The sequence below is a fragment of the Rhizobium sp. Rhizsp42 genome, assembly GCF_047304155.1.
Taxonomy (GTDB): Bacteria; Pseudomonadota; Alphaproteobacteria; order Rhizobiales; family Rhizobiaceae; genus Rhizobium.
Genome location: NZ_JBGLYS010000015.1, coordinates 1 through 108,740, shown reverse-complemented (window position 1 = coordinate 108,740; position 108,740 = coordinate 1). Strand labels below are relative to the sequence as shown.

Annotated in this window: 120 protein-coding genes, 5 pseudogenes and 1 riboswitch (1 of these 126 running past the window's edge); of the genes and pseudogenes, 71 read left to right on the top strand and 54 right to left on the bottom strand. The window is 58.3% G+C overall.

The window, feature by feature from the left end; translation table 11 throughout:
* Window positions 1–276: the 5' portion of a response regulator gene (locus ACCD05_RS16335; protein WP_112436762.1), read on the bottom strand. Its footprint begins 84 nt before the window's first position; 276 of the gene's 360 nt are visible here — the first part of the coding sequence; it begins with the start codon at window positions 274–276; its stop codon lies off the left edge, out of view.
* Window positions 277–431: 155 nt separating this feature from the next.
* Here ACCD05_RS16335 and ACCD05_RS16330 point away from each other — a divergent pair, with 155 nt between their 5' ends.
* The 4 genes from ACCD05_RS16330 (at window position 432) to ACCD05_RS16315 (ending at window position 4,010) form a co-directional block, all read left to right on the top strand.
* The gene (locus tag ACCD05_RS16330) at window positions 432–614 is read left to right on the top strand and encodes a hypothetical protein (RefSeq protein WP_413393971.1); all 183 of its coding nucleotides are present in this window, start codon (window positions 432–434) and stop codon (window positions 612–614) included.
* A 179-nt stretch (window positions 615–793) separates the two neighbouring features.
* Complete coding sequence (locus tag ACCD05_RS16325; RefSeq protein ID WP_413393969.1) at window positions 794–1,237, top strand: DUF2231 domain-containing protein; 444 nt, start codon at window positions 794–796, stop codon at window positions 1,235–1,237.
* A 1-nt stretch (window position 1,238) separates the two neighbouring features.
* A complete protein-coding gene (locus tag ACCD05_RS16320) occupies window positions 1,239–2,576 on the top strand; it encodes a PQQ-dependent sugar dehydrogenase (RefSeq protein WP_111563727.1) in 1,338 nt (445 codons plus the stop codon).
* 198 nt (window positions 2,577–2,774) lie between these two features.
* Window positions 2,775–4,010, top strand: coding sequence for a DUF763 domain-containing protein (locus tag ACCD05_RS16315; protein WP_112950140.1), 1,236 nt, complete (start codon window positions 2,775–2,777; stop codon window positions 4,008–4,010).
* Window positions 4,011–4,052: 42 nt separating this feature from the next.
* Here the strand turns inward: ACCD05_RS16315 and ACCD05_RS16310 are convergent, their stop codons facing one another.
* The gene (locus ACCD05_RS16310) at window positions 4,053–4,916 is read right to left on the bottom strand and encodes an SDR family oxidoreductase (RefSeq protein ID WP_162724642.1); all 864 of its coding nucleotides are present in this window, start codon (window positions 4,914–4,916) and stop codon (window positions 4,053–4,055) included.
* A gap of 328 nt (window positions 4,917–5,244) precedes the next feature.
* Between ACCD05_RS16310 and ACCD05_RS16305 the strand changes: the two genes are divergently transcribed.
* From ACCD05_RS16305 to ACCD05_RS16290, 4 genes are all read left to right on the top strand, one after another.
* Window positions 5,245–5,532 (top strand): PRC-barrel domain-containing protein, encoded by a 288-nt coding sequence (locus ACCD05_RS16305; protein ID WP_111563724.1) that lies wholly within the window; start codon window positions 5,245–5,247, stop codon window positions 5,530–5,532.
* A 256-nt stretch (window positions 5,533–5,788) separates the two neighbouring features.
* The gene (locus ACCD05_RS16300; protein ID WP_112436766.1) at window positions 5,789–5,980 is read left to right on the top strand and encodes a DUF982 domain-containing protein; all 192 of its coding nucleotides are present in this window, start codon (window positions 5,789–5,791) and stop codon (window positions 5,978–5,980) included.
* A 257-nt stretch (window positions 5,981–6,237) separates the two neighbouring features.
* Window positions 6,238–7,728, top strand: coding sequence for an ATPase domain-containing protein (locus ACCD05_RS16295; RefSeq protein WP_413393965.1), 1,491 nt, complete (start codon window positions 6,238–6,240; stop codon window positions 7,726–7,728).
* The gene (locus ACCD05_RS16290; protein WP_112436768.1) at window positions 7,721–9,841 is read left to right on the top strand and encodes an ATP-binding protein; all 2,121 of its coding nucleotides are present in this window, start codon (window positions 7,721–7,723) and stop codon (window positions 9,839–9,841) included. The genes ACCD05_RS16295 and ACCD05_RS16290 overlap by 8 nt, the downstream gene beginning before the upstream one ends.
* 85 nt (window positions 9,842–9,926) lie before the next feature.
* On the opposite strand, the gene ACCD05_RS16285 is transcribed toward ACCD05_RS16290, so the two are convergent.
* Window positions 9,927–10,286: an oxidoreductase gene (locus tag ACCD05_RS16285; protein WP_111563720.1), complete on the bottom strand. Its 360-nt coding sequence runs from the start codon at window positions 10,284–10,286 to the stop codon at window positions 9,927–9,929.
* 239 nt (window positions 10,287–10,525) lie between these two features.
* On the opposite strand from ACCD05_RS16285, the gene ACCD05_RS16280 reads away from it, so the two are divergent.
* On the top strand, window positions 10,526–11,239 hold the full coding sequence (locus tag ACCD05_RS16280) for a Crp/Fnr family transcriptional regulator (protein WP_111563719.1): 714 nt from the start codon (window positions 10,526–10,528) through the stop codon (window positions 11,237–11,239).
* 382 nt (window positions 11,240–11,621) lie between these two features.
* Here ACCD05_RS16280 and ACCD05_RS16275 read toward each other — a convergent pair whose 3' ends face one another.
* The 5 genes from ACCD05_RS16275 to ACCD05_RS16255 form a co-directional block, all read right to left on the bottom strand.
* The gene (locus ACCD05_RS16275; RefSeq protein WP_283193844.1) at window positions 11,622–11,855 is read right to left on the bottom strand and encodes a DUF6894 family protein; all 234 of its coding nucleotides are present in this window, start codon (window positions 11,853–11,855) and stop codon (window positions 11,622–11,624) included.
* 85 nt (window positions 11,856–11,940) lie between these two features.
* Window positions 11,941–12,660, bottom strand: a complete 720-nt coding sequence (locus ACCD05_RS16270; protein WP_413393962.1) for a Crp/Fnr family transcriptional regulator — start codon at window positions 12,658–12,660, stop codon at window positions 11,941–11,943.
* 284 nt (window positions 12,661–12,944) lie between these two features.
* Window positions 12,945–13,133: a hypothetical protein gene (locus tag ACCD05_RS16265; protein WP_413393960.1), complete on the bottom strand. Its 189-nt coding sequence runs from the start codon at window positions 13,131–13,133 to the stop codon at window positions 12,945–12,947.
* A gap of 15 nt (window positions 13,134–13,148) precedes the next feature.
* Entirely contained in the window at window positions 13,149–13,841 is a 693-nt protein-coding gene (locus ACCD05_RS16260) for a hypothetical protein (protein ID WP_413393958.1), read from the bottom strand.
* A gap of 95 nt (window positions 13,842–13,936) precedes the next feature.
* Entirely contained in the window at window positions 13,937–14,380 is a 444-nt protein-coding gene (locus ACCD05_RS16255; protein WP_413393956.1) for a pyridoxamine 5'-phosphate oxidase family protein, read from the bottom strand.
* Between the two features lie 116 nt (window positions 14,381–14,496).
* Here ACCD05_RS16255 and ACCD05_RS16250 point away from each other — a divergent pair, with 116 nt between their 5' ends.
* On the top strand, window positions 14,497–14,796 hold the full coding sequence (locus tag ACCD05_RS16250; protein WP_413393954.1) for a hypothetical protein: 300 nt from the start codon (window positions 14,497–14,499) through the stop codon (window positions 14,794–14,796).
* Window positions 14,797–14,898: 102 nt separating this feature from the next.
* On the opposite strand, the gene ACCD05_RS16245 is transcribed toward ACCD05_RS16250, so the two are convergent.
* From ACCD05_RS16245 to ACCD05_RS16225, 5 genes are all read right to left on the bottom strand, one after another.
* Window positions 14,899–15,279 (bottom strand): GFA family protein, encoded by a 381-nt coding sequence (locus ACCD05_RS16245; RefSeq protein ID WP_413393952.1) that lies wholly within the window; start codon window positions 15,277–15,279, stop codon window positions 14,899–14,901.
* Window positions 15,276–15,482 carry a hypothetical protein gene (locus tag ACCD05_RS16240; protein ID WP_112950080.1) on the bottom strand — a complete coding sequence of 69 codons (207 nt, stop codon included), beginning with the start codon at window positions 15,480–15,482 and terminating at the stop codon, window positions 15,276–15,278. Before ACCD05_RS16240 ends, ACCD05_RS16245 begins: the two co-directional genes overlap by 4 nt.
* Window positions 15,483–15,821: 339 nt before the next feature.
* Window positions 15,822–16,517 carry an MgtC/SapB family protein gene (locus ACCD05_RS16235; RefSeq protein WP_283193838.1) on the bottom strand — a complete coding sequence of 232 codons (696 nt, stop codon included), beginning with the start codon at window positions 16,515–16,517 and terminating at the stop codon, window positions 15,822–15,824.
* A gap of 9 nt (window positions 16,518–16,526) precedes the next feature.
* On the bottom strand, window positions 16,527–16,907 hold the full coding sequence (locus ACCD05_RS16230) for a hypothetical protein (RefSeq protein ID WP_111563708.1): 381 nt from the start codon (window positions 16,905–16,907) through the stop codon (window positions 16,527–16,529).
* A 107-nt stretch (window positions 16,908–17,014) separates the two neighbouring features.
* Window positions 17,015–17,620, bottom strand: coding sequence for a TetR/AcrR family transcriptional regulator (locus tag ACCD05_RS16225; protein ID WP_413393949.1), 606 nt, complete (start codon window positions 17,618–17,620; stop codon window positions 17,015–17,017).
* A gap of 226 nt (window positions 17,621–17,846) precedes the next feature.
* On the opposite strand from ACCD05_RS16225, the gene ACCD05_RS16220 reads away from it, so the two are divergent.
* From ACCD05_RS16220 to ACCD05_RS16205, 4 genes are all read left to right on the top strand, one after another.
* Window positions 17,847–18,866, top strand: a complete 1,020-nt coding sequence (locus ACCD05_RS16220; protein WP_413393946.1) for an XdhC family protein — start codon at window positions 17,847–17,849, stop codon at window positions 18,864–18,866.
* An 86-nt stretch (window positions 18,867–18,952) separates the two neighbouring features.
* On the top strand, window positions 18,953–19,486 hold the full coding sequence (locus ACCD05_RS16215; RefSeq protein WP_111563705.1) for a 2Fe-2S iron-sulfur cluster-binding protein: 534 nt from the start codon (window positions 18,953–18,955) through the stop codon (window positions 19,484–19,486).
* Window positions 19,483–20,472 (top strand): FAD binding domain-containing protein, encoded by a 990-nt coding sequence (locus ACCD05_RS16210; RefSeq protein ID WP_413393944.1) that lies wholly within the window; start codon window positions 19,483–19,485, stop codon window positions 20,470–20,472. The genes ACCD05_RS16215 and ACCD05_RS16210 overlap by 4 nt, the downstream gene beginning before the upstream one ends.
* Window positions 20,469–22,769: a xanthine dehydrogenase family protein molybdopterin-binding subunit gene (locus tag ACCD05_RS16205; RefSeq protein ID WP_413393942.1), complete on the top strand. Its 2,301-nt coding sequence runs from the start codon at window positions 20,469–20,471 to the stop codon at window positions 22,767–22,769. Before ACCD05_RS16210 ends, ACCD05_RS16205 begins: the two co-directional genes overlap by 4 nt.
* A gap of 174 nt (window positions 22,770–22,943) precedes the next feature.
* Here the strand turns inward: ACCD05_RS16205 and ACCD05_RS16200 are convergent, their stop codons facing one another.
* The gene (locus ACCD05_RS16200; protein WP_413393940.1) at window positions 22,944–23,048 is read right to left on the bottom strand and encodes a hypothetical protein; all 105 of its coding nucleotides are present in this window, start codon (window positions 23,046–23,048) and stop codon (window positions 22,944–22,946) included.
* A gap of 267 nt (window positions 23,049–23,315) precedes the next feature.
* On the opposite strand from ACCD05_RS16200, the gene ACCD05_RS16195 reads away from it, so the two are divergent.
* On the top strand, window positions 23,316–24,134 hold the full coding sequence (locus ACCD05_RS16195) for an IS5 family transposase (protein ID WP_413393938.1): 819 nt from the start codon (window positions 23,316–23,318) through the stop codon (window positions 24,132–24,134).
* Window positions 24,135–24,750: 616 nt separating this feature from the next.
* Here ACCD05_RS16195 and ACCD05_RS16190 read toward each other — a convergent pair.
* From ACCD05_RS16190 to thiC, 12 genes and pseudogenes are all read right to left on the bottom strand, one after another.
* The gene (locus ACCD05_RS16190; RefSeq protein ID WP_413393936.1) at window positions 24,751–25,695 is read right to left on the bottom strand and encodes a nucleotidyl transferase AbiEii/AbiGii toxin family protein; all 945 of its coding nucleotides are present in this window, start codon (window positions 25,693–25,695) and stop codon (window positions 24,751–24,753) included.
* Window positions 25,685–26,272, bottom strand: a complete 588-nt coding sequence (locus ACCD05_RS16185; RefSeq protein WP_413393934.1) for a hypothetical protein — start codon at window positions 26,270–26,272, stop codon at window positions 25,685–25,687. The genes ACCD05_RS16190 and ACCD05_RS16185 overlap by 11 nt, the downstream gene beginning before the upstream one ends.
* A gap of 343 nt (window positions 26,273–26,615) precedes the next feature.
* A pseudogene (locus ACCD05_RS16180) lies at window positions 26,616–29,021 on the bottom strand (hypothetical protein).
* 235 nt (window positions 29,022–29,256) lie between these two features.
* Window positions 29,257–29,493 (bottom strand): hypothetical protein, encoded by a 237-nt coding sequence (locus tag ACCD05_RS16175; RefSeq protein WP_081993172.1) that lies wholly within the window; start codon window positions 29,491–29,493, stop codon window positions 29,257–29,259.
* Between the two features lie 152 nt (window positions 29,494–29,645).
* Complete coding sequence (locus ACCD05_RS16170; protein ID WP_413393932.1) at window positions 29,646–30,416, bottom strand: 2-keto-4-pentenoate hydratase; 771 nt, start codon at window positions 30,414–30,416, stop codon at window positions 29,646–29,648.
* Window positions 30,417–30,920: 504 nt separating this feature from the next.
* Complete coding sequence (locus ACCD05_RS16165) at window positions 30,921–31,181, bottom strand: type II toxin-antitoxin system prevent-host-death family antitoxin (protein WP_413393930.1); 261 nt, start codon at window positions 31,179–31,181, stop codon at window positions 30,921–30,923.
* Between the two features lie 204 nt (window positions 31,182–31,385).
* Complete coding sequence (locus ACCD05_RS16160) at window positions 31,386–31,913, bottom strand: 2'-5' RNA ligase family protein (protein WP_413393928.1); 528 nt, start codon at window positions 31,911–31,913, stop codon at window positions 31,386–31,388.
* A 115-nt stretch (window positions 31,914–32,028) separates the two neighbouring features.
* Window positions 32,029–32,634: a thiamine phosphate synthase gene (locus ACCD05_RS16155; RefSeq protein WP_413393926.1), complete on the bottom strand. Its 606-nt coding sequence runs from the start codon at window positions 32,632–32,634 to the stop codon at window positions 32,029–32,031.
* Entirely contained in the window at window positions 32,631–33,404 is a 774-nt protein-coding gene (locus tag ACCD05_RS16150; RefSeq protein WP_413393924.1) for a thiazole synthase, read from the bottom strand. Before ACCD05_RS16150 ends, ACCD05_RS16155 begins: the two co-directional genes overlap by 4 nt.
* 3 nt (window positions 33,405–33,407) lie before the next feature.
* Window positions 33,408–33,605, bottom strand: a complete 198-nt coding sequence (thiS, locus tag ACCD05_RS16145; protein ID WP_047514743.1) for a sulfur carrier protein ThiS — start codon at window positions 33,603–33,605, stop codon at window positions 33,408–33,410.
* Window positions 33,602–34,576, bottom strand: a complete 975-nt coding sequence (thiO, locus tag ACCD05_RS16140) for a glycine oxidase ThiO (RefSeq protein ID WP_112436783.1) — start codon at window positions 34,574–34,576, stop codon at window positions 33,602–33,604. Before thiO ends, thiS begins: the two co-directional genes overlap by 4 nt.
* A 1-nt stretch (window position 34,577) precedes the next feature.
* The gene (gene thiC, locus ACCD05_RS16135; RefSeq protein WP_413393922.1) at window positions 34,578–36,404 is read right to left on the bottom strand and encodes a phosphomethylpyrimidine synthase ThiC; all 1,827 of its coding nucleotides are present in this window, start codon (window positions 36,402–36,404) and stop codon (window positions 34,578–34,580) included.
* Between the two features lie 91 nt (window positions 36,405–36,495).
* Window positions 36,496–36,607: riboswitch (TPP riboswitch) on the bottom strand.
* 698 nt (window positions 36,608–37,305) lie between these two features.
* Here thiC and ACCD05_RS16130 point away from each other — a divergent pair.
* On the top strand, window positions 37,306–37,674 hold the full coding sequence (locus ACCD05_RS16130) for a DUF1330 domain-containing protein (RefSeq protein WP_283193825.1): 369 nt from the start codon (window positions 37,306–37,308) through the stop codon (window positions 37,672–37,674).
* Window positions 37,675–37,827: 153 nt separating this feature from the next.
* Here the strand turns inward: ACCD05_RS16130 and ACCD05_RS16125 are convergent, their stop codons facing one another.
* Entirely contained in the window at window positions 37,828–38,058 is a 231-nt protein-coding gene (locus ACCD05_RS16125) for a hypothetical protein (RefSeq protein WP_413393920.1), read from the bottom strand.
* Window positions 38,059–38,215: 157 nt separating this feature from the next.
* Here ACCD05_RS16125 and ACCD05_RS16120 point away from each other — a divergent pair, with 157 nt between their 5' ends.
* Both ACCD05_RS16120 and ligD read left to right on the top strand, forming a co-directional pair.
* On the top strand, window positions 38,216–38,512 hold the full coding sequence (locus tag ACCD05_RS16120; protein ID WP_413393918.1) for a DUF982 domain-containing protein: 297 nt from the start codon (window positions 38,216–38,218) through the stop codon (window positions 38,510–38,512).
* 125 nt (window positions 38,513–38,637) lie between these two features.
* Window positions 38,638–39,684, top strand: a complete 1,047-nt coding sequence (gene ligD, locus ACCD05_RS16115) for a non-homologous end-joining DNA ligase (RefSeq protein WP_111563695.1) — start codon at window positions 38,638–38,640, stop codon at window positions 39,682–39,684.
* Window positions 39,685–39,958: 274 nt separating this feature from the next.
* Here the strand turns inward: ligD and ACCD05_RS16110 are convergent, their stop codons facing one another.
* On the bottom strand, window positions 39,959–40,162 hold the full coding sequence (locus ACCD05_RS16110; protein WP_111563694.1) for a cold-shock protein: 204 nt from the start codon (window positions 40,160–40,162) through the stop codon (window positions 39,959–39,961).
* Window positions 40,163–40,578: 416 nt separating this feature from the next.
* Here ACCD05_RS16110 and ACCD05_RS16105 point away from each other — a divergent pair, with 416 nt between their 5' ends.
* Window positions 40,579–42,300 (top strand): ATP-binding protein, encoded by a 1,722-nt coding sequence (locus ACCD05_RS16105; RefSeq protein ID WP_413393915.1) that lies wholly within the window; start codon window positions 40,579–40,581, stop codon window positions 42,298–42,300.
* A 70-nt stretch (window positions 42,301–42,370) separates the two neighbouring features.
* Here ACCD05_RS16105 and ACCD05_RS16100 read toward each other — a convergent pair whose 3' ends face one another.
* The 3 genes from ACCD05_RS16100 to ACCD05_RS16090 form a co-directional block, all read right to left on the bottom strand.
* Window positions 42,371–42,745: a GFA family protein gene (locus ACCD05_RS16100; RefSeq protein WP_413393913.1), complete on the bottom strand. Its 375-nt coding sequence runs from the start codon at window positions 42,743–42,745 to the stop codon at window positions 42,371–42,373.
* Window positions 42,742–43,002: a DUF2188 domain-containing protein gene (locus ACCD05_RS16095; protein ID WP_111563690.1), complete on the bottom strand. Its 261-nt coding sequence runs from the start codon at window positions 43,000–43,002 to the stop codon at window positions 42,742–42,744. Before ACCD05_RS16095 ends, ACCD05_RS16100 begins: the two co-directional genes overlap by 4 nt.
* Before the next feature lie 97 nt (window positions 43,003–43,099).
* Window positions 43,100–43,669, bottom strand: a complete 570-nt coding sequence (locus tag ACCD05_RS16090; RefSeq protein WP_413393911.1) for a type 1 glutamine amidotransferase domain-containing protein — start codon at window positions 43,667–43,669, stop codon at window positions 43,100–43,102.
* 190 nt (window positions 43,670–43,859) lie between these two features.
* On the opposite strand from ACCD05_RS16090, the gene ACCD05_RS16085 reads away from it, so the two are divergent.
* From ACCD05_RS16085 to ACCD05_RS16070, 4 genes are all read left to right on the top strand, one after another.
* Window positions 43,860–44,312 carry a DUF2383 domain-containing protein gene (locus ACCD05_RS16085; protein ID WP_111563688.1) on the top strand — a complete coding sequence of 151 codons (453 nt, stop codon included), beginning with the start codon at window positions 43,860–43,862 and terminating at the stop codon, window positions 44,310–44,312.
* 152 nt (window positions 44,313–44,464) lie between these two features.
* Window positions 44,465–45,058: a dienelactone hydrolase family protein gene (locus tag ACCD05_RS16080; protein WP_112436792.1), complete on the top strand. Its 594-nt coding sequence runs from the start codon at window positions 44,465–44,467 to the stop codon at window positions 45,056–45,058.
* Window positions 45,059–45,093: 35 nt separating this feature from the next.
* Window positions 45,094–45,984: a hypothetical protein gene (locus tag ACCD05_RS16075; protein WP_111563686.1), complete on the top strand. Its 891-nt coding sequence runs from the start codon at window positions 45,094–45,096 to the stop codon at window positions 45,982–45,984.
* A gap of 276 nt (window positions 45,985–46,260) precedes the next feature.
* Window positions 46,261–46,680 carry a hypothetical protein gene (locus tag ACCD05_RS16070; RefSeq protein ID WP_413393908.1) on the top strand — a complete coding sequence of 140 codons (420 nt, stop codon included), beginning with the start codon at window positions 46,261–46,263 and terminating at the stop codon, window positions 46,678–46,680.
* A 63-nt stretch (window positions 46,681–46,743) separates the two neighbouring features.
* Here the strand turns inward: ACCD05_RS16070 and ACCD05_RS16065 are convergent, their stop codons facing one another.
* Window positions 46,744–48,267 (bottom strand): aldehyde dehydrogenase (NADP(+)), encoded by a 1,524-nt coding sequence (locus ACCD05_RS16065; protein ID WP_413393906.1) that lies wholly within the window; start codon window positions 48,265–48,267, stop codon window positions 46,744–46,746.
* A 133-nt stretch (window positions 48,268–48,400) separates the two neighbouring features.
* Complete coding sequence (locus ACCD05_RS16060) at window positions 48,401–48,586, bottom strand: hypothetical protein (protein WP_413393905.1); 186 nt, start codon at window positions 48,584–48,586, stop codon at window positions 48,401–48,403.
* Between the two features lie 1,342 nt (window positions 48,587–49,928).
* Here ACCD05_RS16060 and ACCD05_RS16055 point away from each other — a divergent pair.
* The 4 genes from ACCD05_RS16055 to ACCD05_RS16040 all read left to right on the top strand — a co-directional run bounded on the left by ACCD05_RS16055 (window position 49,929) and on the right by ACCD05_RS16040 (window position 53,636).
* Window positions 49,929–50,786: an alpha/beta fold hydrolase gene (locus ACCD05_RS16055; RefSeq protein WP_413393903.1), complete on the top strand. Its 858-nt coding sequence runs from the start codon at window positions 49,929–49,931 to the stop codon at window positions 50,784–50,786.
* 170 nt (window positions 50,787–50,956) lie between these two features.
* On the top strand, window positions 50,957–51,856 hold the full coding sequence (locus tag ACCD05_RS16050) for an SDR family oxidoreductase (protein ID WP_413393900.1): 900 nt from the start codon (window positions 50,957–50,959) through the stop codon (window positions 51,854–51,856).
* The gene (locus ACCD05_RS16045; RefSeq protein WP_413393897.1) at window positions 51,856–53,196 is read left to right on the top strand and encodes a glycoside hydrolase family 15 protein; all 1,341 of its coding nucleotides are present in this window, start codon (window positions 51,856–51,858) and stop codon (window positions 53,194–53,196) included. Before ACCD05_RS16050 ends, ACCD05_RS16045 begins: the two co-directional genes overlap by 1 nt.
* Window positions 53,109–53,636: a glycoside hydrolase family 15 protein gene (locus tag ACCD05_RS16040; RefSeq protein ID WP_413393894.1), complete on the top strand. Its 528-nt coding sequence runs from the start codon at window positions 53,109–53,111 to the stop codon at window positions 53,634–53,636. Before ACCD05_RS16045 ends, ACCD05_RS16040 begins: the two co-directional genes overlap by 88 nt.
* 55 nt (window positions 53,637–53,691) lie before the next feature.
* Here the strand turns inward: ACCD05_RS16040 and ACCD05_RS16035 are convergent, their stop codons facing one another.
* The 4 genes from ACCD05_RS16035 to ACCD05_RS16020 are packed head-to-tail and all read right to left on the bottom strand — an operon-like array spanning window position 53,692 to window position 55,984.
* Complete coding sequence (locus ACCD05_RS16035) at window positions 53,692–53,988, bottom strand: DUF2934 domain-containing protein (protein ID WP_113178046.1); 297 nt, start codon at window positions 53,986–53,988, stop codon at window positions 53,692–53,694.
* Between the two features lie 43 nt (window positions 53,989–54,031).
* Window positions 54,032–54,217, bottom strand: a complete 186-nt coding sequence (locus tag ACCD05_RS16030; RefSeq protein WP_413393892.1) for a hypothetical protein — start codon at window positions 54,215–54,217, stop codon at window positions 54,032–54,034.
* Window positions 54,218–54,248: 31 nt separating this feature from the next.
* Window positions 54,249–55,058, bottom strand: coding sequence for a Ku protein (locus ACCD05_RS16025; protein WP_413393891.1), 810 nt, complete (start codon window positions 55,056–55,058; stop codon window positions 54,249–54,251).
* An 11-nt stretch (window positions 55,059–55,069) separates the two neighbouring features.
* Window positions 55,070–55,984, bottom strand: coding sequence for a Ku protein (locus ACCD05_RS16020; protein ID WP_413393889.1), 915 nt, complete (start codon window positions 55,982–55,984; stop codon window positions 55,070–55,072).
* On the opposite strand from ACCD05_RS16020, the gene ACCD05_RS16015 reads away from it, so the two are divergent.
* A complete protein-coding gene (locus ACCD05_RS16015; RefSeq protein ID WP_112950055.1) occupies window positions 55,983–56,180 on the top strand; it encodes a hypothetical protein in 198 nt (65 codons plus the stop codon). The two genes, ACCD05_RS16020 and ACCD05_RS16015, sit on opposite strands and share 2 nt — an antisense overlap.
* A gap of 30 nt (window positions 56,181–56,210) precedes the next feature.
* Window positions 56,211–56,417, top strand: a complete 207-nt coding sequence (locus ACCD05_RS16010) for a hypothetical protein (protein WP_112436803.1) — start codon at window positions 56,211–56,213, stop codon at window positions 56,415–56,417.
* Window positions 56,418–57,363: 946 nt separating this feature from the next.
* Here ACCD05_RS16010 and ACCD05_RS16005 read toward each other — a convergent pair.
* A pseudogene (locus ACCD05_RS16005) lies at window positions 57,364–57,449 on the bottom strand (formylglycine-generating enzyme family protein); the annotation flags it as partial.
* 93 nt (window positions 57,450–57,542) lie between these two features.
* On the opposite strand from ACCD05_RS16005, the gene ACCD05_RS16000 reads away from it, so the two are divergent.
* Together ACCD05_RS16000 and ACCD05_RS15995 are read left to right on the top strand one after the other, a co-directional pair.
* Window positions 57,543–59,072 carry a PAS domain S-box protein gene (locus tag ACCD05_RS16000; protein WP_413393886.1) on the top strand — a complete coding sequence of 510 codons (1,530 nt, stop codon included), beginning with the start codon at window positions 57,543–57,545 and terminating at the stop codon, window positions 59,070–59,072.
* A 137-nt stretch (window positions 59,073–59,209) separates the two neighbouring features.
* Window positions 59,210–59,518 carry a hypothetical protein gene (locus ACCD05_RS15995; RefSeq protein ID WP_413393885.1) on the top strand — a complete coding sequence of 103 codons (309 nt, stop codon included), beginning with the start codon at window positions 59,210–59,212 and terminating at the stop codon, window positions 59,516–59,518.
* Between the two features lie 426 nt (window positions 59,519–59,944).
* Here ACCD05_RS15995 and ACCD05_RS15990 read toward each other — a convergent pair whose 3' ends face one another.
* Window positions 59,945–60,193 carry a DUF6894 family protein gene (locus ACCD05_RS15990; RefSeq protein ID WP_162718171.1) on the bottom strand — a complete coding sequence of 83 codons (249 nt, stop codon included), beginning with the start codon at window positions 60,191–60,193 and terminating at the stop codon, window positions 59,945–59,947.
* Window positions 60,194–60,214: 21 nt separating this feature from the next.
* A complete protein-coding gene (locus ACCD05_RS15985) occupies window positions 60,215–60,961 on the bottom strand; it encodes a Crp/Fnr family transcriptional regulator (protein WP_413393883.1) in 747 nt (248 codons plus the stop codon).
* Window positions 60,962–61,226: 265 nt separating this feature from the next.
* Here ACCD05_RS15985 and ACCD05_RS15980 point away from each other — a divergent pair, with 265 nt between their 5' ends.
* On the top strand, window positions 61,227–62,540 hold the full coding sequence (locus ACCD05_RS15980; RefSeq protein ID WP_413394006.1) for a GAF domain-containing protein: 1,314 nt from the start codon (window positions 61,227–61,229) through the stop codon (window positions 62,538–62,540).
* Between the two features lie 54 nt (window positions 62,541–62,594).
* Window positions 62,595–62,909 carry a sensor histidine kinase gene (locus ACCD05_RS15975; protein ID WP_413393881.1) on the top strand — a complete coding sequence of 105 codons (315 nt, stop codon included), beginning with the start codon at window positions 62,595–62,597 and terminating at the stop codon, window positions 62,907–62,909.
* Window positions 62,910–62,922: 13 nt separating this feature from the next.
* On the opposite strand, the gene ACCD05_RS15970 is transcribed toward ACCD05_RS15975, so the two are convergent.
* Both ACCD05_RS15970 and ACCD05_RS15965 read right to left on the bottom strand, forming a co-directional pair.
* The gene (locus ACCD05_RS15970; RefSeq protein WP_162718173.1) at window positions 62,923–63,261 is read right to left on the bottom strand and encodes a hypothetical protein; all 339 of its coding nucleotides are present in this window, start codon (window positions 63,259–63,261) and stop codon (window positions 62,923–62,925) included.
* A 168-nt stretch (window positions 63,262–63,429) separates the two neighbouring features.
* Window positions 63,430–63,780 carry a potassium channel family protein gene (locus ACCD05_RS15965; RefSeq protein WP_413393879.1) on the bottom strand — a complete coding sequence of 117 codons (351 nt, stop codon included), beginning with the start codon at window positions 63,778–63,780 and terminating at the stop codon, window positions 63,430–63,432.
* A gap of 152 nt (window positions 63,781–63,932) precedes the next feature.
* On the opposite strand from ACCD05_RS15965, the gene ACCD05_RS15960 reads away from it, so the two are divergent.
* From ACCD05_RS15960 to arsH, 11 genes are all read left to right on the top strand, one after another.
* The gene (locus tag ACCD05_RS15960; RefSeq protein ID WP_413393877.1) at window positions 63,933–64,895 is read left to right on the top strand and encodes a hypothetical protein; all 963 of its coding nucleotides are present in this window, start codon (window positions 63,933–63,935) and stop codon (window positions 64,893–64,895) included.
* Window positions 64,896–65,021: 126 nt separating this feature from the next.
* Window positions 65,022–66,110, top strand: a complete 1,089-nt coding sequence (locus tag ACCD05_RS15955; RefSeq protein ID WP_413393875.1) for a helix-turn-helix transcriptional regulator — start codon at window positions 65,022–65,024, stop codon at window positions 66,108–66,110.
* Window positions 66,111–66,194: 84 nt separating this feature from the next.
* Window positions 66,195–66,524, top strand: a complete 330-nt coding sequence (locus ACCD05_RS15950; RefSeq protein ID WP_413393874.1) for a hypothetical protein — start codon at window positions 66,195–66,197, stop codon at window positions 66,522–66,524.
* Between the two features lie 16 nt (window positions 66,525–66,540).
* Window positions 66,541–66,921 carry a hypothetical protein gene (locus tag ACCD05_RS15945; protein WP_413393872.1) on the top strand — a complete coding sequence of 127 codons (381 nt, stop codon included), beginning with the start codon at window positions 66,541–66,543 and terminating at the stop codon, window positions 66,919–66,921.
* A 221-nt stretch (window positions 66,922–67,142) separates the two neighbouring features.
* Window positions 67,143–67,619, top strand: coding sequence for a DUF995 domain-containing protein (locus ACCD05_RS15940; protein ID WP_112436813.1), 477 nt, complete (start codon window positions 67,143–67,145; stop codon window positions 67,617–67,619).
* A 530-nt stretch (window positions 67,620–68,149) separates the two neighbouring features.
* A complete protein-coding gene (locus ACCD05_RS15935) occupies window positions 68,150–68,512 on the top strand; it encodes an ArsR/SmtB family transcription factor (RefSeq protein WP_111565187.1) in 363 nt (120 codons plus the stop codon).
* Window positions 68,500–68,955 (top strand): GNAT family N-acetyltransferase, encoded by a 456-nt coding sequence (locus ACCD05_RS15930; RefSeq protein WP_413393870.1) that lies wholly within the window; start codon window positions 68,500–68,502, stop codon window positions 68,953–68,955. The genes ACCD05_RS15935 and ACCD05_RS15930 overlap by 13 nt, the downstream gene beginning before the upstream one ends.
* On the top strand, window positions 68,952–69,479 hold the full coding sequence (locus ACCD05_RS15925) for an arsenate reductase ArsC (protein WP_413393868.1): 528 nt from the start codon (window positions 68,952–68,954) through the stop codon (window positions 69,477–69,479). Before ACCD05_RS15930 ends, ACCD05_RS15925 begins: the two co-directional genes overlap by 4 nt.
* Window position 69,480: 1 nt before the next feature.
* The gene (gene arsB, locus ACCD05_RS15920) at window positions 69,481–70,539 is read left to right on the top strand and encodes an ACR3 family arsenite efflux transporter (RefSeq protein WP_413393866.1); all 1,059 of its coding nucleotides are present in this window, start codon (window positions 69,481–69,483) and stop codon (window positions 70,537–70,539) included.
* The gene (gene arsC / locus ACCD05_RS15915) at window positions 70,536–70,964 is read left to right on the top strand and encodes an arsenate reductase (glutaredoxin) (RefSeq protein WP_413393864.1); all 429 of its coding nucleotides are present in this window, start codon (window positions 70,536–70,538) and stop codon (window positions 70,962–70,964) included. Before arsB ends, arsC begins: the two co-directional genes overlap by 4 nt.
* Window positions 70,957–71,667 carry an arsenical resistance protein ArsH gene (arsH, locus tag ACCD05_RS15910; protein WP_413393862.1) on the top strand — a complete coding sequence of 237 codons (711 nt, stop codon included), beginning with the start codon at window positions 70,957–70,959 and terminating at the stop codon, window positions 71,665–71,667. Before arsC ends, arsH begins: the two co-directional genes overlap by 8 nt.
* 2 nt (window positions 71,668–71,669) lie before the next feature.
* Here arsH and arsK read toward each other — a convergent pair whose 3' ends face one another.
* Together arsK and ACCD05_RS15900 are read right to left on the bottom strand one after the other, a co-directional pair.
* On the bottom strand, window positions 71,670–72,881 hold the full coding sequence (gene arsK / locus ACCD05_RS15905; RefSeq protein ID WP_413393860.1) for an arsenite efflux MFS transporter ArsK: 1,212 nt from the start codon (window positions 72,879–72,881) through the stop codon (window positions 71,670–71,672).
* The gene (locus ACCD05_RS15900; protein ID WP_413393858.1) at window positions 72,874–73,236 is read right to left on the bottom strand and encodes an ArsR/SmtB family transcription factor; all 363 of its coding nucleotides are present in this window, start codon (window positions 73,234–73,236) and stop codon (window positions 72,874–72,876) included. Before ACCD05_RS15900 ends, arsK begins: the two co-directional genes overlap by 8 nt.
* 539 nt (window positions 73,237–73,775) lie before the next feature.
* Between ACCD05_RS15900 and ACCD05_RS15895 the strand changes: the two genes are divergently transcribed.
* Window positions 73,776–73,979: a hypothetical protein gene (locus ACCD05_RS15895; RefSeq protein ID WP_146618566.1), complete on the top strand. Its 204-nt coding sequence runs from the start codon at window positions 73,776–73,778 to the stop codon at window positions 73,977–73,979.
* 652 nt (window positions 73,980–74,631) lie between these two features.
* On the opposite strand, the gene ACCD05_RS15890 is transcribed toward ACCD05_RS15895, so the two are convergent.
* The gene (locus tag ACCD05_RS15890; protein ID WP_112981142.1) at window positions 74,632–75,072 is read right to left on the bottom strand and encodes a winged helix-turn-helix transcriptional regulator; all 441 of its coding nucleotides are present in this window, start codon (window positions 75,070–75,072) and stop codon (window positions 74,632–74,634) included.
* Window positions 75,073–75,176: 104 nt separating this feature from the next.
* Here ACCD05_RS15890 and ACCD05_RS15885 point away from each other — a divergent pair, with 104 nt between their 5' ends.
* The gene (locus ACCD05_RS15885; RefSeq protein WP_413393856.1) at window positions 75,177–76,421 is read left to right on the top strand and encodes an MFS transporter; all 1,245 of its coding nucleotides are present in this window, start codon (window positions 75,177–75,179) and stop codon (window positions 76,419–76,421) included.
* A gap of 142 nt (window positions 76,422–76,563) precedes the next feature.
* Here the strand turns inward: ACCD05_RS15885 and ACCD05_RS15880 are convergent, their stop codons facing one another.
* The 3 genes from ACCD05_RS15880 to ACCD05_RS15870 form a co-directional block, all read right to left on the bottom strand.
* Window positions 76,564–76,782: a hypothetical protein gene (locus ACCD05_RS15880; RefSeq protein WP_111565177.1), complete on the bottom strand. Its 219-nt coding sequence runs from the start codon at window positions 76,780–76,782 to the stop codon at window positions 76,564–76,566.
* A gap of 240 nt (window positions 76,783–77,022) precedes the next feature.
* Window positions 77,023–77,325 (bottom strand): hypothetical protein, encoded by a 303-nt coding sequence (locus tag ACCD05_RS15875; RefSeq protein ID WP_413393854.1) that lies wholly within the window; start codon window positions 77,323–77,325, stop codon window positions 77,023–77,025.
* Window positions 77,322–77,651: a hypothetical protein gene (locus ACCD05_RS15870; protein ID WP_413393852.1), complete on the bottom strand. Its 330-nt coding sequence runs from the start codon at window positions 77,649–77,651 to the stop codon at window positions 77,322–77,324. Before ACCD05_RS15870 ends, ACCD05_RS15875 begins: the two co-directional genes overlap by 4 nt.
* Before the next feature lie 245 nt (window positions 77,652–77,896).
* Here ACCD05_RS15870 and ACCD05_RS15865 point away from each other — a divergent pair, with 245 nt between their 5' ends.
* The 3 genes and pseudogenes from ACCD05_RS15865 to ACCD05_RS15855 form a co-directional block, all read left to right on the top strand.
* Window positions 77,897–78,367: an Hsp20 family protein gene (locus tag ACCD05_RS15865; protein ID WP_413393850.1), complete on the top strand. Its 471-nt coding sequence runs from the start codon at window positions 77,897–77,899 to the stop codon at window positions 78,365–78,367.
* Between the two features lie 542 nt (window positions 78,368–78,909).
* Window positions 78,910–79,200, top strand: coding sequence for a DUF1778 domain-containing protein (locus tag ACCD05_RS15860; RefSeq protein WP_413393848.1), 291 nt, complete (start codon window positions 78,910–78,912; stop codon window positions 79,198–79,200).
* A gap of 45 nt (window positions 79,201–79,245) precedes the next feature.
* Window positions 79,246–79,548: pseudogene (locus ACCD05_RS15855) on the top strand (N-acetyltransferase); the annotation flags it as partial.
* Between the two features lie 1,022 nt (window positions 79,549–80,570).
* On the opposite strand, the gene ACCD05_RS15850 reads toward ACCD05_RS15855, so the two are convergent.
* Both ACCD05_RS15850 and ACCD05_RS15845 read right to left on the bottom strand, forming a co-directional pair.
* Window positions 80,571–80,798, bottom strand: coding sequence for a hypothetical protein (locus ACCD05_RS15850; protein ID WP_413393846.1), 228 nt, complete (start codon window positions 80,796–80,798; stop codon window positions 80,571–80,573).
* A 151-nt stretch (window positions 80,799–80,949) separates the two neighbouring features.
* Entirely contained in the window at window positions 80,950–81,156 is a 207-nt protein-coding gene (locus ACCD05_RS15845; RefSeq protein WP_112950650.1) for a helix-turn-helix domain-containing protein, read from the bottom strand.
* An 85-nt stretch (window positions 81,157–81,241) separates the two neighbouring features.
* Here ACCD05_RS15845 and ACCD05_RS15840 point away from each other — a divergent pair, with 85 nt between their 5' ends.
* On the top strand, window positions 81,242–82,129 hold the full coding sequence (locus ACCD05_RS15840) for a LysR family transcriptional regulator (RefSeq protein ID WP_413393845.1): 888 nt from the start codon (window positions 81,242–81,244) through the stop codon (window positions 82,127–82,129).
* A gap of 342 nt (window positions 82,130–82,471) precedes the next feature.
* Here the strand turns inward: ACCD05_RS15840 and ACCD05_RS15835 are convergent, their stop codons facing one another.
* Window positions 82,472–85,003, bottom strand: coding sequence for a lipopolysaccharide biosynthesis protein (locus ACCD05_RS15835; protein ID WP_413393843.1), 2,532 nt, complete (start codon window positions 85,001–85,003; stop codon window positions 82,472–82,474).
* Between the two features lie 1,317 nt (window positions 85,004–86,320).
* Between ACCD05_RS15835 and galE the strand changes: the two genes are divergently transcribed.
* From galE to ACCD05_RS15745, 18 genes are all read left to right on the top strand, one after another.
* Window positions 86,321–87,370 carry a UDP-glucose 4-epimerase GalE gene (gene galE / locus ACCD05_RS15830; RefSeq protein ID WP_413393840.1) on the top strand — a complete coding sequence of 350 codons (1,050 nt, stop codon included), beginning with the start codon at window positions 86,321–86,323 and terminating at the stop codon, window positions 87,368–87,370.
* Window positions 87,371–87,450: 80 nt separating this feature from the next.
* Window positions 87,451–88,431 carry a GDP-L-fucose synthase gene (gene fcl, locus ACCD05_RS15825; protein ID WP_413393838.1) on the top strand — a complete coding sequence of 327 codons (981 nt, stop codon included), beginning with the start codon at window positions 87,451–87,453 and terminating at the stop codon, window positions 88,429–88,431.
* Window positions 88,421–89,542: a GDP-mannose 4,6-dehydratase gene (gmd, locus tag ACCD05_RS15820; RefSeq protein WP_413393836.1), complete on the top strand. Its 1,122-nt coding sequence runs from the start codon at window positions 88,421–88,423 to the stop codon at window positions 89,540–89,542. The genes fcl and gmd overlap by 11 nt, the downstream gene beginning before the upstream one ends.
* Window positions 89,543–89,554: 12 nt before the next feature.
* The gene (locus tag ACCD05_RS15815) at window positions 89,555–90,376 is read left to right on the top strand and encodes an ABC transporter permease (protein ID WP_413393834.1); all 822 of its coding nucleotides are present in this window, start codon (window positions 89,555–89,557) and stop codon (window positions 90,374–90,376) included.
* An 8-nt stretch (window positions 90,377–90,384) separates the two neighbouring features.
* Window positions 90,385–91,635, top strand: coding sequence for an ABC transporter ATP-binding protein (locus ACCD05_RS15810; protein WP_413393832.1), 1,251 nt, complete (start codon window positions 90,385–90,387; stop codon window positions 91,633–91,635).
* Entirely contained in the window at window positions 91,632–92,405 is a 774-nt protein-coding gene (gene rfbF / locus ACCD05_RS15805; RefSeq protein WP_413393830.1) for a glucose-1-phosphate cytidylyltransferase, read from the top strand. The genes ACCD05_RS15810 and rfbF overlap by 4 nt, the downstream gene beginning before the upstream one ends.
* The gene (gene rfbG / locus ACCD05_RS15800) at window positions 92,387–93,463 is read left to right on the top strand and encodes a CDP-glucose 4,6-dehydratase (RefSeq protein ID WP_413393828.1); all 1,077 of its coding nucleotides are present in this window, start codon (window positions 92,387–92,389) and stop codon (window positions 93,461–93,463) included. The genes rfbF and rfbG overlap by 19 nt, the downstream gene beginning before the upstream one ends.
* A complete protein-coding gene (gene rfbC / locus ACCD05_RS15795; protein ID WP_413393826.1) occupies window positions 93,460–94,020 on the top strand; it encodes a dTDP-4-dehydrorhamnose 3,5-epimerase in 561 nt (186 codons plus the stop codon). Before rfbG ends, rfbC begins: the two co-directional genes overlap by 4 nt.
* The gene (locus ACCD05_RS15790) at window positions 94,017–95,240 is read left to right on the top strand and encodes a class I SAM-dependent methyltransferase (RefSeq protein WP_413393824.1); all 1,224 of its coding nucleotides are present in this window, start codon (window positions 94,017–94,019) and stop codon (window positions 95,238–95,240) included. Before rfbC ends, ACCD05_RS15790 begins: the two co-directional genes overlap by 4 nt.
* The gene (locus ACCD05_RS15785; RefSeq protein ID WP_413393823.1) at window positions 95,237–95,728 is read left to right on the top strand and encodes an acyltransferase; all 492 of its coding nucleotides are present in this window, start codon (window positions 95,237–95,239) and stop codon (window positions 95,726–95,728) included. The genes ACCD05_RS15790 and ACCD05_RS15785 overlap by 4 nt, the downstream gene beginning before the upstream one ends.
* Before the next feature lie 3 nt (window positions 95,729–95,731).
* Window positions 95,732–96,529 (top strand): NAD-dependent epimerase/dehydratase family protein, encoded by a 798-nt coding sequence (locus ACCD05_RS15780; protein ID WP_413393821.1) that lies wholly within the window; start codon window positions 95,732–95,734, stop codon window positions 96,527–96,529.
* A gap of 23 nt (window positions 96,530–96,552) precedes the next feature.
* Window positions 96,553–97,332, top strand: coding sequence for a cephalosporin hydroxylase family protein (locus ACCD05_RS15775; protein ID WP_413393819.1), 780 nt, complete (start codon window positions 96,553–96,555; stop codon window positions 97,330–97,332).
* 13 nt (window positions 97,333–97,345) lie between these two features.
* On the top strand, window positions 97,346–98,179 hold the full coding sequence (locus ACCD05_RS15770; protein WP_413393817.1) for a glycosyltransferase family 2 protein: 834 nt from the start codon (window positions 97,346–97,348) through the stop codon (window positions 98,177–98,179).
* 100 nt (window positions 98,180–98,279) lie between these two features.
* Window positions 98,280–98,903: an FkbM family methyltransferase gene (locus ACCD05_RS15765; protein ID WP_413393815.1), complete on the top strand. Its 624-nt coding sequence runs from the start codon at window positions 98,280–98,282 to the stop codon at window positions 98,901–98,903.
* 84 nt (window positions 98,904–98,987) lie between these two features.
* Window positions 98,988–99,734 (top strand): methyltransferase domain-containing protein, encoded by a 747-nt coding sequence (locus ACCD05_RS15760; protein ID WP_413393813.1) that lies wholly within the window; start codon window positions 98,988–98,990, stop codon window positions 99,732–99,734.
* A complete protein-coding gene (locus ACCD05_RS15755) occupies window positions 99,734–100,717 on the top strand; it encodes a glycosyltransferase family 2 protein (protein ID WP_413393812.1) in 984 nt (327 codons plus the stop codon). Before ACCD05_RS15760 ends, ACCD05_RS15755 begins: the two co-directional genes overlap by 1 nt.
* Window positions 100,714–102,012: a glycosyltransferase family 4 protein gene (locus ACCD05_RS15750; protein WP_413393810.1), complete on the top strand. Its 1,299-nt coding sequence runs from the start codon at window positions 100,714–100,716 to the stop codon at window positions 102,010–102,012. The genes ACCD05_RS15755 and ACCD05_RS15750 overlap by 4 nt, the downstream gene beginning before the upstream one ends.
* Before the next feature lie 22 nt (window positions 102,013–102,034).
* Complete coding sequence (locus ACCD05_RS15745; RefSeq protein WP_413393808.1) at window positions 102,035–102,907, top strand: alpha-1,2-fucosyltransferase; 873 nt, start codon at window positions 102,035–102,037, stop codon at window positions 102,905–102,907.
* On the opposite strand, the gene ACCD05_RS15740 is transcribed toward ACCD05_RS15745, so the two are convergent.
* The gene (locus ACCD05_RS15740) at window positions 102,887–104,038 is read right to left on the bottom strand and encodes a glycosyltransferase family 4 protein (RefSeq protein WP_413393806.1); all 1,152 of its coding nucleotides are present in this window, start codon (window positions 104,036–104,038) and stop codon (window positions 102,887–102,889) included. The genes ACCD05_RS15745 and ACCD05_RS15740 overlap by 21 nt on opposite strands.
* Window positions 104,039–104,046: 8 nt before the next feature.
* Complete coding sequence (locus tag ACCD05_RS15735; protein WP_413393804.1) at window positions 104,047–104,934, bottom strand: glycosyltransferase family 2 protein; 888 nt, start codon at window positions 104,932–104,934, stop codon at window positions 104,047–104,049.
* Window positions 104,935–105,432: 498 nt separating this feature from the next.
* Here ACCD05_RS15735 and ACCD05_RS15730 point away from each other — a divergent pair, with 498 nt between their 5' ends.
* The 3 genes and pseudogenes from ACCD05_RS15730 (at window position 105,433) to ACCD05_RS15720 (ending at window position 108,426) form a co-directional block, all read left to right on the top strand.
* Window positions 105,433–106,548 carry an acyltransferase family protein gene (locus ACCD05_RS15730; protein ID WP_413393802.1) on the top strand — a complete coding sequence of 372 codons (1,116 nt, stop codon included), beginning with the start codon at window positions 105,433–105,435 and terminating at the stop codon, window positions 106,546–106,548.
* A 198-nt stretch (window positions 106,549–106,746) separates the two neighbouring features.
* Window positions 106,747–107,262: pseudogene (locus ACCD05_RS15725) on the top strand (LysR family substrate-binding domain-containing protein); the annotation flags it as partial.
* A gap of 219 nt (window positions 107,263–107,481) precedes the next feature.
* A complete protein-coding gene (locus ACCD05_RS15720; RefSeq protein WP_413393800.1) occupies window positions 107,482–108,426 on the top strand; it encodes an ArdC family protein in 945 nt (314 codons plus the stop codon).
* A 44-nt stretch (window positions 108,427–108,470) separates the two neighbouring features.
* On the opposite strand, the pseudogene ACCD05_RS15715 reads toward ACCD05_RS15720, so the two are convergent.
* Window positions 108,471–108,740, bottom strand: a pseudogene (locus ACCD05_RS15715) (hypothetical protein); the annotation flags it as partial.

Below are 108,740 nucleotides of genomic sequence, written 5' to 3'. Positions count from 1 at the left end.
CGCGTGCTTTGAATCGTCATCAACCTCGGCGCCGGAATACACGACGAAGGGCACGTTCGCGTCAGCCAGTGCTGCTACGACATCGACGCAGAGGCCATCATTCAGTCTTGGATCTACAACTGCGACATGAGGCTTATTGGACTTGAGCCATATTAACGCCTCTGATTGGGTGTCAAAAGAAGTGATGGAAGATGCGCCGTAGCCTCTAAGCATGTCTTCCATGTCGAGCGCGATGAACGGCTCGTTTTCGAGGACGAGTACGTTTCCAAGTTTCATTGCTGCGGCTCCCTCCAATCAATACGTTGACCGAGATCTCCGTTCGGACAACCAGCACTTTATCGTGTCGAGGGCCGTTGCGCTGTTTTGTACGCTATCAGACGGTAACATCTCGTAGTCTTCCGCGTTCTCCGCCCGAACGGGAGAATAAATACATGACAGATATCACGGTGAAGCGCCGGGCAACTTCGAACCTTGTAGAGAAGATCGAAGCGCGCGTCCGGACGGATGAAATTGCGCGCGAGACGATCACTGAAGAATGCGGGCGCAGGGATGCCAAGACCGCGCGGCTGCGGGCGGCGTGGATCCAAGCACAACAACAAGAGAGGCAACTGTAATCCGGCGCGCGACATTCACATGAAGCGCCAAACGCGGTCCTGCATGATCTCGTCAACGACTAAACTGGCGATTGAATAGCGGCGCCACGCTCTCAAGCTTTGCGAATGCAGTCATGGCGGGAACAATCACTAAGATCGTCAGTTTTCTCACTAGTTGCCGGTTTCTTTGGAAAATGCCCATGACCCATACCGTCTCTGCGCCCGCGCTGCGGGCATTCAAATCACCCTTCCGCTCAATCCCCCTACATTTCGCCGCTGCCTGTTTGATCGGCGCGCTTCTCACCGATATCGCGTATTGGCGAACGATGCAGATGATGTGGACCAACTTCTCCGCGTGGCTCCTGCTCGCCGGGGCCGTGCTTGGTGCCGTCGGATTGCTGGCCGGGCTGATCGATGCGGCGCGGGGTCTTCTTGCGCTGAGGACTGCGGCGGGTTGGCTCTATGGTGTCGGGAATCTCATCGTGTTTGGCCTCGCCATCTTCAACTCCTTCGTTCATAGCCGTGACGCCTGGACATCGGTGATGCCGCTGGGATTGGCACTCTCTGTGGTGACTGTCTTGCTGGTGTTGATCGTTGCGGTTCTGGGCGCGCGCGTCCGACGCCTCGCTGCGGGAGGATGGTAAAATGAAGTTTCTGTCTCAGCGATATCGCATATTCACGGCCGGCCTGTTCGCGAGCGCCGGTCTATTGGCGCTAGCCGGGTGCAGTGACAGTGAGCCGGAGCCGACGGAGATCGGCCCTAGCCCGAAACTTCCGGCCCAGGCCGAATATTTCGTGCCGCCGATGAACGTCGCTAAGGTGGTCGGTTGGAAAGATGGCGAGACGCCGAAGGCGGCGGCAGGGCTAAAGGTCCAAGCTCTGGCCACCGGGCTTTCACATCCTCGTTCCGTCTACACGCTTCCAAACGGCGACATTCTGGCCGTCGAATCCACGGCGCCAAAGGGCGAGCCGATCACACGGCCCAAAGACCTGATCGTAGGCTGGGTGCAATCCCTGGCGACAGGAGGTGGCGGTGGCGGAGGCGAGGCCAGCAACCGTATTACGTTACTTCGCGACGCCGATGGAGATGGTGTGGCTGAGACGCGGGAGGTGTTCCTCGATCATCTGAGTTCGCCTTTCGGCGTGGCGCTGGTTGGAGGCGATCTCTATGTCGCCAACACTGACGCAATTGTCCGCTACCCCTACCGCGAGGGCGATACCAAAATCAGCGACCCCGGCACGGTTCTGACCGAGCTGCCGGGCGGCCCGATCGACCATCACTGGACAAAGAGCCTCGTGGCTAGCGACGACGGTAGTCTGCTTTATGTCGGCGTGGGCTCCAACAGCAACATCACGGAAAACGGCATCGAAGCGGAGAAGAACCGAGCCGCGATCTGGGAGGTCGACCGTCAATCGGGCCGCCACCGGATTTTTGCTGCCGGCCTGCGCAATCCGAACGGATTGAGCCTGGAGCCGCGGACGAAAGCGCTCTGGACGGTCGTGAATGAACGGGACGAGCTCGGCCCGAACCTCGTGCCCGACTACATGACCTCCGTTAAAGATGGCGGCTTCTATGGCTGGCCATATAGCTATTACGGGCAGAATGTCGATCCGCGCGTGATGCCGCAGCGTCCGGATCTGGTCGCGAAGGCGATCGTCCCGGACTATGCGTTGAGCTCGCACGTCGCCCCGCTCGGCATGACATTCTATACCGCCGACAATCTGCCCGAGGCCTATCGAGGCGGCGCGTTCGTTGGTGAGCACGGCAGTTGGAACAGGCATGCTTTCAACGGCTACAAGGTCGTGTTCGTGCCGTTCAAGGATGGAAAGCCTGATGGTTTGCCGCAGGATGTGCTTACGGGGTTCCTCAACGAGCAAGACCAGGCGCGAGGTCGACCGGTCGGCGTGGGCGTTGACGGTAAGGGGGCGTTATTGGTCGCCGATGACGTCGGCAACACGATCTGGCGGGTGACCGCGCAGTGAACCGCTACGATCGGCCGGTGCGAAACCAGGGATTAGGCGGCGACGCGTCACAACAGGGGCAAGCAATTCGCTGACCGTCCTCGGCATTAATTTCCGGCTGAGGCCGAAAAGCGCACGGTCGTTGTTCGAGATCAGAAGACGGCCAGTTTGCGGGCGACCGGTTGTGTTTTCGGCCGGCCGAGCGTAAACATCGTTGAGATGTCAAAACGATCAGGCAGCGCCGACTTGCCGCTTCACGGCGGACGCGTTCCCCCATGGCTGGGCGAGCGCATGACCAAGCTTGGCGTTCTTATCGCGGAGGCGATTATCCACCACTATGGCCGTGATGAGTTTTTGCGCCGACTATCTCACCCGTTCTGGTTCCAGTCGTTTGGATCCGTCATGGGCATGGACTGGCACTCTTCCGGTATCACCACCAGTGTGCTGGGGTCGCTAAAACGCGGTTTGAAACCGCGGGCCAGGGAGCTTGGGCTCCATGTCTGCGGTGGCCGCGGCTCCCATTCACGAAAAACGCCGGACGAACTTGTTGATGTCGGGCATCGCGTGGGTCTCGATGGCACCGGGCTCGCCAATGTCAGCCGCCTCGTGGCGAAGGTCGATAGCGCTGCGGTTCAGGACGGATTTGATCTCTACCTGCATGGGTTCATCGTTGCCGACGACGGCAAGTGGGTTGTCGTGCAGCAAGGGATGAACGACGCGACCCGCCAGGCGAGACGGTATCATTGGCTGTCCGAGGGGCTGGAAAGCTTCATCGATTCTCCCCACAGCGCGATCGAGGGGCGAACGCAGGGCGATATCATCAATCTCGCCGACAAGCGCGCGGAGCGTTCTCGCGTCGGACAACTGGATATCCTCGCTTCGCTCGGACCGGATAGAATTGTTCGGGAAGCGTCCGCGCTCGCCCGCAAAGTCGAGGCAGTACCTGCGCCGGAACCGGCACAAATGTCGCTGCCACACCTCGTCATGCCCGCTCATCACGATGTCCGCGAGACGGATGTGAACATGAAGCGGCTGCATGGCAGCCTGGCGGCAGCGGTGGATCGCGGTCCGGTCGACTTCCAGGAGCTGCTGATGGTCCCAGGCGTGGGAGCGCGAACGGTCCGGGCGCTTGCGATGGTGGCGGAAGTGGTCCACGGCGCTCCCTGTCGGTTTTCCGATCCGGCGCGATTCTCGATCGCCCATGGCGGTAAGGACCGACACCCGTTTCCGGTGCCGCTGAAGGTCTATGACGAAACCATCAGCGTCATGAGATCAGCCGTTGCGAAGGGGCGACTTGGGCGCGAGGAGGAACTTGCAGCCCTGCAACGCCTGGATATCCAGGCGCGGCAGCTTGAGCGTTATGTCACGGGGCCTGATCTCAAGGAGATCCTCGCGGGCGAATTCCGAGATAGCGCGAGCTTCGGTGGCCGCAGCGTGTTCGGCTGGGAGGAATGACCGGTCACATCTTGGCTGGTCATTCTCAAAGTGCCCTTGATGCTAGATCATGATCTCGCCGCCGGTCACTGGAATGACCGCGCCGGTCATGTAGCTCCCTAGCTCAGATGCCAGGAGCACATAGGCGCCCGCCAATTCCGCCGGCTGACCTGCGCGGCCGATCAGCGTTTGCTCGCCGAACCTGGTGGTCTTCTCCGGTGGCATCGTGGATGGGATGAGCGGCGTCCAGATTGGCCCTGGCGCCACGGCGTTGACCCGAATGCCTTTCTCGGCGACCATTTCCGCTAGCCCGGCGGTGAAATTTGAAACGGCGCCCTTGGTCGACGCGTAGGCAAGCAGGTGTGCCGACGGTTGTCGAGACTGGATTGAGGTCGTGTTTATGATCGAACTGCCTGAGCGCATATAAGGGATCGCGGCCTTCGACAGGAAGAATGGCGCGTAGATATTGGTGCGGAACGTCCGATCCCATTCTTCGTCGGTGATGTCTGCAATATCGGCATAGGTCCGCTGAAACGCGGCGTTGTTCACAAGGACGTCGATGGCGCCAAGTTCTCGCACGGTGTGCTGGACGAGATCCTTGCAGTGATCTTCAGACGTGATATCGCCTGGGACGACGACCGCCCGCCGACCTGCTTCGCGTACCCACTTTGCCGTATCCTCGGCGTCCTCGGTCTCGTCAAGGAAGGAAATCACGATATCGGCGCCCTCACGGGCAAACGCGATCGCCACTGCCTTGCCGATACCCGAATCCGCCCCCGTGATTAGGGCGACCTTTCCATCGAGCCTTCCGTTACCGCGGTAGGAACGCTCACCGTGGTCGGGAACGGGCTGCATCCGTGAGGTGCTGCCGGGCGGCTGCTGGCGCTGTTCGGGGTAAGGGGGTGCTGGTCTGCGGTCATCGCTCATGGTCGCCTCCTTTGGCTGTTCAGGAGGCAAACCTTCGCGAGCGGCAACAGTTCCCACGGTGGTCATTTCCCCGTCGGCGACTTTGGTCGTGATGGAACCTGTCTCCGAACTCCAGGTTTGCATTTGGAGATCGCGCTTGTGTCAACCGGACGCGACAGGGATGGTGAACGCAGCGGTTTTTCCGGTTTCTCGCTGCGGGCAAGGAAACGCTAGGCGAGCATCCGACCTGTCCAAGCTGCGATTTCGCCTCAAAGCCACCGGGCCTGCGGTAGCACGAGGAACAAAGCCGCGGTGGCGACGTTAGGGTTTGTAGATAAGGAGAATGCTGATGGATCACACAAATCACGTGCGCCTTTCCGCTGCCGAGTTGACAGCGGACAATCTTCAAGGAGCGACCGTCTATGGCGCTGACGACCACAAGGTCGGTTCCGTGGATCACATCCACGGAACGAACTCGGTCGTTATCGATGTCGGGGGTTTTCTCGGGATCGGTGCGAAGCCCGTAGCCGTGCCGTTTTCGGACCTCGACTGGATGCGCGACGAAGATGGCGATGTTCACGCGGTGACAAGCTGGACGAAGGATCAGCTAAAGGCGATGCCCGAGCATCGCGATTGAGAAGGCTGGCTCGGTTCAATGCCGGGCCTTTTCATGGCCTATTTTTGATCCTCGCCCGGCCCGCCTGTGCAATCCACATTCGGGACGTAGTCGGTCACAAGCGAAGCTTAGCCTGACTAATGCCGGGTAACGTTTGTACGGTGGTGACCGAACCAGCGCGTGCTGGCCCCCCCCCGAGGGGAGCGATGTTTCTTGCATCCGCAGGAAACATGCCGATCACCAAGTGGGGAAATCCAGTTATCATCGTGAATGGGGTATGCCGGAGACTGTAGCAGGCCCTTTCGAAGCCATGATCCATCTGACGGATGGCTGGCCGGAGCGCACCAGCGCGTTATTTATCGAGGCTCGAAACGCGTGCCGTGCCGCGGTAGCAGGCCTCATCGACGGCGATGTCGCTCAAATCAAGTTTTTGGCTGCGGTGGAAGCGGCCAAGCCGGGTGTCAACTGACATTTATTTTCGTCGGGTGACTTTAGGAGCCGCTGCTTTGCGGGCCTTCCAACTGCAAATGTTCATCTGTGCGCCACCGTACAAAAGTCGGCTGACGACTGCGGCTCGTTATACTCGTGGAGCATACGCGCGGCCAGCGATTCTCTAAATCCTCGTCAGCTTAAGCCTGGCGCGACGTGTATGCGGCTATCCTTGCCTTCCGCCGATTCCTCCATATTTCCCAAACACCCTTGACGACGAACTTCCAGGAACACACCTTGCCAGCAACTCTTTCTTCCGGAAACAAAGGCCTTGATTTCATCTTGAAGGGTGGACTGCCGTCGCGGCGCCTCTACCTCGTAGAAGGAACGCCAGGTTCGGGGAAGACCACGCTGGCGCTGCAATTCTTGCGAGAAGGCGTCCGTCAGGGTGAGCGGGCGCTCTATATCACGCTTTCTGAGACGGAAGAGGAGTTGTCCGCCGTTGCAAACTCGCATGGGTGGGACATCAAGGAGTTCGACGTTTTCGAATTCAACTCCGCGTCCGACGTCTTTCGCGAAGGACGAGAACAGTCCATTCTGCATCCATGGGAGATGGAACTCACCGAGACGATCCGGCTAATCCAGGATGAGGTTGAGCGGGTCAAACCGAAGCGGGTTGTGTTCGATAGCCTTTCAGAGATGCGCCTGTTGGCCCAGGACCCGTTGCGTTATCGCCGGCAAGTTCTTGCATTGAAGCAGTTCTTCTCGGGACGCGACACGACGGTCCTTCTGATTGACGACATGACCGGCAACGCCGAGGAGCGGGATGCCCACCTCCATAGTCTCTGTCATGGTGTCATCACCCTTGAACGGCTGACGCTGGATTTTGGCGCCGCCCGCCGCCGCATGCAGGTGCAGAAGCTGCGTGGCGTCGATTTCACCGCCGGATACCACGACTTCACCATTAGGAAAGGTGGGCTCGAAATCTATCCGCGCCTCATCGCCGCCGCCCATCACGCGGATTTTTCCGGAGAAGTGACGGCGAGCGGCGTGGTCGAGCTGGACCGTCTTTTGGGCGGTGGTCCGCGACGGGGGACCAGCACACTTCTGACGGGGCCGGCCGGCTGCGGCAAGACCACGATCGCCCTGCAATATCTCTTCGCAGCCTGTGAGCGCGGCGAGCCTTCTATTGTTTATGAATTCGACGAACGGATCGGAACGCTGCTTGCCCGTGCCAAGGCGTTCAGCCTCGACCTGCAACCCCATATCGATAGTGGCCTGCTTGTGGTCGAGCAGATCGACCCGGCGGAAATTTCCCCCGGCGAATTCGCGGCCCGCGTCCGCGGTGAGGTGGAGGCGAGAGGCGCGCGGGTGGTGGTGATCGACAGCCTGAACGGCTACTTGGCCGCCATGCCGCAAGAGCAGCATCTGATCTTGCAGATGCACGAACTGCTTTCCTATCTCAGCCAGAAAGGCGTCGTTACTTTCCTGATCAACCCGCAGAACGGTCTCGTTGGAAGCATGTCGACCAACCTGAATGTATCCTATGTCGCTGATACCGTGGTGTTGCTTCGTTTCTTCGAGGCGGAAGGCCGTGTCAGAAAGGCAATATCCGTGTTGAAGAACCGCAGCGGCATGCATGAGGATACCATTCGCGAACTGCGCATTGACAGTGGCGGCATCAGGATTGGCGCGCCGCTTTCGCAATTCAGGGGAATTCTGACCGGGACACCCGAATACATGGGCGCGCGGGGTCCGCTGATGGAAGATCGCGAACGTGATGGCTGAACGACTGCGAGAAGGTCGCCGAATTCTCGTCAGCGCTCCGTTCGGGCGCGATGCCGACAGCGTCGCGACGCTTCTACGCCAAGAAAACTACGACGTTGTCGTCTGTCTCGATATCGCCGAGGTGGCCGAAGCGATCGACGAGAGTATTGGCGCAATCCTCCTCACGGAAGAAGCCCTCGTCAAGGATGTCGATAAGCTCAAGTCGGCGCTGGACGCGCAGCCTTCGTGGTCTGACGTTCCTTTCGTGCTTCTGGCGGCACCTCGCACCAGCCGAGCGCCGAACGGGCGTCTGTCTCAGTTGGCGCTGTTTGATCTCGCAAGCAATAGCGTGGTTCTGGAGCGGCCGCTCGGTAGAGCCTCGCTTTTCAGCGCCGTCGCGTCCGCAATGCGGCTGCGCTCCAAGCAGTTCCAGATGCGTGACCGCCTGGCGGAACTAGACGAGAGCGAAACGCGGCTGCGTCTTGCAACCAGCGCCGCTGGTGTCGGAACATGGGATTTCGACCTCATCACCGGTGAGCTGAGATGGGACAAACGCTGCCGAGCGATGTTCGGAATTCTCTCCGATCGGCAGGTTTCCTACGAAGCGGGGTTCTTGGCCGGACTACACCCTGATGACCGCGAGAGGTCAGACCAAGCCGTCAAGGATGCGCTGCGGCCCGGCGGTTCCGGAGAGTATGAGATCGACTACCGGACCATCGGAATAGAAGACGGTGTCGAACGCTGGATCGCGGCGAAAGGCGGTACAATTTTCGTTGACGGCAAGGCCGTTCGGTTCGTCGGCACGGCCATCGACATCAGTGAACGCAAGCGGACGCAGGAAGCACTGGCTAGGTCGGAGGCTGCATTGCGTCTCGAGCGCGAGGCGCTCGATGATCTCAACCGAAATCTCGAGGCGCGTGTCGTGCAGCGCACCGCGGAACTTGAAGAGGAAATGGCCGCGCGCAGCCGGGCCGAGGAAGCGCTTCGTCAAGCGCAGAAGATGGAGGCAATCGGCCAGTTGACTGGAGGGATTGCTCACGACTTCAACAACATGTTGACCGGTATTATCGGCGGTATCAATCTCGCCAAGCGCCGCATCGCTTCCGGTCGCGTTGAGGAAGTTGGGCGCTTCATGGATGCCGCCACGGAGTCGGCACACAGGGCCGCCGCGCTCATTGCCAGACTTCTTGCCTTCTCGCGCCGGCAGACCCTCGACGCAACGTCGCTTGACGTGGCAGCTCAGCTCCTCGCTACGAAGGAACTCCTGGAACGAACCCTTCCTGAAACCATCGCAATAGAGCTGAAAGTCACGGCTGACGTGGGATATGCCATGGCGGACGCCAATCAGCTTGAAAGCGCTCTGCTGAACCTTGCGATCAACGCGCGCGACGCCATGCCTGATGGCGGGCGTCTTACGATCACCGCGGAGCAATGCCGGGTCGCGGCATCGGAAGCCGGTGGGCTTGACGCGGGGAACTACGTGATGATCGCCGTAGAAGATACCGGCGTGGGGATGCCCCCGGAAATCCTGGAGAAGGTATTCGATCCTTTTTTCACGACAAAGCCGATCGGGCAGGGCACCGGTTTGGGCTTGTCAATGATTTACGGCTTCACGCAGCAGTCGGGCGGTCAGGTTCGCATTGACAGTTCCCCCGGACAAGGCACGTCGATCAAGCTTTATCTGCCGGCCGCATTGGGCGCTGAGACGCAAGAAGAGCAAGGTGATGCCGAAAGCCCTTCGGAGGGGAGCGGCCAGACCGTGCTCGTCGTCGAAGATGACGACGCTGTCCGCCTTTTGATTTGCGAGGTGCTCATGGACCTCTCTTATCGTGTTCTTGAGGCCGAGGACGCCGATGCCGCGCTTCGTACGCTGACCGCAACTGGGAGGATCGATCTTATGGTGTCGGATGTCGGCCTGCCAGGGATGAACGGCAGGCAGCTTGCCGACGTTGCGCGTCAGCATAGGCCGGATCTGCCGGTTCTCTTCGTCACAGGATATGCGGAAAACGCCGCCACCAAGGCAAGCTTCCTTGGGACCAACATGGCGATGATCGGTAAGCCCTTCGCTGTTGAAGTGCTTGCATCGAAGATCAATGAGATGGTCAACCCTGCCCATGGGGTCGAGCAAGCTTAGCTGCTTGAGGCGCATAATCGGACACCACAGGGCCCACTTCTGCGGGCCCTGGTAGCCGTGTCACCAGCCGGGCGACCCGCCTCAACTACTTGCAGGTATTTGCCGGGTCGGTGCCGGTTGCATTGTTGTTGCTCGATGGATTGGTCGTTCCGCCAGCACCGCGTCTTGCGCAGTCATTGGCGTCGCCCCCGGATGCGCCGGAATTCTGGCCATTCATGTTGGTGTCGTTGTTCATTCCATTGCCAGTGTTCTGACCGTTGCCGCCGTTGCCACTGTTCGAGCCGGCACCGTCCGTGCCGCTTGTTGCGCCGGTGCCGGTGCCGCTTGAGGCGCCAGAGCCTCCAGAGCTGGTACCGCCACTTCCCGATCCTCCGGATGACTGGGCCATGGCGGATGTCGCCAAGCCAATCGACAGGAATGAGACCGCGAGAATTTTCGTGAGCATCGGGATTTCCTCCATTTGATTGCTTACCTGGACCCAACTTGGAGAAAAGTTAGTAGTTCCCGCGAGAGGGACAAAGTCTGTCTAAGGACAAGGTACCCACGCCATCCCGCAATGCATCTGATGTAGAAATGTCTGCCAGCGTACCCAAGAACATGAAGAACGGCAGGATGTTATACAGCCGACATTTTTCAGCGTGTGAGGAATGCTCCGCATGCCTCATCCGATACAATTGAAGTCTCATGTTCGCCTCTGACCAATCAACCATGCACAACCGGCTACTGGCTCGTCTGCCTGATGCGGAATTTCAGGCTATCCTCGGCAGTCTGGAAATGATCGACCTTCGACAGGGTCACGTTATCGTCAACGCGAACGGGCCCATCGACCACGTCTATTTTCTGTGTAGCGGTATCGGTTCAGTCATCACCGTGTCGTCGGATGGAAACCAGGCGGAGGCCGGGATGTTTGGTCGCGAGGGATTTTCCCCGACATCAGCGGGCGTCGGCGGGACTGTGAGTGTCCACGAGGTGCTGATGCAGGTCGCCGGTTGGGGCTACAGGATGACGTTGGGCGCAACGCTCGAGGCAATCTCGTCCTATCCCAACTTCGCAAACCTCCTTGCGAGGTTCATCCAGACTTTTGCATCGCAGATCTCTTACACGGTGCTGTCGAACGTCAACTATCAGATCGACATACGACTGGCCCGATGGCTTCTCATGTCGCATGACCGCGTCGATGGTGACGAGATAGCGCTCACCCATGATTTCATTTCCCTGATGCTCGGTGTCAGGCGACCGAGTGTCACGACTGCTTTGCACGTCCTTGAGGGAGAGAAATTCATCCGCTCCGAACGAGGTCTCATCACCATTCGCGACAGGCGTGGGTTGGAGGAGTTTGCCGGCGATTCCTACGGCAGGCCTGAGGAAGAGTATCGGCGCCTCATTGGACGATTCTAGCGCGGCAGATCAGACCGGTCATGCGGGTGGCAACAGTTCCGCATGGAAACCTTTCGTTCGGCGGTGGTAAAAGAGAGGCGCGTATTGAGGCGTTCCGTACGCTGGAAGACGATCGATTGCCTTCCGCTCTTCACGCTATACTCTAAACCGCATGCAAAAAGCAGAGAGCCCACAGCTTCGCCGGCGCGAGTCTATCAGCGCTGAGGAGCGGCAGAGACGACGTGAAGCAACGTCGCAGAACGCACTGGCTGCAACCAAGGCCGAGGCGGAAGCGCGGCGCCTGAAGACAGAGCGCCTTCGGGCCGCGCGCGAGGCCGCTCGGCCTCAAAACGACGGCGATGTCGTTGATCAAGCATGACGAAGCGGTCGGTCAGCAAGGGACCTAGTCAAATTTGATGACGTCTCGGAATGGAACTGTACTGAGAACGTTTCCCTTTTCGTCGGTAATCTCAAATTGCATTCCGTCGATACGCTGATCATACAAAATAAGTTCGGCGACCATCTCGCGCGCGGATTTCGTTGCTTCCCGCCTCGCTGCTTCGAGCGATGGAAGGTCGATCCCTTCGTCGTCGGCATCGAAACTTTCGTCTGAGCGAACATTGAAAAAGAAAAGCATTCTGTCCTCCATAAGCGGACAAAACGAATGCTGGTGGTCAGCGGTTCCATGGAAAGTGAACGGCATCAGCCGCTTATGAGAGGTTCTAAAGCTCATCCTTCGAGCCAGCGCCAAGCAAGCGCTCGAACTCGCGTTCAGGCAGCCCATAACAACCGGCCGCAAATCGCTCCAGACCCCCGCGGTTGACGACGACGATCGTTCCGCGGTTCGAACGAATAAGTCTGTGGCCTTCGAGAATGTGAAGCGCTGTCGTCACACTCGGTCGACGGATACCGAGGAGGAAGGCGATGTATTCGTGCGTGATCTCAAGGACGTCCGCTTTCACCCGGTCGTGACACATGAGGATCCAGCGGGCCAACCGCTTCTCGACGCGAAATTTGGCGTTTGCGAGCGCGGTGTAAGAGACCTGCACGGCGAAAACGTGCATGAACTTGATAAAGGGAATCTGAAGCGTGGCGCTTCGTTCAGTCGCCTCGCGCATTCTGTCCACAGAGATACGATATCCGCGGCCAGCAACCTGCATTTCTATGAGGTATGGCACCACCGTGTCGCCAATGACCGTCGATGTCGGCACAAACCCCTCGCTGCCAAACATGCCGGCCTCCGCCTTCTTCCCGTCGGGGAGCACGCTGATTACGGCGCCGATACCGCTATCTGGAAAGTAGACGTACTCCAGCAAGGTGTCAGGGCGAGCGATGGGAAATCGGGAAGGCATTTCAACTTCTTCCAGATATGGTGCCAGAAGCTTAAAATCCTGGTCGCTCAAGGATCGCAGAATCCGGTTGGACATCTGTGCTTTTTGCATTCGTTCGATCAACTCCGCCTGTCGATACGCGCCACGGCTCTGACGCACGCACTATCAAATTGTCAGAACAATTCGGACGACAAGGTCGCAGGGACGAAAATGCTCGCTGGTGTCACGCGTAAAGGTCGACGGGGGTCGACGGTTACTCGCTTTAATTGAGCTACACTCGTGACATAATAGTTGGTGTGTCCGGCCACCTGGGCCGGGCACACCGTGTTTCCACAAAACGCCAAAGTGTCGCGCCTATGATCGCCGGCAGGGACCCGCAGACACTGCATCAGTTTTCAACCACTTCCCGGCGAGACGCTGGCGTCGTTCTTTTCGGGCAACGAACCTGTCCCTGGGGTCTTCGTCTCGTCGGTGAGATGATCTTGTGCATGCGGACCGGCGGCCGGGTGATCCTGAGGTTGCGCGGGCTTTCTGCCCGTTTCCTCGATCTCGCGTTGCGCCTTCTTGTCCTTGTCCTTGTCCATGATCCACTCCCTCGATCAGACCCGAGGAATGGGCTGGTCCAACCGGAGCCCACCCATTTCACGCTCTTCGGGAGACTTCTCACCCTCAGCGACGTCGCGTTGATGGCCCGTAGGCAAAACGTCGTCGCGAATGTCGTCGGGCAGCTCCTGATCCAGTTCGTAGGCGCGAACGCGGGGTGAGGTTTCATGGGTGCTGCGCGCGTATTGGTTTACGCCTTCCGCTTGCGTGGCTGCCCCTGCCTCATTGAGACCTGGCTCGCCGGTAAAGCTCGGGGCCGGCGTGACTTGCCTCGCTGTCCAGCCTTCTTCTCTCCATAGGTCAGCGCGCTCGTCCATGTCGATGGCGCCGTGCTCGTCCAGAATGTCATGGGCTGTTTCGTATGTCGCATCGTCTACCGAGGCCGATACCAGGAAGCCACCCCGGCGAAGGCCTTCCGCGTAGATGGAGCGGTCCTCGTCAGGAAAGAACCAGTCCTTCAGCGCATCGAAGAAGCCGCCGCGATCGTCTGCCGCGACATTGGTTTTCTCGGCATCAGCTTCATAGCCCGCCATGAGGCGGGCATTGGCGACGCCTGCGTCGCTGAGACGCTCGACAGCACTTTCTGCTTCGGATCGGGTGTCAAAGAATGCGGTGAGGGTGCTTTTCGCGATGCCGTGCGAGGCGTCGCTTGTGTTTTCGTTATAAATGTTGGCCATGGTTTCCTCCATCCATTGATATCCGGGCAACTCGCATGGTGCGCCAATGTTCCGTGTACTGCTGGAATTTGACCCGCTTTGGCTCTTGGGAACTGTATCTGGTTGGCTCACCCGCGCGGTATGTCGACCTGCCCGTTCTGCTCACCGTCCCAATAATACACGGACGATGCCGACACCTTTATCAGAACGAGGCCGGGCGTTTGGGTGCCCTCAGGGAACCAGCGGTCGAGGCCCGAAACCCAGTGAGCTTCGAAGGATGCCTTATCCTTGACGATCGACGCCATCCCTTGGATCGCAATGAAGATGCCCGGTTTGCCCAGAAGGTTCGGAGGCTCCGTGAAGGTGAGAGAGACATCATCGATGCCGTTGATCTCGCTGATCTTGCGAGTGTCCTCATAAGAGAAGAACCAGGAATCGCCGTCGTATTCGACGTCGCCATTGTTGCTCATCGGGCGGCTGGAAATCTTACCCGACCCGCTCTGGGTCGATAGCATGCAGAAGTCGATCTTCCTGATCTTGGATGCGAGGTCTTCGAAAGTCATCGCGGACATGGCTGATCTCCCGTTTTCGTGTGCGGGATATCGTCCACGAGACCCGATTGTTCCGATACGCAGCAAACCTTTTGCGCGGACCGACGTTGTGTTTGTGAGCAACGAGGAGATCAGCAATGACCCAATTTGAAAGCAGACAGAGCGAAAAGGTGACCGAAACCGCGACTGAAGCCAGACAGGGCAGCTACGGCCGGCCAGTCTTGATGGTGCTGGTCTGCAGTCTCATTCTGGCGCTGCTTGCGTGGGGTGGCGTCGAAATGTGGGGTGAGCGTCAGGACACCGAGACCAACCCGACGGCGTCAACCAAGCAGGATCCGATCAATTCTCAGCCATCGGGACCCGGCGCCTTCGACAACAACGCGGCCGATGGTAGTGGCCGCCCCCCGCAGGCGAATGATCGCGCCCCCAACCCCTAGGTCATGGCGGCATACCAACACAGGTAACGACGCCAAACGCTTCGCGGTAGCTCTGCTCGCCATCACATCGCCGCGGCAGGGAGCCTGCTGCCGGCTCTACGGTCAAAGTTTTAGGGGAGGATCCTCTTCATTTCGTTCCGTCCCAGGAATAGCCGGCAACCAATTCTCTCGCCGTTTCGTCCAGACTTCCATTTCGGGAGTCAGTTCGCTTGGGACGTTGTCCAGCGATCCAAAACGAATCTCGACGTCATCATCGTTTAGGCAAAAAAGGCGTCCTCCGCAGCGCGGGCAAAAGCTCCGACCTGCAAATGTCGATATCTCACCGGAATAGGTGAACGGATCGCGACGCCAATGGGCGAAGGAGGTGAATGAAGATCCGCTTTCCTTGCGGCAGTCCGCGCAATGACAAATTCCTATACGAAAGGGTTCGCCATCAGCCTGGTATCGTACCGCGCCACAGAGGCAGCCTCCCAAAAAAGTCATGCCTGTAACCTCCTTGACTTTGCCTGCGCCCCGATTGGCCAGGCAACCAGCTCTCCGCACTTGTCGGCGATGCGCTGGCGTGCGCGGTTGACGCGGCTTTTGACGGTCCCCGCCGCGCGATGGAAGTGCTCGGCAGCCTGTTCATAGGTAACGGGCAGCCCGACCAGCGTCTCATCGGCATCGAGACCAATGAGGTCGGCCAAGGCAGTATCCGCTTAAAGAACATTCCTTTCCGGGCACCACGTCCAGATGCCGGGTTCAACCTTCAATTGCGTAGAATTCATCGTGTTGTGCACCTTTCGAGTTCGTTAGGCCGGTAAGCGGCCACTCAACCCAAGGGTGGTTCAGCGAATAACTGGTGCGAGTAGCTACGGTTTGCCAGCGATGGTCATGAAAGGTACATTCTCGATCGCGAATTTAGCGAGTTTCGAATGGCGCCATGGCAAGGCAATAGCGTCAGGCAAGCACTTTCGCTTCGATCGCCGCGGCGATGACTGCCTCTTTAACTGCCTCGCGGGCATGCCGAAGGCTCGATCTGTCAGTCAGTTGATAGTCGAGCGATTCTCAAACCCGATCACCGAAAATCGCTCCCTCAACCCATCGGCGATCGCGGTCGCATCGCGACCTGAACGGCCGGATGTCCAGCGGATTTCGAACATCAGAGCGTCGCCGTCATCGATCTCCCGCAGAGTGGTGAAGCAGGCGGTGGAACCTGATGGGAGGGCGGCCCTGATGTCAGGTATGGGTGAGCCCTTAGGCACCTTGATGGTCACCGAGCTCTTCTCTTCGCACGACATCCATTGCTGAATGTGTCTCAGCGGCGCGAGAATGAGAAGGGTGAGAACCGTGGCGGCCGCGCCTATGACAATCTGTCCGCCGCCGAAACAGAGGCCGATCGCTGTTATCACCCAGAGCGTTGCAGCGGTCGTCACCCCGGTCGCGATATCGCCGCGACGCAGAATTGCGCCGCCGCCGATAAAACCGACGCCCGTCAATATTCCGAGCGGAAAGCGCAGGATATCCATCGAGCCGTTGACGCCCTGGCTCGTGGCCAACAGCATGTTAGCCTGGATCATCGGGATGCAGGCCGCGAGCCCGACAAGTGTGGTTGTGCGCAGCCCGGCGGCGTGACCGCCTTGTTCCCTGTTCGCACCAATCAAGATGCCGGCCAGCAGGGTCGCCCCGATACGAAGGGCGATCTCCGGCCAGCCGGGGGTGATCGGCATCAGGTCAAGCACGGCGCGATCCTATTTTTCAGCGCGGCTGAGAAGGACACGCATCTCTTCGAAGCGGCGCTTGCGATCCCCGTCGTCGACGGTCGGTGAATAGCAGGTGCTGGATACGCAGAAGCGCGCCAGGTTGTGCGGTTTGTCCGCCTTGTCGAATTCGCATTCGAAAATATCGGTCATCTCGGCCGGCGCCGTACCCTGGCGCGTCGAGTAGGACATTCGGACACCAGGCGGTTTCAACTCGGGAAAGGACTGGACCGTGCCGATGGCAAGCTGATCGGTCATGAAAAAGCTCTTGGCAACGGATTTACAGGTATCCTCGAGCTCGCTTGATTGCGCCCTTGCCGTTGCGGGTAGGGTAAATACGACAAATGCAAATAGAATAATCGGCTTGCGCACGGGCACTTCCTCCACTGTCTCTGTCGATGGAGGTAGAGCAGCGAGGCCAAAAGCAAATGGCGGTCCGTGCGACGACGACAATCAAGGAGCGCCAGGCGGCCCATCGGCTAGGTACTGCGTGGAGTATGTTTTCGCAACCCGTCCATGATCAGGCGAACGATCCTGTGTGCCCGTTCGCGCCAGTCGGGCGTGTCCGGGATCGAGTAAATGCCGAACAGCGTGTAGAGAACGTCGCTTGCCTCGAGATCGTCCTTGACCGTGCCCGCCTCTATCGCCGCACGAAGAAGCTTGTCGAAGGCGGCTGTCACGCGCGTCGTTCCCTCCGTAAAGAGAGCGGCGTTTGAGGTGAACAGCAGCTTCAGGCTGCTGGCCATACCGCGCTTTGCCGCCATGTAGCTGACGAAACGGTGCATCCACTCATCGAGCGCGATATCGGGTGCCTTTTCGGCCAAGAGTTCGACCGCGGCGCTAGCGAGCAATTCGAGTTCGCGCCGATAGACTATCTCGACGAGATGTTCGCGGGTTGGAAAGTGTCGATAAAGCGTACCAATGCCGACACCCGCCTGCCGGGCAATCTCTTCAAGCGAAACATCCGTGCCGCGTTCAGCAAAGGCTTTCGACGCGACCTCGACCAGTTTGGCGCGATTGCGCTGCGCGTCAGCACGTAACCGCGGCTGTTCCTGCGCTTGCGATGCATCCTCTTTCGGTAACAATTTCCCACCCCACGACAGGGCTTGACGAAACTTCGTCAGCCACTACCTATAAACGGAGGCTCCTCCGTTTGTGTCGGGGTGCCATCCAATTTCTAGTGAGGATTGGGATGGATGTCATGTCCAAACTGGTGGCACGGGTCGCGAAGTCAACCTGTAATGTTCGCGAATTCCAGGTCTTCTTGATGTTTGAGGCTACGCACGCCGCGATCGGTGGGAGCGTTTGATTATGATATCGACACACCGATGGGATCGTAACCCAGAAAGTCGAAAGGCGTTCCCTGAGAGGCTAAACGATCGACAGCCACAATTCGACCGACCTTTCGGCGAGAAGATATCGCCCGCGCCGGCCAAAGCGTTCTCGACGGATTCTACGGTCGAGGTTCTCGATTTTGCTGTGAAGGCAACGCTCGCCGGCCGACAAGTTGCGTTCTGCACGCTCGTCGAAATTCGCGGCGGTTCGTCACGTGCTTTGGGCGCTCATATGGCGGTGGCCGATGACGGCTTGTACGGCGGTTACGTCTCCGGCGGCTGTACCGAGGCGGCAGTTGCTGCCGAAGCCTTGCAGGCGATATCCAAAGGATGTGATCGGTTCGTCATGCTGGGCGAGGGTTCCCCGTTCTTCGATATTGTCTTGCCGTGTGGAGGCGGGATTACCGTTGCCGTTCACGTTGTGCGAGACATTCGACCGATCCGAAATGTGATCGAAGGGCTGGGCTGCCGGCGCGATGTTGGCTTGGCTTATAGTCCGAGCAACCAATCGCTTTCCTTCGTTTTCGGAAAAGCCGACACCGGTTGGGATGGTGAGGCGTTCCTGACATTTTACCGTCCGGCTGTTCGAGTCCTCCTTTCAGGCCGCACGCTGGAGGTCGAAATCGCCTCGAAGGTAGCGCGGGCGGCAGGTTACGATGTCCTTCAATATGATGCGGCCGCCGGCGAGCGACCTGACGACACGCTGATCGACGCGGACACGGCCGTTGCGCTTCTACAGCACGATCTGGACCTTGAAATGCCGATCCTCGAAGCCGCCCTGCGTGGCCAGCCGTTCTATTTGGGCGCCTTGGGCAGCAGCCGAACACACGAGAAGAGGATGGAGCGGCTTCGAGAACAGGGACATTCGCAGGAGGCGATCGACCGGATCAAGGCGCCGATTGGCCTGTTCGGCCGTGCCCGTGACGCCCATTCGCTGGCGCTTTCGGTGGTCGCGGATATCGCCGCTTGTCGCCAAACCGTATTGATGGGGACTTGAGCGAACTTCATCCGGATTCGTTTCTGCGGCTCAACATCGCCAATGCTTTTCAAGCCCCAATGCTCTTCAGTCAAAGGAGATGTCTCATGCATTTTATCATCAATGGAGAGGATATCGAGGTGGAGGCGGACATCCGCACCTCATTGCTCGATCTCATGCGCAATTATCTGGGTTTGATGGGAACCAAGAAGGGTTGCGATCAAGGAGCATGCGGCGCCTGCACCGTGCTGGTGGATGGCGAGCGCATCAATTCCTGTCTTGCACTGGCGGTGCAGTATCAGGGACGCGGCATCACCACGGTTGAAGGGCTTGCGGTCAATGGCAATCTCCACCCGATGCAGCAAGCCTTTATCGAACATGATGGCTTTCAATGCGGCTATTGCACACCGGGCCAGCTCTGTTCCGCCATCGGGATGGCGGGCGAGATCGAACGGAATATTCCGAGCGCTGTAACCAGCGATCTCACCGTAGCTGATACTCCGATCGACGATCGTGAAATCCGCGAGCGCATGAGCGGCAATCTGTGTCGATGCGGAGCCTACAACGGCATTGTCGAAGCAATCTCAGAAGCGTTGGCCCACCAGACGGCTGCTCCGACCGAGGAAAGGGTGCGGGCATGAATATCTTTTCCTATCAGCAGGCGTCGGACGCCGTTTCCGCGATCGCTTTGAAGAAGGCCGGTCCGGCCGCGAAATATCTGGGCGGCGGCACGAACCTCGTTGATCTCATGCGCGAAACGGTCGAGCGGCCAGGGATGCTCGTCGATGTCACACACCTTCCCGGCGATATCGAACAGCGTGCCGACGGCAGCCTCCTGATCGGCGCCGCAGCGAAAAACACATCGCTCGCCGCGCATTTGGCGGTTCGGTCCGATTTCCCGTTGCTTTCGCGCTCCATCCTGGCGGGTGCAAGCGCGCAGATCCGCAACGTCGCGACGGTTGGCGGCAATATTATGCAACGCACCCGCTGTCGGTATTTTTACGACAACGCGGCGCGCTGTAACAAACGCCTGCCACAGGCAGGATGCGACGCGCTTGAAGGCTTCAATCGCTACCACGCTATTCTCGGTGCATCCGATAGCTGTGTCGCCACTCATCCCTCCGACATGTGCGTCGCTCTCGTCGCGCTTGATGCGGTGGTTCATCTGCAGGGAGCGGCCGGTGGCCGCAGCATGCCGCTGGCCGAACTGCATCGGCTGCCGGGCGATCGTCCCGAGATTGAGGCGGAATTGCAGACTGATGAACTGATCACGGCGATCGAAATCCCGCCGCTCGGCTTTGCACGCCGCTCGACTTACCGAAAGGTTCGCGACCGCGCCAGCTACGCCTTCGCGCTCATATCTGTCGCGGCCGCTCTCGACATCGACGAGGCGGGCAAGGTGCGTGATGTTCGCCTCGCGCTCGGCGGCGTTGCCCACAAGCCATGGCGAGCCATCAAGGCGGAGGCCGCGCTGAAGGGACAGCTAGCCGGCACGGAAAGCTTCCGCGCCGCCGCCGAGGCCGAACTCGCCGATGCCGTCGCTCTCAGCGAAAATGGGTTCAAGATCGAATTGGCGAAACGCACGATCGTCGCCGTGCTTGACGAATTGAAGGGAGACAACGTATGAGCGTCCAACCTGAAGCCGATAACAATAGGCCCGGCCGCTGGCAGCCTGCCGTTACACCCGATCCCATGCTGCGCAAACATGGCGCTCTCGGGCAGCCTATCTCGCGGGTCGATGGTCCTTTGAAAGTACAGGGAAAGGCGCGTTTTGCCGCCGAGTTTGCCTATGAAAACATAAGCTATGCGGCACTAGCCTTCAGCAGCATTGCGCGCGGTCGCATCACCGAACTCCAGACCGCGGCCGCGGAAGCGGCGCCGGGCGTCATTCTCGTCATGACCTATCACAATGCGCCGCGCATGAAGGCGCCGTCGTTGATGATGTCTTCTCCGACGGCTGCCGGCGCCAGCGACCTGCCGGTGATGCAGAATGACGAGATCCACTGGAATGGCCAGCCCATAGCCCTCGTTCTGGCCGAAACGCAGGAGCAGGCGGATCATGCGGCCTCGCTGATCAAGGCGAGCTACGCAAGCCTGCCTGCCGTGACTTCGTTCGATGAGGCGAAACAAACGCCGCGGCAGTTGGATACGCTGCTTGGTCAGCCGCCGGTGCTGGAGATCGGCGATGCCGAACAAGCGCTCGCAAATGCCGAGGTCAAGGTCGATCTGACCTATCGGACCCCGCGGCACAACCACAATGCCATCGAACTGCATGCGGCAACGGTGGCCTGGAAGGGTGATGCGCTGCACTTGCATGATGCCAGCCAGTTGATTGATCTAACCGCTGGTCAACTCGGCGATATTTTTGGCTTGGAACCCGGCAAGGTGCGTGTCACCTCACCCTATGTCGGTGGCGGTTTCGGCGGCAAATGTCTGTGGGATCACCAGATCCTCGCCATCGCGGCCTCGAAACTCGCCAAGCGGCCGGTGCGCATTATGCTCTCGCGGGAAGGCGTCTTTCGGATCGTTGGCGGTCGCACGGTGACGGAACAGCGTGTGGCTCTCGGTGCGCGGGCGGATGGCACGCTCGATGCGCTCATCCATACCGGCACCGCGGCAATGACATTGCACAATTCCTGCCCGGAACAGTTCACCTTCCCGGCTCGCCATCTCTACGCGGCCAAGACATTCAAGCTTGCGCAGGATGTCGCCGACATGGACATGCTCGCCAACACTTTTATGCGCGCACCTGGTGAGTCGGTCGGGACCTTTGCGCTCGAATGTGCGCTCGACGAGCTGGCGGAAAAACTCGACCTCGACCCGATTGAATTGCGTCGCCGGATCGAGCCGGAAAAGGACCCGACCACCGGCAAGCCGTTTTCGTCACGCTACCTTATCGAAGCCTATGAACAGGGCGCCGAGCGTTTCGGCTGGCGGAACCGCAGCCAGACGCCGCGGCAGAAACGCGAGGGCGAATGGCTGATCGGCATGGGCTGCGCCACCGCGACCTATCCCTACCATCGCTTCCCCGGTGGCGCGGTAAAGATCAGGCTGACGTCGGAAGGTCACGTAACCGTCTCGACCGCGGTGCACGACATGGGCATGGGTACGGCGACGGCCCAGGCTCAGCATATCGCGGCCCGACTCGGGGTGCCGATGGAAGACGTCATCTTCGAATATGGCGACAGCAGCCTGCCGCGCGGGGTGATTGCCGGTGGATCGACTCAGACCGCATCGATCGGCGGTGCGGTGATCGCGGCGACGGAAGTCTTTGTCGAGGAGTTGATCAAGCTCGCCGGCAACGACTCGCCTCTCGCCGGCCTATCGCTCACCGATGTCGAGCCACGCGATGGTGGTCTCGGTCATCGCGACGATCCTGGCCTGTTCGAGAGCTACAAGTCCATTCTCAGCCGCTCCGGCCGCGATGAACTGGTCTGCCAGGCCGAGGCACCGCCGCCGGCGGAGATGGAGGCCTTCTCCATGCACTCTTACGGCGCCCAGTTCTGTGAGGTCAGGGTCAGCGCCCTGACGGGCGAAATCCGCGTGTCGCGTTTTCTCGGTTCCTTCGACGCCGGCCAGATACTGAACGCCACGACGGCAACCAGCCAGTTCAAGGGCGGCATTGTCATGGGCATCGGCCTGGCGCTCACCGAGGAAACCAATTTCGACGAAAGGACCGGCCGAGTGGTCAATGCATCGCTTGCCGAATATCATGTGCCGGTGCAGATGGATGTCCCAAAGATCGACATCCTCTACACCAACACACCCGATCCGTGGGCGCCGATGGGTGCGCGCGGTATTGGCGAGATAGGCATTACCGGGGTCGGGGCGGCCGTTGCTAACGCCGTTTACAACGCGACCGGCATCCGAGTGCGCGACCTGCCTATCACTCTGGATAAGGTGCTACGGGAACTGCCTGTTTGAGGGTATGGAGATTGCGTGCTTTGACGGCTGGGGCACAGGCAGCGATGAAGTTTTCGTGGCCTGCGCGTCGCCAACGCGAGAAGGGACGGGATCAGTATCTCGTTAGTAAGGAAAGAGCCGACTTCGCCCGAAGCTTTCCTTTCGGAAGGCTCCGTGAGCCTGCGACTGTGCCGTTCATGTTAACGAGGTGCGCCAGCAGCCGCATAGATGCGCCTCTAGATCTTGCAACAGCTCGCTCACGGATGCTCGGGGCAAGTTCATTATGTCAACGGCCTTCAAGAAGGAACCGGTTACGGCAACCCGGACGAAAGTGCGAATAGCGAGTATCTGATCTGAGAAACGTCCTATGACTAGGTGGACGATGATAGCTTTCCACGCTCACTGGATAAGCCGGACCATGCAAGTTCTTGCGAAACGTGGGCAAACTTGCGCTATTTAGAGGGACTTCAGCCTAAGTGTCTGTCCAAGAATGGCCTGATGGGGCGGGGTTGAGTGAAGGGCGGCAATCAGATTCTTTGTATTTTGCGACAAATACGGAGAGATCAAATGGCCTGGACACCCTTCACCCGGCGTCACCATGACAGAAGCCGCATGCGCTACGCAAGCGATCTGACCGACAGAGAGTGGAACCTGATCGAGCATTTCATGCCAGGGCAGCCCCGACATGGTCGCAGACGCAAGACGTCTCTTCGAGCGGTCGTCGATGGTATTTTCTACCTGCTGCAGTCGGGTTGCCAGTGGTCATTGCTGCCGCATGATTTTCCGCCGAAGAGCACGGTCTATCACTATTTCAGGCGGTTCTGCCGGGACGGGACGTGGCGTCGTATCCATGACGCGCTCTACTGCCGAACGCGGCAGCTTGAGGGACGTGAAGAGCAGCCATCATTTGCTATAATCGATAGCCAGTCAGTGAAGACTGGCCCTGACGCCCGACTTGATATCGGCTATGACGCGGGAAAAAAGATCAAAGGTCGCAAGCGGCACATTCTGGTCGATACTCTGGGCATGCTTCTGAAAGCCGAGGTCCATTCGGCCGGGATTCAGGATCGTGATGGCGCAGCACTTGTTTTAGACAGGATCGCAAACCGTTTTCCGTTTATCGAGAAAATCTGCGGCGATGGCGGCTATCAAGGTCCAACAGTCGAAAAGGCAAGCCCGCGTCCGGTGGAAATCGTCAAACGAAATCAGGCCGGTTTCCAAGTGCTGCCGAAGCGATGGGTCGTCGAGAGGACGCTGGCCTGGCTCGGCATAAACCGTCGGATGGCAAAGGATTTCGAACGTTCATCGGACACAAGCCTCGCCTTCATCCAAACCGCAATGATCAAGCTCATGACAAGACGGCTGGCGCGATATCCCCTTTCTTGAATAGACTCTAAGTAGCTGCAGGTATACAAGATCGGCGTACTGGACCGCACTCCTGATCAGATGGCATCGGTTGTCGAGGAAATTCCGGCCGTTGAGGCGACGTAATCCGCTCTTTGCTGTATCGCTGTCGAAGGACACATGTCTGCGTCCGTGACACGTGTTGTGTCGACGGCCCATCGCAACGCGGCGGGACAGGCGCTGTTCAGGGCTGCGGGCTTCCGTCCCACGATGATCGAGATGACGCTTTCCTGAACTGCGAGGCTGGCTAGAAAATAGCCGGACGCTGGAGGCGATATTCCCTGCAAAATGTTCCATGTTTATGCTTACCTCGCAATGTGGAAATTAGATATCCAGCTTGTTTCGCGATTCGGACGCCCATAGTTCTTATCTGCCGATTGCCGCAGCTCATCGATGCCACGTTACGGCGAGGCCAGAGGGCGCGGGCCGGTTTCATCGCTAGTAGTGTCGTCGTTCGGGCGGTATTGCCGCCACCGACGAGCGAGTCCGGGATTATCACTTACCGGTCGGCGGCATTGCGAGGAGACGCACGTGAGTTGCTACTCACTGGTTTTGCAGTGCGATCCACTAAAGATCAGCCCACCTGGAACAGTGTTTGTCAAAGACGATCTACGTAGGAGGTGATGCGGGCCACGATCTCTTTCAGGGTGGGCCGGCCATGATAATATAGGGCCGACGTCCGCTCGTAAGCGCGCTCGTAGACTCCGAACGTCTCCGGATCGGATAGGCTGAACGCGGGATTGCTGCCGATGTCCTGATTGTCGGCCTTCGGAAAGCGTTTCTGCTTGTGGGCACCATACGCGTCCGAGCCGAGGAAAGCTTGCACGTCCGGTTGGTCTAGCAAGCAGTAGACGTCGTAATAATGTCGGAGGAAATTGGCGGGGAACTGGCCGGTTTCCTGCTGCTTGCGATATTTAGTGGAGATGGTCTGGAGCTTCTCGACCAGCGTGTAGCCGGGCTCGTAGCAGGGAACGGCCAGTGCGCGATTATCGATCAGCTCGACGCGCGATACAGCGTAATCATAGGCCCAGGAGCTGATATCCTTATCGATATTGGGAGCCACCGTGTCGAAGCCGGCTTCGAGCAACACGCTATTCTTGAGATCCGTTTTAGTGCCGGTCGTCTCGCGGTAGTAGAGGCGGATGCCGCCACTGCGGTACGTCTCGTTGTCGAATTCGGTATCGCGCTCGATCTTTTGGATACCCTCGATCGTGATCGTCTCGGCTAGCCAGTCATAAAAAGCCTTCCGGCTTTCACGATGTGCCACCTTGTCGTGATTGGGGCCGGTTTTTACCTCCATCGCTTTGGGCGGTTCGATACGGATATCGATATCCTCCGAGAAGCGGTTGATGATGCGGTATCCTTTCGAGAGCGAGGTGCCTCCCTTCAGCTCGAATGCCATCTCCAACTGCTGCAGGCCGTATAGGCAATGCATGATCCAGTAGTCTTTTTCGACCAGCACCGGCTGCACCTTCATCTGGTCCGCTACGATGCGCAGCAGGGATGCAAAATCCTTGTGCCTATGGAGGAAGTCAGCTGGCATGCGTATCCGCGGCGAGGGTGTTGAAGAATTTCCGCGTGCGCACCATACCGTATTCTTTGGCGGCACGGGTGAGAGCGGTAGGATTGCCTTGCAGGGCACGTTCCTTCACGCGGGCCAGCACGTGATCGCGGTCCTCGGCCAGCTGGTCGAGATTGTTGACCAGATCGACCAGTAGGAATTCTTTGGTCAGGATTTTGGGGAAGGCCGGCTTTTTTCGGAACTCGAACTCGCGACCGCCCAGCATGAAGTTGCCGTGGCGCTTATGGTTATAGACGACGGTTTTGTTATAGAGCTGTGTCACGCCAACACCCAAGCTGTTATAGGCATTGGGCGAGGTGACGAGGTAACGGTCATCCTTCAGAAAAGCCTCGACGAGCGCATCATCCTCGGCGGGGGCTTTGCCGAACGCGGTTTGCTTCGGCCGGTGATAGACGCCGGTTGATAGCTTGGTCAGGTATCCTTCTGCCAGCATTTGCTGCAAATGCCGATCAACAGACGACGACCATTGGGCGAGATCCTGCCGACGGTAGACCTTGCCGGACCGCAGATGCTTTTTCAATTCCTGTAACTTCGTCATGGGATAGCTCCTGCACTCACTATAACGACATATGGTCGTGAATGCAATTTTTTACAAATTTCATGCAAATTTTGGCATCTGATCGGGGTCAGTGTCACTGAAGTGCCAGAAATATATAAAGTATTTTCGAAGATTTTTATTACTCGAAAATCGAAATCTCGAAACGTACTTGTCCTCTGGATGGTCGTGGACGGCTACCGGCAGCAAAGTAGCTGTCCGAGTGGAAAAATCTGATCTCCGATGAACGACGGGCCGTCGGTTGATGTCCCTTCAAGAGCGAAACGACGAGCTCGGCTCGGACGTAGGGTGTAGCCGACATCCAAGCCGAGCATCTCATTCGATTTTATGCAGCTTCCCAAACCTGATTGAGGATCTTGGCCGCCAGTGCGGCCTTTTCTTGTGGCAGGAAGCGACCATGGTGCTGTTGCACGACGTCTGGCGTGTCCTGAATGGCGTCGCTTGCCTGCTCGTAGGATCCGGTCTGCTTCAGAATATGCGTCGCAAGAATGTCGCGCAGGTTATGGGGTCCAAGCGGCAAAAAGCCCTTGATCGCACCCCGTCCGGTATAGGGATTATAGATGCCATAGCGTTGAATGATCCTCCGCCAAGCCTCGTAGAAGGTTGTCGAGTTGTAGGCCGCATCAAGGCTGGTGGTCTTGACCGTCTTGACGAAAAGGGTTCCGGGATCTTTGGCTCCGCCGAGCAGAACACCACGATGGCGGTCGCTGTAAGCGTCGAGGTATTTGTAGAGATAGCAAGTCGGCCAGGATCAGCTTGCACGGCTTCTGTGCGAAGAAGGAGGAGCCAGAGTTTTTGAATGCGACCGATAAGATTAGGACCTCCCACCCATGGTCGCGATCGCTCCAGCGCAACTCGCCGCACTTCATGTCTTCAAGCCGGCGTTCTGATGTCGGATAATGTCCGCGCGGGCAGACACGAAGTTGGCGAAGGTTCTTCTGCCTTGGCCCGAGATGCGGGCCGAGGTGAAGGAGTAGGAAGGACCTGACGGCTTCGGCCGCTGGCCGCAAGTATCGGCTTTCATCCGGCATGCGTCTCACGATCTCATCTGTGATCTTCCAATACTCCGCCAACGGGCTCTCGGCCTCGAGGACACACATGATCGGCTCAAACGGGTCGCGGTGAACACGCATGACGCGTTGGATTTCCTTGAATCGGTTAGCGGCAATGCCGATGAAACGCATCGCAGGCGCCATGCCAGTCGCGAGCTGCGAAATCGATTTCTTCCTGCTCGATCAGACCGGCGATGGGCCTGACATTCCGAAGGAGTTCCGGGTGCTGCCGGATCCAGCCGACCGACGTCCGCGCGAGATAGGGCTTGGGCGACCATCAACATGTCCTCTTGCATTTGGTGTAGAAACCACGCCGCTGTTCGCGCCACTGTAGATACCAAACACCGGGGAAGACGAGAAGGCCGATGCTCAACTGGCTGACTGGCACGCCGAAACCCTTTACGGCACCATTTGGCGAGGCAGCCAGCGGACCAAACATCAGACCCAGGTGCTCGATCTTCTGGGAGGCCGTTTCTTCACCCCGGACCGCATTACGCTGAAAGCCAATAGCCGTCAGCGTCGAGGTCTTGAAGCGGATGAGATCCGCCATTTCCATTGCAAGCCTCGGCGGCGCGTCGACAACGCCGGAGAGCAGATCCGGATCATCAAGTTCTGCCGCAAGGTTCTGATTGGCACCGGCAGCGGAGGCCAACGATCGAGCGGAAAGAAAGCTGCCGCCATAGGTGACGCCGGGAAAGCGGATCGCATAACGCTGCTTACTGGCTGCCGCCTGATAGCGGCGATACTCTGTCGAGCCTGAAATGATTACCCGGCGCACCCAGTCGAGGATCTCCTCGCGCTTGGTAAAGGGCAGGCTGTTGAAGTCCTCGGGCAGGCGCAACGAAATCCTTCGACGCTCAGCCGGGCTGATGTCACCGAGATCGTGACCATAGAGCGAGCGCGCCTGGTGCGGCAGCTTCTCTTTGAAATATCCCTCCGAAAGCCGATAGCGTCGCTCGATGCGGCGGAGGATATTGAAACTGGCTACAGATCGGGGCACGCGCTCACCCTGGATCCAGGATAGTAGCGTCTTATTGTCGAAGCTCTCATTCAGATGAACAACGGCGCGGTAAAGCTGCCAATAAGTGTCGCCGAACCGACGCATATGATAAACCAGTGCATCCTGAGAGCTCGCCGGATCTTCTGTCGCTTCGAACAGTGGTTCCGGGAAAGGGCTGATCGGTTTTGGCGTCGGCCCACGCGGCGCAGATGCGGACGGGGCAAAGTTGCCATCCGTTGTCGCACGTTGGGGCTTTCTGATTGAGGTTGCGGAGGCTGCTTTTTTTGCAGGCGTTATCTTGTCGGGACGAACTGTCTGCTTTGGCGGCCGTTTCTCTTCGACCGTTGGTGCTACACCGACCCACCGGATGATTGCATCCAGGCCTGGCCGCAGTTGTTTTTTCAGTTCTGCCGTCAAATCGGCTTCAATCCCGCAGGCCTGACCGATCGTCGTCCAGTCGATACGCCATTCATAAGCGGGGGAGATTTCCGGTAGATAATTAAGCTGACCAGGAAGGGCCGGATGTTCTCCAGCACCCGCCTGGACACAATCGGTGCGATAGCTCGCAGAATTGAGATATCTTTCGCTGAAAGTGGCGTGATGAAATGTTTCTCTCGACGGCAATGCCGAGGGCGAGCGGCAATAGGGGGCGAGCGTTAAGAATGGATGTATCGGGCATAGCGGTTCAAACGCTGCGTGATCGCCGCATTCATGCCCTACGCAAATCACTCGGGCTCAGTGCTCAAGAATTCGATGTGCTCGCTTTAATCAAGCGTGCTTATTTAAGTCTATCGCCTTTCTAAACGAAGTGCGTCTTGCTTAAATAAGGGGTGAGGCCGACAATCGGTCAACTGCCGTCAACCCAACCGATCATTGGCCTCTCTGATGTTCACGGAGCCGTTTGCTCCTGGCGCCTATGCTCTGCGATAGATGAGGTCCGGCGCGACGATCCATTCGCCTTGCCGCAATGCCGTCACATCAAGACGACCGCGCGGGTCACGTCTCGCAACGCCGGCGAAATGGTATCGCCGACCACGGCGATCTATAACGGATTCAGGAACGGTGCGGTCGCCAAGCCTGGCAACAATCGGTCCGCTGCGATCAGCAACGTCGAGAACGAAATACTCGTGCGGAATGCTTCTGCTGACCATCAGGATTGAGCCTCGGCGTCGCTTTGAAGCGCTCGAGTAGCGGCGTGGTTTAGAGGGATCTGCCTTGTCGTCTTTTTCACGATCGGCCGCTTCTTTTTGATTTCGGCGACAAAGGGTTTGCGTGGGGGCATTGTTGAGCCTTCTGGGAGTAATTATGTGAAAACGCAGTCGAGCTGACCGAGCGGACCAAAGTCCGCGGCGACGTGCTGTCCGGCCAGAACCTGCAGGATGGTGGTGCATGAGCCCGTCGTGACGACGTCGGTTGGCTCCAGTTGACGCCCTTTCGCGGCGAGTTGGCGCGCGATCCAGACAACTGCATTAACTGGATCCTCCATGATTGATGAAGCCTTGCCAGAGACGACGGTCTCCCTGAACAGGAAAGTCGTCACCTCGATGGAGACGAGTTCCGCAAGAGATGCTGCTGGCACGTGGTTACCGCACAACGTGGCGACATGAAGTCCGAAGTCGGCGATCGCGGGATTGTTGCCCCAAAATGTTCTCCGGGTTCTTCTCCCTAAAAGGCCTATTGCCGGGCGGCAGGCGAGAATGGCATCGCGTGCGCTGCCGAGATCAATGCGTTCGCCCGCGTCGGGGTAGGGTCGAAGCAGGGTGAAGGCAAATTCGCATTGCACACCAATCGCGCCGGGAGGTAGTCGAAACTCCCGGGTGTTGTTAAGAAGGCTTGAGGCTGGGATTTCCGAGTAGATAGGTGATGTCAGGCCGAGGGTCCTTTGCGACCTTTCCGTCGAACCAGCAATCGCATAGCCTTTCCTCTCGAACCCCAGCGCATCCTGCGCGGCGGCCTGGATGTCGTAGGCCTCGCTTTCCGACGCAATCAATTGCAGCGGCAGATCGCAAAGCTCATCGTGGCGACGGCTTCGCGCAAGAATGTCGGCGGTCGCGTCCTTCAGCTCGAAATACATCTTCGTTTCCAATTCGACGTTACGACATCGGAGAAGATGGGCTTCAGCGCATAAGCGATCCATTCGCGACGCCTCGCGAAGGTATTAAAATGTCATAGGACCCGGTTGATCAAGAAACGAGGAGCTGAGTCCGCTCGTGGCGCGAAGCGCAAAGCGACAATGGGAGAAGAGCGCTAGATGGGAATGACCGGACCGTAGACTCGGTGCCTTTCAAGGCGATTAGCCTGCTCTTGCCAACCACGCCTGCTTGAACGCCAAGGACGGCCTCACGCACCTGCTCTTCTTGCTGTTACGACGCAGCCACCGGAGTCGGATCGTGGCGCCATTGAAGTTCACGATACGGAAGCACGCCGCGCCGGCTTGAGCGACCTGAACCGCTGCCGGGTTATGGTCACGAGTACAATCATGATATCGCCGAGCGGCCCAGTCGCGCCCGACCTGCGTCGTGATCTTGGTCCGCTACCCCAGAGATACGGATAGGCGATGATTTATCCGGGAAGGAATTCATGGCTCATCGCCATAACCTTCGCCGCGCGCCAGACGATCGATTTCCGCTTCAAGCAAGTCTATATGTTCCGCGGGCATTTCCGCCGCGCGATGTACTTTACGCGTATCGCCGCCCGTGCGCGGACGCTCGTCATGATCGTGGCTCATTAGGACAAAGCGCGACTTCCCATGCTTGGTCAGGACGACCGGCTCCCGGCTGGTGGCATCTGTGACGTCACCGACCTGCTTATTGAGGTCACCCGTCGTGAACTGGCGCATGAAACGAACTCCGATTGAAGTTTCCAGAATATCCAGATTTTCTGCATTTGCGAGAAAAGGTTGTTCGTCGCGGGTCTGTCATCGCGACGCAGGCGCCCGCATGGCTGTCGTCCCGCGCTTTCTCTGTCCATCAAGCACAGATGTCAGCGACTGCGTGATCACAAGCGAAACAAGCAATCAGGAGAGCAACCGGCGCGCAAGCGTTTAGCTTGCTTGCTGGCGTGCGTCGAACATCGTCGCCCACTCGGCGGCCCACGGACCATCAAGGTATCTCCATAGAACAAGCCCCGTGATGGTGATGCCGTGCATCTGGAAGCCCTCCGAGAGCTCACGATATAGCTTGTCCGCCCGCGCCGGTGCCACCTTGTTTTGTATGGTAATGTGCGGTTGCCACGTCCGCATGTCCTGAGAGCCCAGCCAGTTGATAAAGACTTTCCGCAGTTCATCCCTGATCGATATCAGCTCGGGGCTTTCGATACTGAAGGCAACTCCCATTCCCAGGTGGCGAACGCCAGTGACTTTCGCTGTAAATGGGCCTTGGTGGTCCGCGACGGACTGAAGACTTCCGGTGATGCGCTCAACATATTCACCCGGCAACCGGTGAAACATTGTCAGATGCGCGCGGAGAAAATTTCGCTCCGGCGGGAAATGCGTTTCGCGGAGAAGATCGAATGGCTGGAGATCGACCTCGGCAACGCGCGCGGTGAGGATTAGAGGCTTATTCGTCTTCAAATCGGCGCTCCGCTCCTCATCACTCGAATGGCTCCGCGATCCTATAGGAGAAACCACCAAGCGCGAACATCCCGTCATTGGCGTTGGCCAAGAACCGTCCAATCTCAACTTCGGCTTAGCGCCATGGCTTCGTGACCTCCAACCATTGTCGGGTGCGGGCCACGGGATCGGCATTGCGGGTAATGTCGGTGACCACGGCGGCGCTGTCGGCGCCGTGAGCGAAGACGCCGTCGATGCGGTCGATGTTCAGCCCGCCGATCGCCACCAATGGCAGGTCGCCGATCTTCGATTTCCAGGCGCATAGTCGCGGCAGTCCCTGCGGCGCCCATCTCATCTGCTTGAGGATCGTCGCGTAGACCGGGCCGAGCGCGATGTAATCCGGCCGGGCAACGAGCGCGGTCCGCAGTTCCGTTTCGTCATGGGTGGAGAGGCCGAGTTTGATATCGGCGGCGCGGATGGCGGCGAGGTCGGCTGTCTCCAGATCCTCTTGGCCGAGATGGACGAAATCGCACCCCTCCTCGATCGCCAGCTGCCAGTGATCGTTGACGATCAGCTGGCAGCGGTGCTGGCTGCAGATCGCCCGTGCTTGGCGGATCTCCTGGCGCAGATCGGCCTCGGAGCGATCCTTGACACGCAGCTGCACCAGCTTGACGCCAACAGGGACCAGGCGGGCGATCCAGTCGGCGCTGTCGACGATGAGGTAGAAGGGGTCGAGCTTCATGCGAACACCGCCTGTCCGATAACCGGCGTAGACGGCACGGCCATGTCGCGCGGCTCCAGCATGCCCGCCTCGAAGGCCTGTCGGCCGGCTTCGATGGCGGCGGAGAAGGCGGTGGCCATCAAGACAGGATTGCCGGCGCCGGCCACCGCGGTGTTGAGCAGCACGGCGTCGAAGCCGAGTTCCATGACGGCGGTCGCGTGCGAGGGCCGGCCGATGCCGGCATCGACGATCAGCGGCACATCCGGGAAATGTGAGCGCAGCGATCTCAGGGCCGTGGGGTTGAGCGGGCCGGCGGCGCTTCCGATCGGCGCGCACCAGGGCATCAGCACCTGGCAGCCCGCTTCCAGCAGCCGCTCGGCGACGACGAGGTCGTCGGTCGTGTAGGGGAAGACCTGAAACCCTTCGCCAACGAGAATGCGGGCCGCCTCGACGAGGCCGAAGACGTCGGGCTGCAGCGTGTCGTGGTTGCCGATCACTTCGAGCTTGATCCAGTCGGTGGCGAACAGCTCGCGCGCCATCTTCGCCGTCAGCACCGCCTCGGAAACGCCGTGGCAGCCGGCGGTGTTGGGCAGCACCTTGACGCCCAGCGAGCGGATCGTCTCGAAGAAGGCACCGCCATTGCGCCCGCCAGCCGTCTCGCGACGAAGCGAGACGGTGACGATCTCGGTGCCGGAGCGGCTAACGGCATCGGCCATGATCGACGGTGACGGGTAGCGCGCGGTGCCGAGCAGGAGGCGTGAGCGCAGTTGCGTTCCATGGAGTTCAAGCATCGGTCAACCTCCCTGCATCGGCGACAGGATCTCGATCCGGTCGTCATTGTTCAGCGAATGGGCCGGCCGGTCCTCGCGGTGCACGAGTTCGCCATTGACGGCGGTCGCCAGCCAGTCGCCTTCGTAATCCATCAGCGCCAGCAACTCCTCGAGCGTGGCGGCGGCGATCTCCTTGGCTTCGCCGTTGACGATCAGTTTCATGATGCGTGTCCTCCCGCGGTATCGGTGTTGAAGACAAGGTCGGCCGCCCGCGCCGCCATGGCGGGCGCGAGCAGAAAGCCGTGGCGGTAAAGGCCGTTAAGCGAGATCAGATTTCCGTGTCGCTCGACGCGAGGAAAATTGTCGGGAAAGGCGGGGCGACGGCCGGCGCCGGTTTCCACCACGGTCGCATCGGCGAAGGCCGGGTGAAGCGTGTAGGCGGCGTTCAGCAGTTCCATCAACGAGCGGGCGGTGATCAGGCCCGCGAAGTCCGTCTCGATCATCGTCGCGCCGACCATGAACAGGCCGTTTCCACGCGGTACGATATAGACGGGGATGCGGGGATGCAGCAGCCGCACCGGGCGGTCGAGGGTTACCTCGTCGGTCCCGAGATAGAGCATCTCGCCACGCACGCCGCGCAGCGAGGCGGCCTCGCCGATGCGCGCCGCGCCGGTGCAATCGACGAGGTGGTCGAAGTCCTGCTCGTCAGGGAGGGTTTCAAAGAAGACGGCGCCGTGCGCGATCAGCTTTTGCCGCAAGCCAGTCAGCGCCCGGCGTGGATCGAGATGGGCTTCGCGCGGGAAGAACAGTGCTTGCCGGAAGCGACCGGCCAAGGAGGCCTCGAGCGCCGCGATCCGCTCTTCGTCCAGCCACTCATACCCCGTCGTGCGACCGGCGAAGCGCTTGAGCTCCGCCTGGTCACGGGCGGGGGCAAGCACCAATGTGCCGTTCCGTTCGACCTCGCCGGGCAGCATCGCCTCCCAGCGGTCGGGCGCATCCTGCCCCTCGCGCAGCACCGCCTCGTCGGCGCTCTCGCGCTCGCACCAGGGCGCCAGCATGCCACCGGCGAGCCATGACGCGGCCGCCGAAAAGCCGGCGTTGGGATCGAAGATCGTGACCTCGGCGCCGCGCGCGACAAGCGCATGGGCAACCGAGAGGCCGGCGACGCCGGCCCCCTTGATGAGGACGCGCATCTCAGCCGGCCACCTGCCCCTCGGCATCAACGGCCATGTAGAGATCGCCGCCGTCGCGATACTTGGCCGCCATGGCGTCCAGCCCCTCCTTCCGCGCCTCGGCGCGGATATCGTGGGAAATCCGCATCGAGCAGAATTTCGGGCCGCACATGGAGCAGAAATGCGCGACCTTGTGCGCCTCCTTCGGCAGCGTCTCGTCGTGAAAGCCGCGGGCGGTTTCCGGGTCCAGCGAGAGATTGAACTGGTCCTCCCAGCGGAACTCGAAGCGGGCGCGCGACAGCGCATCGTCGCGCAGCTGGGCGGCCGGATGCCCCTTGGCGAGATCGGCGGCATGGGCGGCGATCTTGTAGGTGATGACCCCGGTCTTCACGTCGTTGCGATCCGGCAGGCCGAGATGCTCCTTCGGCGTGACGTAGCAGAGCATCGCCGTGCCGAACCAGCCGATCATCGCCGCACCGATGCCGGACGTGATGTGGTCGTATCCCGGCGCGATATCGGTCGTCAGCGGCCCGAGCGTATAGAACGGCGCCTCGCCGCAGACGGCCAACTGCTTGTCCATGTTTTCCTTGATCTTGTGCATCGGCACATGGCCAGGGCCTTCGATCATGACCTGGCAATCCTTGGCCCAGGCGATCTTCGTCAGTTCGCCAAGTGTTTCCAGTTCAGCGAATTGCGCGGCATCGTTGGCGTCGGCGATCGAGCCGGGCCGCAGGCCGTCGCCCAGCGAGAAGGAGACGTCATAGGCGCGGCAGATGTCGCAGATTTCCTCGAAATGCTCGTAGAGGAAGCTCTCGCGGTGGTGATGAAGGCACCACTTGGCCATGATCGAGCCGCCGCGCGAGACGATGCCGGTGACGCGGTTGACCGTCAGCGGGATGTATTGGAGCCGCACGCCGGCATGGATGGTGAAGTAGTCGACGCCCTGTTCGGCCTGCTCGATCAGCGTGTCGCGATAGACCTCCCAGGTCAGGTTCTCGGCGATGCCCTCGACCTTTTCCAGCGCCTGGTAGAGCGGCACCGTGCCGATGGGGAGCGGCGAGTTGCGGATGATCCATTCGCGGATGTTGTGGATGTTGCGGCCGGTCGAGAGGTCCATGACGGTATCGGCGCCCCAGCGCGCCGCCCAGACCATCTTCTCGACCTCTTCGACCATCGAGGAGGTGACGGCGGAGTTGCCGATATTGGCGTTGATCTTCACCAGGAAGTTTCGGCCGATGATCATCGGCTCGGCTTCGGGGTGGTTGATGTTGGCGGGAATGATGGCGCGTCCGGCGGCCACTTCCTGGCGCACGAATTCAGGCGTGACGTGATCGGGAATATGCGCGCCGAAGCTCTCGCCGTCGCGGATCATCGCGTCCGCCTTCGCCTCACGGCCGAGATTTTCGCGGATGGCGATGAATTCCATCTCCGGCGTGATGATGCCGGCGCGGGCATAGGCAAGTTGGGTCACGGTCCTGCCGTCTTTGGCGCGCAGCGGCTGGCGCTTGGCTGGGAATTCCGGCGTCAGGCGATCGCCGCTGGCAAAGCCGTTATCCTCGGGGCGCACCTGCCGGCCGTCATGGGCCTCGACATCGCCACGGGCGAGAACCCAGTCGCGCCGCAATGCGGGCAGACCGCGCTCGATGCTGATGTCGGCGCCTTCGACGGTGTAGATGCCGGACGAATCATAGACCGTGACCGGCGGCTCGCCTGAGGTCGGGTGGACGCTGATCTCGCGCATGGGCACGCGGATATCCGGGTGGATCTCGCCCGGGATATGGATCTTGCGGGAGGCCGGCAGCGGGCCGGTGGTGACTGTGGGGGTGATGGTCTTTGCGGCGATATTCATGGTTTGAGGCTCCAAGTTTTCGATTGGAGACCCAGTCCTCAGCCGGAATGATGAAAAGACGCCGGCATGGAATCCACGCGGGAATCCCGGCCTTCGAGCGCTTGCACCGTCCCTACGCCAGTATGAACTGGATCAGGTTCAACGGGTCACTGCGCACGATAGCAGAATCTCAGCCCCTTGACGGGACACCCCTGGTGAATGACGCAAGGTTATTGCTGACTAACGGTCTGCGTCAAGCCGTGTGTCGGATTATTGGTCTGGACAGCCAAGTCCTCCGTAAACTTGCCTGATATCTCCTAGGTTGTTGGTTCGTACCCCATCAATGCGTACAGCTACTACCAGGCTGATATTCAGGCCGCCCGATATGGGACGTGACGCGCGTTACGCTTTCCTTGGCCGGGATCGGCTGGTGCGATGCGGTTGAGCTTAATCGGCTCGGTAATAACGGCCGAGACTGCCTGATATTCGAACGGCGCTCAGCCACTTCCTGCGGGACGCGCATCGTCGCTTCCTTGGGAACCCGGTTCGTGCCGTGAATCTCCCATTCCCGGTAGACGGCGTCACGTATTCCATGGCCCGCTTCGCGACGGCCAGGCTCCTCCTCGTGAAGCATGAGCGAGGTGCCGGGCAGGAGGCGACCGAACGCTTTTTTCGGGCGTGGCGGGACAGATGCGCTTTGCCTTCTCCAGTTTCGAGATCTGGCAGTTCGAAAGCGGAATCTGCTCACTTGTACGCTCCGCGTCGATCCTCGAGGAGCGGTATCCAGAGCGCCGGTCCGTACTTATGCGGCGTTGGCGCGAGCAAGATCGAGACTGGCGCTCGTTCCTGACAGTTTCTGACGGAGCGACAGGCTAGACTTTCCGTAGGCGTCTCAAGGACGCTATTATGAAAGGAAAGCCTAATGGTCGCGTTTTCGCCCGACGTCTTTGCCAAGTTCCTAGCTGAAGAGGACGACGCTCCTGTCGTGATGCTGAACCTTCTACGGTTCGTCCCAGATGGCGGCCGTGAACGGCATTTGCAATACCTGAGACTGGCCGAACCCATTCTTGCCCGCTTTGGCGCACGGATCCTATTCCGTGGCGACGGCCTCGACGTTCTGACGACGGGGCAGGTGGAAGGGTGGGACGCGGTGCTGCTAGTGCAGTATCCCCGGCGGACCGCTTTCCGTGAGATGGTGGAAGACGCCGAGTACCAGAAGGCGTTCGAGGTGGGAAAGGCGGCGCTTGCAGATATCGTCCTGCAGCCTCTGCAGATCTCGAAAGGACTTTGAACAACCTAGGCTGCCGCGCCGTAAAGCTGCGGCAGCCCTCATGCGCTTCGCGCGTTCGCACTGGAGGCGTGGCCGGGCTCCTCAAGCGGAAGTGGGTTCTCGATTCAAGATCCTCATCGTCCGTATCTGAGCCGCAAGCGCGAGCATCGCCTTCTACACCGTTTCATCCGACATCTGTTCGATGTTGCTTGCGATGTCCGGGATGACTCTTTCAGCGGCGTCGTCGACGGGTGCGACCTTTGCAGTTTTTACAAGCAGACCCCTCAGCGCCCCGGACGCTGACACTCCCTTTTCGAGAAGCAGACGCCGGTCGGCAGGGGCTAGCGTCTCCACACGGTTCGCCGCTCGTACGAACTCTGAAATCATGTCGGTCGTCACGGTCAAAGGGAGTTCACCTCCGGCATAGGCTTGCCCGCGAACTTGGAAGAGTTGACGTCCCGAGACACTCTGCGAGGAGTGCCTTTTTCCCTGATCGTTTTCGTCACGGAACCGAATCGATGTTCACGCTTTGATTCGCTGAATGTCAGGAGAGTATCGCGTCATGAACAGCTCCCACGGCCAGGTTCCTATCCGCCGGCTCCATGTCGAAATCGAAGGTCTCGCGCGATACCGCCAGGCCTATACCGTAGACGAGCTTGCGGGCCTGCTGCTCAGCGTGAGCTGGCCCCTCAGCGGAAAACAGACGTCCGAGTTCCACCACGCGCGCGCGACCTCGCTCGACGCCTTGGAATTTTATATCGATCCGGAGGTGGCGCGCGCGGCATTCGTAGACGCCGCGTATGTCGCAGGGCTGCACGTGCTGCCGGATGACATGTCGGCAATGAAGCTCGCGGGTTGAGAAAAGAAGCCCCGCCTCGGGACGGAGCAGGCTGAGGTCATGCTGCACCCAGTTAGTTGAAGCCAGACGAAACCACCATCTCCCGCTCGTACGACGTGTTCCTTAGATCAGTGTAAGTAGTCCTCATGAGTAGCCGCCGACCACGCTACCAGCCGCTTCTAGCCGACGACGCGCCAGTCAGGAGCCGCGCGAGAAAGCCCCGCGATCCCAAGCAGCCGCAACTGCCTTTCGACGCGATGCCGGAGAGAGTCGAGCCCTGCCTCGCGCAGCTCCGTCCGAAGCCGCCCGGCCGTGACAGGTATCTGTATGAAGTGAAGCTGGACGGCTACAGGCTGGCCATACATATCGAACCGAAGCGTATCCGCATCCTGACCCGCGGCGGGCACGACTGGACGCACCGATTTCCAGCCATCGCGGCCGCGGCGAAGGAACTGGGGGTGGCGACCGCCATCCTCGACGGGGAGGCGGTGGTCCACGACGCCGAAGGACGGACCGATTTCGGAGCGCTGCAGCAGAGCCTGGGCGGCCGCGGGGGAAAGCGGTCGTCGAGCGAGGCAATATTCGTCGCATTCGACCTCCTCTATTTCGATGGACATGACGTCCGGGGCATGGAGCTTGCGAGCCGACGCCATCTGCTGGAAAGCCTGCTGGCCGACGCCCCGGAAGCGATACAGTTTTCCGAGGAGATCGAAGGGGACGGCGACGCCATCTTCGAAGCAGCCTGCGTGCACGGTCTCGAAGGCATCATCGCAAAGGACAGGGACAGTGCCTATCGATCAGGCCGTCTCGGCGACTGGTACAAGATCAAATGTATCCAGTCCGAGAGCTTCATGGTCGTCGGCTACGAGCGGTCGGCGTCCGCGCGCGGCGGGATCGGCAGCCTTCTCCTCGCCGCCTGGAGCGGCCACGACCTCGGCTACGTCGGATCGGTCGGAACCGGATTCAAGGAACGCGACGCCCAGGAGCTGCGCGGCCTTCTCGACAAGCTGGCAACGAAGAAGGCGCCGGTCGCTTACGAGGGTCGGCGGAAAAACGTCGTCTGGTGCCAGCCGACTTTGGTCGCTGAGATCGAATTCAGGGCATGGACGCACGACGGGAAGCTCCGCCATGCGGCTTACAAGGGGCTGCGCGACGTCCAGGACAATGCCGCCGTCTACCGGATCGAGAGCTGACATCCTGCACTTCAGTCCTCACGCGGACGGCGCGCAACATTTTGGAATCTCGCGCGTTTCAGGTGTTCCGAAGAAGGAGACAGTCATGTCGAAACGCGAATCATCGACACCGGAACCGACAAGCGCTACGATAATGATCCCGAGCATACTCTTCGTCCGCCGGCATCCTGCGTCTGCCCGCCGCGACAAGCGTCTCGAGCATCGCGCTCATCGACGCCACGTCATCCTTGGTGGCCGTCCTGATGTTCATTCAGGAAACTCCGCTCGATCTACGTCAGGCACCACGGACGTTCTCGGCTTTCGACTTGCCGGTCTTTCGATCCTGACCCACGTCGTACGACACCTTCTGCCCTTCGCGGAGCAGCGTCGAATCCTGGACCGCGCTAACATGGACGAACACGTCCTGTCCGCCTTCGTCTGGCGTTATGAATCCAAAGCCCTTGTCCTGGTTGAAAAACTTGACCGTACCGTAAGCCACTGAAAATCCCCTGGTTGGTATCCTGCGGTCTTCATAGCGGCTCGGCGGGAGGCCCGCAACGGCTTCGCCGCCCTTTTGGGTGTGGTCGGGGCCAACCACCGCTCGAGGGTTGTTGCGAGAGGGGAACTGTCTGATGGAACCCACGCGCAATGCCGCCGTCAGTGGAACTATTCGGGCCGCCGGTCATTCCGCTCAGGATCAGCAGGGGCTGCCAGATAATGACAGCAGTCAGAGCGACGCTCGACGTGCGGGCAAGCGCCTCGCAGGGGCGCGATTCGGCCTGACGAGCCCTCAGGCCAGGCAGTCAGGTTAATGTTCTGCGTAAGTTCACATCCACCTTTTATATCGGCGCGGAGTATGCGAAGGTCCGCTACCGTATATGAGGGCATCCTCATGCAGTCGAAAGGACCGCAGTGGTGCTGATAACCGATTCCACCGAATTCAGGACGCCGCTCGCCAATCTGACGAAAGCGACCTCCGCCATTTCACGTGCGCGCACCCTCGACGAGGTGGTCGCGATGATACGCGCAAGCGCGCGGTCTCTCGTCGGATGCGAAGGGATAACCGTCGTTCGGCGCGAGGGCGACCTTTGTCACTACGTCGAGGAAGACTCGATCGCACCTCTCTGGAAGGGCGAGAAGTTTCCCGCGTCCGCATGCATTTCTGGCTGGTCGATGATCAACCGCCAGACGGTTGTCGTCCCCGACCTCCGGCGGGACGACCGTATCCCGCACGAACTCTACGACGGCACGTTCGTCCGGGCTGTTGCAATGGCTCCTATCCGTCGCGAAGACCCCGTCGGCGCGATCGGCGCATACTGGTGGCAGGCATACGAGCCTACACAGTTGGAAGTCGAAACGCTGGAGGCGTTGGCCGAGGCAGCGGCGACTGCCGTTGAGAATATCGGCTTCACAGCGAAGTTGAGGTTGGGCAGATCTCCGGCTTCTTTATCTTCAGATGCCGTACCGGGCGACTATCGAGCCGACATCGAGGTGATCGCCGGGATCGCGGCGGTTCCCACCATGCTCGACGTCGCGCTCCGAATGACCAAGATGGGCTTCGCAGCCATTGCTCGGGTCACCGAGACGCGGTGGATCACCTGTAGCTCCCTCGATCATGTGGGCTTCGGGCTGAAGCCTGGTGACGAGTTGCCGATCGAAAGCACGCTCTGCAACGAAATCCGCGATCACCGACAGCCGATCGTCTTCGATGACGCGTCTGCGGATGATCGCTACCGGGATCATCACACGCCCCGTATCTACGGCTTGAGAAGCTACATCTCCATGCCGATCGTCCGTGCGGACGGCACCTTCTGGGGCACGTTGTGTGCGATCGATCCGAATCCCGCGAAGGTCGACAACCCGCAAGTCATCGGAACGTTCAAGCTTTTTGCGGAATTGATCGCACATCATCTGGACGCTGGCGACCGCCTCCGGACAACCGAGGCGTCGTTGGAGCGCGAGCGCGAACTCTCGGAGCTCCGGGAGCAGTTCATCGCAGTGCTCGGGCACGACCTTCGCAATCCGCTCGCAGCGATCGACGCCGGGACGAACCGTCTTCTCAAGGAAGGTTGGACCGAGCGAAGCCCGCTCGTCCTCAACCTGATGAAGGCGAGCATTTCACGGATGACCGGACTCGTCGACAACATCATGGACCTTGCACGCGCGCGTCTTGGCGGCGGAATCTCCCTTGACTTGGCGGAAGCCGACCTTGTCGAGACGCTGCAAGTTGTCGCCGACGAGATCCGTTCGGCGCATCCTGACCGCGAAATTCATCTCGAACTGGACTTCCCGCAGCCGACAGTCGTCGACCGTCTCCGGGTCGCACAGTTGTTCTCGAACATCGTGTCGAACGCGGTCACCCACGGATTGGAAGATCATCCCGTCCACATCACGGGGCGCCATGGCCCGGACGGCATCGAAGTCAGCGTGCGCAACTCAGGTTCTGCAATCCCCGAGGAAGACCTCGAAAGGCTGTTCATGCCGTTCAAGCGCGGCGCTGCCTCCCGCGGCGGGCAAGGGCTGGGTCTCGGACTCTACATCGCGCTGGAAATTGCGAAGGCTCACGGCGGCACCATCGACGTCTCTTCGGATGAGACAGGAACCTGCTTCACCTTCAAGATGCCGAAGGGACGCTAGAAAACGTAGCGTCCGAGCCTCGGTGTGATAAAGCGAGGAAGCGTTGGCCGATACCGGGTCGATGAACGGATCATGTTCGATCTTCGTCGAACTGCTCGGCACCTGCGATCGGAGCCAGCCATGATTCCCGGCGCTTCACCCAGAGTTCGTATGTCGGCTTCAGCGGCGTCGGCGCGTCGGAAAGAATGCCAAGCTTGATCTCGGCCTCCTGCTCATCGGCCGAGAACAGCCGCGATCCACAATTCGGGCAGAAAGATCGTCCGCGAAACTCGCGGGTCTGACCTGTCGTCTCGAACTCGCTCGCTGGCCATACTGCGTAGAACGTAAACGCTGATCCGCTCTCATGACGACAGTCCGTGCAGTGACAGATGCCGATGCGCAGAGGCAACCCGCGAACCGCCACCTTCACATCACCACAAGAGCAAGACCCTACCAGCGTGGTCATGCCGACTTCTCCGCCGCATCATCGACGACGTCGGTCTCCGGACGGTCTCCGCCAGAAGCATGTTCCGTCTGCCAGCGTCCATCGGCGAGCTGATAAGAAATCTCGGCGTCGCGGCCTTCCAGGTGCTGCCGCTCGGCAGCCGATCTTGCCGCGGCAAGCGCGGCGTCATGGTCGAGAAAGGACTCGGACCATACGTCCCCGAGCCGATACGCGAAACCTCCGTCATGCTCGGCAACGTGATAGGTGATCTTTGTCATGTGACCTACTCCTGAACTAAGAAAGGGAGTGCTCGATGCGCTCCCATGATGCGGCGTGAAGCGCCGGGGGGGAACCGACGCTTCCTTGTATATTCCATTAGGCGCTGCGTGCCTGTTCAGGATGTCTGCCTTCGCCAAATTCCTCGACGATCTTCGCACAGAACGCTGGCAGGTCATCGGGTTTCCGGCTTGTGACCAGCCCCTGATCGGTCACGACCTCCTCATCGACCCAGGTAGCGCCCGCATTCTCAATGTCTTTCCGGATCGAAGAATAGGACGTGACAGTGCGTCCCCTCAGAACGTCGGCCTGAACCAAAAGCCAGGGGCCGTGGCAGATCACGCCGACCGGCTTTCCCTGCTCGAAAAAGGAACGCACGAACGAAACGATATCGTCATCCGCCCGAAGCTTGTCGGCGCCGACGGTCCCGCCGGGGATCACCAGTCCGTCGAAGTCGCCAGCCGAAACATCCTTCACGGTCTTGTCCACGACATAGCTGCCGCCGGGATCGAGATCGCCATTGTTCGTCTTGGCCTCGCCGGCCTCGATCCCGACGACGGTCACAGTCCCGCCTGCGGCTTCGACTGCTTCCTTGGGCTTCTTGAATTCGGGCTCCTCGGTGCCGCGCGGCGCGATTAGAACGGCGATCTTCTTCCCTTCGAGGGTCATGTCATCTCTCCAATTTGGATTGAGGTTGGAACGGAATGTCTAGGTTGAAACCCGCGTGTACCGTCGAAGTTCCGGCCAAGTGTGTCGTGTCGTTCTCAGAATGTACGATAGAGGACGGTCCGCCCGGCGGCGGAACAACCCTGCACGCATCTCGTTCCCCGGTCTCCTCAAACCCAGCAAGGAGAACGATATGGTCACGATGGTTGGCAACGAATACGACATCAAAGGTCTTGTCAAAAATCTGCTCTACTTGGAGCACGATGCGATCGCCGCATACGATTCCTGTATCGAGCGGCTCGATAGCCGTGAACTCGCAAGCCAGATTTCAGCCTTCAAGGAAGACCACCTGCGGCACGTCGCTACGTTGACCGAGATGGCCCGCGAACTCGGTATCGAAGCCCCGACCGACGGCGACATGAAGCAGATGCTGACGACCGGCAAGATCGCGCTCGCCGACCTCATGGGTGATTCGGCAATCCTGAAGGCAATGAAGACGAACGAAGACGATACGGTCACAGCTTACGAGCGCGCGTCGCGCCACGAGGACGCGATTCCTGAGTCGAAGGCGTTCTTCATGAAGGCGCACCAGGACGAGGAACGTCACCGTGCCTGGATGAGCACGACTGCCGACACGCTGTCTTGAAACCGAAGGCCCGCATTAACATCTAAGGGTCACCACCGAAAAGCTTGGCCGAGTATCGCGACATGACTGTCGCCCTGCACGGCCGCGCGGTGAGGAGGGCGCTCCGTCATGAAGACGTCGAGCGCCCTCTGTGTGTTTAACGAGGAGTTTCAATGATCCATGGTTCGCTTGTCATCTTTTTGCATGGTATTGGCGCGTCCGGCGCTCAGCTTATGCCGATGGCCTCTTCCTGGCGCGCTGGTCTCCCGAACACCCGGTTTGCTGCCCCGGACGCTCCGGTGCATCACTGGCGCGGCCACCAATGGTTCTCGACCGAAGGCAACCCGCTTGATCCGGCGAGGGTGATGGCTGCCCGAGAAGCATTCGACGGACTGATCGACCACGTCGTCCGGCGCGAGGGCTTCGCCGAAAGCCACGACAGGATCGCCTTCGTTGGCGTCTCACAGGGTGCGATAGTAGCCCTCGACGCGGTCGCTTCCGGCCGATGGAAGGTCGGCGCGCTCGTGTCCTTCGCGGGGCTTCTCCCGCCACAGCCCATCTCGCCGTCCAGCAAGGACACGCCGATCCTGCTCGTACACGGTCAGGCCGACGCGACGATTCCTGCGGCTGCCTCGACGCTCGCGGCGGCGCAGCTTGGAGCGGCAGGCTACAAAGTTGAACTCGATGTCGAACCCGGCGTCGGACATACGATTTCTAGCACCGGCGCTCGGACGGCGTTATCCTTCCTGCAGAAATCGCTTTCGTAACCGAAACCCGACGATCACCTGACCGTTTTCTTGTCATGACCGAAGACAACCACGAAGAGACCAAGGACCCCGACCCTCCGCGGGAGAAGGTATCCTTCGCCTTTGACCGGATGACTGTCGCGCGCTTTCGCGAGACCTTTCCGAATGCCCGGTGGTCGGACAGTCTTCAGGCCTGGACGGTTCCCGGCAAGACCGCTCGAAAGCGCATCGATCGATGGCTCGCCTCCGAAGCGGATCGAAGGGCGCCCTACGAAGAGGAGCGCGGCCGCGACGCCTACCAGTTTGAACCCATCCTCAGCCCCTATCTGCAGGTCTACGACCGCGGCTTCCGCATCAAGACACCCTTCTCGCGGACGGTCGTCGACGAGCTCCGGCAGATCGCTTTCGCCCGATGGGACGGCGACGATAAGGTTTGGGAGGTGCCGTACGCATCCTACGACGACCTCCAGCAGCGATGGGAAGCAATCGAGGAGGCCGCGAAACGAGCCGAGCCTGAGGAGCGCAGGAAACGGGCCGAGGCCCGCAAGGGTACCGAAGAGGAGGCGAAAACCAAGCGGCGGATGTCCAAGCGCGGGAAAAAGCGACTGCCTGTGCCGAGCGACGATCTCCCGCCGCTCGCTCGGCCTGTGGCGACAGTCGCTTTCGGGATTGTCGTTATCACGGAGATCACCGGAGAACTCGTCGACCCCGAAGAGGTTGCCGAGTACCATCCGGACGCCGACGACGAGTATGTCTGGGCGGGCTGGCGTGCCGCCACGTTGGAAGAACTCGTCCATACCTGGCCGGCTCGCGCGGAACCGAGAGGATACGAGCGGGTTCGCGGGTGGTGGCAGCCGACGCTCGAGGAGTTGCGTGTCGCAAGGAGTTCCGCGAAATCCAGGGAACGGCGACGGACCAATCGCGATGCCGATGGAACGTCGCCTTGATATCGACGGATTGCGAGACTACAACTTGTTCATCGGGATTGCTGATGCGCTTCAGAGAGTGCCGCTCGCGATACCCCGTCTACCGGCTTTGACCACGGATGTACTGGCAGGGATAGGAAGACGAACGAAAGGTCGGTGCTATTACGCCCCGGCCTTTTTTGTTTGCCGCGGTCAGGCGAGACGAACCTTCCGGAACGTCCCAGGGATCGCACCGCAGTTGTCCCATGCATGCGCTGGGACGATCCTCCGGCTGTCCAATCACGCCGGGAGTAGATCATGGATTTCGCACTGTTGTCCTATCGCGAGCTGGCAGCTCGCCAGGGTTGGAAAGTCGACACGGCTCGCAAGACTGCGCATCGGCAAGGGTGGGACAAGTCAACATCGCCGGACGGGACACATGTGCTGGTGAAAGTGCCGACGTCTTTCTGGCGTCCGGAGGGCAGGGATGACCCAGCATATAAAGGAGGCCGGAGCGTCGTTCGAGGTCGCCTACAATCCCGCTCGTTTCAAGGGCGTCGAATCGGCGACGAAGCCTTGCTGAAGGGGATCGAGGGCCATCTGGAAACGATGGGCTTCACAGGAGGTCTTGCGTACAAGTCGTTCGACCTGCAGAGGCCGGGCCTCCTGCTAATGCATATGAAGCCGGCGCTCATAGCTTCGATGTTTGCGGATGCGGTTTCCGGGCGAACCGGCTGACCGGGAGCAGGGCTGCTCTAGCAGGTTACCCGCGGTACTTTGTCCCGCACCGCGCGCCGATTGCTACCGCAGCGCTGCCGGACGGATCGCCTCCGGGAAGTCCTGGTAGGACACCGGTCGCAGGAACCGGTAGATCGCAAGCGTACCGACGGAGGTGGATCGCCCATCGGCTGTCGCCGGATACGGGCCGCCATGAACCATGGCGTGCGAGACCTCTACCCCGGTTCCGAACCCGTTCACCAGCAGCCGGCCGGCGAGCATCTCAAGTTTCGGGACGAGTCGGCGAGCGTCGTCGAGATCGCCGGCGTCGACATGCAACGCGACGGTAAGCTGGCCCTCGAGGGCGTCGATTACTTGCTCCAGCTCTTCGAAGTCCTTGCAGCGCACCACCAACCCTGCCGCGCCGAAGACTTCGTCCTGCAGTTCGTGATGTGCCAGGAGCGAGGCGGCCGACGTCTCGAAGAGCGCGGCCACTCCGTCGTAGTCCCCGCCGGTCTTTCCCTTGGCGAGCATCGACACCTCGGAATGCTGTTCGAGGCGGCCAACGCCCTCACGAAACGCCTTGGCGATCGACGGCGTCAGCATGGTCTGCGCTCCTGTTTCCGGAAGAAGCTCGCTGGCCTTGGTGATAAAGACCTCTAGCCCTTTGCTGTCGACAGCCAGTATAAGGCCGGGGTTCGTGCAGAATTGTCCGGCGCCTAGCGCAAGCGATGATACGAAGGACGTCGCGATCTCCTCGGCGCGGTTCTCCAGCGCACCCGGAAACAGAATGACGGGATTGATGCTGCTCATCTCGGCATAGACGGGGATCGGCTGCTTGCGTTTGGACGCGATCTCCATGAGTGCCGTTCCGCCTCTGCGCGAACCGGTGAAGCCGACCGCGCGGATCTTCGGGTCGGCGACGAGCTGCTGCCCGATGTCGAAGCCCGTGTCGAACAGGAGAGCGAACGTACCTGCGGGCAGGCCGGCCTTCAGCACGGCGCGTTGCACTGCGCGTCCGACGAGCTCGGAGGTGCCAGGATGCGCGGAGTGCGCCTTCACCACGACAGGGCAGCCAGCGGCCAGAGCGGAGGCGGTGTCCCCGCCGGCCACGGAGAAGGCGAGGGGGAAGTTGGAGGCGCCGAAAACCGCGACGGGGCCGACAGGGATGTTGCGAAGACGAAGGTCGGGTTTCGGCGCCGGCTTGCGCGAGGGATCGCCCGCGTCGAAGCGAAGTTCCTGGAACCTGCCTTCGCGGACTTCCTTGGCGAACAGCCGGAGCTGGCCGGTCGTACGGGCGCGCTCTCCCTCCAGTCTTCCGCGGGGAAGGCCCGTCTCGGCCATGGCGCGTTCGACCAGCTCCTCGCCGACGCCCTCGATCTCGGTGGAGATCGTCTCCAGGAAGGCGGCCCGCGTTTCAAGGTCGGTCTCGCGATAGACGTCGAAAGCTTCCCATGCGAGACGGGTGGCCTCCTCGACGTCGGCAGCCGAAGCTCCACCGAACGAAACGGGCAGGGCGGTTCCTGTCGCCGCTTCGATACCTGTAAATTCGCCGTTAGAACCACGTCTTTCCGATCCCGCGATCAGCAGGCTGCCGTTGATGGTCATGATGGAATGCCTCCGATGAAAAGTAATACTTTTCGATATAGGTGCTCTCTGTGCGGATTTCTACCCGCTCCGAACACAGGCGTTCATGTATTGGGCGATATGCACCGGTAACCGGCTGGTTGCCTTTAGGCTTTCAGGTGTGAGACTGCGCGGTAGCCAAGCTCTCGACAGCCTCCCGTACCAGGCGCAATCTCTCAAGTTCCAGTGCGGCGTCCGGAAGTGCGCGGTGGGCAGGCACGGCAGGCTCGGACCGGGCGATGACATTGGCGACGAGCGCAGCCGCGTCCACGCCACGAACATCGCGGTCTTCAGTCAACATCAAGGCAACTTCGACGATGAGGTCGTCCGACTTACGGACTCGAAGAGCATGTCGTGGAACCCCCCGGCCCGAAGCAGGACGCCGAGCCATTTCCCATCCCATGACGGCGAGCTCGCGAAGAGATCATATTCGAAAGCGTGGCCATCATCTCCCGCACAACGATTGATATCGGGACGCCTTCATCGGCAAGCTTCTCGCGAGAAATGCCGTGAAGCCCTTCTGCGTCCGCCGACCAGTCCGTCCAGTTCGGCGGCCGGCCGCAAGGCCTCGACTGAGAAGCCGTGGCTCGGCGGCCACCACCGGCTCGTTTCCGGCTGAAATCGACAGTCCACCCCAACAACGCGGGCTGGCTGAAGCCCAAGCCTGGAGGCGAAAAGCCGCCGAGTGGTGGCGCGGCTTCATGCCGATCGAATATCCCTCGACCATGCCGCACATATAGGTGGCTTGCCGCCTTCGCGCGTACGTGGCTTGTCAGCCAGCGGACGATGGTGCGGGGTATGCTTGTTCCGCTGGCTCTCCGTCCCGGCGAAGCGTTCCAGTGCGATGGAGTGAGGACCTCGCTTTGGTCGGCGGCGAGCGCGTCAAGCCAAGGGGGCCGCACATATCAAACTGCTCCAGGGGACAGGAATGTTGTTTGATGCTCACCGGCACGGCGTCCGTGCACGCGGGGGCCGCCTGATCGCGGAACGGTGACCATGATCTCCCGGCGGCCCCTTCATCTCCACGCGCGGATGCCGCGTCGCGGCACGGAAAATTTGGAAGCCGTTAGCGGCGGTCTGGAAACGACCAGCACTCGAGAGAGGTAACGAACCATTGGCGCGGGTCTAGAGCATGTCGCGCAAAAGTGTGAAGCGGTTTTGCGATGAAGACATGCGGTAAAAGAAAGACCTAAAGCGCAACGAGCGAATCTGAAAGATCGCGACGCGCTTTAGGGCGTTCCTTGTGCGCTTTGTACGGTCCCATACCAATTCCTTGCCGAACGCTAGCGACCTCACAAGTTAACGCGGATGACTGACGATAAAGAGATCAATCACCGCTCCAGAAAGTCTTTCACCAATCAGGAGCGACGCGAACAATTCCAAGCCACGCACGAGACCGCCATGGCCGCGATCGAAGCCGAGGCCGAGGCGCGACGAAGAAAGACCGAAAAGCTTCGGGCGGCGCGGGAGGCCTCGACGCCACCACGCTGACGCTAGATTAGTCCCGCGCGGCAAGGCTGACCGGCGGACGCCGAAGAGGCGCGACAGACAGCGTACGTTAGGTTGCGGCTTTTAGGTTCGTACCGCCTCGGCGCGTGAAACCGATGGCCTGTATCTTGGAATGGGGACCTTGGAGGAGTTTGGTGTTCGAGGGATTCGCGCTTGATTTCATTGATGTTGGCCCCGGCAAGCTGAGGGTGCGTCACGGCGGCTCGGGGCCACCCGTTATCCTGCTTCACGGCCATCCTCGAACGCACATGACGTGGGGGCAGGTCGCCGATATGCTTGCCCCGAATTTCACGGTTATCTGCCCGGACCTTCGAGGCTTCGGACAATCGTTCTTGCCCGAGGATGCCGACGACCACGTCAATTCGGCCAAACGCGCGAAGGCGAATGATTGCGTGGCGCTGATGCGGAGCCTAGGCCACGAACGCTTTTCCGCCGTCGGCCATGACCGCGGTAGCTACGTGGCGTTTCGCTTGGCGATGGATCACGGGGATGCACTCGAAAATGTCGTGGTGATCGACGGTGTTCCCATTATCGAACACCTGGAGCGGACGGACTGGCGCTTTGCTCGAGATTGGTATCACTGGTTCTTCTTCGCGCAACCCGACAAACCGGAAAGAGCTATCAGCGTCGACCCGCTGGCTTGGTACGGCAAACTGTCGCCGAGCTTGATGGGCGAGGACGCTTACCAGGACATCGTCGCGGCGGTATCCGACCCGCGTGTCATCCATGGCATGATCGAGGATTACCGAGCCGGGCTTACCGTGGACAGACGCGATGAGATGGACGCCCGTGCATCCGGCCGGAAGATAAACTGTCCCTTGCTATGTCTCTGGTCGACGAAGGACGACTTGGTCGACACCGTCGGTGATCCATTGGAGATCTGGCGAAGATGGGCGAAAAACGTCCAAGGTTTCGGGATCGAGAGTGGGCACCACGTCGCTGAGGAAAATCCAGTTGATCTGGCGGCCGCGATATCCCGGTTTATCGGATGAGCCGAAAACACGTCCCGGACCCTCGAGCGGGATTGTCCACGTCAGCGGCGCCCGTGCGGGCACGACGGTGTCGGGCCGACCCAAGACCGCACGTGAATACCTTGGGGCGGGCGGAACCATCCTCGCCGACGCAAATTCTAGGTGTGTCCCATTACGAAAAGTGTCCGCTCATGGCTTCCGCCAACCAGTTCGATATTCAAGATCCCCTTACTCAGTATCCGCGCCCCGAGTTTGCGAAGCAGCCACAGCCCGTTCCGGGCCTCGCCAAAAAGATGCTGCCCGTCCCCGACCACGGTGAGCGGAGCTATAAGGGTCTTGGCCGCCTGAAGGGCCGAAAGGCACTCATCACGGGCGGCGATTCCGGTATAGGTCGCGCCGCGGCCATTGCCTATGCGCGCGAAGGGGCCGACGTCGTCATCAACTATCTTCCCGAGGAACAGTCGGACGCCGATGATGTCGTTAAACTGATCGAGGCCGAGGGTCGAAAGGCCGTGGCCATTCCCGGTGATCTGAAAAGCGAGGAATTTTGCAAGGAGCTGGTATCAACGGCGCATCGCGAACTCGGCGGCCTCGATCTGATTGCAAACGTCGCCGGACGCCAGAAGGCGATCGACAGCATCGAGGATTTGACCACGGAGCAATTCGACGACACGTTCAAGACCAACGTCTACGCGCTCTTTTGGATTTGCAAGGCCGCCTTGCCGTTGTTGCCGGCCGGCGCGACGATCATCAACACCGCGTCGATCCAGGCCTATCATCCGTCGGAAACGCTCCTTGACTATGCGCCGACCAAATCCGCCATCGTGGCGTTTTCCAAGGCGCTCTCCAAACAGGTCTTGCCAAACGGCATCCGGGTCAACGTGGTCGCCCCAGGACCTTTCTGGACGCCTCTTCAGAGGTCGGGTGGCCAGACCCAGGACGTGATTGAGAAGTTCGGAAGCGAAGTCCCGATGAAGAGGCCCGGACAGCCAGCCGAATGCGCGCCGATCTACGTCTTCCTCGCCTCGCAGGAATCGAGCTACATCACCGGCGAGGTGTTCGGCGTGACAGGCGGCAACACGCTGGCCTGATGCTGACATCCCTGACCCCTCGACGAACCGGCGACTTTCTCCCGCTGGAGCACTACGCCGCCATTGGAGACGGCCGCTCGGTCGCGCTCGTTGGAGCGGATGGATCCATCGACTGGTGGTGCGCTCCCGACATGGACTCACCGCCTCTCTTCAACAGACTGCATCACGCGTCCGGGGGCAGGTTCTCGATCACGCCAACGGAGCCTTTCCGCATCGAGCGGCGCTACCGTGAAAGCAGCAACGTGTTGGAGACGGTTTTTGTCACCAGGACCGGCTCGGCGCGTGTCACGGAATCGCTGAACAGCGGCGTGGCCGGGCGTCTGCCCTGGTGCGAGTTGGCGCGTCGGGTGGAAGGCCTTTCTGGTCATGTCGACCTCGAAGTACGTCTTGAACCGGTCCGCGCCGCCGGGCCAGCGCGCCGCGTCAATCATCCGAATGCCGACATTCGCTATATTGGCGATCTCGTGACCACATTCCGCCACGATCCGGAACTCGAGATCATCGTGGACGAGGATGCACGCACCATCGCTCGATGGACGGCGCGCGCTGGCCAACGGACGTGCCTTGCGCTTCTTGTGTCGGATAGAGCACCGCTGGCTATCCCAGCCCTATCGGACGTTGACGCCCGTATCGATTCAAGTGACCGGGAATGGCGTCGGTGGGCGGGCCAGCTCACCTATGACGGGCCTTTCGCCGATGACCTGAGGCGATGCGCCTTGTCCTTGAAGTTCCTCGTGTTCTCGAAGACGGGAGCGATCGCCGCGGCCGCGACCTCGGGACTACCCGAGCGAATTGGCGGCGACAAGAATTATGATTATCGCTACGCCTGGGTCAGGGACGCCGCCTATACCATCAAGGCATTGCTGCGCGCCGGCTCTCTCGATGAACCGATAGCCGCGTTCGGCTGGCTCGTCCGGACCCTTGGCAACGACGGGCCCCGGCCCCAGGTCGTCTACACCTTGGATGGAGCCGAAGTCCCCGACGAGAGGATCATCGATGTTCCAGGCTACAAGGGCTCTCGCCCTGTCAGGACGGGCAACCGTGCCAAGGAGCAGGTTCAACTGAGCTGTTATGGCGATATCCTCGAAACCGCCTCGCTATTCGCCAGGATGGGGCATGTCATCGATCCCGATGCCGCCAGGCTGCTGACCAAGCTCGCCGATCAATGCATGGAACGATGGAAAGTCAAGGATTCCGGCATCTGGGAGCTAGAGGACGAGCAGCATACACCTTCTCCAAGATCGGCTGTTGATTGGCCCTGTCAAAGGCCGCGCAGCTCGCTCAAGACGGTCACATCGCCGGAGACGCGGACAAGTGGAAGCGCGAGAGTGAACGCGTGAAGGCTTGGGTGGACGAGAATTGCTGGTCGGAAAGACTGCAGGCGTATACATGCCACGCGGGATCCGAAACGCTTGACGCCTCGCTCTTGCTCACCACTCGGTTTGGCTTCGAGCATGACGGAAGACTTTTTAAGACCCTTGTTGCGATCGAGCGCGATCTTGCCGTGGGTCCCTTGGTGTACCGCTTTACCGGCGCCGACAGGCAAGAGGGCGCCTTCGTCGCGTGTTCTTGCTGGCTGGTGGAGGCGTACGCGTTCCTGGGCAAGGTGGACCACGCCGAGGCCTTGCTGAAAACCCTCTTGGAGAAGCTCGGGAATAATTTCGGCATCCTCACGGAGGAGATCGATCCGGTGACCGGCGAGGGATTGGGCAATCTTCCGCAGGGGCTGAGCCATCTTGCCCTGCTTCACGCGATATTCTCGATCCAGGAAAACCGATGATCGGTCTCCTGGGGGCGACCAGGACGCCGTCCCCAAGACAAAGGTTTGAAACCAGTCAAGGTCCCTCGGTTTTTCGAACCTTTCTCCTGGCCGGTTCCCGGCCGGTGGTGATCTCCACGACTGGCGCCGGGGATGAAGTCGCCTGTCGATCAGCTGGAGGATCGCGACGCTTGACCTCATCCTCGCGGTCATCCTCGTCGATCAGTTCCTGGAAGGTTTCGTGCGTGTCCTCGCCGGCAAGCTCGTCGGCGGCTTGAAGCCAGTGTCGCAAGTCCGCGCCCTCTGGCTGTCCCTCGTCAATCCAGATTTGATAGGCGCGCGTCCTGATTTGCTCTTGCAGATCCTGTCCCATGAATGCTTCCCTTGGCTAGGCTAAATTTTCGCGCGGCGACGGGCTAAACATCGCCACGAGGCAGTTTTCCGGACGCGTCCTTCATTCCTTCCTTCGTGTCCTTGGCGACATCGGTGTCATCCTCCACCGATTTGCCTCGCCCGGCTCCGCCTTGATGCCCGCCAGCCTGCGGCACGGGTTCTTGCTCGCGCGATGGAGTTCGGTCCGAAAAATTCTTGTCGCGTTCCATTGTCTTCTCCATGCTTGCGCCGCTTTCGCGGCTATCCGGCCTTTCGGCCCTTGAGTTCAGCGTTAACGCTCTTTCGAAGCGCGTCCATGATGTTGACGACATTGGACGCTGGCGACGAGGCTGCCTTGCCCTTCGTTGCCTTACTGGGCTTCAGGAGTTTCTTCTTTTCGGCGATGAGCTTCAGCAAGGCCTCCTGTACGGGATCGCTCACCATGTCGGGCGACCATTTGGCCGATTTCTTCTTGATCAGCTGCTGGACCAACGGAATAAGGTCGGGGTCCGCTTCCTCGTCAATGTCCTCGAAATAGCCTTCCTCGGGGCGAACCTCGTCACCGAAACGCAGTGTCCAAAGAACAATCCCCTGGTCGCGGGGTTCCAGGACGACGGCGCGTTCTCGCCGGCCGATGACAAGTCTCGAGACGCCGAGGACCTTGTCCGCCTTCATGGCGTCACGAATGACCGCGAAGGCCTCGTTGCCCACGGCGTCGTTTGGCATCAGGTAGTGCGGCTTTTCCAGATAGATCCATTCGATGCTGTTGGCCGGCACGAACTTCTCGATATCGATGGTCTTGACGGTGTCGAGCGCGACAGCGTCAAGGTCATCGTCCGTCAGGATAACATAGTCGTTCTCGCCACGGGCATACCCCTTGGCCTCGTGTTCGTCCTTGACCGGTTTTCCGGTGACGGAATCGACATATTGTGAAACAACCCGATTACCCGTCTCCCTGTTGAGGGTATGAAAGCGAACCTTCTCGCTCTCGCTCGTCGCTGGCGTCATCGCGACCGGACAGGTGACCAGTGAAAGCTTGAGATAGCCCTTCCAATAGTACTTCTGAGCCATGATGGATGTCCTCAACTAGCCTTTCGATGGGAAGCGGATTTCGCCGCCCCGGCGTTTGACGCCGATCCGCGCGTGGCGCGCTGACGACCCGCGCCAGCATTGGCATTGGCATTGGCGGCCGTGCGTTTGGGCTTGTCCGCCGCCGCCTTCAACAGACCGGCGCTCTGGCGAAGTGCGGCGAGCAGGTCGTTTGGCTTGGAGACCGCGACCTTTTTCGGTTTTGGAAGCGATCGTCCCTCGAGCTTGGCCTTGACGAGCTCGGCCAGCGCCGCTTCGTAGCGGTCCTCGAACGCCGCCGGATCAAACGTGCCCTTCTTCGTGCCAATAATGTGTTTCGCAAGGTCAAGCATCTCGCCCTCGACCTTGATCCTGGGCATCTCCTCGAACGCCTTTTTGGAGGACCTGACCTCGTAATCGTAATTCATCGTCGTCGCGATCAACCCACGACCATGGGGCCGGATGAGGACGGTTCGCATCCGTCGAAAGAGGATCGTCCTCGCGATCGCCGCGACCTTGGACTTCTTCATGCCGTCGCGCAGCGCCGCGAAGCCTTCTCCGCCCATCTTGTCGGGGGTCAGATAATAGGGCTTGTCGAAATAGACGTCGTCGACGTCGGAGCAGGGGATGAAGGCCTCGATTTCCAGCGTCTTGTTGCTTTCGGGAATGGTCGCCGCCACCTCCTCCGGGTCGATGACTATGTATTGGCCATTTTCGATCTCGAAGCCCTTGGTCTGTTGTTCCTTGTCCACGAGCTCCTCGGTCTCGCTGTCGATGAAGACGCGATTGACCCGGTTTCCCGACGCCTTGTTGATCGTGTTGAACGTGATGCGGTCGGACGTGGAGGCCGCGGTGTAGAGGGCCACACCGAACGACACCTCTCCGAACTTGATGAAACCCTTCCACTGGGCACGGTGGCCAGCTGCCATGACGCATACTCCGAATCACCTGATTGGCGACTCAAGCATTGAGCGCGTGATTCGTTCCCTGCCGAAGCGAATCATTTTCAACGGGTTATCCCGGCTTTTGAAGAAGATGATTCAGGTCGAGACGTTCACCGTCGGTTGGGGCGCGAGTGGGGACCAGGTTGGCGACGATGCATCCATTTGCCCGTTCCAACGTTGAGCTGAAATGGCAAATGAGAGGAGGCTTACCATGAACGAGCTGGCTGGGAAATTGCGGCTCAAGCTGGAGCAGCTGGTCGACGAGTTCGTCGTCACGGGCGTCGAGGCACCCGAGGTGCTATCGATGGTCGAGGCTGAAATCGCAAATATGAAGGCGCATTACGATCGCGACCCTGATCCCGTCGACGACCCAGATGTACCGGAAGAACCATCCAATGACTGGCCGGCCGCTTCCTGAGGCGGGCGCCATGCGGTCAGCCATGGACACGGTCTCCGGCTTCTCCCCGGGGATCGCTGCTCGCGACGAGGCTCGCTTCCGTTTTTCTCGGAAAAAAGCCCCGCTTGCTGGGCGGGGCAAAACAAACCCATGAGTTCGAAGCGGCTCGGAAAGCCAGCTTCATGTTCACCTGAAAGTCGTCAATTTTCAACATTGATCCGTGCGCGCTAGCGTACCAAAGATCGATGTCGGCCATCCCTCGGCCTTGTGGCATGGTGGTAGGCAGACAGAGCCCGGTCATGGGCCATGTCCCGCCGCGATAAATCGGCCATGACTTGATGACGAACTCCGCCAATCCTTCAGTTGCGCTCGCGGTGGAACGTCCCTGAGCTTCAACGCGGCGCGTCCACCCAAGCTTGGATCTCCGTTGAGGCGGTCCCGAGTGGCTCGGAGCCGCGCGTGGCGAGGATCGTGAAGGCGCCACGCTTCACAATCGCTTCGCGCGGCAGCCAGCCAAACCGCTGCCATGGCTCGGGTGACAACGACAACTAATGTTGCCGCCATACGCCCAACGGGCAGGAGGTTCTCCCGGCCAATATAGGACCTTCGTCCGATGGCCGTCGGCCCATGTCGCTTTAGATTACCGCCAGCACCAGACGAAAGGAGATCCAATGCTGTGGTGGCTGATGATGGGTTATCTCGCGGTGACCTTGACGACAATGATCTGTCTACTTCTCATGGTCGCGCGCCACGTCTTGAACCTGAGGAAATCGAACCCTCGGGACGTCACGATCGCCGAGCAAGAGCATCGTGATGCGAAATCGATGACGCCAAACAGGTAACGCTTGGGCACACGGTTCACGCGATTGTATCTCTGCTCCATGTAAGCGGTGGTGGTGTAGGGAGCCAGGATCTCTTTCGCAGCTCGCCGGGTGAAGTCCGTAATGCTCTGAATGAACGTGGGATGCCGCACTAGGCGGAAGCCCAAGTTGTCTGGGGGGCGCCCACCGAGCATCCTCCACCTTTGGGATTGCGAACGAACGTGCCCAGACTTTGGTCTGTGGTCTATCGCGTTCCGTGCGCTAGATAGAGCATTACTCACCGGAAGCTGTGGAGCTTCGCTTCTAAAGGAACTACAGCACTTTCATGATACAAGAATCCGATCCCACCGTCGAACAGCGTTATCGCCTACTCATCGAGGCGATCACTGACTACGCAATCTACATGCTGGATCCCGCTGGAAACATCACCAGCTGGAATCCCGGCGCGGAGCGGCTGAAGGGGTACACGGAGAAGGAAATCATCGGGCGACATTTCTCGACCTTCTACTCAGAGGAGGATCGCAACAGTGGTCTTCCTGCGGAAGCGCTCAGGATCGCTCAAGAAGATGGTCGTTTCGAGCGCGAAGGGTGGCGCTTGCGAAAGGACGGATCGCGTTTCTGGGCTAACGTCATCGTTGACCCCATCAGGGACTCGGCGGGCGACCTCATCGGCTTTGCCAAGATCACGCGCGATATAAGCGAAAAGCGGGCGGCCCAAGAGGCGATCTTCCAAGCCCAGAAGATGGAGGCGGTCGGGCAACTGACAGGCGGTCTCGCGCACGACTTCAACAATCTACTGACGGCAATTTTAGGGAGCCTGGAGATTGCCAAGAAGCGGTCGGTCAATCCGGACGTTGCAGAGCTAATCGAGAACGCAATGCAGGGTGCGCGACGCGGTGCAACTCTGACGCAACGGCTTCTCGCGTTCGCGCGGCGCCAAGAGCTTAAGATCGAATCCGTACGCATTCCTGACCTTATCGGTGGGATGGAAGACCTCATGCGTCGAACGATCGGGCCTGAGATTGTCATCGATACTACCTTCCCGTCCGATCTGCCGCTCGTCCTCACGGACACCAATCAGTTGGAGAACGCGCTCCTGAACCTGGTTGTAAATGCCCGGGATTCCATGTCCAGCGGTGGTCAAATCACCATCTCCGCCGAGCGACGGAATGTGACCGATGAGAAAGTTGTTTCGCTTGCGGCAGGCAGTTATGTCTGTCTTGCGGTTGCCGACCAAGGGGAAGGGATGGACGCCGAGACGCTTGCAAGTGCCAGCCAGCCGTTCTTCACAACGAAGGGGGTCGGAAAGGGGACAGGGCTGGGCCTCGCGATGGTGCAGGGCCTGATGGCTCAGTCCGGAGGAAAGCTCGTTCTCAAGTCCACACCAGGCGTTGGCACGACAGCCGAGCTTTGGCTTCCGGTGTCTGTTGAAACGTCGACGCAACCCGCTTCCACGCCTGAGACAGCTTTTGATCCTCCCCCCGCCGCCATGACGGTGCTGGTTGTTGATGACGATGCGCTTGTGCTGATGAACACTGTTCTCCTGCTTGAAGATCTCGGCATGGAGACCATTCAGGCGTCTTCCGCCGAGGAAGCTTTGGCGTCATTGGCGAGTGGTCAGCTCCCGGCCGTGGTGATTACCGATCATGCTATGCCGCAGATAACCGGGGCTCAGCTCTGTCAGCGAATCAGAGAGCGGCATCCGACCCTTCCGCTGGTCCTAGCCACGGGTTACGCCGAACTTCCTGAAGGAACCCAGCTGCTGAGCGACGTTGTGAGACTATCGAAGCCGTTCACCCAAGCACAGTTGTCGCGGGCGCTATCGGAAGCTTGCCAGGCCGGACGTTGCTTCTGATAAGGTTCCTGGTGCGTCCCGGCCGACCGAGTGCGCCCGAGCCAGCGCGGAACCGGACGGCTTGGAGACCCGGACTAAAGTCCAGCTTCCGAACGCGCCAATTGTGGTAGCCTACAAACTCTCGTGGGGAGGGAGCGATGAGTTTGGCCACGGAAATCCTTGATTCGTGCCTTGTTTTGTCCCGTCTTGATCAACGAAGCCGTCATGGCCTGATCGAGCGCATTCTCCAACAGCTTCAGGCATATCACTCCACGGCGCTTCACGGCGTGCCTCCTGACAAACACTTCTGGATTGATACGCTCATCGCTTGGGTCAGCGGTTCCACCGTCGAGATTGCGTCGATGCAGACCCCGGAGCTGCTTGAGATCCTGGTCGAGTTCGCGGAACTGATAGCCGTTCTTGACGGGATCAGCGCCTCTCGGATCGCGCCACCCAGGTTCCACTAACTCTCGGATTCTCGTCATCGTCACTTGTCTTGATCGCGAGGTCGTGTAAGGCTTGGGTATCCGCCGGGATCAAAATTGCTGATAGGATGACGCTCAGAAACGCCGCCCGCGCAATTTTCTTCCTCGAAGCTTTTGGATGGCGATCCTTGACGGACTGGATCAGGAGCTTCGGTTTCAAGCCTGGAACCGCAAGCTCTCTGATCGTGCTGGCGATTTTTTCAATCTCACGGAGTTTTTTGTCTCGCATCGGCCCCCCGGTTCAGAGTTCACACGCCAAGATCATCGTTCCATGACGAGAATCGAATGGGGAGGATCAGTGCAAGCCCATTGGATCTGCACGCCGAAGAAGAAGGTTCGCGTTTGCAACAACAGCTTGTCGCAAACGGGATGGCGATCGGCGCGGGACCAGTCGGACTAGACTGTCTTTTAAGTTCGCTGCAGGGCCGGGGGAAGCACATCGCGGAGAACGACGGTCAATAAAACGGAGCCATGGTCGTCGGCGACGTCCACCCCTAAAGGAATACGGCTTGATCGGGCCGCTATACTGTTTGCCACGAGATCTAGCAGGGCCTCCACGGCCTCCTTGCGAGCATCTTCGAGGGATGGCCATTCCGACCCGTCCGGATCAGGGAGCACGCAGTCCTGATGTCGGACGTTGAAGTAGTATCGGGACATTGGCGACTCCCTGCGTCCGATCTAACCATGGGGGCTTGGGAAAGTTCCCTCGGTGTTCCTCCGTAGTGCACCGTTCGCAACTGGATCGCGCCTCAGGCTCTCGGCATCCCCGTAAAAACTTCCGGCGAACGCTTCGAGGCGCTGTCGGTCCCGCATCTCGATATTCACCCTAGTGGAGCGCACTAACCCTTCGCCTTCGAGTATGTGCAGGGCATTAGTCACACCTGGTCGCCGAACGCCGAGTATAGCGGCAAGATAGTCTTGAGTGATGTGTATGTCCTGGCCACCGATCCGATCCTGGCACATGAGAAGCCATCGCGCGAGACGCTGTTCGATGTGGCCGCGCGCATTGGAAAGAGCGGTGCCCGCCATTTGCCAGACAAGAGCCTGATGGAAATGGCGACAGCAGGCTTCCAATTGCCGACAGGACTTCATTATCTGCATGAAATCATCCGCGTCGATCCGCCACGCGGTTCCAGAAATCTGGATGATCGTCTTCGTCAGCGCCTGCCGCACGCCATTCAGAACCGGGCAGCCTACGCATCCTTCATACCCCACCATGCCGACCTCGACGCTCTTGTATTGTTCGGACTCGATGGAGATCGAGGCGAGGCCTTCCTCCATGAACCAGACGCTTTCGATGTCCTTTCTCGGCGCCTCGATGATCCGCCCCTGGCCTAACGGCACTCTCTCCATGAGCGGCTCCAGAGCGATCAGCTCACGGCGTGGAAGCGACGAAAGGATTGCGTTTCGTATCTGTGTGGACATGGCCGACCTCCTCGGTCGCGAGAACGCATTTCCCCGGCCCAAGGTTTCGCGGGCACCAATATTTTTCATCCGTTGGAGTTCTCTTTCCGAAGCGGCTTGGACACCGTAAGTTCGGACTCGTTCAAGGCAGAGCTTCAGGAGAATGTGGCCCCGCCACATGTCCTCAAGTCGCCACGAGCTCCCGTGAAGGTGGATGCTTTCTAGCGGTGCCAAGTCCTTTCAAAATCCGCCAGTCTGTGCGAAATTCGGGATCTGAAATGAGGCCATCGTCTCGTTACCCGATAATGGCACTGATGACTACCAGCCCGAAACAAGGACGCCGCTTGCCAATCTCACGCGGGCGACATCCGCTATCTCGCGTGCGCGCAACATCGACGAAATCGTAGCGACCATCCGCGCCAGCGCACGCTCCCTAATAGGATGCGAGGGAATCGCAGTGATCCGCCTTGAGGGCGACCGCTGTCATTACGTTGAGGAGGACGCGATCGCCCCTCTCTGGAAAGGGCAGAAATTTCCTGCGGTGGCCTTCATCTCTGGCTGGTCGATGATCAACAGGCAAACCGTCGTCGTCCCCGACGTCCGTCGCGATGATAGGATTCCGTACGAGCTCTACGCAGGCACCTTCGTGCGAGCTGTTGCAATGGCCCCAATCCGCAAGGAAGTTGTCGGCGCTATAAGCGCCTACTGGTCGCGGCCATACCAACCGACACAGTGGGAAGTCGAAACGCTCGAGGCACTCACAGAGGCCGCACTCACCGCGGTCGAACACATCAGGTTCTCTACGATGCCGAAGCAAGAGGGAGGCCGCGAGACGCCGCGGGGAGACTTTCAAGCCGACATTGACACTGTCGCGGGGATCGCAGCCGTTCCCACCATGCTGGATGTCGCGCTCAGAAGGACGGGGATGGGATTTGCTGCCATCGCTCGCGTCACCGAGAACCGCTGGATCACCTGCAGTGCGCTAGACAATGTCGGCTTTGGCTTGAAGCCCGGCGACGAACTCCCCGTCGAAAGCACGCTCTGCGACGAGATTCGAGACCACCGCCAGCCGATCGTATTCGACGATGCCGCTGCCGACCATCGATACAGGGATCACCACACCCCCCGCATCTATGGGCTGCGGAGCTACATCTCCATGCCGATTATCCGGGCCGACGGGACCTTCTGGGGAACCCTGTGCGCCATTGATCCGAAACCCGCAAAAGTCGACAATCCGCAGGTAATAGGCACGTTCCGGCTTTTCGCGGAACTGATCGCGCATCGTCTGGATGCCAGCGACCGATTGAGTGCCACGCAGGCATCGCTCGAACGGGAGCGCGAGCTGTCGGAACTTCGCGAACAGTTCATCGCCGTCCTTGGCCACGATCTGCGAAATCCGGTGGCGGCGATCGATGCGGGAACTAGTAGGCTTTTGAAGGAAGGATGGACCGACCGCACTCCGCTCATTCTTAATCTGATGAAAGCAAGCATCTCGCGAATGAGCGGTCTCGTTGACAACATCATGGATCTAGCGCGGGCGCGCCTCGGCGGCGGCATATCGCTGGATCTGCAGGAGACCAATCTGGTCGAGACGCTGTAGATCGTTGTTGAGGAAATTCGTGCCGCGCATCCACAACGCGACATTCGCCTTGCCTTGGACTTCCCACGGGCTTCGACCGTTGATCGTCTGAGGATTGCACAGTTGTTTTCGAACCTGGTATCCAACGCCGTCAATCATGGGGCGGACGATCAACCTGTGGAAATAACAGGACGGCACGGCCCAATGGGGCTCGAAATCAGCGTCCGGAATGGTGGCAGACCCATTCCTGCGGATGCCATCGAGAAGCTTTTCCTTCCCTTCAAGCGCGGAGAGGCATCCCACGGGGGACTGGGCCTTGGTCTGTTCATCGCGCTTGAGATCGCAAAGGCCCACGGAGGCACTATAGACGTGTTCTCCGACCACACGTAAACCTGCTTCACCTTCAGGATGCCGATGAGCCGTTAGTTCCTCGGCTCGCGGGCATCAGAACGACACCGGATACAGGTCTCCGGTGAAGCTTCGTGTCGAACAGCGCGGCGGACATTAACTGATACTGTCCATTTCGCAAAAACACTTCCACCGTCTTCGTCTCGGGATTGGTTCGCAGCAGACGGCAGCGTTTCCAGTCACAAAAGAAGCTCTCGGCAGGCATGTCGGTGACATCGATGTCGAGCAAGATTTCCTGCGCGCTGGTGTTCGCAAATATGATCAGGTCATCAGCGCCGATCAGGACTGCTGGCGCGGGAAGTTGTTCCATCCTGAAGACAATGTAGGCGTTCATTTGCATCACACAGGTTCATCGGGTGCTGTCGGAAGCTGAGGCAGTGCTCCAGCCTGCGCTCGCATGCAAAGCATCAACGTGGCATTCTTGTGCGGTTTGTCAGCACCCATGCTGGATCATCAGCGGGCTCAATTCGTCTTCTTCGTTAAGGGATGAATAATTTTCGAATTACAACTCGTTGCTTTCGCTCGTGCTCCTTAGAGCCTGGACGCTGACTGCGGCCACAAGCCCGGTAACGACGATCCCGGAAAGGCCGACAATCATCGCAAGAATCCGAGCGATCCCTGTTTTGGGCGTCAGATCGCCGTACCCTATGGTTAGTCCTGTCACAAACGTGAAGTACAGAGAGTCGCCTATGCTCCACCCTTCCATGCGCCCGATGACGAGGCCGCACCCGACCATTACCACGAGAATGCCAGAGAATATTGGCCACAAAAGCCGAAGTTGACTGAAGAGCGCGCTGAAGAAGAGGCGTCTCATGCGTCTTGAATTCTGGGTGGACGACGGCCGCAGGGACATGGCTACCTCCTCGATCAAGGCCGCCTGCGCGTCTCCCGTGAGCCGTCATGAAAGCAGCGCATCAACGCTTCGTCTGATAACGTACTATTCGGCGGTTTCAAAGTGTGCTCTCTTATTGCAGCGAAGCTAGGTCTGTCGCGGTTGGGGCAAGCATGATCAGCACGCAGCAGAAACCGCAGATATCGGAAAGACCGACACTAGAGCAGGTCAGAACTCAGCTTGATCTCGTTCTTGCAAGCAGCGAGCTTCAGCACCGCGGAGCGGCGTTGCTCAAGTTTGTCGTCGAGGAGACCCTTGCCGGGCGGAGCGACTACCTGAAGGCTTACACGCTTGCGACTGCCGTGTTCGGTAGGGGCGCCAGTTTCGACCCCCAGAATGATCCTCTTGTTCGGTTCGAGGCGGGAGTGCTCCGACGCTCGCTCGAGCGCTATTACCTGCTGCATGGCAGAGGTGACGAGGTAGAGATCACAATACCAAAAGGCGGATATCGGCCGGCGTTCAGTCTAAGGGCGGGCTTGCATGCCGCACCTCCCGTCGCAACCGAGACCGAAGGCCAGGTGGAAGGCGACATCGCACCTGCCGACGCCACTGCAGGGACGATCTCATCTTCCATTACGGGATGGGGAAGTTTGGAGAAGCGCGGCAGGACTATCGCTCTTGCTGCCGGGACGGTATTCGCGGTGGCTGTCATCATGGCGGGGATGTTCGCTCAGTCAAGCTCGGTCTCGGAAGAAGCTAAGCACATCCAAAAGCCGACGGTCCTGGTCGCCGCGCAATTCGCCGATTCAGTCAGCGAAACTAAAGCCGCCAGCTCGTCGACGCTCGACTTCAGGGACGAGCTTATCCTTCATCTGGTCTCGCGAGGCAACTTAACGGTTCGGGTGGTCGATGTAGCTGGCATCCAGGAAGCGCAATATGTTCTAAGCGGCATCGTGCGCAAGGATGGCCGCACCTACCGACTGTCTGCACGCCTGACCCGGCAGAGCGACAGTGCGGTGATCTGGGCTGGAAGCTTGGACAGCTCCGATGGCGACCTCCGGGCGGCAGCGGAAAATGCGGCTTTCGATTTCACCCGAAGAATTTCGGAACGGCTTGGACGGGCGAATGCTCAGTAAGACCGAATGATGCTTATCAGGCCGTCCATCCCGGACGGGGTGAATGGATCATGATTTCACCCGCTTACAATCATTTAGCTAGTTCGAATATATCGTCCCCATGCTATGGTGCCGTAGGGGTGGCCAATGGAGCTCGGTTTTATCGACACAATCTATGAAGCGGCAATCGTCCCGGAGTTGTGGAAGGGGACGGGGCTCCTCGACCAGTTGGCCAGACGAAGTCACGCGCGCGACGGCGTATTGATGGCGATGTCGCCTGACGGCGACTTCCGGTGGATCGCCAACGACTCCGGCATCCCGAAGGTCGAAGCGTATGTCAGGGACAACTGGGGTGCACGCAACCCATACCTCCTGAGCGAGGAACGCAGTCGTCGCTTCAACGAGCCGCGGTTTCTCATGGATACCGAGATCATGTCGATCGAGGAAATGCAGGACAGCGAATACTATCAGGGCTTCATGAAGCCCATGGGGTGCTTCTGGCACGCAGGGACGGGCATCATGTCCCCGTCGGGCGACCAGATCAAGCTGTCCGTGCACCGGAGCTTCGAGGAAGGACCCCTTCCGCCTGAAGTGACCTCGATGTTGACCGAAATCCGTCCCCATCTTGCCCGCGCCGCTCTCTTGGCTTCCCGGCTGAAGTTCGAGCAGATCAAGTCCACGGTCGACTCCATGGGGGCTTTGGGCATCTGGGCGGCCGCTCTGAAGAACGGTCGTCTTGTCGTCGCGAACGAAAGTTTCGCTCGATTGATCCCCGACGTCGTCAGAGATGCTAGGCATCGTCTGGTCGTCGTTCAGAAATCAGCCGACCAGCGCTGGTCGACGCTGCTGGAATCGCATGCAGCCAGACTGGGCGGCTCCTTCCCGATCGCTGCGAGCGAAGAACACCGGGCAATGGTCGTCCATGCCCTTCCGATAAGGGGCGCCGCCAACGACATCTTCAACGCCGCCGACCTTCTGCTGGCCGTGACGCCAGTCTTGAAGGAGGCGAAGGTCGACGATGGCATCCTGGCCGGATTGTACGACCTGACTCCAGCCGAGGCGGACGTCGCGAAGGAGATCGGTTCCGGTCGAAGCGTGGAGGACATCGCAAAGTCGCGCGACACCTCTGTCGGCACGATCCGTTCACAACTTCACGCGGTCTATGACAAGACCGGATCCAGGCGGCAGATCGATCTCGCCCGGCTTGTGCTCGGCCTCGCCAGATACGGCGGCTGATCGCCACCTTTCGGATTATATCGAATGATAGATGCGCCGCCTCAGCTGCCACCGTAGCCTTTACCGTGTCGATGGGAGGGGCCGATGCCAGGTCTGTTTCGCGGGGACCGAAATGTCGCGCTTTCCGTCTCTCCCGCCCGCCGCGTCCAGTACCGCTCCTGCGTGGCGGCCGCGGCTGTGATCGTCCTGCTCGGCGCCAACTGGGCCGCCGCGCAGAGCGCCCGCTTCTGCAAGTCCGACGTCTGTGACGAGACCGTGCACGAGACTCTCGTCCACTGCGTCTCGATCAATCCGAGAGCGGACTGCAACGCCCGGTCCGAACGATATCGAGCGGAATGCTACGCCGAGTGCGACCGTCAATACGCAGTAAGAAGACCGGAGGCGCTCACTGAAGCGAAGCCGCTCACCCATTGATCCGAGGAGAAGCACGATGATCAGACATGCAACCGCACTGGCTCTTCTCACCATCACGCTGTCCAGCCAAGCCTTGGCGGCTTCGTCGATGACAACCAAGGAACTCACCGTTCTTCTGGCAAATGGCAAGGAGTTGACATTGGGTGGGCCGAAGGACGGCTACACTGGACACCTGTCGGTCTCGAAGGACGGAACCGCGAATGGCGAAGTCAAGCTACAAAGCGGGGAGGTGATCCCGATTGAGGGCATTTGGCATGTGGCGGGAAACAAGTTCTGCCGGACGTGGAAGGGCGGCCGCGACGCGGGGCAGGAGATTTGCGAGACGTGGAGCAAGACCGGGCCTCAATCCGTTCACGTCACCAGAGGAAAGCGCGATCTCGGCAACAACTCCTGGTGAACGGCATAATCCGGAGGTCGGTCGGGAAGACACCGTCCTGCGCACCGGGGCGGTGCGTGTCTTTAGAAATCGCATATATCAAATGATAGATGCGTCCCCGCTCTGCTTCGCTAGGGTTCTATGTCCGGTGGAGCTGCCGATACCTGGGCCGGGCGATGGCCCAAGGCAGCATCCCAGACCCCTTGAACCACGAAACCTCACAGGCACAACAGGAGGGTAGCATGCGTGCTTTGACGACTATCGCAGTCCTCGCGGCGTTCCCAGCGGTCGCGCTCGGTCAGGCGGTGCCGCACAAATCGACGCCCATTCCAGCGGCCGAAATCAAGGAAATGTTCGCGGGCAAAACATACAATTTCACCGAGAAGGGCCACAAGGGCGAGAAAGAACCCATCTCGTGGTACCTCGCCGCTGATGGCAAGATGCTTGGATACACCGGAAACGGACCGTCTCATGCTGAAGGCACGTGGTCGGCCTCCGACGGAAAACTTTGCGTGTCCGACCAATGGGCTGGAGCTTGGGGCACCAACCATTCAAGCGAATGTCAGCTTTTGGCACGCGATGCCGCGAGGCCGAACGTTCTTTACCGTTCCGAACCCAGCAAGGGCAGCAAGTGGACCAAGTTTACGCCGAACTTCTCTAATGGTGATACGATTTCCAAGAACATCGAAGCCCTAAAGGTCAAGCTTTCGAAGAACTAGCGGACGAGGCGAGTGGCCTGACGCTGTGACCGTCAAACTCTGGTTACGACACCGGGCGGAGCTCGAGGCATCGCCCCTGCCATTCAAGCTGATGTCCCCAAGAACAGATTGATCCCTCTATTATCGGACCGGACATCGGCAGAGGAGCCGGTGTCCGGGCGACCGATCAATGTCGGCGCCATATCGATATGCTTTTAGCCGTATGAGCCGGTCGTTCCGACGCCGGATTGTTAGTGACGTGTTGTGAATGAAAACGCTCCCGGGTCCGAGAGGGCCCAGGTGGAGCGCACCAACCCGTTTGCACTCAGATTATCTCTCCCTATCGACCTTGAACGCAAGAAACTGCATGACCTGCTCTGACGAAAAATTGTCCTTGCCGCCATGGGTGGAACGCTGCATGCCGACAGTGGGGTTATGGTCTTGTCTGCACGTCGGACTTTCTGGGAAAAGGCAGGTCAGCCCGGCCGAAGACAGATCAGTGTCCTAACGCAATGGCTTGACCAAAGCCATATATCCATTATTCTGGATATATGGAATCAAAGAATGCTATCGCGGCGCTAGCCGCCCTCGCGCAGACGACAAGGCTCGAAACCTTCCGCCTGCTTGTCAAATCCGAGCCGGATGGCATTCCGGCTGGTGAACTCGCACGCATAATGGACGTGCCGCAAAATACGATGTCGGCGCATCTCGCTACCATGTCACGAGCCGGAATCGTGAAGAGCGAGAGACAGAGCCGCTCCATAATCTATCGGGCGGATCTCGAGGGCTTTCGCGCCCTAACCCTTTTCCTACTCAAGGACTGCTGCGGTGGAAGCGCGGAGCTTTGCGCGCCACTGATTGCCGATCTGACGCCGTGCCGCGCGCCGGGAGGACCGGGGACATGCGTGAACTGACGCTTCGGCTTATCCCCGCGGAGATCGACCTCAGGATGGCGCTCGTTACCGCTGGACTTCCAGTTGACGACCTCGCCGATCCGGGACGGCAATACTTCGAATGCCTGGATCGTGACGGCGTGCTGATCGGCTACTCGGGGCTGGAGGAATGTGGACCGGATTTCCTTCTCCGCTCCATGGTGATCCTCCCGGAATTCAGATCGCGAGGATACGGGCGCGAGTTGGCCATGGCGACGATTGCCCGCACGCCATCGGCAGCCGAGATCTATCTTGCGACCACAACAGCGTCGGCGTTCTTCGCGGCGCTGGGCTTCGAAGCCGTGACCCCCGGCAGCGTGCCGGAACCAATTCTTTCCACCCGTCAGCTCTCGGGCATCTGCCTGGCATCGGCGCCCATCATGAGACTGAACAGGCCACCGACCGAACACGGAACGCGACCATGACCGACAAGACCTATAACGTGCTCTTCCTGTGCACGGGCAATTCCGCACGCTCCATTCTCGCCGAGTCCATCCTCAACAAGGAAGGCGCCGGACGCTTCAGGGCCTTCTCCGCGGGCAGCCAGCCCAAGGGCGAAGTGAACCCGCATGCGCTGAAGGAACTTGAAACACGCGGCTATCCGTCAACGGGCTTGTCCTCGAAAAGCTGGGATGTCTTCGCTGAACCCGGAGCACCTGAGATGGATTTCATCTTCACCGTCCGTGACAGCGCGGCTGGCGAAGCCTGCCCGGTATGGATCGGCCACCCGATGACCGCGCACCGGGGCGTCGAAGACCCGGCCGCCCTTACGGGAAGCGAAATCGCAATCCAGCGCGCCTTCGCGCGGGCCGCTCGCTTTCTCAAGAACCGCATAACCGCCTTCATCAATCTGCCGCTGGCCTCCATCGACCGCCTGGCGCTGGAACAGCATGTCCGCCAGATCGGCTCGCTCGAAGGTGCTTCCGTCAAACCCGCGAAGGCCGACTGATATGTCCACCTTCGAACGCTACCTGACCGTCTGGGTCTTCCTCTGCATCGTGGTCGGCATCGCGCTTGGACATGTGATGCCAAGCGTCTTCCACGTCATCGGCACCGCCGAGGTCGCCAGGGTGAACATTCCGGTCGCCGTGCTGATCTGGCTGATGGTCATCCCGATGCTGCTGAAGATCGACTTCGTCTCGCTGGCGAAGGTCGGAAGCTACTGGCGTGGCATCGGCGTGACGCTCTTCGTGAATTGGGCGGTGAAGCCGTTCTCGATGGCGCTACTCGGCTGGCTGTTCGTGGGCTGGCTGTTCCGCCCTCTATTGCCTGTAGAGCAGATCGATTCCTATATCGCGGGCCTGATCATCCTGGCGGCCGCCCCGTGCACCGCGATGGTCTTTGTCTGGAGCAACCTGACCCGTGGCGAGCCACACTTCACGCTATCACAGGTCGCGCTCAACGACGCCATCATGATCGTCGCCTTCGCTCCCATCGTCGGCCTGCTCCTCGGCCTGTCGGCGATCACCGTCCCTTGGGACACGCTGACGATCTCGGTGATCCTCTACATCCTTATCCCGCTCGCCATCTCGCGGATCGTCCGAAAGCGCCTGACCGCCGACGGGACGACCCGCTCCCTCGACGGGTTGTTGGCGAAGCTCCAGCCGCTTTCCCTGCTGGCGCTGCTTGCCACCCTGATCCTGCTCTTCGGCTTCCAAGGCGAGCAGATAATCGCGCAGCCCGCCGTCATTGGTCTTCTCGCTGTGCCGATCCTGATCCAGGTCTACTTCAATTCGGGCCTGGCCTATCTATTGAACCGAATGTCGGGCGAGAAGCATTGCGTCGCCGGACCGTCCGCCCTAATCGGAGCCAGCAATTTCTTCGAACTCGCCGTTGCCGCCGCGATTAGCCTGTTCGGCTTCCAGTCCGGCGCGGCGCTCGCCACCGTCGTCGGCGTCCTCATCGAGGTTCCGGTGATGCTGTCGGTGGTCTGGATCGTGAACCGAACCAAGGCCTGGTACGAGGCCGCGCCCGCCGTCTCCCGAAATACGGTCACCGAAAGGACATGATCATGGATGTCACGATCTACCACAATCCCACCTGCGGGACGTCGCGGAACACGCTCGAATTGATCCGAAATGCTGGCATTGAGCCGAACGCAATAGAATACCTCAAGACGCCGCCATCCCGATCAGAACTCGCGAGGATGATCGCCGACGCTGGTCTGACGGTACGCGAGGCGATCCGGGAAAAGGGAACACCCTACGAGGAACTCGGCCTCGACAATCCGGACCTAACCGACGATCAGTTGCTTGACGCCATGCTCAGGGATCCGATCCTGATCAACCGTCCGTTCGTCGTCACGCCACTCGGCACCCGCTTGAGCCGTCCGTCCGAGACCGTCCTCGATATCTTGCCGGACACTCACAAGGGAGCGTTCGTCAAGGAAGACGGCGAGAAGGTCCTCGACGAGAAAGGAAAACCCATTGTCTGAAGCATTCCCAGCGCTTGAAGAGCGACATCTACGCCAACCCGATCTCGATGCCCTTCGTCCGCCGTTCTCGACCCACAAGCCACGTATCCTGATCCTGTATGGATCGATCCGGGAGGTCTCCTACAGTCGGCTGCTCGCCAACGAGTCCCGCCGCCTGCTGGAACATCTCGGATGCGAGGTCCGGGTCTTCGATCCCAAGGGGCTCCCCTTGCCCGACGACGCGCCCGCCAGCCATCCCAAGGTTCAGGAACTCCGGGAGCTGTCCGAATGGTCCGAGGGTCAGGTATGGGTTAGCCCGGAGCGCCACGGGGCGATGACTGGCGTGATGAAGTCCCAGATCGACTGGATTCCGCTTGCTGTCGGCTCAGTGCGGCCGACACAGGGGAAGACGCTCGCGGTGATGCAGGTGTCGGGCGGCTCGCAATCGTTTAACGCCGTCGGCCAGCTCCGCATCCTCGGACGGTGGATGCGGATGATCACGATCCCCAACCAGTCCTCCGTTGCCAAGGCCTATCAGGAGTTCGACGCTGACGGTCGGATGAAGCCATCGTCCTATTACGACCGGGTTGTCGACGTCTGCGAGGAACTGGTGAAGTTCACGCTGCTGACCCGCGACGCCTCGTCCTATCTCACCGACCGCTATAGCGAACGGAAGGAAGACGCGGCCAAGCTAGAACAGCGCGTGCGGTTGAAGTCGATCTGAATTTAGCCAGAGGCGAGGAGGCTCCGTTTCGTCGCCATGGCCACGCCGACAAAGGCGGCCATGCCAACGGTTCCAAGAGCTGCGGTGGCGAATAGGGAAACGCCGATCCCGAACTGCTCCATCTCCATCGCGAAGACAAAAGGTGCGGCGGCTCCCAGTGCGAGCCGCGCCGCCGCCATCTTGCCCGTGATCGCGCCATAGCCATCGCTGCCGAACAGATGGAGCGGCAGGCTGCCTTGCGCGATGGAATTGATCCCCGATCCCAGGCCGAGGCATATGGCAAACGCCACGGCGCCGGGCAGCCAGCTTCCGCTCAAGCCCAGGATGACGATACCGATCACCATGAGCGCAGCGGAGATGACGGCGAGCACGGGCGGCGATAGGCGCGTGCCGAAGATCATGTTGATCAGGCGGCTCAGAACCTGTGCCGGACCGAATACGGATCCGATCACGACCGCGGCAGTGCCGAGACCGAGATTGCCGAGCATGGGAACCATGTGCGCCAAAATGGATGTCAGCGTGAAGCCCAGGAGCGCGAAAGCGGTGGACACGACGATCATCGCGCCGCGCCGTCCTTCCTGTGGGATCGCTCCGATTACCCGCGCGCGTTCACGAGTTGCTCGGTTGGCGTTTGCCGCCTTTCCCTTCCGCATTATCCAGAAATGCAGTGGCATGCACACGAGCAGATTGAGCGCCGCGAATGCCAGATAGATCTCCCGCCACGACAAGTAGCCCATCAACGCGGCTGAGATCGGCCAAAAGATCGTGGAGGCGAAGCCGCCAATGAGCGTCAGATAGGTGATGCTTCGGGAAGCCGTCCTCGGATCGCTTTCCACGAGCGCCGCGAAAGCCGCTTGATACTGGACCATCCCCGAGGATATCTCCAGCAGGACGATGGCGAGCGCGAACACGGCGACGGATGGCGACCATGAACAGAGTGCCAGCGTCAGGGCGCAGAGCAGCGAGCCGACGGTCAGAACGGTCGCCGCACCGATCCTGTCCATTTGCCTCCCAATGACCGGAGCCGAAAGCCCGCCCACCAGAAGCGAAGCGGAAAAGACACCGAACACCTGCTCCAGCGAGATGCCCAAATCCTTGGCCATGGCGGGCGCAAGAATGGAGAACGAATAGTAGAGCGTCCCGTAGCCGATGATCTGTGTGAGGCCGAGGGCGGATATGGCCGCGAGAGAAATCGCGTTCCTGGCTTCAGGCATCCCGGTCCGCTTCCGACGTTTCATCGCCGCGGCAAGCCTGCTCGGCTTCGGAAACTCCGGGGACGCGAGGATGACCAGCGCAGCAATCATGCATGAGATAGGTCACCAATCCCGACAGCGCATCGTAGTTGGCGTTGTAGACGATCGAGCGGGATACCCGCCTCCTAGCGATCAATCCGGAGCGCTCAAGCTCCTTGAGATGGAAGGAAATGTTCGACGGGGAGACGCCCATCTTCCGCGCGATCGTGCCTGCCGCCATGCCCTCGGGGCCGGCAACAACAAGGGTGCGAATGACCCTTAGACGGGTCTCCTGCGACAATGCCGCGAACAACGCGACGACTTGACGTTCATCCATAATTCAACATTCATTGAAGCTTTGAATTGATTGTCCGAGACGACATCGATGTCAATAGTGTTTTGGCGGCTCACGACATGCCGAGAACAGTTCTAACGCATTATCGCCGTTTCCGGCCCGTGCTGCGCATCGAGCCAGGAGGGCGTGGACCGAGCGACCGCTTTGGGCCTCGGTTTTCGCCAGTATCGGCCGACTACAGCCATGGCCCAGAAGCGCCACCGCGGTCATTCGCGAGGAAAGCTTCTGTAATTCCTTGAAACTGCGTGGCGGTAACATCCCCCGTGAGCGTCGGCATCTCCCAACCGGGGAAGACCTATTGAGATCGCGAGTATTCGATGAAGTTCAGGGGGACTTTTCCGGGGCGGTTCAATTGCGGCTTGAACCGACACCGAGACGCCTAGAACTCATCATGTCGAATGGCTCATTAAAGATTAGGCGATTAGCATAATAGAGCGTAAGGTTCGCTGTCGGCCTATTCTTCCGGGCAGAGCCGATTGGGAGATTCCATGTGCTCTTGCCTAAAGGTAGGAGTACCTATGATGAGTGCCAGTTCGAGCAACTATGTCGCGCCAACGATTTTTGGTCTTCAAGCCGTCACGACATACGCGAAAATCTCCAATCCTCCACCAGCACAAAGCAGGCTGCATAAGTTTGCAATTAGCGGTGTGCCCGCCGGTGAACGCGTCCACACCAAGGTTTACTCGATGAGTGATTTGCGGCGTGGGCCGGAAAAGCACGCCTGATCAGTACCCGAAAATACGCGTGGGAGAATTTTATGACTACCCCACCACCGTTCGAGAGTATGTCTGTCGAAGAGAGGACGGCCATCCTCAGGGCACTTGCTCATAGGCTACGGATTTCCGCACGTGTCGCTGAGCGTGATTGCGATCCAGTTTGCCAGTCGCTGCTGGCACTCAGTGTTCGACTAGCAGGATGCTGTGAAGAGGTGGCGGCAGACCCACTTCGTGGCGACGACGTTGTTGAAAAAGCCCTCAGGTTGCTCAGTGAATTCGCGCTACGTCGACCCGAAGGCACGATTCATGAATTCGCGATCACGTCGCTACACTGATCTTGGGGCCGATCGATCAACGCGACGGCAAAAGGCGATTGGTCCAACAACGCCAAACGCCGTTTGTCGCCAAATTCTCATCCCCGAGGTCTAATTTCCGATGTAGAGGAGCATGAATATGACGGAAGTTCCAAAGGCTGGATTGCCTGGTGCGCCAGGGAAACCAGGTAAGCCTGGTAAGGGTCAAAATCCTGGGAAGGGCGGGTCAGGTGGTGCCGGTGGAAAGCCGGGCGCTCCCGGAAAGGGAGGCGGGAAGACTTAAATCAAGGGACCCGTGTTATCTTCATTGGAACGGCCGTCGCGGATGATGGTCGCATCGAGAGCCATCAGCCTATCACTTGAGTGTCTCTCCAGTGAAGGGAGCGACCATCGGCGGCCCGCACCTCAAGCCGAGCGACTGGCGCATGTCCTTGTCTGTCCACCAGCGATGAACGAGCCTCCCCTTCGGCGAACAGGTGATCTTCACCCCATTGGCGCAGCGCAACGATAACCGGGAACAGACCGCGCCCTTTTTCCGTGAGGATGTATTCGCGGTACGCGGTACCATCCGAGGCAGGCACGGTCTCGAAAATTCCTCGCTTCGTAAGGTCGCGCAATCGGGTCGACAATACCCCCTTGCTTATGCCGAGCCCGTTCTGGAACTCGCCAAAACGCCGCTTGCCATCGAATGCGTCGCGAATGATCAGAAGCGACCACCAGTCGCCAATTGCATCAAGAGATCGCGCAACAGGGCAGCCGGCATTCCAAAGGCTAACCCGTTTCACCATAGATACCGACCTCGATTTCGAATCTGGTTCTATTTTAGAACTAGATTCGATGTGAGCCAAGTGGTTTCAACATCGGACCGAGTTGAGATCACGAGGAGCCGCCGATGAGCGAAAATACCGCGAATGCCGCGAATAGGGGCGTGGCCCGAGGGCTGTCGAGAGCGCAAACGCTGTTGGTCGCGGCTGCAGCAGGCATGAGCGTGGCCAATATCTATTACGCCCAACCCCTGCTTGATCTGATGTCGAACGACCTCGGCATTTCGCCTTCCAGCATCGGTCTTGTCGTCACTTTGACGCAGGTCGGATATGGGTTGGGCTTGATCTTTATCGTACCGATCGGCGACCTCGTCGACCGCCGAAAGCTTATCATCGTCCAGGGACTGCTCTCGGCTATCGCTCTTGTCGTCGTCGCGACGGCTGGAGCGAGAACGACACTGCTTGCCGGTATGGGGGCGGTCGGATTGTTGGCGGTTCTCGTCCAGACACTCGTTGCACATGCCGCGGCGTTGGCGACGCCGACTCAACGCGGCGGCGTGGTCGGCACGGTCACCAGCGGCGTCGTCACCGGCATCCTCGCCGCGCGATCCGTTGCCGGCACGATCGCCGACCACGGTGGATGGCGGACGGTCTATCTGACTTCCGCGCTGCTCACGATCGCGATGGTCGGTATCCTGGTCAGGGCGCTGCCACGGCAAGAGGTCGAACGCCATCCGGAAACGTATCTCAACGCTCTCCTTTCGGTTCCGCACACATTTCTGCGTGAGCGGGCCCTGCTGTTTCGTGGCGTTCTCGCGCTACTGATCTTCGCATCCTTCAGCACATTCTGGACCGCGTTGGTGCTTCCGCTCAGCGCTCCGCCATTTTCCTACTCCCATACCTTGATAGGTCTTTTTGGATTGGTCGGACTGGCGGGGGCGATTGGAGCGACGTGCGCCGGAAGACTTGCCGATAGAGGCCATGGTCGATGGACGACCGGGATTTCCCTGGCACTCCTGCTGGCATCCTGGGGCCTGATCGCTTTCCTGCCCAGCTCAGTCATACTGTTGTTGATGGGCGTGTTCCTGCTCGACCTGGCGGTGCAGGCTGTCCATGTGGGCAATCTCAGCGTCGTCGTGAGCCTGCATCCGCGAAAGAGCGGGCGCCTGATTGGCGGCTACATGGTCTTCTACTCGGTCGGCAGCGCTGTCGGTGCGATCACCGCTACCGCGACCCACGCGCGGTACGGCTGGCCGGGAATTTGCGTCTTGGGAGGAGCTTTCAGTGGTATTGCGCTCCTGGCGTGGACCGCGAGCTGCTTTTCAACGCGCGCGGATCTGACGAACCGCCTGGCCGGATGTCGCCACGACTAATGGCTCGAATGTCTGAAACGAGGGTTCGGTGTAGAGACGACCCATTGGATAAGGCGAGCAATAACACTGTGCGGCGTGCAAATTGTACTCCCGATGCTGTTTCCACTGTCTTGCTCGCAATTTGTGTTGACGGATGAACGCGTCAACGGAACTCAGACAGCCATTTGTGCTTCCGTGCCGCCTTTTCCAGCTCTGGGATAGTGATGTTGCCGGCCTGAAAAAGGCTGACAAGCACCGCGCCAGCAAGGACGCCGTCCGCCGACGTCGGATCAACCTGATGCTCGCCGCACCAGCCAACAAGGACCGCTTCGATTACCTTGAGCTCCTCGGAGCCAAATGTCCTATTCAATTGAAATGTCATGAAATTGTTCCTTAGCACTGCGCGGATGCGACGCCATAAATGGTCGGGGCCTCGAGAATTTCAAGCTCGCTCCAGCATTATCCTCGCGATAACCGCTCGGCCCTTCTCGACCATCTTGGCGGTCTCACGGGACTGATGTTTTTCGACACATGGATCGACCCCGCCCTTCGGTGGCGGATGAGGCAGTCTGGCGTGCTCGGACCCAAATTGGCTCTCGGCACGACCTGAACATCACGGAACTCAGTGAAGCGTCGCCCGCCGTGCCGCTCTACCCACCGCCGCCTCCACCGTGCCGATCAGCCCGCTGGCCTTCCGGAGCATGATCCCGCCACGCTTGTCCACGACGAAGTCGACCGCCATTTCCTCGATGAGGTCAGCCACATCGGTCAACCTCTTTGCAAGCTCTTGAAGATTGAGATAACTCGCCTGTCTCGCCAGCCGGTGCAGGCATTCGGCGTAGCGCGAGGCAACCATCATCTGCCCGCCGGCTTGGCATGCTTCAACGTCACTGAGACGGGGAAGCTCCTTGCTCCTCGTGGTCATGATCTTCTCCTCGGCCGTGATCGCCCACTGAGGGTTTCGCCTCCAGCCAGGTCTTCACCTTCGTCGAGACAGCGCAGCGCGTTGAGGATGTCCTGGCAGCGAATGGGACGAAGGAAGCCCGGAGGTTTCCTCAAGTGTGGACGCGAGTCGACAGCGAATAGGTCGGAGGCCCACGAGGCCAGGATCGCCCGCTTTTCCTCATGGTCGAGCGCCGTTGCGAGCACGTCGCGTGGGTGGTCGTAGCGCTGCCGCCTTTGAAAAATTCGTCCCGCGGAGATGGCGTCGCGGCCGGCCGAGTTCCCGAATTGGTTCCTTTCGATCGTCATTGTCTTGTCTCCTGAAAACCTTCAGCAATGGTGTGAAAATCTTGAGGTACCAGATGAGATTGTTCGTCCATTTCCGGTGTTCAAGATGGACGAGCGAAGCTTGCGAAAAAAATTTGAACACCGCTCTTGAAACCAAAAAAACGCAAAACCAGATCATTTTGCGTCGGTCGCCAAGGAGGGGCCGACAAGTGGCGTGGACGCTGGTTTCCGCGTCTTTTCCAACTCGCTTTACGGAGGATTTGGTCATGAGAAACGAATTCGACTTCGCACCCCTGTTCCGGTCCAGCATTGGCTTTGACCGCGTCTTCAACCTGCTCGCCAACTCCCAGCGGCTGCAGGCCGTCGAGACGTGGCCGCCCTACGACATCCTCAAGACAGCGGAGGACGGCTATCGCATCCAGATGGCGGTCGCCGGCTTTGGTGAAAATGATCTCGACATCACGCAGGAGCGCAACGTGCTCGTCGTGAAGGCGCAGAAGGCCGAAGAACCGAACACGGGCGAATACCTGCATCGCGGCATTGCGGCCCGCGCGTTCGAGCGCCGCTTCGAACTCGCCGACCATGTTCGTGTCGAGAACGCAAGCCTCAAGAATGGACTGCTCAGCATCGAGTTGAAGCGTGAAATTCCAGAGGCCATGAAGCCGCGCAAGATCGCCATCGGCGGCGAGGCGTCTGTCGCCCCGATCCAGATCGAAGGCGAAAAGCAGGCCGCTTAGGGTATATAGGGTAGCAGAGGCGCCCCGCGTCGGCGCCTCCGCTTCAAGCTCGCCCGCAACCCGGTTACCCGGGTCCGTCGAGGTCGGCCGACTAGGTCTTGACCAGACCGATGATCGGTTATCCGACACCCGCGTGTGCGATCCCGCGAACGCATGGCTCGACGCGGCCCTGACGACGTCCCCGATCAGTTCTTCGGTGGCTTTCAGTTCCGTCTCCTTCTGCGCGGTGTGCTATTTCCGTCCATCTAATTGCGCCGACGCGGTTCAGGCCTATTTATTGCCTCTGAATTTTCCGTACGCCCAGACGCTTGTGAAGTGCGGAATGGGAATGTCGAGGATCGCGCCCGGCTTTGGATGCAGGCGCCTACCTCTACATCGAACCCGGTCGCGATTTCTCAGAACCTGAAGGTCGCAGGTTGAGACCCGCTCCAACCTTCTTTACTTCAGGCCCCGCTGCCAATGCGGCTGTGAACGGGTTTTGTACGGTCGTATTGGCGTTTCGCGCTACAAGTCGCTATTTTCCTCGCGAAGGAGGATAAGCCATGGCCGCCACTGTCGAACGCAAGGAATACCCGAGCTCGATGCGCCTGCCTAGCAGACGTCGCGATGATCGGGGAAGCCTGCGCGGACGCACACGAACGGATTTCGTGCGGGAGGCGGCTGTGCGCGCCGCAAAAGAAATCATTATGGATGAGGGGCCCATCCGTATGAGCCCGGAAAGCTTCGCGGATTTCATGGGTATCTTGTCCCTGTCGGCGGCTCCTGTTCCCGAGATGGTTGAACTGGCCAAGCGGCCCGCTCCATGGGAAGCCGGTTACAAGCCGAAGCAATAAGCCGTGGCATTATTGGCTCCATAGCCGCTTACGGCGGCGCATGATATTTCCAAATTTTCCCGCGGCAAGCCGACACTGGATCATTGGCTGAAAACGCGCGCGCTTTTCAATCAAGAGAAAGGTTTCACGGCGGTTCTCGTCGTCCAGGAGGCCAGGCGCGTCGTCGGGGATCACGGCTTGGCGCCGACCGCCATCGTTCCTGCGATCCTGCCGCGCTTGATCCGCAACGGGCAACCGGCCGATCCGGTACCCTGTCTTCTCCTCGGCCAGCTTGCGACGGACATGGAATGGGCGGGGAGAGGCATCGGCACAGGTCTGGTGAAACGTGCTCTTAAGCGTGGATGCGTGATCAATGACACCAAAGGGGTCAGTTTTGGTAGGATGTGCACGCCTCGCTCGCTAGTTGGATCTTCGCTGGGTCGGGCGCAGCCGTGTTAAGCCGGTGGGCCGCACCTGATGGCGAAAGCAAGATTAGCCCGATCCTAGGCAGCGAGAAAACAGATCCCACCGCGGACCGCAGAGGTGAATTGAATGGAAGTGAAGCCGCGCGGGAGAACGCGCGCGGCCGTCCTCGAACATCGCGCGTCAAACACTACCTAGCGCTCGATTTATCCTTCCGCGTCTCGCGTTCCCAAGAAGCTTTTCGCTGCATACGCATTGCCAAATTAAAGCCGCTCTATTGCGACTTCGATCGCGGAAATAATGGGTTAGTCGCAGAGCTTCCGAAAATTTTTGCTCACCGCCTCAAATGACCGCCAGTAAGTAAAGCAACGCGTAAATTGCGATACCCACTGCTAAAAGGAGTTTGGGTCTGAGCATTCAGCGGACCCGCCACATAATGGTTTCCGCATCATTGTTCGATGTCATGGCTTGGTATTTGTTGTCGAGGTTAAGCACGAACTGTTGTCCTCTGCTCGTCGCTGACAGGCTGGTTCCCTTGGATGGGGGCCTCTGTTTTAGACATGCTCGCCGCGCCGGAAAGATTTCCCTCGTCAATGAGGCTCGAAAGCTTTGCCACGGCCTGTCCTCCCTTACCCATGAGATCTCGTCTGTTGGAAAGAGCCTCTCTTGCATCATATTCCGGCAAATTTCAATCTGCGGCAAGTCTCTGATCTGTCTCGGCAGGAAACATTTCGAACGTTTCGCATAGTCAGCCATCGAGGTAGGGGCTGGCCATCGAAAAGGCTCTCGCCTTACCCACAGGTTGCGGGGACCGGTCGATCGGCCGAGCTCCCGACATCCCACTTGCGGTGGAGTAGCCGAAGAGGAGAACGCGCTCGCAGCGGGGCCGGAGTCGGACCGCCTATTGTCATTTCCAAGGCGACGGAGTTTGCGGCGAATTGGCATCGCCCCTCTGATGGCTCTCATCGTCACATCGCTTCAATATCTCTCAGAGCAGCGACGATCGAATAAACATCATCTTGATAAAGGCGTTCACTTTCAGGACTTGCGTGAGCAAGGCCGCGGGCATGAACGATATCGTCGGCGGTAAAGTCATCGGTGGCCGGGCATTCCCTGTGGTGCTTCTGCATCACCACCTTCGCCATCCGTAGCAAGCGGTTCCGTGTGGCGATGGCGCGGGCTGGGTAGACTTTCATAGGACAAACTCCTCAGGGTATGGAAACTGGCTGCGGGGGCCGAGGGCCTTCCAAGTGCATAGAATGCGAGGGGTGCATTCCAACGAGTCGACGCGTTCGCGGCGTAGTTGCACCCGTCACGATTGGTGGCAACGAGTGTATGGGGGCGTGATTATCGTCGGATGAGGTCAGCCGTATCAACACCCAGCGCTATCGCGAGCCGTTCAACGACCTCGATTGTTGGACTGTATATCCCGCGCTCAAGTGAGCTGACATAGGTCCGATCGATCTCAGCTTTATGCGCAAGATCCTCCTGTGACAGGCCTTGAGCCTGACGTGCCCGCCTCAAATTGCGCGCGAATATCTCCCGGATTTCCATTCTAACAGGAAAATTCTTGTGGAGTATTTCTCCACGGAGTATACTCTACAAACGCTCTTTCAATTTGTTTCTTTTGGGGGTAGAGGTGGAGCTACGCCAACTTTCGCTTTTCCGAGCCGTCGCCGAGGAGCTTCATTTCGGTCGGGCTGCGATCAAGATGAATATCGCCCAGCCAGCGCTCAGCAATCATGTCATGGCGCTGGAGAGGGAGCTTGGCTGTCCGTTGTTCATTCGCTCCACACGGCGGGTCGAGCTGACGAGGGCAGGGGAGACCTTCTACGATCGTGCCGTTCGCATCCTCAGCGAGATGGAACTGACCACCGAGCTGACACGGGCTGCCGGCGGCAGTCGCATTCGCCAGATCAAGATAGGCACCGTCTATCCAGCCACCATGGGCATGCTACCCCTCTTCCTCGGCAAGATCGCCCGCAAGTTTCCCGACGTCCGCATTCACATTGCTTCAGGCAACACAGGGGACATTATACGCGGACTGGAGACCGGACAATTGAACCTCGGCTTTATCAGGCCGGTCGAGAACATCGGATCGCTGCGCTTCTTCTCGGTTGCCCATGAACGCTATCTGCTGGCTGTTGCCGAGACCAATCCTCTGGCTACGCTCAATGAGATCTCCATCGAAGACCTACGCGATCAGAAAATCATTGCCTTCAACCGGCAGAACCTCTCCTACACCGAACGGTATTTCAATGAGAAGTTCGAGGAGTATGATCTGACCAAGAACGTCGCCTATAGCTGTGACGACACCTATTCGCTGGTCTCTCTCGTCTCCTCCGGTCTTGGCATCGGCTTCGCACCAGAATGGACAGCCGATATCCCGAACCGCAGTTTCGTGCTCAAGAAGGTGAGGGGAATCGACTTTAAGATCGGGCTTGGCATTGCCTGGTCGAAAGAGGATCCGACGGCGTCGCGAGACGATATTGTCGAGATCGCCAAGTCGATGGTGCGCCGAGGATAATCAGTCGCGGCGGGCGTTGCTCCCGCCTGTCACCGCCATTTCGAGGCCAGCATCACCACGTCCTGCCCCGGCTTTTGTCCTGCCAGGCTCGCGCCGGCCGCAACGGCCTTGCCGTCCATTCGCTTTATTTGCGTTCTGGTGAACACATCCCGCTACGACCCAGAAATGGAACTCAGTGTGGACAGGGATACATGAACCACCACCCGGCGGACGGCACACGAAAGTCGACGGACGTGCCTTCCGCTTCTAGTGTCGGACAGGCACCCTGGCTATCTCGGCCCTGTCGAACGTCGACGCTCATATCGAACGAGGCGATCAGTAAAGGCGTCGGTGGGCGAGTCACTAAGGCCGCTCCGGCACCCAGTCGTATGGATTGGCCTTGAATACGTCCGGCTGCACCACAGGGAAGAGGTGATTGGACCTGATCGCCATGGGGACGCAAACGCACAAGACTGTGAACATGAGCAGTCTAGCTCTAGCCCGCAATGGAAGCGCCGCGAACGTCGCGAGCCCAAGGGGAAGCAAGACCATTTGATATCGCGGCTGAACGTACAAGGAAACAGAAAGCATCAGCCATGCGCTGAGCCACAACATCGCCATTATCTGCGGCCCTCGATCAGGGAATGAACGCCTTGCGAGGGCTGTAACGGCACAAGCGCCGAAGGCCAGAATATTCAGGATCCCGAACACCCAATACCCGACACCGACCCAGTAGGGAGCGCCGGTCGACTGCCAGACGACGGGATACACCGCGAGGCTGGCAACGTTTAAGACGCACCGTTTTAACCACGCGAGCAAGGCTTGACTGATACTCAGAACCGACAAGTCAGGTGCTGCGAACACCTGGCCACCGATCCTTTGCGCGGTCTCGATGTTGACGTGGAAAAGTGGAAGCCACTCGGCCCCAAGCCAGATGAGCGGAACGACTACAGCGCACGCGCCGCCAAGTACGGCAACGACTTCCGCCTCGGATCGCTTCAAGGTTTCAGCTAGGGCGGCGGTCACGACGATCGCTGCGAGGATCGCGCCATACCCGAGCCGGAAAGCAGCAGCGGCGGCGGCGATGGCGATACCCATAACCATCCAGTGTCGCGGGCGAGTGACCAAGGTCCAACAGATTGCAAGTGACAGCACCAGCAGCGGAAGCTCCTTGTTGGGCCCGGGCATCAACAGCAGCAAGAAAACATTGGCGCAGATGCCGACAAGTGCAAAGCCGTTTGATTTCGCGGCGCTGCTGCCCTTCAGCACTAAATGCTCGTATAGCCAGGCAGCGATCAATAACAGCGCGAGATTGACCACAGCGAACATCCACGAGCCGACCAGGTAGCCCGGGGCATACAGGACAAATAGGCCGAGTAGGTCGACCCGATCGTCGTAAAACAGTATCTTGAACGTCCCGATCTCGTGCAGCGAGTGAGCAAGCGCAGCGACGTCAGTCACCGACAAACCTGCCGCCAATGCAGGCCAGAAGTTGGCCTGTATCAATAGCGCACCGATGAAGCCAGCTGCGGCAAAGCAAAACGTGATCCGCCAATAAACTGCGCGGACGGAAGCCCTGCCTGGGTTCCCCTCTGCCGTTACCCGCGATTTTGCGGCCCAGAGAATGCCGCCCGCCAACTGCAATGTCGCGCAAAGCAACCACACCCATCCTCCAGCCTCCACACCAATGCGGGGCGCGAAGTACAGCATGAAGGCCGATCCAACGATGAGGTTTACTACGTTGATCGTCCCGATCACTTTAGCCGAGCCGAACACCACCATCTGTTGATAGAAGATCTGGTACAACGAGTTGACGCCAACGGCCAAGAATATCAGCTGCAGGGGGAACGCGCCAACGGATTGCAGTTGGGCGTCACGGATCCACCAACGAAGAATGGTTGGCGCCAGCGCCGCCATCAAAAGGCTCGGCAGCACGTTTAAAACGACGACTGCCAGAGAAAGTTGCCGGAGCGAGCGACGTTCGCCGCGCGGAAGCTCTGTTGACAGGCGCGGAAGAAATGCATTGAGCACAGGGCCCTGAACCTGGAAGAAGGCGAGGCCAAGACTGGCGACCGCGATATAACGACCGTAGTCCGCGAGGGGCACAAGACTCGAGAGCGTGAATCTGTCAATCTGCGAAACGGCCATGCCAGCGAAGATTGCGACCGAAAAACCCGCGGTTTCTTTCAAAAGTGCGAGCAAGTCTGTGAGCCGCACCAATGCGCTCTCGTTAGCCAGTTCCTTTCGAATTGACCACCGGTTGACGGACCACTCCACAACGGTCAACGTGGTAAAGCCAATAAGGTAGGCCACCGCTGTCGGCGACCACAACAGCACCAAGAATGCTGCCGCTCCATGCTTTGCGGTTGCAAACAGGGTCTGCCGGACGTTCACCGTCTTTTGTTCTTGGGTGCCGTTCCAAAAGCCTAAATGAACGGCATTCCAGAATTGGAAGAAGAACATGACGAATGCTAGCCGCACCTCGATGTGACCAGACGACGCTGCGGCTGTGCCTTGGAGCCAATGGGTTTGTATCCATCCTGCGAACAGGAAGCCCGGGGCCGCCACCAGCGCGCCCACCCCCATATATGCGGCAGAGAAGTTCCCGAACGTCCGAGGTAGGTTCGATCCTCCCGAGGCTTTAGCGCGCGAAATCTCGCGTGGGATAAGTTGACCTAAGCCAACTTCGCACAGCGCAAGAATTCCCTGTAGCGCTATGCAAAAGGCTACAAGGCCCCACTCTTGCGGCGAAAGCCTGTGCACGTAAAACGGGATTAGAAGGATGCTCAAACCGGCACGCCAAATCACGCCGGCGAAGTTGAAAGCAGTATTCCTGAGAGCTTGCGACTGGCGGAGCGCGATGACGGGCTCGACTATTCTTTTTAGCTGGCTCAACCGACTGGCCCTCCAATCGGGGCGGATGAGGTTGAAAGACAGTTCTCAGCCTCATCTGCGACTCGATAGAATGGCGTAGCAACGACAAGCGCACAAAGGGCGGAGCGGTGTAGAGGAGATTTCAAATATCTTTCCCTTGATCAGCGGGGGTAACGCGAGGATCGCGGAGCATTGCCTGCAGCTAGCGTCCGACCATTGAAGTTGGGTGTGGTTGTAAGCAATTTGATAGGGCTGCGCAAATAGCTGCTGTTCTCTGCCCGCGCGGTAGAGTTGAATCGTACGCGAGTGCCGCCGTCCTTCGCTCTTTGGTCTCGACCCCAAGACGGCATCCAGCTTCTCCGCCTCAGGACGCACAACTAGCGCAACCACTTGGCGAGCCTGTTCGTTGCTAAAGTGTTGAATCTTCACGGAACTTGCTAAAAACATAGGGCGGGGCAAGCTTGACGGGTATCGTGTAGATCAGCGTACCTCTAGACTAATACGGTCGTGCGGTGCATGGGAAGCTAGCGCACGTCCACACTTGAGGTGCGTTGGGCATAGCAAGCGTTATCTTGATACAAAATATCCCCAAGTGCTCTCCGCGTCATCACGGGACACGTTCGTCAAAGAGGACCTGTCGCTAGCTGGCGTGGCAAGCGATCGGTGATGGCGCGTGGGCAGAGCATGTTCTCGCGCTAGTGCGCCAAAACACCGTCAACCTTCAGCTCTAGGATACCAGGCTTTTGATCGAAGCGGTCGTGAGGACGCCGGATCATCGGGTTGCGCCGGACATGGCGTGGACGTTTCAGGCGATGGATTTCTGGAAGCTGAGTTTTCGGATTGAATGTCCGGCGAGGTTGGCTAAGGTCGAGTTTGCCTCAGATGCGTTCTGCTGGCTCGCATGCGGCGCATGAGCTTAGGGGGTAGCAATGATCGAGGGGCGGTGCCGCAAGATTGCGACGAACGGGTCTCAAATCGCGTAATTGGGGGCAAGCAGTCGATGCTCCAGGACATGTGAGGGTGCGATTTCGAGATAGGCAGTTGGCTCAATACGGTGCGATCGAATGTCGATCCGATGATGGTTGAGGTCATGCGTATCCTCAATCATTCTGGACCAAAGATCCAAGTTGGCCTAGTGTGACCGCAAGGAAGCACTGCTGAGGCCGAACCCGACTATCGCAGCTCTAACGCAGAGGTCCGATCGAAATTGTGCGCCATTGCGGGATGCCTCATGCGCAGAGGTCGTATGTTTCCTATGGCGCGCTATTCTTCACTTATGTATATGCGGGGTAGCATCGCCCACGTTAGGGGCACCACTCGCACCTTAATGGACCCTCGATGAACATACTTTTAACAGGTGGAACAGGTTACATCGGCAGCCATGTAGCCGTCGTCTTATCCGAAATGAGCCATCGCGTTGTCTTATATGACAATTTGTCCAACAGCGTGCGGACTGTGGCAGACCGTATTGGTGAGATCGTCGGGAAGTCGTGCGAGTTTGTGCGTGGAGACATCAGAGACACGGATTTCTTGCAAAAGGCGCTTCGGGAATATGAGATCGATGCTGTTGTTCACCTCGCGGGCTTGAAGGCGGTCGGAGAATCCGTCGATAAGCCTATTGAGTATTACTCTAATAATGTGCAGGGCACGATAAGCCTACTAGAGGCAATGAAAGCCGAAGATGTTAAGAGGCTGGTATTCAGCAGCAGCGCCACGGTATACGGCCAGCCGCAATATCTGCCGATCGACGAGAGCCACCCAACTAGCGCCACCAATCCCTATGGTCGCAGCAAGCTTCACATCGAGGAGATGCTCGGCGACCTCGCAATCTCCGATCCCGATTGGCATGTTGCGTGCCTGCGGTACTTCAATCCGGTCGGCGCCCATGAGACCGCGCTACTTGGGGAGAACCCCTCCGGAAAGCCCAACAACCTCGTTCCGTTCATCGCGCAAGTTGCATCCGGGACAAGGGCTGTTCTCAGTGTTTTTGGGGATGACTATGACACGTCAGATGGCACCGGACTACGGGACTACATTCATGTGATGGACCTCGCGGAAGGTCATGCGTTGGCGCTGCAATTCCTGGTTGATAACGCCGGTTGGCATGCAATCAATTTGGGTACTGGCCAAGCGTACAGCGTACTGGAAATGATCAAATCCTTCGAACATGTTAGTGGTCGAAAAATAGCGTTTGAAGTGATGCCGCGCCGCTCCGGAGACGTTGCGGCGTGTTACGCCGATGCAGAAAAGGCCCGCAACCTGCTTGGTTGGACAGCGACCAGGACGTTGGAAAACATGTGTTCGAGCACGTGGCACTTTCAGCAAACCGTTGATAAATACACCGCCCAGTGTCCTAAGCAACCAGAATGCGATAAAGCGCGTCGCTGATGCATCATGACGCCCAAGCGGCGGTGAGGTGCGGTCGATTGACGATAGCAACTTAAACTTGTCCGTAGCCGGAGTAAGCAATGACTGAAGCGCCCAAGATTTACGTCGCCGGCCACCGTGGTATGGTGGGGTCGGCGATCGTGCGCGTACTGCAACGGATGGGGCAGGCAAACATCGTTACGCGAACCCACCATGACCTCGATCTTACGATACAAGCCGATGTGCGGCGTTTTTTCGATACGGAGAAGCCCGATCAGGTTTATCTCGCTGCGGCAAAGGTGGGCGGTATTTACGCAAACAACACCTATCCTGCGGAGTTCATTTACGAAAACCTTATGATGGAGGCCAACGTGATTGATGCGGCTTTCCGGTCAGGGGTGAAGCGACTTCTGTTTCTAGGGTCGAGCTGCATTTATCCGAAGCTCGCTCCGCAGCCAATGAGCGAGAGTGCGCTTCTGACGGGTGAACTGGAGTCCACAAACGAGCCTTACGCGATTGCGAAGATTGCAGGGATCAAACTTTGTGAGAGCTATAATCGTCAGTATGAAACCGAGTATGGCGTTGACTTCCGCAGCGTCATGCCCACGAACCTCTACGGGCCTGGTGACAATTATCATCCAGAGAATTCGCACGTCATTCCCGCACTGATACGTCGTTTCCATGAAGCCAAGATAAACCGAACGCCGTCAGTTCTCATTTGGGGTACTGGCACGCCGCGCCGGGAGTTTCTTTACGTCGATGACATGGCAGAGGCGAGCGTTCACGTCATGAATCTGGATAAGAAAACCTATTCGCAGAACACCCAGCCTATGCTCAGCCACATTAATGTCGGATATGGACAAGATCTAACCATCCGGGAATTGGCTGAAGCGATAGCCAAGGTAACTGAATACAACGGCGAGATCGCGTTCGACACTTCCAAGCTAGATGGAACTCCCCGCAAATTGATGGACAGCGGACGGCTAAACAACATGGGCTGGGAAGCCAAGGTGTCTTTGCTGGAGGGATTGGCGATAGCCTACAATGATTTTTTGGATCGGAGCGCAAGCGATGAAAAATAAAGTAGCGCTCATTACGGGCATCACGGGACAGGATGGGTCATACCTCGCAGAATTCCTTTTGGAAAAAGGGTATGAGGTGCATGGTATCAAGCGACGTTCGAGCACCTTTAACACCGATCGAGTGGATCATATCTACCAGGACCCCCACACCGACAATCAAAGGTTCACGCTTCACTACGGCGATCTTTCGGACACCAGCAACTTGGTCCGCATCGTTCAGCAGGTCCAGCCTGATGAGATCTATAATTTGGGCGCGCAAAGCCATGTCGCGGTAAGCTTCGAGACGCCGGAATACACCGCTGACATCGATGCGCTCGGTACTTTGCGCCTCCTCGAGGCGATCAGGATCCTAGGTCTCGACAAGAAAACTCGTTTCTATCAGGCAAGCACAAGCGAGCTCTATGGACTAGTTCAGGAGACACCGCAGAAGGAAACGACACCGTTCTATCCACGGTCGCCTTATGCAGTCGCCAAGCTGTATGCCTACTGGATTGTCGTGAATTATCGCGAAGCGTACGGGATTTACGCCTGCAATGGCATCCTATTCAATCACGAAAGCCCTAGAAGAGGTGAGACTTTTGTAACCCGCAAGATTACCCGCGGTATTGCTAATATCGCGCTGGGCTTGGACCGCTGTCTGTACATGGGCAACATGGATGCGTTGCGCGATTGGGGCCACGCGCGTGACTATGTGCGCATGCAGTGGATGATGTTACAGCAGGAACAGCCGGATGACTTTGTTATCGGTACCGGTGTGCAGTACAGCGTGAGGCAGTTCATTGAATGGTCGGCCGCTGAACTCGGTATTAGACTTGCGTTCAAGGGCAAGGGTGTAGATGAGCATGCGGTTGTCGAGCATATCGACGGTGACAAGGCTCCCGCGTTGAAGGTCGGTGATGTTGTGGTCCGAGTTGACCCCCGCTACTTCCGCCCAACCGAAGTCGAGACGTTGCTCGGAGATCCAACGAAGGCGCGCGAGAAACTTGGCTGGGTTCCAGAGATTACAGTTCAGGAGATGTGCCGAGAAATGGTCGCTCATGACCTAGAGCAGGCCCGGCAAGGAGCGCTGCTTAGGAGCCACGGATATGCCTTCACCGTCAATCGCGAGTAGATATTGATTACTATGAGAGAAACCGTTCTGTCGGCAAACTCCAACGGTGCTAAAGCCCTTTGGCAGAGTATTTGGAAGGCAAGAGAGCTGCTTTTCTTTCTCGCTTGGCGCGATATCGTCGTCAAGTACAAGCAGGCCGTGCTGGGGATCACGTGGGCGATTCTGCGTCCCATTCTGACAACGATGGTCTTTACGCTTGTATTTGGGAAGATCGCACGCCTGCCCTCTGGGGAGATCCCGTACCCACTGCTCGTATTGTCTGGCATAACGCCTTGGCTATATTTCGCCAACACAGTCAATGATTGTGGGAACAGCCTTGTTGCCAACTCGACGCTGATCAGCAAGGTTTACTTTCCTCGCCTAGTCGTGCCGGCTAGCTGCGTTATCGCCAACTTGGTCGATTTGACGATTACTGTGCTGCTTTTGTGTGGCATGCTTGTCTGGTTTGGGATCGGCATCAGGTCGACAATCGTGCTTGTCCCATTAGTGGTCGTGGCCTTGGCACTGCTGACTGTGGGGCTTGGAATTTGGGCGGCCGCATTGAACGCAAAATATCGAGACGTGTCGTTCATCATGCCGTTTCTGGTCACTTTCGGGCTGTACCTTTCGCCGATTGGGTTCTCCTCGGGAGCAATACCGGAAAGGTGGCGAATACTTTATGGTTTGAATCCGGTGGTCGGACTTGTCGATGGTTTCCGCTTTGCTCTTTTTGGCGATCAGTATCCGTTCCAGATGTGGACGCTGGGATACTCTTCTGTGCTCGCGCTCCTGCTTATTGTGACCGGCGTAATGTATTTCCGTCACGTCGAGCGTGACATCGTTGACATAATCTGAGGTCGAACATGAGTTATTCGGTACGTGTTGAAGGCCTCGGCAAGCGCTACATGATCAAAGGCAATCGTAGACATCGACTTCTGCGGGATGAAATCATGAGCTTTGTGAAGGAATTTCCTCGAAAGGCTGAAACTCGGCAAGAGTTCTGGGCGCTACGCGATCTTGGATTTGAGATCGCTGAAGGTGATAAAGTCGGTATCATCGGGAAAAACGGAGCGGGAAAATCCACGCTGCTTAAGTTGTTGAGCCGTGTAGCTGAGCCGACCACGGGCGAAATACGCTTGCGCGGACGGGTATCCAGCCTCCTTGAGGTGGGAACGGGTTTTCATCCCGAACTCACTGGACGCGAGAATATTTTCCTCAACGGCGTCATCCTTGGTATGAGCCGTATCGAGGTTCGACGGAAATTTGACGAGATCGTCAGTTTTGCAGGTGTGGAGCGCTTTCTCGAGACGCAAGTCAAACACTACTCTTCTGGAATGTATATGCGGTTGGCTTTTTCGGTCGCGGCGCATCTTGATCCAGAAATTCTGATCGTCGACGAGGTGCTGGCGGTAGGCGATGCGGAATTCCAAAAGAAATGCCTCGGAAAGATGCAGGACATCAGCACAGGTGGGCGTACTGTCATCTTTGTAAGCCACAGCATGCAAACGGTGACCTCCCTTTGCAATCAATGCATCTTGCTGGATTCTGGACAAATTCGCAAGCAGGGCAGACCATCGGAAGTTATCATCGAGTACCTGGGAGGCGATTCCGAGTCTGTCGGTAGGGTCGACTTTGAAAGGCAAGGGAGGACTGTCGCCGACGAGCATGTTCAGCTTTTATATGGCGAGGTGCTTGATGAAGATGATCAGCCTATTTTGGAAGCCGATATACGCAAGCCCATACGGGTTAAGATGGGCTTCCGAGTGAAGAGCAGATCAGGCATTCGTTTCATGCCTAATTTCCATTTCGTCGTGCCGGGCGGAACATATGCCTTTGTGAGTACGCCTGATGTTTTGACTGAACTCACGCCTGGTGACTACGAGGCTAGCTGCTACATCCCGGGTGATTTCCTTAATGAGGGCAGCTATTTTGTCGGATTGGCCGTTAGCTCCTACGCGCCGGGCCTCACAATCCACTTCTTCGAGCCGAGTGCAATGACCTTTAACGTACGTGACTCGATGGACGGCAGCGTCGGTCGCCATGGGTATGCAAATGTAATGCCTGGCGTCGTGCGACCACGACTGCAATGGAAGGTCGAGGAGGCATCGAATTGAAAGCAGTGATCTTAGCGGGTGGGTTCGGAACAAGACTTTCCGAAGAGACGCACCTGAAACCGAAGCCGATGGTCGAAATTGGCGGTCGGCCCATCCTTTGGCACATCCTTAAAATTTACGCTGCTCATGGTGTGAACGATTTCGTGATATGCTGCGGCTATAAAGGCTATGTTATCAAGGAATACTTCGCGAACTACTTCTTGCATATGTCGGACGTAACGTTTGATATGGCTGATAACCGGATGATTGTTCACCAGCAAAAGGCGGAGCCTTGGCGAGTGACCTTAGTCGACACGGGCGAGGATACGCTGACCGGTGGGCGTATGAAGCGCGTTAGCGACTATGTAAAAGACGAAGAGGCTTTTTGCTTTACCTACGGCGACGGCGTTTCCGACATCGACATCACAGCCGCAATTGCGTTTCATCGCGCGCACGGAAAGCTCGCGACCGTCACTGCCGTCTCTCCACCTGGGCGTTATGGGGCGCTCAAGCGCGAGGGCGACGAAGTCAGAGGCTTTGTTGAAAAGCCTCGCGGCGATGGTGGCATGATCAATGGCGGCTATTTCATCCTGTCGCCTAAGGTGCTCGACTACATTGAGGGTGATCGCACAAGCTGGGAGCTTGGTCCTCTTACGCAGATTGCAGCAGAAGGTCAGCTGATGGCATATGATCACACCGGCTTCTGGGCGGCAATGGACACTCTGCGCGACAAAAACGCCTTGGAGGAGCTTTGGGCCGGTGGATCCGCACCATGGAAGGTGTGGAAATGAGTGCCGCGCCGTCGCCCGAGTTCTGGGTCGGCAAACGTGTTCTGATCACCGGCCATACGGGCTTCAAGGGCAGCTGGCTGGCACTGATGCTGCACCGGCTGGGTGCCGACATCACAGGTATCAGTCTAGAGCCGGAGACGTTGCCAAGCCTGCATCGATTGGATGACGTCGGCTCCTGCTGCACGACGCACATTTGTGATATCCGAGATCGGCCTCGTTTTGAGCGCTTGGTGCAAGAAGCCCAGCCAGAAATCGTCCTGCATCTCGCAGCCCAACCTTTGGTGCGGGCAAGCTATCAGCGCCCAGTCGATACGTTTGCCACTAATGTAATGGGCACGGCGCATTTGCTGGACGCCTTGCGGTCAACGTCCGATTGTCGGGTGGCGGTGATGGTAACTACAGACAAGGTCTACGAGAATCGTGAATGGAACTGGCCCTATCGTGAGACGGACGCCCTTGGCGGACATGATCCGTATAGTGCGAGCAAAGCGGCCAGCGAGACTGTCATTGCCAGCTATCGCAGGTCCTTTTTGCAGCAGAATGGCGTGGCAATCGCCACAGCGCGCGCCGGCAACGTAATCGGTGGTGGGGACTGGTCGCAAGATAGATTGATTCCGGACGCAATCCGCGCTTGGCAAAATGGCGCTTCGTTGTCCATCCGCAATCCATCCGCTATCCGACCTTGGCAACATGTTTTAGAGCCTCTGACAGGGTATCTGGTTCTCGCCGAAGCCCTGTGGTCGAAAATAGAGTTCGCGGATGCATGGAACTTTGGACCGGATCCCGCAGAGGCGGCTAGCGTGCGCACGGTCATAGATATTGCGCGAACGGCATGGCCTGGCGCCGAAGTTAAGTACGGTGATCTCAGCGGGCCACATGAAGCTGGGCGATTATCGCTGGAGACAGCGAAGGCGCGGGAACTGCTCAAAGTGCGCCCGCGCTGGAATCTTAATCAGGCGGTCACGCGCACCGTTGACTGGTATCGCCGCCAGGCCGCCGGCGAATCGGCGCGCGAACTCTGCAAGTTGGACATGGATGCCTGGGAGGGAAGCCAGTGACCCGCTTTTCGCTGACCAATAGCCCAATCGAGTGCTTGGTGCTGATCGAGCGCACTCGGATTGGCGATAGCCGGGGCTTTTTGAGCCGTGTGTTTTGCAGCGATGAATTGCGTGCCGCAGGCTGGGACAAGCCTGTCGCGCAGATCAACCATACACGCACTGAACGTCGCGGAACCGTGCGGGGCATGCATTTCCAGACCGTGCCGCATGCGGAGATGAAGCTGGTTAGTTGCATTCACGGCGAAGTCTGGGACGTTGCAGTCGACCTGAGGACCGGTTCATCCACCTTTTTACAGTGGCACGCAGAGCATCTCTCTGCCGAGAACTGCAGGGCTCTGCTCATACCAGAAGGATTTGCACACGGCTTCCAGGTGTTGTCGGACAGCGCGGAACTTCTATACTGTCATTCTGAGCCTTACACGCCGCACGCAGAGGCGGGCGTGCACCCACAAGATCCAAAACTGGGAATTTCCTGGCCGCTGCCCATTGCCGAAATCTCCGAGCGTGATAACCAGCGTCCTGCACTTACGCCATCGTTTACAGGTGTCAGCCTATGAAATGCCGTCATTGCTCGACACCGCTCGAGCACAGTTTTGTTGACCTCGGCCATGCGCCTCCCTCGAACAGCTATCTCACGCTTGAGGGGTTGAGCAGGCCTGAGAAGACATATCCGCTCAAGGTGATGGTGTGCAGCGAGTGCTGGCTCGTGCAAACATTGGACTACACGGATGCCGGCGAACTGTTTGATGCTGATTATGCGTATTTCTCCAGCACTTCCAGCGGATGGCTAGCCCACGCGCGGCGTTATTGCGAGGAAATGCGTTCGAGGTTGAAACTCGATGAACGTAGCCTGGTAATCGAAGTTGCGTCCAATGACGGCTATCTCCTCAAGAATTTCCTTGAATGGAACATTCCATGCCTGGGAGTCGAGCCGACGGCCAGCACTGCGGCTGCCGCCGAGGCGTTAGGTGTTCCGGTTATACGCGAGTTCTTCGGCGATGCGCTTGCTGGCAGGCTGCGCGCGGAAGGCAAGCAGGCGGATCTTATTGCGGGGAACAATGTTTATGCGCACGTTCCCGATATCAATGATTTTACGCGCGGCTTGAAAACCGCGTTAAAAGCCGGTGGAACCATCACGCTTGAGTTCCCGCATCTGCTGCGCCTTATTCAACAGGTTCAGTTCGACACGATTTATCACGAGCACTTCTCCTATCTGTCGTTGAACGCCGTGAATCGCATTTTCAAGACCGCCGGTTTGAAGGTGTGGGATGTGGAGCAGTTGCAGACGCATGGGGGGAGCCTGCGGGTTTTCGGTTGTCATGCGGAAGACAGTCGCCCAGTGACGCCGGCTGTTTCCGACCTTCTTGAAACGGAAATCGAGGCCGGCCTTCTGTCATTGAAAGTGTATGAGGATTTTCAAGGTAAGGCCGAACAGGTGAAACTCGGCTTTCTGGACTTTCTTATCGAACAGAAGAAGGCCGGCAAGCGGGTGGGTGCTTACGGCGCTGCGGCCAAAGGTAACACGCTGATGAATTTCGCAGGGGTCAAGCCTGACCTGCTACCGTTCGTCGCCGATGCCGCGCCATCCAAGCAAGGTAAGTACATGCCCGGTAGCCATTTGCCTATTGTTACGCCTGATGTACTGCGCGAACAGAAATTGGATTATGTTGTAATCTTGCCGTGGAATATCGCAAAAGAAGTCCGTGAGAACCTAAGCTATCTTGCGGAAAGCAACACTCGGTTCGTTTGGGCCGTTCCTGAGCTCACAATATCATGAGCATCGAAATCCATCCGCTCGCCCGCGTAAGCAGCCTTGCCGATATAGAAGATTCGACAAGGGGGACCCGCATTGTGATAGCCGAGCGGAGTGTGATTGACAGCTTCGTAAAAATTAAACCTGCTGGAGGTCTAGGCGACCTTTTCGTCGGCGCGGGAAGCTATATTAACAGCGGATGCGTATTGTATACGGGGAATGGCATTACCATTGGGGAAGGTGTTCTAGTTGCTGCCAACTGCACGTTTTGCCCTACCAACCACGAGTTTGGATCGGTAGATGTTCCAATTCGCAATCAAGGCTTTCAACCGTCGCGCGGTGGGATTGTGATCGAGGATGATGTGTGGATTGGTGCCAATTGCGTTATTCTTGATGGTGCACATGTGGGCAAGGGCGCGGTCATCGCGGCCGGTTCCGTGATCCGAGGCAAGGTGGCTGGAATGGCAGTCTACGGAGGTCAGCCACTCAGACTTCTCAAGATGCGAGTCTAGCCAATGCATTGGACGATCTTTGGTGGCGAAGGCTTTGTCGGCAAGCGTCTTGTGGATATTCTACGTGCACAAGGTCGGGACGTTTTTGTTCCTGGCAGATACCACACCAGCAGAGATGTCCCCGAACGTGGGTACGGCCACGCCATCTGGGCGATAGGGCTAACCGCGGATTTTCGGACTCGTCCTTTCGACACTATAGATGCACATGTAGGTGCGTTGACACCAATCTTGCGCGAAAATGCATTTGAAAGCCTCCTTTACCTTTCGTCCACTCGGATTTATCAGCATGCTACAACTGCATGCGAGAACGCGGCCATTTCAGTAAATCCGAATGATCCATCGGACCTTTACAATCTTTCGAAGTTGGCCGGAGAGTCAGTCTGTCTGGCTGCGACTGAAAGCGTAAGAGTTGCTCGACTTTCGAACATCGTTGGTGCAAGAGAGGCTCAACGAGACACATTTATCGGTGCGTTGTGTCGCGAAGCGCATAACGGTCACATTCTGCTGCAATCAGCCTTGAATTCGGCAAAAGACTACCTGTGGATTGATGACGCTGCTGATGTTCTCGTTAAAATTGCTGAACGGGGAACGCAACGCGTTTACAATGTCGGGAGCGGTAGGCAACTTTCTCATGCCGAGTGGCTCGCGGGCATAACGGAAGCGACCGGGGCGACGGCAAGAGTGTTGGATGGTGCACCTGAAACGACGTTCCCGTCGATCGATGTGACGCGCGTCCAATCCGAATTTGCCTTCCGCGCCAGCGATCCGCTTGCTCGCACCAACGAAATCGTTATGTACTAACGCCTCTCTTCTAAGGAATTCGAATGGACCCGATCAGTCAGTTTCAAAACGAGCGCAGCGCCACGATTAAGAGTTATCACGATGATGCCGAGTTCAATCGGCTGTCACAGCAGTGGTTGCAAGAATCCATGGCCAAGCGTTACGTCTATAACTTTGATTGGCTTGGGCGCCCTATAATTCAGTATCCTCAGGACATGGCCGCTGTTCAGGAAGTAATTTGGGCGACCCGCCCTGATGTTGTCGTTGAAACCGGTATCGCGCACGGCGGCTCCTTGATCTTCTCCGCCTCGGTGCTTGCCATGCTTGACTACGCCGACGCGGTTGAGAGCGGCACCGTCCTCGATCCAATGCGGCCGAGTCGTCGCGTTGTTGGAGTGGATATCGATATAAGATCTCACAATCTTGATGCTATCAAGCGCCATCCGATGAGCTCGCGTATTACGATGATCCAGGGCTCTTCTACCGCCGACGAGACCGTGAATCAGGTCAGGGATGCCGTTGGAGATGCCAAGCGTGTCATGGTCTGCTTGGATTCCATGCACACGCATGACCATGTGCTGACTGAATTGGAATACTACGCACCAATGGTAACCCCCGGATGCTATTGCATTGTTTTCGATACTTTTGTTGAGGACATGCCGAAGGATTTTTTTGCTGATCGTCCTTGGAATGTGGGCGATAACCCCAAGACCGCAGTGCATGAGTGGCTCGCCGGGAACGCCAATTTTGAAATCGATCGAGATATGGCCAGCAAGTTGCAAGTTACCGTAGCCCCCGACGGTTTTCTGCGGCGTGTCAAGTAGGTGGGCGTAGGCGGTGCTTAACAAGCTCTCATCGGAAGCGCCATTGGTGAGCGTTGGAATCCCAACCTACAATCGTCCTGACTTACTAGAACTGGCGATAAAAAAGATACTAAGTCAAACGTGGTCGAACATTGAAGTTGTGATCTCTGATAACGCTTCATCAGATCCCCGGGTTGCAGAAGTGATAACGCGCTATACTGCCGTTGATGACAGAATCCGTGCCTTCAGGCAGCGGTCGAACATAGGGGCGCTCAAAAATTTTCTCTTTCTACTTGAGGAGGCCCGAGGCGAGTTCTTCATGTGGGCCGCCGATGATGATGATTGGGATGTCGATTTCATTGAGTTTGCAATAGCCAACATTGGATCTGCAGGACTGTTAATGGGAGACTTCAACACGGTATTTCATGCTCGAGACCAGGTCATTCATACCAAATTGCCTAAACTTGATCCTGAACGCCCTGTTCTGGAGAATTTGATAAGGTTCAATGCAAATATGCAGCCGACGTTGATATACGGCCTACATCGAACGAAAAGCTTGCGTGCATCCATTCCTGCTGGAAGTTTCTTTTTTTGGGACTGTGCCGTTGTTTACTCGATTATGCTGAACTATGGCATTAGAACGGTTGAGGGTTCTCGATATCGAGCGGGTGTGCACAGTTCGGAGTATGAAATCAAGCAGATTGATCCGAAGGTCAGGCAGCTGACTTATTGGCCTTTTCTATCGCAGTTGTTGAAGGACACTTTCAAGTGCCCTCGGCTATCAATGAGTGACAAGATTTTTGCTGCATTATCGGTAGTAAATCTCGTAAGGAAACTCAAAGCCCATCATACCAAACAGGCAAAATGACAGTATCGAGATAACAATGAAAAATAAGATCATACGGTTTTGCCAGCGTTTGCTCTCGAAGCATCACGGCCGGATATCATTCTCTCAATCCGGAGAGGATATGATTATCGATTTCATTTTTCGGGCGCTACAAATCTCAGCGCCGACATACCTGGATATCGGCGCCAACGATCCTCGGATGTTTAATAACACCTACTTCTTCTATCTGAGGGGTTGTAAGGGTGTGTCTATAGAGCCAGATCCAGATCTTTTCCGCGTTCTGGTCCGAGAGCGCGCGAGCGAGACGTTGTTGAACGTGGGCGTCGCCGCGACACCTTCTCCGAGTCTGCCCTTCTATGTTATGTCAACCCCCACACTCAATACGTTCTCCAAATCGGAAGCCCATCGTTATGCCGAAACCGGCATGCATCAGATAGTGCGTGTCGACACGATCGAAGTTCTCACAGTTGATCAGATTGTCACGGATCATTTTGGTGGCGCCTCACCGGACTTGCTCTCCGTGGATGTTGAAGGGCTGGATTTCGACATCATAAACTCAATCGATTTTAACAAAATCCGGCCAACAGTCATTTGTGTCGAGACCTTGACGTTTAGCGAATCGCGGGACGAGATAAAACTTGAAGACATACGTGACCTCATATTGGGAAATGGCTACAAGCTCTATGCTGATACATACATTAACTCGATATTTGTGGACGAACACAAATGGCTCAACCGGCAGTGATGAGCACAGTACTGTGAACGACTTGAAGGTTTGTTCGCGTGGACCGCAGTGGGCAGCCGGCTTTGGCCCGATAAGGAATTGGCATTGAGCTTCATTGAAACGATAATTGGCGAAGACAAGAATGTTACCGTCGGCACTCACAACGCCGCCGTGCGGGAAGCATGGATCGAGGAGGCGCTGCAGTCGGTGCCGGCGGGCGCTCGGCTTCTTGACGCCGGCGCTGGCGAATGCCAGTTTCGGCGCTTCTGCAGCCACCTGAATTATGTTTCTCAGGACTTGTCGCAGTACGATGGCTCCGGGAACGATGCAGGATTGCAGACAGGAACGTGGGACACGTCCGCGATCGATATCGTGTGCGATATTTGCGATGTCCCAGAGCCGGACGGCTCGTTTGATGCTATTCTCTGCACTGAAGTGTTAGAACATTTGCCCGATGCCACGCCCGCGCTCAAGGAATTTTCCCGTCTGTTGCGGCCGGGTGGGAAGCTTATCTTGACAGCACCATTTGGCAGCCTGACCCATTTCGCTCCGTATCACTTTTCCACGGGCTTCAACCGTTACTACTATTTGCATCATCTGGAGCGGTTAGGGTTCGTGGACATCGAGATCACGGAAAACGGTAACTTTTTCGAGTTTGTCGGACAGGAACTCAGACGTGTCGACCAATGCGCTCAACAGTATACGGGCACGTCGTTGACCAAGTTGCAGCGCTTTGCGCTGAAGATCCTGCTTTCAGCCTTGGAGAAGTTTTCAGCACGCGACAAAGGAAGCAAGGAGCTCCTCAGCTTTGGCCTTCATGTGACGGCAATTCGCGGAGGTAGGAGTGCCTGATGGAAAGCCCGCAGGAGTCTCCGCCGAAAGTTAGCATCATTCTGCCTGCTTACAATGGCCAGGCGTTACTGAACGACGCAATCCAGTCCGTGCTGTCGCAGACCATGGATGATTTCGAATTAATCGTCTTGGATGATGGGTCGACCGACAACACTTGGGAGCTTCTCCAATCGTTGTCCGAACCGCGGATACGCGCCTACCATCACGATAACATGGGGCTGCCGGCGACCTTGAATCGGGGGATTTCCCTTGCGCGAGGGGAGTATATTGCAAGGCTAGATCACGATGACCTAATGATGCCATTGAGGCTTCAGGCGCAAGTTCGCTATCTCGACGAGCATCCCAGTGTCGCTCTCTTAGGGACGGCGGCCCAGATCTATGTCGGAAATAGTCCAACGGAGCGTCATCATCGACACCCGACGTCGAACAAAGCTTTGAGGCTGTGCCTTCTCTTCGACAACCCCTTCGTGCACGCATCCATCATGTTCCGGCGTGAAGCAATCATGTCGATAGGCGGTTACTGCACCGAGACATCGCGACTCCCACCTGAAGACTATGAGCTTTGGTCTCGTATCGCGCGCGTCCATGAAGTGGCTAACCTAGAAGACGTTCTCACCGTCTACCGCGAGGTGCCGGGCAGTCTGTCGCGCATCGGAGAAAACCCCTTCTTGGAGAAGGTGCTGATGTTTTCGGCTGAGAACATTTACGCCATTGTTTCACCGACCTACTCTATGCAAGAGTGTAGGATATTGGCTGAGATCTACCACGGTGTTGAATCATCGACATCACGAATGAGCTATCGCCGAGCTATGCGCATCTTGAAACTCGCGGCTTCACGCGTTGCCGGCGGCGAGCAAGATGCCGAATTTGTAAAAACGCTGCAATCGATAAAACGGCTGTTTGAGTTCCGTTTTTCAAAGCGCTGGATACCGCAGAGACTAATTCCGTTGGCCCGAGCAATCCGTAGGCGTCTTTTCAAATGAAAATTCTATTCTGTGTGGAATTCTATTATCCGAGCATTGGCGGTGCGCAGGAAGTCGTGCGCCAAATAGCCGAACGCCTAGCTGCAAGTGGCCATGATGTCACAGTTGCTACCTCTTGGTTGCAGCACAGATCGAGCGACATCGTCAACGGCGTGAAAGTCGTTGGGTTCAAGGTCAGCGGCAATCAGGTGCGTGGATTGAAGGGCGAAGTAGACGTCTATCGCGAATTCATACGCAAAAGCGACATAGATGTCCTCTTCTTCTATGCTGCTCAGCAGTGGACGTTCGATGCAGCATGGGAAACATTTGGTGATGTGCGGGCGAAGAAGGTTTTTGTTCCTTGCGGCTACTCAGGCCTTTATAACAGCGCGTACGCCGAGTACTTCCAGCGACTTCCCGCAATTCTCAGGCAGCTGGACGCCGTCGTCTATCATGCGGAATCGTACCGGGACATTGACTTCGCGCGCGATCATGCTTTGACAAATTCGATTGTCATTCCAAACGGCGCGGCTGCCGAAGAGTTTTCGGTCGATATCGATCCAGAGTTCCGCTCCTCAATTGGGGCCCGCCAAGACACGCAGATTTTGCTGACCGTTGGCAGCGCCACCGGTCTAAAAGGTCATCTCGAACTCGCGCGTGCGTTTGCGCTAGCGGATTTCGGGGGGCGAGAAGCGTTGCTGATCATAAACGGCAATCAGCCACATAGCGGGGGTCATCGGCCACCTTACTGCCGACGATTTGTGGAGTTGGTCCGCACCTATGGGCCGGCTTATGCGTTCCGGCACTCCGTGAAAATGGCTTTGGTCGCGCTTGGATGGAGAGGCGGCAACGAGAACTCGATCGAAATGTGGGTGGCAAGCATCAATGATGGGCGCTACGGAAATAAACGGGTGCTTCGTCTGGACCTTCCTCGACCTGAGCTGGTACAAGCGTATCTGCAGTCCAACCTGTTTGTCTTTGCGTCAAACATCGAGTATTCGCCATTGGTGCTGTACGAAGCTTGTGCTGCTGGACTGCCTTTTCTGACGGTTCCGGTTGGAAACACAGCGGAAATCGTTGCTTGGACAGGTGGCGGAGAGATGTGCGATGCGCCGCGAGATACGGAAGGCTACACGCGCGCCGAGCCAAAAGTTTTAGCACGTGCGATCAAGAGGCTGCTCGAGGATCCCGCACTTCTTTCGCGCCTTGGGGCGAATGGAAAAGCGGCGAGTAAGGCGAGGTACAATTGGGCCAGTCTCACTAGGGAATACGAGAATTTGTTTCTCAGCTTAATTCAGGGCCGAACCCAGAAGTAGTACTTATTCTATGGAGTTTTTAATGAGTTCGGTCGTGGTTCCACTTATTGGCGGGTTGGGTAACCAAATGTTTCAGTATGCTGCAGCCAGAGCTGTCGCACTGAGAACAGGTTCTGATGTGAAGCTGGAGCTGTCTTGGTTTGGAACCGATCCAGATCGTCAATATGCACTGGAGCCTTTTGCTATTAGCGCAACGACAATGCGAAGTGCAAAGCAGGAAGCTCCGAAATATGATCTGTTGAGTAGAATCGTGAGGCGGCTTCCGATAGCACGTAAGCAGAACGGCCTGCCTGTTTTTAAAGAGGCTTCCTTCCGGTATGATGCAGATATCGAGCAGGCGCGTGCGCCCGTCTTTCTCGACGGCTATTTTCAAAGCGAGAAGTATTTCTCCAACTACCGCGAACAGATCGCCGCGGATTTCAAACTTCGTAATTCGCCCCTGCCGCAGACGACTGAGGTATTGAGTCGGATCTCTCAGACTGACGCTATCTGCTTGCATATTCGGCGCGGCGACTATGTTACCAACAAAGCCGCCAATGCGCATCACGGTACCTGCTCGCTGGACTATTATGCGGCGGGTTTGGGGCGCGTCACTGAGGGCTTGACGCGGCCGCACTGTTTCGTCTTTTCAGATGATCCCGTCTGGGCACGCGAAAATTTCGCACCCAAGATTCCGGTGACGTTTGTAGACATCCACGCAACGAACCAAGCTCACGAAGACCTCCGCCTGATGGCAGCGTGTCAACGCTACGTTATCGCAAACAGCTCGCTGAGTTGGTGGGGGGCATGGCTCGGATCACATGGAAACAAGAAGGTGGTGGCGCCTGCACAGTGGTTCCAGAAGAGGGATATCGATACCTCGGATCTGGTTCCGTCATCTTGGATCAGAATGTAAATGGCAGACTTCCGCGTACAGCTTCAGCGTTTCATCGACCACGATCGCTGTCGAAAACTCGCGCTCGATTCGCTCCCTTCCGCGCGTCCCCATCTTGACACGCAGTCCTTCATCTAGGATCAGTCGTTCAAGAGCATTAGCAAGATGGAAAGGCGAACGAACGGGCACCAACAGGCCGTTGTCCCCGTCTCGGACAGCCTCCCTGCAGCCCGGGGTGTCTGTTGTAACGCACGGTAGGCCCGCTGCCATAGCTTCCAGAAGTGATTTTGGCAGTCCTTCTCGATGAGATGGCAGACAGGCGATATGGCTTTGAGAAAGGAGCATAGGGATATCGCTGCGGTAGCCAAGAAACTCAGCCAAGCCCTCGCTTTTCCATTCCGCAAGCGTCTTGGCGTCGATGCATGCGGGATTACCAGGGTCGGCATCCCCCACAAAGATGAAGCGTCCGGCCACACCGCGTTGCTTCAATAACCGGATGGCATCAATCAGTTCGCCTACCCCTTTGTCCCATAGCAGCCGCGCCACGAAGATCGTTACTGGTGGCAAACGTCGGTCGTCGGCCAGCCAGTAATGGTTGGGCTCGACACCCGCGCCACGAATTAGAACTGCATCCTTCTTTCGCACGGCTCGCGCCGCGACGAAATCTGTGAGATCGTCGCTATTCTCGAAGACGACCCTGCTGTCGGCCGGGTTTAGAAAGAAGCGGAAACCGAGCCGTACGAGCGGCCTGACAAAGCGCGAAACGAGACTGTTGCCGGTGAAAATATACCCCATTCCGACAATGGCATTCACAATCGAGCCAGGTGGGGCGAATACCGATGCCAATCCGCCAATAAGAATTGGCTTTATCGCTACGTGGTGGGCGATATCCGGGCGCTCGCGTCGATAAATTTTCGCGACCGCCACCATTGCTCTCAGTGCCGCGAGCGGATTAAGGCTGCGCCTTTCGAGCTCAATTGGAATAGTCCGAATGCCGGCCGTTTCAACGATGTCTCTGTGGCGCTCGAACTTGCTGACGAGTACAACATCATACCCCGCGTCTTTTGCGGCAATGGCACGCTGCAGAAAATGCGAGCAAAAGAACCAGTCCACACTGACGAAAAACAATAGTTTAGGTGCACAACCAGTCATTCTTTGAGTCACTTCCGGTCCTTGTATCGGCGCGCTCCCGGAAGCCAGGAGGCAAATATTGCCTTGAAAAGCGAGATAGCTAAGCCCTGGCCGGTAAAGGCGCTTGGAGACAAGAAGAATTCGCGAAGCCAAAGCCCAGCGACTTCCGGATATCCTGCTCTCGATCCAATGGACTGTGTGCTATGTACCCGATACCTAAGCAGGGGTTCGGGAAGGTTCTGCATTTTGGCCCCGGCTCTCTTAGCGCGAAGCCACAGGTCCGTATCCTCAGACGCAAAACCTCCGAGGTAGCCGCGCATCTCGATTAGAAACTGTCTTCGGATCGCAACGGACGGGTGGCAGAAAACTGTCCTCCTTGGGAGGGCTTTCACAATTTCAGCGCCGTTAATCGGCAATTCCATCTTTCCCACCGTACAGCCATACTCATCGATGATCGAAACGAAAGAACCGATTATATCTGGTTGGCTCACAGCGATGGCGTGCCTCAGTTTCTGTATCCGCTGAGGGTCACATACGTCATCCGAATCCATCCGGACGACATAGTCGCTGGAGGCTCTATCGACTAACATATTAAGATTGAAAGACAATTGGCCGATTTCGCTTCTGAACAGTTGGGCTCGTGGGTCCTTGCCCACATGGTCCTGAAGTTGTTGCCACAGTTCATCAGAGCAAGCATTCGCCGCAATCAGAAATTCAAAGTCGCTGTCGTGTTGATCCAGTACACTATCTATTGCCTCCAATAGCCATGGGTGTGCTCGATGCACGCACATGATCACCGACAGCGTAGGAGTGGCGGCATCTATCGTCGATGGGGCACTCAGCAGGAAAATACTCCGGTTCTTGGTTTTCGGAAGTTCTTTGGGTATCTGCTTATTAAGCCCGAAAGGCACAAGCATTCAACCTGACTCGCCTAAATTTTCAGCGTCGGTCGCGTCTTCTTAGTGGGGTGTCAGCAAGCCGCAACGGTGGAGTGAAGAGACGGTGAAGTCTAAAGGGAGTTCTGCCGTTCCGGCACCGGTTCATCTTTAGGTTGCGGTCTGGCCTTTACTGGCTCTCCGAGGAACGGAGAAACGGTTATCCCCTAGACGTGAGCTCGTGTGTGGCGGCGTGACGATCACCCCATATATAGCTTCGACCCAAGAGGACTTGAGCCGCTAAGCCCAAGCCTTAGTCGTCTAGCGTGATAATGTTTGAGCTGATGCCTATTCTGACCAGCAGCGAAATCAATCATCCGTTGTGCCCTTCGTGGCCGAACGTCAGCTATCACATGGCCGGCGTGATCAACCGTGGGATAAACATGTCACAGTCCAATGTGATCAGACCTGTTACCGCCAAAATGCGTGAGTTTTACTTTGAGACTCAAGCAAATCGAGTGGTACCTATTACGATAACGGGTGGAGATTTTTTCTTTGAGTGCTTTATCGCAAGCTGCCTTTGCTGAGATTAAGGAAGGCGAAATTCTTGTAGAGCGTGTACTCGCGCGCGACGAGCTGCTCGATATAGCTAAGGGTCTTGCGATACTCCTCGTCGTGCTTGGTCATACAATCCAAGGCGCCTATCCGGAAAAATTCGACGACATCTTTGCCTTTAGGGTTGTCTACTCGTTCCACATGCCGCTCTTCGCGTTTCTCGCTGGCGCCGCTGCGGTCTTTTGGGTCGAGAAAATTGATATTGGCGGCTCAATCTACGACGCGGGTGCTGCTGCTTTGCGGAGGGTTCAACGGGCAGCAATGCTGCTGCTGCTCCCGTTTGTCTCGTGGACGATCCTGTTCTACCTTTCTGGGCGTGCTGAGGGACCCTTTGGCACGTATCTACTCGACGTGTTCCTGCACGCCGACCGATCTCTTTGGTTTCTGCCGTGCATATTCTGGTGCACCGTCTTCACCGCCGCCTATGTTGTCGTTTCGACAATAGCATGCACAGTGCTTCGAACGGTTGGTCTGGAGCGCATTATCCGGTTCCTAGCGCCGATCCCCGTGCAAATGCTCTTTGCGTTCCTCATCTGGAATGCGCTTAAAGTTAAAATGCATTCGGCTGGCGGGCTAGTCTTCGCGAACGACTTCCACGGCGGCCTGTTTCTCTTCTTTCTGCTAGGGGCAGCAGCCTATAGGGCGTTCACCGGGACAGCGAGCATTTGGCTACGAGCGATTCCCTATATCGTGTTTTTGGGGTTGATCTGGTTTTGGCATAGGACGTTGCCGGAAAATCTCATCTCCGATGCACCGTTATTCTTGGCGTCTCAGTTTGCCGCCAAGCACTACGCTTTCACAGTGGCGATGTCTGGCTCGCTGATGGCCGTCGATCTGGCCCGGGTCCTGCGGTCCATCGGCCAGCGCCATATAAATGAAGTCCTAGCTTACCTCGGTTCCGTATCATTGGCGGTTTACGCCATCCACTTCTATGCGTTGACCGTGTCGCCGCCGTTCGTCGCGCCACTTGCTATTAGTGTCGCTGCGTATTTCCTGCTTTCAAAAGTGCCTCTGGTGAGCACCGCTCTTTTCGGGAAATAGCTCTATCTCGGGTTGACAGGCGCTAAGAAGCCAATGCGTTCTGTTTTCTATGGTGCTGACTCCTGGCCATCCAATGAAGACACAAGCGCTGTACCGTTCATCAGAACCATTTCGCCAAGGACGCCGACAACTGCCGTTGCACACATGATTTTGCAGATCACGGCCGGTTGCCCTTGTTTGATCAGGGTCTTAGCATTCGCCTCAGGCAACACCGGAGACATCATCCGCGGGTTGGAGACCGGGCAGCTCAACCTCGGCTTCATCAGGCCGGTCGAGAATATCGGATCGCTGCGTTTCTTCTCGGTTGCCCATGAACGCTATCTTCTGGCGGTAGCCGCGAGCAATCCTCTGGCTTCCCTCAATGAGATTTCGATCGAGGACCTACGCGATCAGAGAATCATTGCTTTCAATCGGCGGAACCTCTCCGTCGCCGAGCGGCACTTCAATGAGAAGTTCGAGGAATACGATCTGACCAAGAACGTCGCCTATAGCTGTGATGACACCTATTCGCTGGTCTCTCTCGTCTCCGCCGGTCTTGGCATCGGCTTTGCACCGGAGTGGACGACCGACATCCCGAACCGCAGTTTCGTGCTCAAGAAGGTGAGGGGAATCGACTTTAAGATCGGGCTTGGCATTGCCTGGTCGAAAGAGGATCCGACGGCGTCGCGAGACGATATTGTCGAGATCGCCAAGTCGATGGTGCGGCGAGGATAATCAGTCGCGGCGGGCGTTGCTCCCGCCCGTCACCGCCATTTCGAGGCCAGCATCACCACGTCCTGCCCCGGCTTTTGTCCTGCCAGGCTCGCGCCGGCCGCAACGGCCTTGCCGTCCTGCTCTTCGTTCCGGCCCTACGGGTGCCAGCCGACGCTTCTAGCCTGGCTTTCGGACCGCCGTGGCAGGTCGCGATGGTCGCGACCCCGAACGGAGGCCGACATGACAAGAGAGCACAGCAACCACAGATCCGATATTTATAGCCGCATCACCGACAAGATCATCGCCGAACTCGACCGCGGCGTGCGTCCCTGGATCCAGCCATGGCACAGCGCCTCGCCATCAGCGACCGTCACCCGTCCACTTCGCCACAATGGCGAGCCTTATTCCGGCATCAACGTCCTTCTCCTCTGGTCCGAGGCAATCGCCCGAGGCTTCTCCTCCTCGACCTGGATGACCTATCGTCAGGCACTGGAACTGGGAGCCGCCGTCCGCAAGGGCGAGACCGGCACGACCGTCGTCTTCGCCAGTTCAATCATCCGCGCCGAGACAGTCGAAAAAGGCGATGACGTCGAACGCACCATTCCCTTCATCAAGGCCTACACCGTCTTCAACACCGACCAGATCAAGGGGCTCGACGGGCATCATCAGGCAAATGTCGATCTCTCCGATCCATTTGATCGCATCGGGAGGGCCGGGCGTTTCCTCGCCAATACCGGAGCGCTCATCCGCCATGGCGGTTCGTCCGCATACTATGCCGCCGCCAAGGACTACATCCAGATGCCGCTTCTCGACAGTTTCGTCGATGAGGTTAGCTATGTCGCCGTCCTCAGCCACGAAATGACGCACTGGACTTCGACACCCGCTCGTCTGGATCGCGATCTGTCCCGCTACGCCAAAGACCGCACGGAACGTGCCCGCGAAGAGCTCGTAGCCGAACTTGGCAGTGCATTCCTCTGCGCCGATCTCGGCATCACCCCGGAGCTTGAGCCGAGGCCCGATCATGCAAGTTACATCGACGGATGGCTGAACGTCCTTCGTGGCGACAAGCGCGCCATCTTTCAGGCCGCAGCCCATGCGCAGCGCGCGGTTGACTACCTGCATCACCTGCAGCCCCGCATCATCAATGGCGAAGGTGAAGACGTAGACGAAGGGGAGGCGGCGTGAGCCGGCTTCGCTACTTCGCCCAGACTAGGGGCTTATCAGCTGCGTCAACTCCGGCTAGAGCCACCCACCCAGTACGACCGCCCGATTTTAATGAGGGCAACACTCGTGTGACAGTCTCCACGGTCCGCCGCTTGGCCGCGTGTCTCACGATCCGGCTCCTCAATGTTACTTGGCAGCGCGCCAAGTTGCTCGCCGCAATGCAAACTGATCGCGGCAAACCCGTAACCTGATGTTTTGCTCCAATGAAAGAACACAAGGGATAAAACACCAGCGTTGGCGGCGTTTCCTTGGGTTCTGGTTGTGTTTTGACCGGC

What these genes read in the sequence shown, in the direction of transcription:
- ACCD05_RS16330 (WP_413393971.1), top strand. Translation starts at nt 432, where the DNA reads ATGACAGATATCACGGTGAAGCGCCGGGCAACTTCGAACCTTGTAGAG.
- ACCD05_RS16325 (WP_413393969.1), top strand. Translation starts at nt 794, where the DNA reads ATGACCCATACCGTCTCTGCGCCCGCGCTGCGGGCATTCAAATCACCC.
- ACCD05_RS16320 (WP_111563727.1), top strand. Translation starts at nt 1,239, where the DNA reads ATGAAGTTTCTGTCTCAGCGATATCGCATATTCACGGCCGGCCTGTTC.
- ACCD05_RS16315 (WP_112950140.1), top strand. Translation starts at nt 2,775, where the DNA reads ATGTCAAAACGATCAGGCAGCGCCGACTTGCCGCTTCACGGCGGACGC.
- ACCD05_RS16310 (WP_162724642.1), bottom strand. Translation starts at nt 4,916, where the DNA reads ATGAGCGATGACCGCAGACCAGCACCCCCTTACCCCGAACAGCGCCAG.
- ACCD05_RS16305 (WP_111563724.1), top strand. Translation starts at nt 5,245, where the DNA reads ATGGATCACACAAATCACGTGCGCCTTTCCGCTGCCGAGTTGACAGCG.
- ACCD05_RS16300 (WP_112436766.1), top strand. Translation starts at nt 5,789, where the DNA reads ATGCCGGAGACTGTAGCAGGCCCTTTCGAAGCCATGATCCATCTGACG.
- ACCD05_RS16290 (WP_112436768.1), top strand. Translation starts at nt 7,721, where the DNA reads ATGGCTGAACGACTGCGAGAAGGTCGCCGAATTCTCGTCAGCGCTCCG.
- ACCD05_RS16285 (WP_111563720.1), bottom strand. Translation starts at nt 10,286, where the DNA reads ATGCTCACGAAAATTCTCGCGGTCTCATTCCTGTCGATTGGCTTGGCG.
- ACCD05_RS16280 (WP_111563719.1), top strand. Translation starts at nt 10,526, where the DNA reads ATGTTCGCCTCTGACCAATCAACCATGCACAACCGGCTACTGGCTCGT.
- ACCD05_RS16275 (WP_283193844.1), bottom strand. Translation starts at nt 11,855, where the DNA reads ATGCTTTTCTTTTTCAATGTTCGCTCAGACGAAAGTTTCGATGCCGAC.
- ACCD05_RS16270 (WP_413393962.1), bottom strand. Translation starts at nt 12,660, where the DNA reads ATGCAAAAAGCACAGATGTCCAACCGGATTCTGCGATCCTTGAGCGAC.
- ACCD05_RS16265 (WP_413393960.1), bottom strand. Translation starts at nt 13,133, where the DNA reads ATGGACAAGGACAAGGACAAGAAGGCGCAACGCGAGATCGAGGAAACG.
- ACCD05_RS16260 (WP_413393958.1), bottom strand. Translation starts at nt 13,841, where the DNA reads ATGGAGGAAACCATGGCCAACATTTATAACGAAAACACAAGCGACGCC.
- ACCD05_RS16255 (WP_413393956.1), bottom strand. Translation starts at nt 14,380, where the DNA reads ATGTCCGCGATGACTTTCGAAGACCTCGCATCCAAGATCAGGAAGATC.
- ACCD05_RS16250 (WP_413393954.1), top strand. Translation starts at nt 14,497, where the DNA reads ATGACCCAATTTGAAAGCAGACAGAGCGAAAAGGTGACCGAAACCGCG.
- ACCD05_RS16245 (WP_413393952.1), bottom strand. Translation starts at nt 15,279, where the DNA reads ATGACTTTTTTGGGAGGCTGCCTCTGTGGCGCGGTACGATACCAGGCT.
- ACCD05_RS16220 (WP_413393946.1), top strand. Translation starts at nt 17,847, where the DNA reads ATGATATCGACACACCGATGGGATCGTAACCCAGAAAGTCGAAAGGCG.
- ACCD05_RS16215 (WP_111563705.1), top strand. Translation starts at nt 18,953, where the DNA reads ATGCATTTTATCATCAATGGAGAGGATATCGAGGTGGAGGCGGACATC.
- ACCD05_RS16210 (WP_413393944.1), top strand. Translation starts at nt 19,483, where the DNA reads ATGAATATCTTTTCCTATCAGCAGGCGTCGGACGCCGTTTCCGCGATC.
- ACCD05_RS16205 (WP_413393942.1), top strand. Translation starts at nt 20,469, where the DNA reads ATGAGCGTCCAACCTGAAGCCGATAACAATAGGCCCGGCCGCTGGCAG.
- ACCD05_RS16195 (WP_413393938.1), top strand. Translation starts at nt 23,316, where the DNA reads ATGGCCTGGACACCCTTCACCCGGCGTCACCATGACAGAAGCCGCATG.
- ACCD05_RS16190 (WP_413393936.1), bottom strand. Translation starts at nt 25,695, where the DNA reads ATGCCAGCTGACTTCCTCCATAGGCACAAGGATTTTGCATCCCTGCTG.
- ACCD05_RS16185 (WP_413393934.1), bottom strand. Translation starts at nt 26,272, where the DNA reads ATGACGAAGTTACAGGAATTGAAAAAGCATCTGCGGTCCGGCAAGGTC.
- ACCD05_RS16175 (WP_081993172.1), bottom strand. Translation starts at nt 29,493, where the DNA reads ATGGTCAGCAGAAGCATTCCGCACGAGTATTTCGTTCTCGACGTTGCT.
- ACCD05_RS16170 (WP_413393932.1), bottom strand. Translation starts at nt 30,416, where the DNA reads ATGTATTTCGAGCTGAAGGACGCGACCGCCGACATTCTTGCGCGAAGC.
- ACCD05_RS16165 (WP_413393930.1), bottom strand. Translation starts at nt 31,181, where the DNA reads ATGCGCCAGTTCACGACGGGTGACCTCAATAAGCAGGTCGGTGACGTC.
- ACCD05_RS16155 (WP_413393926.1), bottom strand. Translation starts at nt 32,634, where the DNA reads ATGAAGCTCGACCCCTTCTACCTCATCGTCGACAGCGCCGACTGGATC.
- ACCD05_RS16150 (WP_413393924.1), bottom strand. Translation starts at nt 33,404, where the DNA reads ATGCTTGAACTCCATGGAACGCAACTGCGCTCACGCCTCCTGCTCGGC.
- thiS (WP_047514743.1), bottom strand. Translation starts at nt 33,605, where the DNA reads ATGAAACTGATCGTCAACGGCGAAGCCAAGGAGATCGCCGCCGCCACG.
- thiO (WP_112436783.1), bottom strand. Translation starts at nt 34,576, where the DNA reads ATGCGCGTCCTCATCAAGGGGGCCGGCGTCGCCGGCCTCTCGGTTGCC.
- thiC (WP_413393922.1), bottom strand. Translation starts at nt 36,404, where the DNA reads ATGAATATCGCCGCAAAGACCATCACCCCCACAGTCACCACCGGCCCG.
- ACCD05_RS16130 (WP_283193825.1), top strand. Translation starts at nt 37,306, where the DNA reads ATGGTCGCGTTTTCGCCCGACGTCTTTGCCAAGTTCCTAGCTGAAGAG.
- ACCD05_RS16120 (WP_413393918.1), top strand. Translation starts at nt 38,216, where the DNA reads ATGAACAGCTCCCACGGCCAGGTTCCTATCCGCCGGCTCCATGTCGAA.
- ligD (WP_111563695.1), top strand. Translation starts at nt 38,638, where the DNA reads ATGAGTAGCCGCCGACCACGCTACCAGCCGCTTCTAGCCGACGACGCG.
- ACCD05_RS16100 (WP_413393913.1), bottom strand. Translation starts at nt 42,745, where the DNA reads ATGACCACGCTGGTAGGGTCTTGCTCTTGTGGTGATGTGAAGGTGGCG.
- ACCD05_RS16095 (WP_111563690.1), bottom strand. Translation starts at nt 43,002, where the DNA reads ATGACAAAGATCACCTATCACGTTGCCGAGCATGACGGAGGTTTCGCG.
- ACCD05_RS16090 (WP_413393911.1), bottom strand. Translation starts at nt 43,669, where the DNA reads ATGACCCTCGAAGGGAAGAAGATCGCCGTTCTAATCGCGCCGCGCGGC.
- ACCD05_RS16085 (WP_111563688.1), top strand. Translation starts at nt 43,860, where the DNA reads ATGGTCACGATGGTTGGCAACGAATACGACATCAAAGGTCTTGTCAAA.
- ACCD05_RS16080 (WP_112436792.1), top strand. Translation starts at nt 44,465, where the DNA reads ATGATCCATGGTTCGCTTGTCATCTTTTTGCATGGTATTGGCGCGTCC.
- ACCD05_RS16075 (WP_111563686.1), top strand. Translation starts at nt 45,094, where the DNA reads ATGACCGAAGACAACCACGAAGAGACCAAGGACCCCGACCCTCCGCGG.
- ACCD05_RS16070 (WP_413393908.1), top strand. Translation starts at nt 46,261, where the DNA reads ATGGATTTCGCACTGTTGTCCTATCGCGAGCTGGCAGCTCGCCAGGGT.
- ACCD05_RS16065 (WP_413393906.1), bottom strand. Translation starts at nt 48,267, where the DNA reads ATGACCATCAACGGCAGCCTGCTGATCGCGGGATCGGAAAGACGTGGT.
- ACCD05_RS16060 (WP_413393905.1), bottom strand. Translation starts at nt 48,586, where the DNA reads ATGTTGACTGAAGACCGCGATGTTCGTGGCGTGGACGCGGCTGCGCTC.
- ACCD05_RS16050 (WP_413393900.1), top strand. Translation starts at nt 50,957, where the DNA reads ATGGCTTCCGCCAACCAGTTCGATATTCAAGATCCCCTTACTCAGTAT.
- ACCD05_RS16045 (WP_413393897.1), top strand. Translation starts at nt 51,856, where the DNA reads ATGCTGACATCCCTGACCCCTCGACGAACCGGCGACTTTCTCCCGCTG.
- ACCD05_RS16035 (WP_113178046.1), bottom strand. Translation starts at nt 53,988, where the DNA reads ATGGGACAGGATCTGCAAGAGCAAATCAGGACGCGCGCCTATCAAATC.
- ACCD05_RS16030 (WP_413393892.1), bottom strand. Translation starts at nt 54,217, where the DNA reads ATGGAACGCGACAAGAATTTTTCGGACCGAACTCCATCGCGCGAGCAA.
- ACCD05_RS16025 (WP_413393891.1), bottom strand. Translation starts at nt 55,058, where the DNA reads ATGGCTCAGAAGTACTATTGGAAGGGCTATCTCAAGCTTTCACTGGTC.
- ACCD05_RS16015 (WP_112950055.1), top strand. Translation starts at nt 55,983, where the DNA reads ATGACGCATACTCCGAATCACCTGATTGGCGACTCAAGCATTGAGCGC.
- ACCD05_RS16020 (WP_413393889.1), bottom strand. Translation starts at nt 55,984, where the DNA reads ATGGCAGCTGGCCACCGTGCCCAGTGGAAGGGTTTCATCAAGTTCGGA.
- ACCD05_RS16010 (WP_112436803.1), top strand. Translation starts at nt 56,211, where the DNA reads ATGAACGAGCTGGCTGGGAAATTGCGGCTCAAGCTGGAGCAGCTGGTC.
- ACCD05_RS16000 (WP_413393886.1), top strand. Translation starts at nt 57,543, where the DNA reads ATGATACAAGAATCCGATCCCACCGTCGAACAGCGTTATCGCCTACTC.
- ACCD05_RS15995 (WP_413393885.1), top strand. Translation starts at nt 59,210, where the DNA reads ATGAGTTTGGCCACGGAAATCCTTGATTCGTGCCTTGTTTTGTCCCGT.
- ACCD05_RS15990 (WP_162718171.1), bottom strand. Translation starts at nt 60,193, where the DNA reads ATGTCCCGATACTACTTCAACGTCCGACATCAGGACTGCGTGCTCCCT.
- ACCD05_RS15985 (WP_413393883.1), bottom strand. Translation starts at nt 60,961, where the DNA reads ATGTCCACACAGATACGAAACGCAATCCTTTCGTCGCTTCCACGCCGT.
- ACCD05_RS15970 (WP_162718173.1), bottom strand. Translation starts at nt 63,261, where the DNA reads ATGAACGCCTACATTGTCTTCAGGATGGAACAACTTCCCGCGCCAGCA.
- ACCD05_RS15965 (WP_413393879.1), bottom strand. Translation starts at nt 63,780, where the DNA reads ATGTCCCTGCGGCCGTCGTCCACCCAGAATTCAAGACGCATGAGACGC.
- ACCD05_RS15960 (WP_413393877.1), top strand. Translation starts at nt 63,933, where the DNA reads ATGATCAGCACGCAGCAGAAACCGCAGATATCGGAAAGACCGACACTA.
- ACCD05_RS15955 (WP_413393875.1), top strand. Translation starts at nt 65,022, where the DNA reads ATGGAGCTCGGTTTTATCGACACAATCTATGAAGCGGCAATCGTCCCG.
- ACCD05_RS15950 (WP_413393874.1), top strand. Translation starts at nt 66,195, where the DNA reads ATGCCAGGTCTGTTTCGCGGGGACCGAAATGTCGCGCTTTCCGTCTCT.
- ACCD05_RS15945 (WP_413393872.1), top strand. Translation starts at nt 66,541, where the DNA reads ATGATCAGACATGCAACCGCACTGGCTCTTCTCACCATCACGCTGTCC.
- ACCD05_RS15940 (WP_112436813.1), top strand. Translation starts at nt 67,143, where the DNA reads ATGCGTGCTTTGACGACTATCGCAGTCCTCGCGGCGTTCCCAGCGGTC.
- ACCD05_RS15935 (WP_111565187.1), top strand. Translation starts at nt 68,150, where the DNA reads ATGGAATCAAAGAATGCTATCGCGGCGCTAGCCGCCCTCGCGCAGACG.
- ACCD05_RS15930 (WP_413393870.1), top strand. Translation starts at nt 68,500, where the DNA reads ATGCGTGAACTGACGCTTCGGCTTATCCCCGCGGAGATCGACCTCAGG.
- ACCD05_RS15925 (WP_413393868.1), top strand. Translation starts at nt 68,952, where the DNA reads ATGACCGACAAGACCTATAACGTGCTCTTCCTGTGCACGGGCAATTCC.
- arsB (WP_413393866.1), top strand. Translation starts at nt 69,481, where the DNA reads ATGTCCACCTTCGAACGCTACCTGACCGTCTGGGTCTTCCTCTGCATC.
- arsC (WP_413393864.1), top strand. Translation starts at nt 70,536, where the DNA reads ATGATCATGGATGTCACGATCTACCACAATCCCACCTGCGGGACGTCG.
- arsK (WP_413393860.1), bottom strand. Translation starts at nt 72,881, where the DNA reads ATGCCTGAAGCCAGGAACGCGATTTCTCTCGCGGCCATATCCGCCCTC.
- ACCD05_RS15900 (WP_413393858.1), bottom strand. Translation starts at nt 73,236, where the DNA reads ATGGATGAACGTCAAGTCGTCGCGTTGTTCGCGGCATTGTCGCAGGAG.
- ACCD05_RS15895 (WP_146618566.1), top strand. Translation starts at nt 73,776, where the DNA reads ATGAGTGCCAGTTCGAGCAACTATGTCGCGCCAACGATTTTTGGTCTT.
- ACCD05_RS15890 (WP_112981142.1), bottom strand. Translation starts at nt 75,072, where the DNA reads ATGGTGAAACGGGTTAGCCTTTGGAATGCCGGCTGCCCTGTTGCGCGA.
- ACCD05_RS15885 (WP_413393856.1), top strand. Translation starts at nt 75,177, where the DNA reads ATGAGCGAAAATACCGCGAATGCCGCGAATAGGGGCGTGGCCCGAGGG.
- ACCD05_RS15880 (WP_111565177.1), bottom strand. Translation starts at nt 76,782, where the DNA reads ATGACATTTCAATTGAATAGGACATTTGGCTCCGAGGAGCTCAAGGTA.
- ACCD05_RS15875 (WP_413393854.1), bottom strand. Translation starts at nt 77,325, where the DNA reads ATGACCACGAGGAGCAAGGAGCTTCCCCGTCTCAGTGACGTTGAAGCA.
- ACCD05_RS15870 (WP_413393852.1), bottom strand. Translation starts at nt 77,651, where the DNA reads ATGACGATCGAAAGGAACCAATTCGGGAACTCGGCCGGCCGCGACGCC.
- ACCD05_RS15865 (WP_413393850.1), top strand. Translation starts at nt 77,897, where the DNA reads ATGAGAAACGAATTCGACTTCGCACCCCTGTTCCGGTCCAGCATTGGC.
- ACCD05_RS15860 (WP_413393848.1), top strand. Translation starts at nt 78,910, where the DNA reads ATGGCCGCCACTGTCGAACGCAAGGAATACCCGAGCTCGATGCGCCTG.
- ACCD05_RS15850 (WP_413393846.1), bottom strand. Translation starts at nt 80,798, where the DNA reads ATGAAAGTCTACCCAGCCCGCGCCATCGCCACACGGAACCGCTTGCTA.
- ACCD05_RS15845 (WP_112950650.1), bottom strand. Translation starts at nt 81,156, where the DNA reads ATGGAAATCCGGGAGATATTCGCGCGCAATTTGAGGCGGGCACGTCAG.
- galE (WP_413393840.1), top strand. Translation starts at nt 86,321, where the DNA reads ATGAACATACTTTTAACAGGTGGAACAGGTTACATCGGCAGCCATGTA.
- fcl (WP_413393838.1), top strand. Translation starts at nt 87,451, where the DNA reads ATGACTGAAGCGCCCAAGATTTACGTCGCCGGCCACCGTGGTATGGTG.
- gmd (WP_413393836.1), top strand. Translation starts at nt 88,421, where the DNA reads ATGAAAAATAAAGTAGCGCTCATTACGGGCATCACGGGACAGGATGGG.
- ACCD05_RS15815 (WP_413393834.1), top strand. Translation starts at nt 89,555, where the DNA reads ATGAGAGAAACCGTTCTGTCGGCAAACTCCAACGGTGCTAAAGCCCTT.
- ACCD05_RS15810 (WP_413393832.1), top strand. Translation starts at nt 90,385, where the DNA reads ATGAGTTATTCGGTACGTGTTGAAGGCCTCGGCAAGCGCTACATGATC.
- rfbG (WP_413393828.1), top strand. Translation starts at nt 92,387, where the DNA reads ATGGAAGGTGTGGAAATGAGTGCCGCGCCGTCGCCCGAGTTCTGGGTC.
- ACCD05_RS15790 (WP_413393824.1), top strand. Translation starts at nt 94,017, where the DNA reads ATGAAATGCCGTCATTGCTCGACACCGCTCGAGCACAGTTTTGTTGAC.
- ACCD05_RS15785 (WP_413393823.1), top strand. Translation starts at nt 95,237, where the DNA reads ATGAGCATCGAAATCCATCCGCTCGCCCGCGTAAGCAGCCTTGCCGAT.
- ACCD05_RS15780 (WP_413393821.1), top strand. Translation starts at nt 95,732, where the DNA reads ATGCATTGGACGATCTTTGGTGGCGAAGGCTTTGTCGGCAAGCGTCTT.
- ACCD05_RS15775 (WP_413393819.1), top strand. Translation starts at nt 96,553, where the DNA reads ATGGACCCGATCAGTCAGTTTCAAAACGAGCGCAGCGCCACGATTAAG.
- ACCD05_RS15765 (WP_413393815.1), top strand. Translation starts at nt 98,280, where the DNA reads ATGATTATCGATTTCATTTTTCGGGCGCTACAAATCTCAGCGCCGACA.
- ACCD05_RS15755 (WP_413393812.1), top strand. Translation starts at nt 99,734, where the DNA reads ATGGAAAGCCCGCAGGAGTCTCCGCCGAAAGTTAGCATCATTCTGCCT.
- ACCD05_RS15750 (WP_413393810.1), top strand. Translation starts at nt 100,714, where the DNA reads ATGAAAATTCTATTCTGTGTGGAATTCTATTATCCGAGCATTGGCGGT.
- ACCD05_RS15745 (WP_413393808.1), top strand. Translation starts at nt 102,035, where the DNA reads ATGAGTTCGGTCGTGGTTCCACTTATTGGCGGGTTGGGTAACCAAATG.
- ACCD05_RS15740 (WP_413393806.1), bottom strand. Translation starts at nt 104,038, where the DNA reads ATGACTGGTTGTGCACCTAAACTATTGTTTTTCGTCAGTGTGGACTGG.
- ACCD05_RS15735 (WP_413393804.1), bottom strand. Translation starts at nt 104,934, where the DNA reads ATGCTTGTGCCTTTCGGGCTTAATAAGCAGATACCCAAAGAACTTCCG.
- ACCD05_RS15720 (WP_413393800.1), top strand. Translation starts at nt 107,482, where the DNA reads ATGACAAGAGAGCACAGCAACCACAGATCCGATATTTATAGCCGCATC.